The organism is Pandoraea sp. PE-S2T-3, assembly GCF_002179965.1.
Lineage (GTDB): Bacteria > Pseudomonadota > Gammaproteobacteria > Burkholderiales > Burkholderiaceae > Pandoraea.
This window is the reverse complement of sequence record NZ_NGUQ01000018.1, coordinates 571982-682784: the sequence shown is the minus strand read 5'-3', so window position 1 is coordinate 682784 and position 110803 is coordinate 571982. Positions and strand designations below refer to the sequence as shown.

The following is a 110803-nucleotide window of genomic DNA, read 5'->3' as shown; positions in this document are numbered from 1 at the left end:
CGGCTTAGATGTTGATGCGCTGAAGAAACTCTGACATCGCAGCAAGCTTCGCCGGAATGAAAAAACCCTCGCATGGCGAGGGTTTTTCGTCTGGCGGCACCGCGTACGGTGTTTGCGTCAGTGGAGCACGACCGGGTTCGTCATGAAGGTGTCGAACTGCCCGAGGAATTCATCGACTTCGTCCTCGGATGGTTCGCTGGCGATCAATTTCTGCACTTCTTCACGGAATTGCCGGGCAAGCGAGCCGTCGAGAAAGATTTCACGGCCAGCGGTTTTGTCCACGATTTCATACCCACCCGCAGACAGCGAGTGACTGCCGTTATCGGCTGAAAACTCGACGACATAGTAATTCGGGCTGTTGTAAATCATGAGCATGGCAACTCTCCTGGTGTTCCTGCATGGTCCTTGGTAACCCACATAGGGGCGACGCGGCGCGATTTCAAGAGGTATGACCCCATGATTCGCTTATCGGCACACCGGCTGACGAATTCAATGGTTTTGGTCCTCCTTATCGACAAGTTCCACAATTTCAGGAAGTCCCCTGCTTTGTGCAGGTTCAAACGTTAGATGCGGCTCCCTGCAAAAACGTTGCAACCGCATTAGTTACTAACTGTTTCTGCTCCACGATCGATAGGTGGGCGGCGTCGGGCACGATCTCCAACTGTGCTCCCGCAATGCCTTCGACGATGCGGCGGGCCACGGCGGGCGGCGTACTCGGGTCGTTTTCACCGACGATGACCAGTGTCGGCAGCGCGATTTCCGACAGGCGTGCCCGCACGTCGAACGCGGCGAGGGCCTCGCACGAGGCGGCAAAGCCTTCCGGGTTGGTATGGGCGACCAGATGGCGAATGCGTTCGGTCACTTCCGGTTCGTGCTTGCGAAAGCGTTTGCCGAGCCAGCGCTCCATCGTGCCGTCGGCCAGCGCCTTCATGCCGCCGTCGCGCGCCTTGACCGCGCGCTCGCGAAAGAGCGCCGCATCTGCCTTGTCGTAGCCCGACGTCGTGTCGATCAGCGTGAGGCTGTCGATGCGCTCGGGGGCGTCCAGCGCAAGCTGCTGCGCGACGGCACCGCCCATCGAGATGCCTACGAAATGCGTACTCGGGATTTCCAGCGAATTGAGCAGGGCGGCCGCGTCGGCGGCCAACTGCGCTATGGTGTAAGGGCCATGCGGCGCGTCGCTCTTGCCGTGGCCGCGGCTGTCGTAGCGCAGGACCCGGAAGTGCGCGGCGAGGGTCGGCACGAGGTCGTCCCAGACCGTGAGGTCCGCCCCCAACGGATGCGCCAGTGTCAGCCAAGGTCCGTGGCCGTCCACCGCGTAATGAAGCGATACGCCGTTAGCACTTACTTTCATCGTGTTCGGCCCTTTATCGTCAATCCCGTGGGATGTTTCTGATTATGTCAGGAACGTTGAACTTATGCTCATCGAATCGTAGCAGTGCGGCAACAGATCGCCCGACAAGCCGCATCAATCCTAGATCACTCGACGATCTAAACACTATTGAGTCGCCAGTTTGGGACGAAGTGTCGCGAATGTCAGGCGAGGTAGGGCGTGTCAGGGCTGCGTCTTCTGCGTGAAGATCAGTTCGAACTCGTTGCCCGACGGCTCGACCTGCCTCACCCGTACGGGCAGCCAGTCGAGCGCCGGGGCGAGCCAGATGTCGACGCGCCGCTCGTCGCCGTTGCGGCGTGGCAGACGCGTGAAGTGGCGGGTTTCGAGATACCCCTGCGGCGTTTGCAGCGTCTCGCTGCCGACGTACTGCACCGGCCACACCTCGCTGCTGTCGGTATCGACGACCGTGAACTCGTGCGTGACGCCGACTTGCGTATAGCGCTCCGGGTTGCCGCGTGCGTAGGCGGCCAACTGCATCATCACGCTGAAGCGATCTTGCGCGCCGGGGGCCAGCGGCACCGACTGGCCCGAGCGCGAGAACGACAGCGTGGGCGTGCCGTCGCGGTGGAAATCGGTGGTGTATTCGGCGCGGCGTCCGCGTTTTTCCACATAACGCGATGGGGCGATGCCGTTGACGTCGTAACCCCCTTCGCTGATGAATTCAAACGTGCCGAAGAAGATGATCGGCACCGCGACGCGCAACTGATAGTGGCCGTTGTTGTTGACCCAATGCAGCTCGCCGGTCTGGTTGCGCACGCCGTTCATGAGGGCGTCGTACGTGAGCGTGACCGACGGCGGCGGGTCGAACTTGTCGCCATTGGCGGCGGCGGCCGTCAGAGCCGGGCCGGGTGGCTGCGGGGCGCTGGCGCCACTGGCCGGCGCGCCGGGCGTGTTGCCTTCGCCGGCTTCGGTCGTGGACGCGGCCTGCGGCCCCGGGGCGTCGGTCGTCTCCGGGGCGGCAAGCGTGTCGGGGCGTGCGGGCGGTGCGCTCGGCTTCGGGCGCGGTTTGGGGGCGGGCTTCGGCTCGGGCGGCGCAGGCGGTGCGGGCGGCGCCACGGGCTTGAGCGGAATCAGCGTGATCGGAATGCTCGGAATCGGCGTGTCGTCGAGTGTCGTGCGATGCACGGCCACCCAGAGGGCGATGAGCACATGCACGGCAAACACTGCCAGCACCACCGAGACCCACAACAGCCAGCGCTTGCGGGGCCGTGCGGGCGGCGTCGGACCGGCCGGTGCCCGGGTGGCGGCGTCGGCAGGGGCATCGGGCGCAGCTTGGCGAGGCGGGCGGTTGGCAGGCAAGGACACGAATCAGTAGGCCAGAACGACGGAATGACGGAATGACGGAACGACGGAACGACGGATAGTCAGGCCGTCAGCATCTCATATTGCGTTGCATCTGGTTCGACCGGCACGCCCGCCTGCGGTTCTGGATGATTACCGTGCGTTCGCCGCCCGCGGTCGCGCCGGTCAGGTTCCAGTCAAGTTCCGGTCAAGTTCCGGTCAAGTCGCAGCCGGGTGCCGGGGCGCGTGCGCCTGTCCGAGATCGGCGGAGAGTTGTTGTGCCAGCGTGCGCAGGGCCGTGTCGATCGGACCGCCCCAACTCGCGTCGAACCGGCTTTCCGGGCCCAGCGCCATGAGGCCCATCACCAACTGTCCGGTCGCGTCGAACACCGGCATGCAGAAGGCATTCACCGACGGCAGCACCGTGCCCTCCACGCGGGCGGCGCGGTGGTCGCGCACATCATCGAGCACCGCATCGTACTGGGCACGTGTGGCAGGCAGATGATGGCGCGACGCGTGTTGCAGCGTGGCCAGCGCGGTATCGATGAGCGGTGCCGTCTGCCGGGTGGGCAGATAGGCGGCAAACAAGCGCCCCGCAGCCGATTCGAGCATCGGCATCACATCGCCCAAGCGCAACGGGACGCGCATCGGGAACGTCGAATCGAGCCAATGGACGACGGTCGGACCGGAATTGCCCCAGACGGCGATGCCCACGGTCTGGTCGATGGCGTCGCGCAATTCCCCCAACGCAAAGCGCGCCGCCTTGAACGCGTCGATGCGGGCCAGATGGGCGAGCCCCATGCGCAGCGAGAACGGGCCGAGGTCGTAGCGTCCGCTCACGGGGTCTTGCACGATGAGGCCGAGCCGCTGGAAGCTCACGAGATAGCGATGTGCCTTGGCCGGATTCATGTCGGCCGCGTGAGCGAGATCGCGCAGCATCATCGCGTTCGAGGCGTCGGTCAGTACCTCGATGAGGCGGAAGCCCACTTCGATCGATTGAATGCCCGAGCGCGCCTTCTCCTCCTCGGGGGCGGCGCTCGCGTCGTCGCCGTGGTCGGCCTGATCGGCGTGATCCGCGTGATCGACGTCGTCGGCAGGGTCGGCAGGGTCGGTGCGTTTGGCGCTACGGGTGTCCGCAGTCTTGGTTTTCATGTCTCTGTTTTCCTCGTCGCGGTGGCTGTGCGAGGCGGCCACCGGTGCTGCCCGCGCGATTTCCCCGGATTTTCGAGGGGCAGCGCGGGCGATGCCCTCAGGTAGAATCGTCGGCTTCACGCGCCATTCTATCGGGCCTGAGACCGCCCGCAGACACCATCACATGAAACTCGCTACCCGTAAGGACGGCACGCGCGACGGTCAACTGATCGTCGTGTCGCGCGATCTGTCGAGCGCCTGCATTGCCGACGCCGTGGCCCCCACGCTGCAACGCGTGCTCGACGACTGGACTTTCTACGCGCCGCAACTGCAAGCGCTGTACGACGCGCTCAATCACCACCGTGCCCGCAACACCTTCGCGTTCGACCCGGCCGACTGCATGGCGCCGCTGCCCCGCGCGTATCAGTGGGCGGACGGTTCGGCCTATGTGAACCACGTCGAACTGGTGCGCAAGGCACGCGGTGCCGAAATGCCACCCGAGTTCTGGACCGACCCGCTCATGTACCAAGGCGGCAGCGACGACTTCATCGGGCCGACGCAAGACATCGTGTGTGCTTCGGAAGACTTCGGCATCGACTTCGAGGCCGAAGTTGCCGTGGTGACCTCCGACGTGCCGATGGGCGCCAGCCCCGCCCGCGCGCTCGAAGGCGTGCGCCTGCTGATGCTGGTCAACGACGTGAGCCTGCGCAACCTGATTCCGGCCGAACTGGCCAAGGGTTTCGGCTTCTTCCAGAGCAAGCCCGCGACGGCGTTCTCGCCGGTCGCCATCACGCCTGACGAACTGGGCGACGCGTGGCGCGGCGGGCGCGTTCATCGTCCGTTGACGGTGAAGTGGAACGACAAGAAGTACGGTGCGCCCGAATGCGGCGAAGACATGGTGTTCGACTTCGGCCAGTTGGTGGCGCACGTGTGCAAGACGCGCAATGCGCGCGCGGGCACCATCGTCGGTTCGGGCACGATCTCGAACAAGGATCGCAGCCGGGGCAGCGCGTGCATTGCCGAGAAGCGCATGCTGGAGACCATCGAGAAGGGTGCGCCCGAGACGCAGTTCATGCGCTATGGCGATCGTGTCCGCATTGAAATGTTCGACGCGCAGGGCAAGTCGATCTTCGGGGCCATCGATCAGGCGGTGGCGCCGCTCGACGAGTAATCGCGGGTTGCCGGTGGCATGCGGGTCGGTGTCGGCGGGTGCTTCAGCGCGCTCGCCGGCCTATCCCGACGCGTCGAAAGTCACCGGCATAGGGTGAACCCGGATATGGCTGGCAATTCTGGCTCCGCTATTCTTTGTCTCCTTGAGTCGGTTCGTACCCCTACCGGGATCACGGGCTGGCTCTGACTTTCGCCGGCGCGGCGCGAGGTGTCCGTCCCGGGCGCTTTACGCAAGAAAACAACACAGCGCGGGCTCGACCAGAATTGGATTGGAGACTTTTCATGCGAAACCCCGTGCGCACTGCACTGCTGGGCGCGATGTTGCTGGCGTTGGCCGGTGGTGCCGCCGCTCAGGTGAAGATCGGCGTGAGCATTTCGCTCACCGGCCCGGCCGCCTCACTCGGCATTCCCGCGCGCAACACCATCACCATGCTGCCGACCGAAATCGGTGGCCAAAAGGTCGACTACATCATTCTGGACGACGCCTCGGACACCACGACCGCCGTCCAGAACACCAAGAAGCTCATCTCCGAGAACCACGTCGACGCCATCATCGGCTCGTCGATCACCCCGAACACGCTGGCCATGCTCGACGTGATCGCCAGCGGCACCACGCCCACGATCTCGCTCGCTTCGTCCGCACGCATCATCGAGCCGGTCGACGCCAAGCGCTACTGGATGTTCAAGACGCCGCAGACCGACGCGCAGATGGCTTCCGCTATTGCTGAGCATGCGAGCCGTCACGGCGTGAAGACGATGGCCTTCATCGGTCAGGGCGACGCGCTGGGTGAAGCGTTCTATGACGAAGTCGCCAAGTTCGCCGCGCTGCAAAAGATCAAGATGGTCGCCAACGAGCGTTTCGCGCGTACCGACCCGAGCGTGACCGGTCAGATCCTGAAGATCATGGCGGCCAACCCTGATGCTGTCGTCGTCGGTGCTGCCGGTACCCCGGCCGCATTGCCGCCCAAGGCACTGGCCGAGCGCGGCTACAAGGGCCTCGTGTACCACAACCACGGCGTGGGCAATAACGACTTCCTGCGCGTTTGCGGCAAGGACTGCAACAACACCTACCTGCCGGCCAGCCCGGTGCTGGTGGCGTCGCAACTGCCGGCCGATCACCCGGCCAAGACCGTCGCCCTCGACTACATCAAGAAGTACGAAGCCAAGTACGGTGCCGGTACCGTGGCGGCGTTCGGTTCGTATGCATGGGATGCGGGCATTCTGCTGCAACGTGCGATTCCGATCGCTGTGCAAAAGGCCAAGCCGGGCACGCCGGAATTCCGCAAGGCACTGCGCGACGCGCTCGAACAGAGCAAGGAAGTGCATGTCACCAATGGCGTGATCAACATGAGCACGACCGATCACCTGGGGCTCGACCAGCGCGCCCGTGTGATGGTCAAGATCGAAAACGGCAAGTGGCTGCTGGCCCAGTGACCGGCGCGCTGACCTGAAAAGCATTGATGACCGTCGGCGGTGCCGGGTTCGCCCGATGCCGTCGTTTTTCCAATCCCCGCCTGTGCGGGGATGTTTTTTTGGAGCGGTAGACCATGTCGCAAGACCCGTATCAACACTACTCGTCGCTGCAATTCAAGCGGCATCCGAACGGCGTGCTCGAAGTCATCATGGGCGCGGGCGCGAACAAGAGCGGCCTGTCGACCGCTGACCATCACATGCATCGCGAACTGGCCGACGTGTGGCGCGATATCGATCGCGATCCCGACACGCGCGCCGTGGTGATTCGCGGGGAAGGCAAGGGTTTTTCCGGCGGCGGCGACCTGTCGCTCGTCGAAGACATGGCCGACAACTTCGACGTGCGTGCCCGGGTGTGGCGCGAGGCGCGCGATCTCGTCTACAACGTGATCAATTGCAGCAAGCCCATCGTCTCGGCGATGCATGGCCCGGCCGTGGGGGCGGGGCTGGTGGCCGGACTGCTGGCGGACATCTCGATTGCGGCAAAGACCGCGCGCATCATCGACGGTCACACGCGTCTGGGCGTGGCGGCGGGGGACCATGCGGCGATCGTCTGGCCGCTGCTGTGCGGCATGGCGAAAGCGAAGTACTACCTGCTGCTGTGCGAGCCCGTGTCCGGCGAAGAGGCCGAGCGCATCGGGCTGGTGTCGTTGACGGTGGACGAAGCCGACCTGTTGCCCAAGGCGTTCGAAGTGGCCGACAAGCTCGCGCGCGGCTCGACCACGGCGATTCGTTGGACCAAGTACGCGCTCAACAACTGGTTGCGCAGCGCGGGGCCATCGTTCGATGCGTCGCTCGCGCTGGAATTCATGGGCTTTGCCGGGCCCGACGTGCGCGAAGGCATCGCGTCCCTGCGCGAGCGCCGTGCGCCCGATTACAGCGGCGATGCACCGTTCTGAATCGGATCGAGCCTGACATACGATTCACGCAGGCTCGGCGTATGATCCATAACAACACGCGGTAAATGCGCGGGCGGCCCGCCTGCCTGCTGGATTTACCTGCTTCATGACCCTGACAGCGCGGTGCAAGTGGTTCTGCCGCCGACCGTGACCGGAGATCAAGATGAGCGATTCGACGAGTGCCATGCCCAACGGCTTCGACATTCTCAAGAAGATGTGGGAGGCGTTCAGTCCGCCTGCGACCTTTACGTCGCCGCTCACGCAGTTGATGCAGAGTGCCGCGCCGCTGCTCGATCCGAACGAGATCGAAAACCGGATTGCCGAAATGCGCGCCGTCGAACAATGGCTCACGCTCAACCTGAACGTGCTGCGCTCGACGATTCAGGCCTTCGAAGTGCAGCGCGCCACCTATGCCACGCTGCGGGCCTTTGGCAATGGTGGGTTCGGCGCCGCACCGTCGGGCGAATCCGCTGGCTTCTCGCAGGCGGCTGCCGGGGCGGCAGGCGCGGAGCAGGCCGCGTCGGCTTTCTCGCAATTCGCACAGGCCGGTGGCAACTTCTGGCGTTCCCCGTTTGCTGGATCGGAACCGGCGCAAGACGTCGAGTCGCAGGCGCACGCACCTGAGCCGGAACCCGAACCGGAACCTGAAGCCGAACCGGAGCCGGCTGAGGCAGCCAACGAACCGCCGCAGGGTGGGCAGGGTGCCGCTGGCGCCGAATCGCCTTTTGCACAGGCGAGCAACGCCTACGGTGCCCTCGACCCGTCGATGTGGTTCAACGCCATGCGTGCGCAGTTCGATCAGATCGCTGCGGCGGCGCAGGCTGCGGGCGTATCGGCCACGCATATGACGGAAGCGGCCGCAGCGCAGATGTCCGAGGCTGCGGCTAGCGCGACGAAGGCAACGCAAGCGGCGACCAAGGCCGCGACTGATGCCGCGACTGATGCCGCTAAGGCAGCCTCGGGGCGCACTGCCTCGGCAGCCGGAAAGACGGCTGGAAAGACGGCCGGAAAGGCTGCGGGCAAGACGGCGGCAAGCAAGTCGTCGAAGCAGACTGCCTCTGCGGGCGGCGCGAAGACTGCGGCCAAGGCACCGGCCAAGTCGGCGAAAGCTGCCAAGTCGACGCCGTCCGCCAAGACCAGCCAAGCGCCGGGCAAAGCACCTCCGGCAGTGAAATCGGCCGAGGCCCGGACGTCGGCCAAGAGCGCCGTCAAGGCACCGGCGAAACGTGCTGGCAAAACCACGCCGTGGGCGTGGTGAGATCGCTTAGACCGCTTAGGCCGCTTAGACCGTGTAGGCGGCATCGGGCAGACACCCACGGCCGGGCGGGATAACAACAACAGGGAGGCACCCCATGATTTCAGGCGAACGCACCGGACTCGTCTTGATGGGGGGCGGCGCGCGCGCCGCGTATCAGGTGGGTGTGCTCGCGGCCATTGCCGCCATCCAGCGCGAAGTACTGCCGTCGCGACGCGCGATCCCTTTTCCGATTGTCTGTGGCACCTCCGCTGGCGCGATCAACGCGGCGGCGCTGGCCTCCCATGCCGACGACTTCCAGCATGGCGTGATGAAGCTCGACGCCGTGTGGCGTCAGTTCCACGCGGGTCAGGTGTTTCGTGCCGACTCGCTTGGCATGGCGGGCACGGGCGCCCGCTGGCTCGCTGCGCTGTCGCTTGGGTGGGCGTTGCGCCGGTCGCCGCGCTCACTGTTCGATTGGTCGCCACTTGCCGAGATGTTGCGCAACGCGATCCGTCTTGAGCGGTTGCCCGAAGTATTCGCTTCCGGGGCGTTATCGGCGTTGTCGGTGACTGCGTTGTCGTATTCGTCGGGCAAGCACGTCACGTTCTATCAGAGCGGTGAGCCGATCCAGCCTTGGAAGCGATCGCTGCGGCTCGCCCGTGCGGTGCCGCTGACTGTCGAACACTTGCTCGCATCGAGTGCGATTCCGTTTCTCTTTCCTGCGATCGAACTCGATCTCGATGGCCAGCCCGAGTATTTCGGTGATGGCTCCATGCGTCAGATCGCCCCGCTCAGTCCGCCGATTCATCTGGGCGCGACGCGCATCCTGATCATCGGTGCGGCGCATGGGCAGTATGGTCTCGACAGTAGCGGCGAGCGCATCGCGGGTTATCCGAGTCTCGCGCAGATCGGCGGTCAGGCGCTCGCGAGCGTGTTCATCGACGGGTTGTCAGCCGATCTCGAACGTCTGCAACACATCAACAACGTGCTGCGGCACGTGCCGGCGGCGCAGCGCGAATCGAGTGGTTGGCGGCCGATAGAGACGCTGGTGATTTCGCCGAGTCAGCGGCTCGAACCGATTGCGTCGCGGCATCTGCAACAATTGCCGCGGGCCGTGCGCACCATGCTGGGCGCGATTGGCGCGGATGAGGCGCGTGGCGCGGCGTTCGCGAGTTATCTGCTGTTCGAATCGTCTTACACGCAGGAGTTGATCGCCTTGGGCGAGGCCGATGCTTACGCACAGCGCGACGCCATCGCGGCGTGGCTGGTGGCCGAAGCCGACGGCACGAGCCCGCTCGACAGCGTGGAAGCGGGGGCTGTGGGCAGCGTCGATATGTCGGCTAACTCATCGATGGCATCGATGTCGCCCACGTCCGCCGATGCTGATCAACCTGCCGTGGGCGGCGACGCCGCATGAAGGTTTTACCGAACTGACGACACCTATGTCTCGAGCTACCGTTCCTTGCCCGTATCCGTCGACGTTCTGGCGCGATCCGGCGTTGCCATTCATTGAAGCGCGCGAAGTGCTCGACGGGCGGCGTGTCTGCTATGCGTTGCATAGCCACGAAACGTTCTCGATCGGCGTAGTGACGGGCGGGCGCAGTACCTACCTCAATGGCCGCGCGCGCGAGACCGTGGGTGAAGGCAGTGTCGTGGTGATGAACCCCGATGCCGTGCATGCCTGCAATCCCGTGGGGGATGAGGCGTGGGCGTATCGCATGTTGTTTGTCGACACCGCGTGGCTGGGCGCATTGCAGCGCGAGCTGGGCTTTGGCGACGGACAGGATCTGCATCTGTTCGATCCGTTGTCGTCGACCGACGCCACGTTGTACGCCGGCCTGAACCGGCTTTACGACGTTTGCAGCGATCCGGCGAGCGAGCAACTGGCGCGCGAGAGCGTCGTGCAACAGTTTTTCGTCGATGCACATGAGCGGTTGAACCCGGCGCCACGGGCGATGCGGGACGATCCGCGCAAATTACGCGAAGCGGCCGAATTCATCCGGGCGCATTGCCGTGAGGCGTTGACGCTCGCGCAAATCTGCGAGGCGGCGGGGTTGTCGGCGTCGTATCTGACGCGCGCATTTCGGGCCCAGTACGGGCTCACGCCGCATGCGTTCGTGATGAATCAGCGCATTCAATATGCGCGGGCCCGGTTGCGTCGCGGGCATGCGATAGCGGAGGTTGCGCTCGATGCGGGCTTTGCCGATCAGGCGCATTTTCAGCGTACGTTCAAGCAACTGCTGGCAGCGACCCCGGGGCACTACCGGGCGTCAGAGGCACGTCGGGTGGCATAGCGTTGCATAGCGAGGCTTGTCGCTCGCTCATCTCCCGCCCATCCCTCTCTTATCCCCCACTTATCGCCGAATAACGCGATCCCCCTTCCTCCCTTCCCCTTTCATGCGGCTAGCTTGCCACGAGATACACCGCGCTTGCGGCGAGCAATGCGGCCATGACGCGATTGAGTCGTCGTACGCGGCGCGCGTCGCGCATATGTTGTCGGAGCATGGCACCGGCGACGGCCCAGCATGCGACGGAAAGCCAGCACACGACGAAGTAGATGGCGGCGAACTGCCAGATGCGGGTGGGTTCACCGGCGGTGTACGCCCCCATGCCTGCCAATGAGGCGAGCCATGCTTTGGGGTTGAGCCATTGCATGATTGCGCCGTGGAGCATCGTGGGGCAGCGTTGTGGGTTGGCGTCGCCCAACTCGCCGTCGTCGCGTGCGAGCTTGTAGGCCATGTAGAGCAAAAATGCGACCCCGAACCATTGGATGGCTTGCATCAGGGCGGGCATGCGTTGCAGCAGTTCGTAGACGCCAAACCCCACGCTGACGAGCAGGATGATGAAGCCGACTGTGGCACCGGTCACATGGCGAAGGCTGGGCAAAAGGCCGAAGCGGGCGCCTGAGCCGAGTGCGACCACGTTGACGGGCCCGGGGGTGATGGAGGCGGCGAGCGCGAAGGCGGCCATGGAATAGAAGAGTGTCATTGGGGACCTTGAGCGAAAGCGTAGAGGTTCCGAATGTAGGCGGGGGAGGGGGGCGTGTATTGCAGAAAACTGCCCATGTTGCAGAAGAGGAAAGCGCCCCGATGTAGTTTGGGCAAACGCGGGAACGGACCCAAGGTCCTCCCCGAGGCGAGTTGAACACTGTCTGAGCAGCGGGGAGGGCCTTGGGTCTGTTCTGGGGGGAGGTGTTCTGCGGCGTGGGCTGTGGCGTGGGAGGACGACCGAAGTGGCGTGAGGTGAGGTGAGGCGGTGGGATGTCAGGGCAGCAGCCGTTGCCGCAGCCAAGCGAGCAAACGTCCCATGACGGGCAGTTTCGCGTAGATGTCTTCGGTGGCGTCCCAGTAGTCGCGTTGGTAGGCGATACGCCCATCCACGGCGAGTCGCAGGTGGGACGCCCCGTGAATCACCTGTTCGTCATCGATCCAGCGTTTGGCGTGAAAGTGAAGATTCCAGACGAGGAGTGCCTGATTGTGCTGAAGCAGCGTTGCGGTGATTTCGAAACGGGGAACATCGACGCGTTCGAACAGGCGATCGAAAAGCGCGGCAAGTTCTGCTGCACTGCGCACTTCATGCAGCGGACTCTTGAAATAGACCGTCGGCGTGTAGAACTCGCCGAGGTTGGCGACGCTTTGCCGCGTGAGAGTTTCGATGTAACGCGTCAGGCGGGTGAGCGCAGCAGCATGATCGATGTCCATGGCACGGTCTCGCGTGGGGTGCGCCAGCGGCGCGCATAGCGCAGGGGGCCTTGCCATAAGTTACCAGCCGGGGTTGTGGTGTGCACCGCGCCGGTGCGTCGGCGTGGCGCGGATGCGACAGTGTCCGGTGGTCCCGCACTGGCATCGGAACGTGTCAATGCGCGCCATCGCGCTTCGATGCCGGTCAGTGCGCGTCGCTGATCAGGTCTGCACGCAGGTCCGGTGCACTCGTGCGCGGGTCGAGCCAGATCGCGAAAAAGGCACGTCCGAAGGCGTCGCCGGTGATCTGACCGATGGGTTTTCCGTCCGAGAAGAACCGCGTACCGTCGCCCGGCCGGTAGACGCCCGTCAGGTGTTGTCCTTCCGACACATCGGGGAGGATGCGCGCGAGCTCATCTGCCCAACGCTGTCGCTCGGATTCCGTCGCCATTTGCAGCTTCGTCATTTCGATGAGCGTGCGCTGCACCAGCGTATGCGACTTGAAGCTGCGGGCGTAGCGCAGGTCGAGCACCAGGGGATGCGTGCCCCAGTTCGCGCTGACGCGATCGGCGACCGAGAAGAGTTCGGCGTCGTAAAGATGAAATCCCATGCGGGTGAACGAGCCGTGACCGACCAAGTGCGCTGCCGGCACTTCTTGCGAGGCCAGTTGCACGGCATCGAACGCGTGGGCGCTCGGGGCCGCCGCAGCAGCGGACGCTACGGCGAAGAGGCATGCGGCGCGCAGCCACACTGCCAAAGCAGGACGAGTTGCCATGCTCGGCTCCTTTCCGGTCCAAGGATCCAGTCGAGTTGGTGGGCCCGTCGGCAGCGTGCGAGTCGTTCGCTCGATACGCCGGCCGGTACAACTTGTTGCGTGAATGCGACCAAGAGTCCTCTTCGCCATCGGGGGCCGCGTCGTCAGACGCCGCAGTTACCGCTCCCCGGTCGGGTTCACAAGCACGGAACGACTGCTTTCAGCCTAGACCATGCTGCGTGCGGTGCTGAGCCCCATTGCACAAGGACAAACCCTGACGCATCGCGGTGGGCAATGACTTCTTTTCGCCCACCATTTGCAGTGGACCGACGGCCTTGCCGGTAGGTTGGCAATGTGTCGTGCCGGACGCCCTCTGCCCCTTGATCTTAGGGGGTGTGCGTGACATTTTGACCGTCGTCAAAATTACGCCGCATTACCGTCATGTGAGGCGCCGCGCGTACGGTTTTGAAAGGCTTTTATGTTATGATTCAAGAGTTTGCCCATATTTTAGTAGGGTCGCTCTAGCCATATCGCCAGGACGCGGCCAAGTTACAGGCGCTTCATCGCCGTCCTTCAGCGACGGCAGGGGTTCAAGACGTGAAGCCGGACGGCGGGGGCCGTTCGTGTCGCGGTCACCGTTTTGTCTGTCGAAATTCGGCGTAAACTTTCACAATACTATCTTGAGTCCTGGTGTAAGGTCTCGCGACCTTGGGGGTAATTGAAATGAACGAAATGCTGTATCCCGAACTGTACAAGTCGCTGGAAGCAGTGCGTTGGAACATGGAGAAGGACATTCCGTGGGACAAGTTCGACGCGAGCCAACTCACCGACGATCAGGCGCGCACCATCAAGATGAATGCCATCACGGAATGGGCGGCACTGCCGGCCACCGAGATGTTCCTGCGCGACAATCGCGACGATAGCGATTTCTCCGCCTTCATGAGCGTGTGGTTCTTCGAAGAGCAGAAGCACTCGCTGGTGCTCATGGAATACCTGCGTCGTTTCCGCCCGGACCTCGTGCCGAGCGAAGCCGAGTTGCACGCCGTGCGTTTCCCGTTCGACCCGGCGCCGCCGCTCGAAACGCTGATGCTGCACTTCTGCGGCGAAATTCGCCTGAACCACTGGTACCGCCGTGCTGCCGAATGGCACACCGAGCCGGTGATCAAGGCCATCTACGAAATCATCTCGCGTGACGAAGCCCGTCATGGCGGCGCGTACCTGCGCTACATGAAGAAGGCACTGACGAGCTTTGGCGATAACGCACGTGCCGCGTTCGCCAAGATCGGCGTGCTGATGGCGTCGGCGCGCCGCACCGAAAAGCCGCTGCACCCGACCAACCTCCACGTGAACAAGGACCTGTTCCCGAACGACACGGTGCAATCGCGCCTGCCGGAACCGGAATGGCTTGAGCACTGGCTCGACGAACAGATCAAGTTCGACGACAGCTGGGAAAAGAAGGTGGTCGAGCGCATTCTGCACAACATGTCGCTGCTGTTCGAGCGCACGTTTGCGACCGCGACGGATCTGAACCGCTATCGCAAGGAAATCACCTCGCGTCTGGCGGCAGTGACGACGCCGGCAGCACCGGCTGTTGCGACTCCGTCGTAATCTTCGGCATTGCGCAAAAAAAGGGGCTTCGGCCCCTTTTTTGTTGCCTGCGGACGACCGTGGGACAATACCGCGTTCACTTTTGACAGACAGTCATGCAACTCGCACAAGCTCCCGATTTCGAGGCGAAAGTCCTCACGCGTGATGCCCTCGTGGCACTCGCCCCCCGACTGCCGCGTCCGCTGGTATTCACCAACGGCGTGTTCGACATCCTGCATCGTGGTCACGTCACCTACCTCGCACAAGCGCGGGCTCTGGGTGCCTGCCTGATCGTTGCCGTGAATACCGACGTGTCCGTGCGCACGCTCGGCAAGGGCGACGACCGTCCCATCAACAACGAGAACGACCGGGCGGCACTCCTTGCTGCCTTGCAGAGTGTCGACTATGTGGTGACGTTTGGTGAATCGACGCCTGAAGCGCTGATCGCTGCCGTGCGCCCCGACATTCTCGTCAAGGGCGGCGACTACGACATGGACAAGCTGCCCGAATCGGCGCTGGTGCGCGGCTGGGGCGGCAAGGCGGTGGCCATTCCGTTCGAACATCAACGCTCGACGACGGCACTGCTCAAGAAGGTTCGACAATCATGAGTCTGGCACCGCTGGTAGAAGTCACACGCGGCGCGAACGGCATCGATACCGTCGAGTGCATTCATTACGGTGCCGTCGCCGTGGTCGACGCGACAGGCCAGTTGCGCTATGCCGCAGGCGATCCGTCGTTTCTCACCTTCTCCCGTTCGACGCTCAAGCCGTTTCAGGCGCTGCCGTTCGTGGAGGGCGATGGCGTGGCGCATTTCGGGTTGACGCAGCCCGAACTGGCGTTGCTGTGCGCGAGTCACTCAGGCGAGGCGTTCCACGTCGAGGGTGTCAAAAGCCTGCTCGCCAAGGCCGGTTGCGATGAACACCATCTGCAATGCGGCTGCCATACCCCGACCTTCTATTCCGCCACTGGCAAGCGTGCGCCGGCCGATCTGAAGCCGACGGCGCTGCATCACAACTGTTCGGGCAAGCACGCCGGGTTTCTGGCGTATTGCGCGCAACATGGTTTGCCGTTGGAGACGTATCTCGATCCCGCGCACCCGTTGCAGAAGGCGATCCGGGCGCGTGTCGGCGATGTGGTCGGTGTGTCGGGAGATGCGTTGCCGCTGGGTATCGACGGCTGCTCTGCACCGAACTATGCGTTGCCGCTTGAGAAGCTGGCGGCAGCCTACGCCAAGTTGTCGGCAAGCGACGATGCGGCGCTGTCGACGTTGTTCGCGGCGATGACGCAGCAACCGCAGATGGTGTCCGGCACGGCGCGCAACGATCTGGCGTTCATGCAGATGGCACCGGGTGACTGGGTGGCGAAGATCGGCGCGGATGGCGTGCAGACCATTGGTGTGCGCTCAGCCGGTCTGGGCATCGCCATCAAGGTGGTCGATGGCAACATGCGCGCGCTTTACACCGCAGCGGTCGCGGTGCTCAAGGCGCTTGGGCTTGTCGACGCGCCGGAAAACACCGGCCTCGCGCCGTGGGTCGAACCGACCATCAAGAACGCGCGCGGTGTCCAGACGGGCGTTGTGCGTCCGGTGGTGCAGCTCAAGCGCGTGGGTTGAAGTTTCCGGCGAATTACGCTCAGTGTGTTCCCGCAGGCGGGCTGCCTGCGGGGGCCGGACACGCCTTGACCAATTGTGCGGTCCACTGCTGCGTCACCACACCGCGAATCTGCGCGGCCGCATTCGCGTTGATGCCGCCAATCCGGTAGACGATCCGGCTCTTCGCGTTCGGCCGCTCGCTCAGTTGCGGCGTGATTCCCTTCTTCTGCGCCATCGCCATCAGGCGCACCGCGCGCTCGCGATCGTTGAACAGGCCAAGCGAGACGACCAGATTTGAGCCGTCACCGTTGAGCAGCGAGTATTCGGTCACGCCCACCGAGCGCAGCAGCGCGACTTGCTTGTCTACCGCGGCCTTGTTCGGCACAGGATCCAGATGCACCCAGTAGCGTTTGTCGACGGCGACGGACTGTATGTCGCCCTGACCTGACGGGAGTGCCGCGAGCAACAGGCCGCGCGCCTGCTGTGCATCGTCGGCTGCGAACGGACCCACGTCCAGACACGTCGAGGCGGCCGCTGCCGCCGCAGCCTGTGATGCCGCTGCCGCGTCTCCCGAGACCGCTGCGGGTGCAGTGGCTGCGATCGCCTGACTCGCCGCGACATCGACGGCAGAGGGGGTGGACGGTGCCGACGGTGCCGATGGTGCCGAGGCGGCGCTGGCTGGCGCTCCGGCGCTCACACCCGCACTCGCGTCGCTTGCGCTGCCCTTATTGGTATTGCCCGCCGCAGACGTCGCTGACGAATCAGCACCGCCAGCGGCATTGCCCGGTTTGACCGCGACGACCGTCTCACCGCTGATCTGTGCGCCCGCGAGGCGAATGCGCTCCGGCTCCAGTTGTTGCGTGATACGCGTTGGCTCGCGTCCCGTGGTGGGCAGAATGTCTCGCCACTTGAGCCATCCGAATTGCACGGCAGCCAGTGCCGCGTTGGCGGCCAGAAACATGATCAGCAGCAGCGCACGCAACATCTCAGGCACCTCCCGGCGCGCGTCGGTTTTCGCGCGAGTCTTGTGGGGTCACATTGGCTGGCGAGTGCGCCGAACCGGCGAGCAATGCCGCGTCGGCCGCCGCACGAATCGCGACCTCGTAGAGCCCCGCAGGCACCAGTTGATCGTGTTCGGTGAAGGGCAGGGTGAGTGTCTGCGCCAGCGCCTGACGCGCGCCGCCGGACAGCACACACCGCACCGGTGCGCCGAGTCGGGCTTGCAGTTGCGCGTGATTTCGTTCGACGAGGCCTGCTTGCGCGGCAAGGCATCCGCGCAGAATCGCGTCGGTCGTGTTGCGTGCGAAGTCTTGGCCACCGCTCGGCATAGTCGCGTCCAGAGTCGGCAACTGGGCAGTGCCCTGCCCGAGCGAGCGCAGCATCAGCGCCGGCCCCGGAGCGATCAGGCCGCCGAGATAGTCGCCGTCGGCACGCAAGGCCTCGACGGTCGTTGCCGTGCCCAGCGTGACGATCAGCAGATGTTCCCCCGGCCACGCGGCGTGCGCGCCAATCAGACTGGCCCAGCGGTCACTGCCCAACTGCGCCGGCGTGTCGTAACCGTTGCGCACCCCGGCGCGCGCTTCGCTCGCATGCAAGACCTGTAGCCAGTCTGACGACGCCATCCCCCACAGCGTTTGCAGCGTCATGCGCACGGCCTGTTCGGCCGCGTCGCCGGCGACATTGGTCAGCCACACGCCAGCCGGTTCCGGACAGATGAAGCCCTCGTCCTGCCCGCCCTGACCGATGGCGAGCGGGGCAGTGTTGGGAGCGAAATGAGGGGCGTCCGATGTGCTGGCGGTTTTGCTGCCCGACGTGCTGCCGGATGTGCTGCCCGATGTGCCGCGCGCCAATGCCGACCACCCGGCGCGAATTTGCGTGGCGAGCGTGCGCCACTCGGCGTGGTCGACGGCACCGCTGGCGAGAAACGCCGGTGAGGCGGCTCGCCAGTCGTTCGGACGCTCCGCGGGTGCGAGCGCCCACTTGATTCGGCTATTACCGGCGTCGACCAGCAGCCACGGGGCTTTCGCCAAGATGCTTGCGGGCGTAGACGACGGCGTCTGCATCGCCGCCGCTGTCGCTTTCGCCGCTGTCGTCGCCATCGGCGTCGCGGAGGCCTCGGCCGGCTTCGATGCGTTCATCGGCGGCTTCCTCGCAAGGCTGACGGTGCATCGGCATCGGCACCGGTAGCGGCATCGGTAGATGAATTCACGAGTCGCACGGAGACCTCGCCGCTGGCGATGACGCGTTCGCCGCCATCGGTCGCCACGCGCAGGCAGCCCTGCGTATCGACACCCAGTGCAACGCCGTGCAGCAGATCGCGTCCGTGTTCGATGACCCGAATCGAAGCGCCGCTGTATGCGTGCATGGCTTCCCAAGCTTCACGGAAAGCACTGAAACCCTGTTCGCCGAAACGCTCGAGCATGACGGCAAGCCGCTGAATCAGCGCGGCGAGCACCGAGGTCATGTCGGGTGCCGGAAGAATCGATTCGAGGGCGGCGGGCGGTGTGGCAGGAATGGCAGGGATGGCCGTGGAGGCTGGCACATGGCTCGATGCGGCACCGGTCTTGTCGTCCGAAGTTGCCAAGGCACCATCGATGCGCGCGGCGACGTCGCCGGCCTGGCGCAGATTGACGCCGATGCCGATGACGACGCCGATGCGTCCCGGGCCTGCGGGGACGGTTTCGATCAGAATGCCGGCGAGTTTGCCGCCGCGAAGCAGCACGTCGTTGGGCCACTTCAGGCCGAGCGCTTGCGGCGCCGACAACGGCAGGTCCGATAAGCCCTCGACAACCGCGACGCCTGTCGCCAGCGACAATCCGGCCAATTCGGCGGGGCCGCCGGGCAAGACATAGGCGAGTGAGAACGTCAGGCTATCGCCGGGCAAGCTCTGCCATGCGCGTCCGCGCTGGCCGCGCCCGGCGGTCTGGACCATGGCGGCACGCACGACCGGGGCGCACGAGGCGTCTTCGCGCAGCCGGGAGAGCAGGTCCAGATTGGTGGAGCCGGTGCTCTCGACCACTTCGATTTGCCAATCGCGGCAGGCCGCGCCAAGGCGCGCTCGGACGCCGTCCCGATCAAGACGGCGGCTGGCAATGTCGGTGGCATGGATGGCGGCTTTATTCATGGCTGCTATTGTAACGGCGGGGCTTGCGCCGCGCCGCAGTGCCCTGCAACCACGGGCATTTTTCGGCATCATCCGAGTCCAAACTCGGCCGATTCCGGCACGTTTTCGGCCGCCGTCGGGTTGCCTTCGCCCGGTAGCGCCTGTACCGTACAATGACCGCGTTTTGCCGGATTCCGCCCGGTCCTGTTTGGTCCTGTTTGGTCCTGTTGTCAGGAGACCCCCAGTTTTGAATCTCGATGCCGTGCCCACCCTGGAGCTGTCCCCCTCGCCGCAAGGCCCGGTGGTGATGCTGCGCGGGCTGTGGACAGCGCTTGCGCTCTCACAGCGCAAGAAGATGTTGCTCCAACTCGTCCATGCGCTGCCCAGTGGCGAACTCGCGTGGGATCTCACCTGCGTCGAGCGTCTCGATCACGTGGGGGCACAGGCGTTGTGGCGGTACTGGAATCGCCGCTTCCCCAAGCAGATCGCGCTCACGCCAACGCAGCGCGCGCTCTTCGACCACCTCGCCGAATTCGATCGGACGCGGCAGAGCCCGGTGCCGACACGCTATGTCGATCCGGTCAGCCGGTTGGGCTATTCGCTGTTTTCACTTGGCGATCACCTGCGCGGCGGTATTTCGATGTTTGGCCGGTTCGTCATCGACCTTGGGCGCGTGGTGCGGCACCCGATGCGCGCGCCGTGGCTCGAGATGTCCGCCAATATCTACAGTGCCGGGGCCAAGGCGCTCGGCATTACGGCACTGGTGGCGTTCCTGATCGGCATCGTGCTGTCGTACCTCTCGGCGCAACAACTCAAGCTATATGGTGCGAGCACGTTCATCGTGAACATCCTCGGCCTGTCGGTGATTCGCGAGCTGGGGCCGGTGCTCTCGGCCATTCTGGTGGCGGGGCGCTCGGGCTCGGCGATTACGGCGCAACTCGGTGTCATGCGCGTGACCGAAGAGCTCGATGCCATGCGCGTGATGGACATCTCGCATAGCCTTCGCCTCATCTTGCCCAAGGTCATTGCGCTGGCGATTGCGATGCCGTTGCTGGTCATGTGGACGAACGTCGTCGCGCTGCTCGGCGGTGCACTGGCCGCCAAGTACGAACTCGGGATCGGCCTGCACTACTTCTTCACGACGCTGCCTAACGCCGTACGTATCGCCAACCTCTGGATCGGTCTTGGCAAGGGCGTGGTGTTCGGGATGTTGATCGCGCTGGTCGCGTGCCACTTCGGCATGCGCGTCAAACCGAATACGCAGAGTCTGGGCGAGGGCACAACGCAGTCGGTGGTGACATCGATCACGGTGGTGATTCTTGCCGACGCGGTGTTCGCGATTCTGTTTCGCAACGTGGGGATCGGCTGATGAGCGAATCCACGATCCACGATCTCTCGAAGGCGCCGGGCGCCGGCGCGACGGAACTGTCCGATGTGGCACGCCCCGGCACGGCGGGCTGCCCGCCGGTCGCTGCGACATTGGCGGGCGACGCCGAGCCTGTCATCGAAGTGCGCGATCTGACGAAGCGCTATGGCACGCATACGATTCACGAGCATCTCGATCTGACCGTGCGCCAAAGCGAAATCATCGCGCTGGTGGGTGGTTCAGGGTCGGGGAAAACGACGCTGATCCGTCAGATCATCGGGCTCGAAGCGCCGACCAGTGGTCATATCAGCGTCTTCGGTCACGACATCACGATGATCGACCGGCGTACGGCGCATTTGCTGCGCCGTCGTTCGGGCATGTTGTTCCAGCGTGGTGCCCTGTTCTCGGCGATGACGGTGTTCGACAACATCGCGCAGCCGCTGCGTGAACTGCATACGTTGTCGGAAGATCTGATTCGCGATGTGGTGATGTACAAGCTCGAGATGGCCGGCTTGTCGGGGCGCATGGCGAACCGCATGCCGTCGGAGTTATCGGGCGGGATGATCAAGCGGGTCGGCATCGCGCGCGCGATTGCGCTGGAGCCTGAGCTGCTGTTTCTCGACGAGCCGACGGCCGGGCTCGATCCGCAGGCATCGGACGAATTCGTCGACATGATTCGCGGCCTGCACCGCTCGCTGGGCCTGACCGTGGTGATGGTCACGCACGATCTCGATACGGTGATGATGCTCGCGACGCGGGTGGCCGTGCTGGCCGATCGCAAGGTGCTCATTAATGCGCCTGTCGAAGATGTGGTGCGCGTCGATCACCCCTTCATTCACAGCTTCTTCCTCGGTGAGCGCGGCAGACGCGCGTTGCTGGCCTTGCCCGCTGCGCGGCGTCACAAGATTTCGGAGTTACTCGACGATGGAAAATAAATCGCACGCCTTTATGGCGGGCCTGTTCACGCTGGTATTGCTCACAGCGGTCGCGGCGGCCGTGTACTGGTTCAATCGCGACAATCGTGTGCGCGTGCCTTACGACCTGGTCTCCCGAACCAACGTGAACGGCCTGAATCCCGAGTCTGCTGTTCGCTATCGCGGTCTGGCCGTGGGCAAGGTGGATTCGATCAAGTTCGATCCGCGTACGCCGGGTCAAATCCTGATTCGCATTCTCGTGAACGAAGGCACGCCGATGACCAAGTCGACGTACGCCACGCTGAGCTATCAGGGCGTGACGGGGCTGGCTTTCGTGCAACTCGACGACGATGGCCGCGACCGCACGTTGCTGCCGTCCTCGGAGACGCAGGTCGCCCAGTTGCGGTTGCGTCCAAGTTTTATCGATGAATTGCAGAATCGCGGCAACACCCTCGTGCGTCAGCTTGAGCAGGCGAGTTCGTCGGTCAATCAATTGCTGTCTGCCGACAATCGTCAGGCCGTGATCGACTCGGTCAACAGTGTGAAGATGGCCGCGCAGAGCGTGAATCGCGTTGCGCAACAGCTGGAACCGGTGACCAAGCAACTGCCCGAGACCGTGCGTGAGCTGAACGGCACGCTGGCCGGCGCGAACAAGCTTGCGGGTCAACTGACCGACCCGCAGGGCCCGCTGGTGCGCAATCTCGATAGTGTGGGACGCGCGGCCGATCAGGCGGCGTCGAGCCTCGCCGCATTCCAGGCGACGACGCAGACCTTCGAGGGCTCGCTGCAACAAGAGGCGTTGCCACGGTTGAATACGCTGTCCGATGATCTGCGCACGACGACGCAGGCCGTGGGACAGGCTGCCGAGACGATCAATCGCAATCCGCGCGCGCTGCTCTTCGGCACGTCGCCGCCACCGCCCGGACCGGGTGAGTCGGGCTTCGCGTGGCCCGGTGGAGCGGGCCGATGAGAGGCGCGACCGAATTGCAAAAGGATACCGACATGATTGAATCCATTCGTGGCGCCCTGCGCGCGCTACTGCTCGCCGCAGGTACGGCGGCGCTCGTGGCCGGGTGTGCAACGAGTACACCGTCCGGCGCATTGGCTCGCTACGATCTCGGTCCGCCGACGATGCCAGCGGCATCATCGACATCAGCGGCATCCGGGGCTTCAACGGGGACGCCCGACATCTCCAACACGGCAAATGCCGCTGCATCGGCTGCATCGGGTGCCGCGCGCCTGTCGCCGCTCAAGGTCGTCGTCAACGCGCCGAACTGGCTGGACTCCGATTTGATCTATTACCGCTTGCCGGCCAGCGATGGCGATCAGGCACGTGTCTACGCCAACAGCCGTTGGCTCGCGTCACCGGCCCGGTTGTTCGGTGACCGGCTGCGTGTCGCGCTCGCGGTCGACAGACCGGTGCTGGCCGCAGGCGATCCGACGGCGGCACCTGCATTGCGCGTTGAACTCGACGAATTCGCGCAGTACTTCGACAGTGCGTCGACCAGCCACGGTGTGGTGCAGATTCGAGCGACGTTGTTCGACGGGCCGAAGCTGCTGGCGCAAACGACGCTGCGCGCACAGGCTCCTGCGGCCACGGCCGATGCAGCAGGTGGCGCCCGCGCACTGGCGGCAGCAAGCGATGCGGTGCAGACGCAACTGATTCAGTGGCTGGCTGGCCGAGTGCCGACGCCGGCGCCGTCGACCACGACGCGATCGGCACCTGCATCGCGTGCAGTCCCTGCCACGGCACCGCGATCGGACGCCGCGCCGGATGCCTCGCCGCTGTCGGCGGCCACGCGCTAGCGCCCCAGCGTCAATGCCCGAGCCGGACATCAAACCCTGGCAACGACGTGCCTCGCCGCTCACGCGTCAGGCGCTGCTTTGCCTGATCTTGCTCATCGCGTACGCGAGCTTGTATCCGTTCGAATTTCAGCGTGCGGTGGTCGGCCCGTTCGACTATCTGTTCGCGCCGTTGCCACGCTGGATGACGATGTTCGATGTCGTCACCAATGTGCTGGGTTATATCCCGCTCGGCATGCTCACGGTGCTGGCGTTGCATCCTGCGTGGCGCGGCACGCGCGCGGTCTTCGCGGCGTTTTTGCTTGGCACACTGCTGTCGGGCGGTATGGAAGCGTTGCAAACGTATTTGCCCACACGCGTGGCGTCGAACGTCGATCTTGCGACGAATGCGCTGGGGGCACTGATCGGCGGTGCGCTCGCGGTTCCGCTCACGAGCCCGTTGCTCGATCGCGGCTGGCTGCGGCATCTGCGCTTCGCATGGTTTGAGCGGCACGCGAGCGTGTTGCTCGTGCTGCTGGCCTTGTGGCCGTGGGCGCAGGCATATCCGCAGCAGTTTCTCTTCGGCGACGGCGATCTGGTGCGTCAGATCTGGCTCTGGCAAGACCCGGATATCACCGATCTCGTTCTGGATTGGGTGCCGCATCTCGGTCAGTTGCAGGACTACCTCTCGGCACTCGACGCCGTGGCGAGTCATGCGCTGTGGGAGACCGTGGTCACTGCCAGCGGCACCATTCTGGCCGGGCTGCTCGCGACGCTGGCCATGCGGCGCGGGGCACCGCGTGTGCCGCTGCTTTGCGCGATGTTCATCAGCGCGTTCGCCATCAAGGCCGCTGCTTCGGCGTGGCAGTTTTCGCCCGCACAGGCGTTCGATTGGGTGACGACCGGCGCGATCTATGGGCTCGTTGTCGGCACCCTCGTGTTGATGGTGGCGGCACGCGGGCCGCGCGTGTTGCGCGGGGCCGTGGCGCTGGCGGCGCTGATCGTTCTGCTGGTTTTCGTGAACCTGTTGCCCGCCAACCCGTACTACGAGGCGGCGTTGCAGTCGTGGCGGCAGGGCCGCTATGTGCACTTCAACGTGTTGGCGCGCTGGCTCGCGTGGACGTGGCCGTATCTGGTGCTGATCTACCTGCTGGCGATGTTCGATCCGAGCCATCGCGGGCCGGCGCGCACCACCGGGAAGGTCGGTTAGAATGGCCCGCAACAACGTTGCCAACCCCCACAGAGCGACCGACATGGCCACCCAGGCGCAGTATTACCAGCATCACGTCTTTTTTTGTCTGAATCAGCGCGAACCGGGCGCAGACCGGCCTTCTTGTGCGAATTGCAACGCTCAGGCGATGCAGGAATACGCGAAGAAGAAGGTCAAGCAGCTCGGGCTGGCCGGTCCCGGCAAAGTGCGGGTGAACAAGGCCGGTTGCCTTGATCGCTGCGAACTCGGCCCAGTCGTCGTGATCTATCCCGAAGGGACTTGGTACACATACATCGATGAGACCGACATCGACGAGATTGTCGAAAAGCATCTGGCGCAAGGCGAAATCGTCGAACGCCTGCTGATCGACTGACGCGGCCCGTCGCGTGCGTTCAGGCGCGCGTCCAGGTCTTATCAGGCGATACCAGAATCACGAGGCAATCCCGGCGCGACCGGACATTGCCGGACTCATCCGCTTTCATCAGGCTTCACGTCACGCATCACTCATGAACGCTCAAACCGAACGCTTTACCATCGACGGCCCGGTCGGGGCCATTGAAATCGCCATCGACCGTCCGGCGGGCGAATTGCGCGGCATCACGCTGGTGGCGCATCCGCACCCGCTCTTCGGCGGCACGCTCGACAACAAGGTTGCGCAGACGCTGGCGCGTGCCTTCGTGCAACTCGGTTACGCCGTGGTGCGCCCGAATTTCCGCGGTGTCGGCAAGTCGGAAGGCGAGCACGACAAGGGCATTGGCGAGCGCGACGACTTGCTGGCCGTCATTGACTGGATGCGTCAGCAACCGGGCTGGGATACGCCCCCGATGGCGCTCGCGGGCTTCTCGTTCGGCACGTTCGTGCTCTCGCATGTGGCCAAAACGCTGGCAGACGCCGGTACCCCCGCGCAACGTCTCGTGTTCGTCGGCACGGCCGCGAGCAACTGGGATGTGGCGCTCGTGCCGGCCGACACGCTCGTCATTCACGGCGAAGTGGACGACACGGTGCCTCTACAGTCGGTACTCGACTGGGCGCGTCCGCAAACGCTGCCGGTGGTGGTCATCCCCGGTGGTGAGCACTTCTTCCACGGCCTGCTGCCGCTGCTCAAGCAGATCGTGGTCGATGCGTGGCGCTATTGACACACATCGGGCGGATTTCGGGTGGTAACCCTCCCGACGCTGGGGTACGCAAATCACGGCGGGTATAATTCGTTCCTGAACCTGTCAGGCGATGCCGGGTCTATTGATTCCGACATGCCTGGCACCGGCACTTCGGTGCCGCTGTCCTCTTCACCGTGCCGCTTTCGTGTTTTTCCAATCGCGACAGTGCGCGCGGTGCTCAATCAAGCGCAGATGCCCCTGAGCCTCACTTCGTTTCTCTCTTCGCCAATGAAATTCAACGCTTCGCTGTCCCGTGCCGCCGCTGCCGCGGCGCTCGTCGCTTGTGGCTCGCTTGCTGCACTCCCGGCCCGTGCTCAACAGATTCCGCCGCCGCCGATGTCGGCCAAGGCGTGGACGATCGTCGACGTCACCAGCGGTCAGGTGCTCGCCGCCGGCGATCCGGAAGCGCGCGTGGAGCCGGCTTCGCTCACGAAGATCATGACCTCGTATCTGGTCTTCGAAGCGCTGCGCGACAAGCGCATTTCGATGGACCAGACGGTCATTCCGGGCGAGTCGGTACGCAAGGTGGGCCGCGACGAGTCGCGCACGTTCATCGAAGCGGGCAAGCCGGTCTCCGTGCACGATCTGGTGTACGGCATGATCATTCAATCGGGTAACGACGCGTCCATCGCGCTGGCCGAACTCATCGGCGGCTCGCAACCGGGCTTCGTCGAACTGATGAACCGTGCCGCGCAGCGTCTTGGCCTGAAGAACACGCACTACACCAACGTCGACGGCCTGACCGACCCGCAGCACTACACGACGGTGGCCGATATCGCCGCGCTGTCGACGCACATGATTCAAGACTTCCCCGAGTACTACAAGATCTACTCGGAGAAGAGCTTCACGTACAACAACATCCGCCAGCCGAACCGTAACCGTCTGCTGTCGCTCGACCCGACCGTCGATGGCCTGAAGACCGGCCACACGAAGGAAGCGGGTTATTGCCTCGTGTCGACGGCCTCGCGTCCGCTGCCGGGCACGCCCGGCGTGAACCGCCGCGTGCTGTCGGTCGTGGTGGGTGAGCCGACCGAGCGCGCGCGCGTGCAGGACAGCCTCTCGGCGCTGAACTACGGCTATCAGAACTTCGACACGCTGCGTGTTTACGGCGCGAATCAGGTCGTCGCTACGCCCAAGGTGTGGAAGGGCAAGGAAAGCGAGCTGAAGATCGGCGTGAAGAAGGACACCTTCATCACCGTGCCGAAGGGCGTGGCCGACAAGATCAAGCCGCAGCTCGAACTGCGTGAGCCGCTGATCGCCCCGATCGCGAACGGCGCGCAGGTCGGCACCGTCAAGGTCATGGCCGACGGCAAGCAACTGGCCGAATTCCCGGTCGTGGCGCTGGCCGACGTGGCGCAAGCCAGCTTCATCGGCCGCGCATGGGATGCGCTGCGCCTGATGTTCATGAAGAAATAAGGACGATCCCGTGGCCTGACGCCTGCGCGTCGCGGCACGGGGGTATGGCCGAACCGCATGACGGATCGGCGCCTCGCCGGTCAGGTCAGGCCGGCAAACGCGAGGCGCGCCCCAGAGGCGCGTTTTGCAATTTAGTCGTGCGCGACATGCGCCCCCTGCAAACATGGACAACCCCACCGTCTGGCTCAATGGCGACCTGATTCCGCTCAGTGACGCGAAGATTTCCGTTCTCGATCGCGGTTTCCTGTTCGGCGACGGCATTTACGAGGTCGTGCCCGTCTATCACGGCAAGCCGTTCCGTCTGGCGCAGCATCTCGACCGCCTTGAGCGCAGCCTCGCCGAGATTCGCATCGTCAATCCGTACACCCGTGCCGAATGGGAAGCGCTCTTCGCGCGCCTGTCGGCCACGTGTGCTGCCGATCCGCACAGCGTGTACGTTCAGGTCACGCGTGGCGTGGCACCGCGTCAGCACACGTTCCCGAAGGACATCACGCCGACCGTGTTCGGCATTGCCACGCCGCTCACGCTGCCGTCGCGCGAGAAGGTCGAGCACGGCGTAGGCGCCGTGACCCATGAAGACCGTCGCTGGCTCAATTGCCACATCAAGTCGACCTCGCTGCTGGGCAACGTGCTGATGGCGCAATACGCGGCCGATCACGACGTGCAGGAGACGGTGCAATTTCGCGATGGCTGCCTGACCGAGGCGTCGTCGAGCAACGTGTGGGTGATCAAGGGCGGTGAAATGTTTGCGCCGCCGCGTGATAATCGCATTCTGGAAGGCATTCGCTACGGCGCGCTCGAAGCCTTTGCCAAGGAATGTGGCGTGGCGTTCCACGAGCGCCCGGTGAGTGAAGAAGAAGTGCGAAACGCCGACGAGCTGCTGATCACGTCGGCGACCAAGGAAGTGCTGGCAGTCGTGCGTCTGGACGACAAGCCGGTGGGCGACGGCAAGCCGGGCCCTGTCTTCCGCGCACTGTATGCGGCTTATCAGCGAGCCAAGGAGGCGCTATGACGCCAGAGAACAAAGAAAGTCTGCTGGAGTTTCCGTGCGACTTTCCCATCAAGGTGATGGGCAAGATGCAGCCGGATTTTGCGGACGCCATCGTGGCGTTGCTGCGCGAGTTCGATGCCGAATTCGATGCAGCCACCGTCGAGATGCGTCCGTCCAGCTCGGGTAACTACCTCGGCCTGACGGTCACGGTGCGGGCCCACTCGAAGGCCCACCTCGACGATATCTATCGCGCACTCACCGGCCACCCGCTGGTCAAGGTCGTGCTGTAACGCGGTTGAGATGCCGGGCGACACGGCACGCGCGATGCGGGTGGCGTGTTACTCCTGCCGCATTCAGGCAGCATTCACGCCGCATTCACGCATGCGTCGGTGCGCCGTCGTCCGGCGGTAGCGCCGGTGCCAGCCCCAGTTGAGCGTCCGTCGTCAGCGTGCCTGCGGTAGACGCCATGCCGGCCGCGAGCGCTTCGGGGCTCGCCTGTGCCGGACGGCGCTGCATATGCATCACGGCCTCAAAAGCGGCCATTTCCTCCAGAAACCACGTGCGAAACGCTTGCACGCGCTGCGTTTCCAGCACCCCCGGCGGACACACGAAGTAGTAATCCCATTCGCATGGCGTATCGACATCCGACAGGCGCACCAGCCGTCCGGCCATGATGTCGCCCACCGCCAGCGAGCGCCGCACCAACGCCACGCCCTGACCGACGATGGCCGCTTGCGAGAGCATCCCCGAATCCTGATACATCATGCCCTGCGTCGGTTCGGGAATATCGAAGCCGGCCGCCGCAAACCACGGCGACCACGGCTCCCCTTCCGAGCGTAGCAACGTGCTGTGCCGCAATTCCGCCGCCGACTGGGGCAGACGCCCGCTGTTGTACGTCGGCGCGCAGGCCGGGAAGAACACGTCCTCGAGCACTTTTTCGATATGCAGGCCGGGCCAGTTGCCCTTGCCCATGCGAAGGGCGATGTCGACGTCGTCGCGCTCGAAGTCGATCAGCTCGGCGCTGCAACGCAACTCCACTTCCAGTTCGGGGTGACGGTCGATGAAGCGCCCGATACGGGGCGTGAGCCAACGGCTGGCGAACGACGGCATGGTGGTGAGTACCAATCGCCGCTCGCTGCGCGTGCCGGCCTGCAACTTGCGGGTGGCCTGCGCGATATCGCCGAGCGCGGCGCGGATCGACACCGCGTATTGCCGGCCAGCGGCCGTCAGGCTGATGCGCTTGCCGTTGCGGGCAAACAACTGCGTGCCCAGTTCCTGCTCCAGCGCGCGAATCTGGTGGCTGATGGCGCCGTGCGTGACGAACAGCTCCTCGGCCGCGCGGGAGAAGCTCTCCAGACGCGCGGCCGCTTCGAACGCGCGCAGAGCACTCAGATTGGGAAGTCTCCGAAGATCCATGTGAGCTTTATTCGCAAGGCCGTGAAAATATGTCGTTTGGTTAAGCGCTTGGCAGTCCCTATGATTCAGTCATTGTCTCGCACTGAGTGGGGGTCGTAAAATGCAAAACAATTTGACAAAGGTCCAGTATTTTTACGGCATCCGGCCGGGCGAAGTCGTCAGTCTCGACTTGCACCATGAGCATACGCTCGTCGCACGCGGCGCGGCAGTCTGGGTGACACGAGCCGGAGATCCGCGCGATTACTGGCTGATGCCGGGGCAGCGCCTCGCCGTGGAGCCGGGACGCCGTTACTGGGTGTCGTCGGACGACGGCGCCGAGGCCGAGCTCGAGCGCGAAGTGGCGCATCGTTTCCCGCTGGTGCGCGAGTTGCGCCGCTGGCTGGCCGGACGCCGTGCGGCACGTGAAGCGAATTCCTGCGCATCTGCCGCTTGATTTGCCTGCGGGCCACCGGCCCTCGTGGCTTTCCACAATCGTCAAACTTCACGCGTTCTCGCGGCAGATGATGCTGCGGAACGCGTGAGTCGTTTTAAACATTCACTTGATGTCAATTGAATTCACATCAAGGCGCGCAATAATCAAACGAAAATACGCTGCGATAGCGGGAGATTTGACTGAATGACGCAAGGTTCTACGCCGGCTCGCACGACACCGGCCATTTCCACGCCAGCCGCTGCCACGCCGATTAAGTCCGGCAACACGGGGCATGGCGCACCGGACGCCCACGCTGACGAGCGTCTGGGCCGTTGGTTGATGGTCGCTGCGATGGTGATTTCCGGCACGATCGGCTACTTCGTGCTGATGTCGGGGCAGCCGGCGCTCAATGTGGTGTTTTTCCGTTGCCTGATCGGCGCGGCCAGTCTGTGCCTGTGGTGCGCCTATCGCGGCTACTGGCGCGGCTTGCGTCTCGCGCGCTGGCAAATCGTGAACGTGACACTCGGGGCGATTACCCTCGTCTCAAACTGGTTTTTCCTGTTCAGCGCTTACAAGCTCACGTCGGTCGGCATTACGACGGTGGTCTACAACGTGCAGCCGTTCCTGCTGGTCATGGCGAGCGCGATTATCACGCGCGAGCGGCCATCGATGGCGACGCTCGGGTTTCTCGGTCTGGCGTTCGCGGGGCTGGTCATTCTGGCTGAACCGGGCGGCGTGCACGGCGCGGGCTACCTGCTCGGCGTGGCGAGTGCGCTGGCGGCGGCGTCGCTTTACGCGGCAACCACGTTGTTCACCAAGAAGCTGGCCGGCACCCTTCGGCCGGAGATCATTGCCGCACTGCACATGGTGATCGGCGCGGTGGTGTTCGTGTGGATGGCCGATTTCGGGCACCTCCCGAGCGGGCCGCGTCAGGTGGGCGCGATCGTCACGCTGGGCCTGTTCCATACGACATTCATGTACTTGCTGCTGTATGGCGCGTTCCAGAAGGCGTCGACATCGAGCCTCGCCGTGTTCGGCTTCGTATATCCGGTGGTGGCGGTGGCGGTCGACTTTCTGGCGTTCGGCATCGTGTTGCACCCGACCCAATGGCTGGGCGGGGTCATGATTCTGGTTGCTGCCGGGTGTTACGCGCGAGGGTTGGGCGCGGCGCCTGTGAAGAAGACAGCCAAGAAGGCAAGTGCAGCCTGAGCGTGAACTTCGCCGCGTCGGTCCGAGCAAGACGCGACGGGTTTCGTTAAAATCGCGTTCATGACCTCCCCGATCGAAGTGTGCTGGCGCGGCACCGAAGACTACGCCACATCGTTCGACGCCATGCGCGCCTACACCGATGCGCGTGGCGCGCACGGCCCGGATCAACTCTGGATCGTCCAGCATCCCCCCGTTTATACGCTGGGACTCGCCGGCGACCCGGCTCACCTGCTCATCGCCGATAGCGGCATTCCCCTCGTCAAAGTCGACCGAGGCGGCCAAATCACGTATCACGGGCCCGGCCAAGTGGTGATTTATCTGCTCGTAGACCTGCGCCGCCGCAAGCTTGGCGTGCGCGAACTGGTACGGCTGATCGAGCAGGCGGTGATTGATACCCTTGGAGCGTATAATCTCGCTGTTGAGCGCCGGGCTGGCGCGCCGGGCATCTATGTGAGCCCGGGCGACGGCACCGAAGCGCATGCTGGCGCGAAAATCGCCGCTCTCGGGTTGAAAATCCGCAACGGATGCAGTTATCACGGCGTGTCGCTGAACGTCGCGATGGATTTGCGCCCGTTCGACTGGATCAATCCGTGCGGTTACGCCGGTTTGCAAACCGTAGACATGGCCACGCTCGGCGTGGCCCCCCGCTGGGACGAAGTGGCCGCGCGACTGGCGCAGCAACTCGGCCATCACCTCGAACAGCACCCCGCGTCGGCCGATGCCGCGCCACCTGCCGACGCTGCGCCCCACGCAGACCCGGCAGCCAGCGCGAACGCCGCCGCCTGAATGGACGCCTGGAAAGCCCCATCATGACCACCACCGTGAACGACACCGCGAGCAAGGAAGTTCGCACGATCGATGGCGAATACGACGCCACCGCCAAGCAAAAGTCGCAAGCCAAGACCGCGCGCATTCCGATCAAGATCGTGCCGATCGAGCGCTTGAAGAAGCCGGACTGGATTCGCGTGAAGGCAGCGACGCACACGTCGCGGTTCTACGAGATCAAGCAGATTCTGCGCGAGCACAACCTTCACACCGTGTGTGAAGAGGCGAGCTGCCCGAATATCGGCGAGTGCTTCGGTAAAGGCACGGCCACCTTCATGATCATGGGTGACAAGTGCACGCGCCGCTGCCCGTTCTGCGACGTGGGCCATGGCCGTCCGGACCCGCTCGACGTGGACGAGCCGCTGAACCTCGCGAAGACCATCGCGGCAATGCGCCTGAAGTACGTGGTGATCACCAGCGTCGACCGTGACGACCTGCGCGACGGCGGTGCCCAGCACTTTGTCGATTGCATTCGCCATGTGCGCGAGCTCTCGCCGCAGACCCGTATCGAAATCCTGACGCCGGACTTCCGTGCGCGTCTGGACCGTGCGCTGGGCATCCTCAACGCGGCTCCGCCCGACGTCATGAACCACAACCTCGAAACGGTGCCGCGCCTGTACAAGGAAGCGCGCCCGGGCTCGGACTATCAGCACTCGCTGACGCTGCTCAAGGAATTCAAGGCCGCACATCCGGACGTTTCGACGAAGTCCGGCCTGATGGTCGGTCTGGGCGAGACGGATGAGGAAATTCTGGAAGTGATGCGCGATCTGCGTGCCCACAACGTCGACATGCTGACGATCGGCCAGTATCTCCAGCCGTCGGAACACCACCTCGCGGTGCGTCGTTACGTGACTCCGGACACCTTCAAGATGTTCGAAGAAGAGGCCTACAAGATGGGCTTCACGCACGCTGCGGTGGGCGCGATGGTTCGTTCGAGCTATCACGCTGACGTGCAGGCGCACGAAGCCGGTGTGGCCGACGCTATCTGACGCGAAGCCCATGCCCTCGGGCCAAAGCCCGAAGCAAGTCGTAGCAAAAAAGCAGCGGACTGTCCCCGGACGGTCCGCTTTTTTATTGGGCGGAGCGCTTAGCATGCGCAGAGTGATCGGACGTGGCTGGGCGTGGGTAGTCGTTTTTCGAGCGCCGACGTATTTCACGCGCCGGAAAAGTCATTACGAGCCATCACAGACGTCGCCCGGTTCATCACGTAATACGCTCACGAAACGCCCGCGACCGTAGGCAAAACCTACGGAACGCTGGCCGTTCTACTGGCAACTTCGGTCAATCGACATACCTGCATCCGCAACTCGCCGGCAGCCACGCCGAAATATGTTGTAACAACCATCACCTTGTCGGCCCCTCGGCGTTGTTTCAGAATATTGAAACCTTGTTTTGCTGGTCAAAACGAAGGGCTCCCTATGAATAGGCGAGCGTTCCGAACGTACGCGAGGAGACGGCATGTCCCGTCAGGTCACCGAGGGCCGATATTTTGTGGAAGCGCCGCAAGCCGGGCGAGGGGGGCAACTGTGCCGCCTGCCGCTGGTCTTCGACGCCCCGCACAGCGGCCAGGTGTTCCCGCCCGACTTCGACACCATCGCGCCGACGGCGGCAATTCACGCGTGTGGCGACGCCTACGTCGACGAACTGTGGTCCATCGTCACGCAACACGGTGCGACGCTCGTTGCCGCGCTCTTCCCGCGGGCCTATATCGACCCGAATCGCGCCGTCCACGACCTCGACCCCGAGTTGATCGCGAGTCTGTGGCCGCACGATGCGCGTCCCGAGGCGTATAGCGAGCGCGGTGTCGGCCTGCTGCATCGCTTTGCCGCACCGAACGTGCCGCTCTACGACCGCCGCCTGAGCGTGGCCGAGGTGGAGCGCCGCATCAACGATTACTACCTGCCCTACCGTCAGGCGTTGCGCGACGCGCTCGACGCCGCCCGCAACGAATACGGCGTGGTCTGGCATCTCGATTGCCACTCCATGAGCTCGCGCGGCGGCGCACTCGACCCCGATGCCGGGATGTCGCGCGCCGATGTGATCGTGAGCGACTACGACGGCACCACCGCCGACCCCGCGTTCTCGCAATGGCTGGTCGACGAGTTCACGCGACTGGGGTTTCGCGTCGCCTACAACACGCCTTATCGCGGCGGCGACATCGTGCGCCACTTCGGCCGGCCCGCAGAGCGTCGGCACAGTGTGCAGATCGAGCTGAACCGGGCGCTCTACATGAATGAATCACGCGACGAGAAACATGAAGGTTTCTCGTCGCTGCAATCGCAACTTGGGCAATTTGCGGCGGCGCTCGCCGCGTATGCCGAACAACATAGCGAGGAAGCTTGATGGACTACACAGTCGCTTCGGTCGACACGGCGCTTTCGCTGCTGTCGCTGGTCGGGGAATGCCCCGGTCTGGGTGTGACGGAACTGGCGCAACGCGCCGGCCTGAACAAGTCGCGTGCCTTTCGCCTGCTGGCGACGCTCGAACAGCATCGCTGGGTCGTGCGCGAGGGCAGTCCCGTCACCTACGTGCTCGGTGCGCAAGCGCTGGTACTGGGCGTGGCCGGCCACGAGCAGGTGAATCTGGTGAAGGTGGCGCATCGCCATATCCAGTCGCTCAACCGCGCGCTCAACGAAAACATTCAGCTGCGTGTGCGCGATGGCCTTGAGTCGCTGTGCGTCGCCCGCGTGGAATCGACCCACGAACTGCGCGTGCACGGCGTGGTCGGCAATCGCCGCCCGCTGTACGTCGGCGCGTCGGGGCGCGTGCTGCTGGCATTCGCGTCGGACGACGTGCGCGCTCAGGTGCTGGGCCGCCCGCGCAAGCGCTTCACCGCCGGCACGCTGATCGAGCGTGACGAACTGGCGGCGGAACTGCTCAACGTGCGCACGCAAGACTGCGCCGTGAGCTTCGGTGAGCTGGCCCCGGAGGCCGTCTCGGTCGCCGTGCCGGTGCGCGATGCGTCGGGCGAAGTGATTGCATCGCTGTCGGCGTCGGGCCCGTCCTCGCGCATGACGCGTGCGTTGCTGCCGGACATCTCGTCGCGTCTGTCGACCTGCGCTGCGGAAATCTCCGCCGAGCTGGGTTATCAGGTGCAAGTGCCGGAAGTGCTCTCGGCCTGAGGCCGTCAGCCATCCGACCGTTGTCTTGATGGGCTGACGCTTCGGCAGCGTCGGCCCATTGTCACGCCATCTCCCCCGCGACGGATTTTTCATCGTTGCGTTGTGCGGCCGCGTTCTCGGGGTTTGCCCCCATCCGCTTTACGTCATTTCCCGATTTCACTCAATTTTCTGGAAATCCGGAAACAATATCCCGCGTTTTTCCGGATTTCCGTATACCCGACCATCGGGTTTTCCACACTTTCTCTCAAATAAATCAAAGACATAACTTGCTGGCATGACTATTGCTTTCTAACGCGCGTGCTGCTGCGTTGTCTGGATTCCCGATAACGCGCAAGCCGATCTAATAAGAGAGGAGACCTTATGTTCAAGCAATGTCTTGCCGCCGCGGCCTTGTGCGCGGTTTCGCTGCACGCTTTCGCCGACGATCTGGTGCGTCTGGGCAACCTGAAGTTCGCCCACTACGGCGCCGTGTCGTACATGAAAGTGATTGGCCCGAAGTACGGCCTGAAGATCGAAGAGCGCATGTTCGCGAAGGGCGTGGACATCATGCCGGCGATCGTGGCCGGTCAGATCGACGTGTCGGCAAGCGCGCTTGACGCCGCTATTGCTGGCCGTGCGCAGGGGGCGCCGATCTATGCAGTGGCAGGTTTCGCCAAGGGTGGCGTGCGCCTGGTGTCGAAGAAGGGCATCGCTGTCACGAAGGTGGCCGATCTCAAGGGCAAGAAGGTAGGCGTGGCCCGTGGCGGCGCGCAGGAACTCATCCTCTACGCAGAACTGGCCAAGGCCGGTCTCACGTGGTCGGATCAGCCGGGTGCCAAAGACGTGCAGATTCTGTTCATGGCCTATGCCGATCTGAATCAGGCCCTCGCCGCCGGCAGCATCGACGCCATGTGCCAGTCGGAGCCGCAAGCCTCGCAAGCCATCAACAAGGGCTTCGGCGTCGAAATGCTCAAGCCGTACGACACGCCCATCGGCGAACCGGTGCGTGCGCTCGTGATCACCGAAAAGCTCTACAAAGAAAAGCCGGACGTCGCGCAGCGCCTGATGTATGCCTTCGTCGAAGCGACCGACTACTTCATCAAGAACCCGCAAGCGGCCGAGAAGTACGTGCGTGAAGACATGTTCAAGAACCAGATCACGCAGCAAGACTTCTCCGACGCCATCGGCAACTCGCCGTATAGCTACGATCTGAGCACCTCGCACGTGCAACTGACCACCGACCTGATGAAGCAGTACGGCGTGGGCAAGCTGCAAGATCCGGTGCCGAAGGCTAACGACTGGGTCAAGCTCGACCTGCTCGCCAATGCCAAGACCAAGCTGAACATCAAGTAAGGCGAGGTCACTAGTGGCAGCTGTTATGGCGTCTTCCGGCACGCGCGCTTCGCGCGCGCTACGCGGCGTGTTGATTCCGCTCTCGGTCGTGGTGATCTGGCAGATCGTCACCGGCCTGGAGTGGATCAACCCGATCATTCTTCCTTCACCGCTCGCCGTCGTGGCCAAGTGGTGGCAGTACCTCAAGCCGACGGTGACGATGGCCGAAGGCTTCGGCGCGTGGCTGCATTCGAGCGAGCTGCTCACCGATGCGGCCAACAGTCTCTATCGCGTGATCATGGGCTTTCTGGTCGGCACGGTGATTGCCCTGCCGCTCGGTCTGCTCATGGGCACGAGCCCCCGTATTTACGGCCTGTTCAACCCGCTGGTGCAGGTGGTGCGCCCGATTCCCCCGATCGCGTACATCCCGCTGGCCATTCTGTGGTTCGGTCTCGGCAACCCGCCGGCGTTCTTCCTCATCGCGCTCGGGGCGTTTTTCCCGGTGCTGATGAACACGATCGCCGGGGTGCGCCATGTCGACGGCATCTATCTGCGCGCCGCACGCAATCTGGGCGCCGGCCAGTTCACGATCTTCCGTCGCGTGATCATGCCGGCCGCTACGCCGTACATCCTGTCGGGCATTCGCATCGGTATCGGTACCGCTTTCATCGTGGTGATCGTGGCCGAGATGATTGCCGTGAACAACGGCCTCGGCTACCGCATTCTGGAAGCGCGCGAGTACATGTGGTCCGACAAGATCATCGCCGGCATGCTGACCATCGGCCTGCTCGGTCTGGTGATCGATCTGGGCATGGATCGTCTCAATAACCACCTGCTCAAGTGGCATCGTGGTCTGGAAACCAAGTGAGGCGAACGACATGCTGATCGAAATCGAACACGTCAACAAACAGTTCGCCGTTCCCGGCGGCACCGTCGATGCGCTCAAGAACATCGACCTGAAGATCGGTACGGGCGAGTTCGTCTGCCTGCTGGGGCCTTCGGGCTGCGGCAAGTCGACGCTGCTCAACGCGCTGGCCGGCTTCGTGCAGCCCACCTCGGGTGCGATTCGTATCGATGGCCGCGCCGATGCGGCCGCCGAGCCGGGTCCGGACCGCGGCATGGTGTTCCAGGAGTACGCGCTGTTTCCGTGGATGACAGTGGCGCAGAACATTGCGTTCGGACTGGAAATCAAGGGCATGAAGCGCGCCGAGATCAACGAGCGCGTGGACTTGCTGCTGGGCAAACTCAATTTGCGCGAGTTCCGCGAGCGGTTTCCGCGCGACCTGTCGGGCGGCATGCGTCAGCGTGTGGCGATTGCCCGCGTACTGGCGCTCGACAGCCCGATCATGCTCATGGACGAGCCGTTCGGCGCGCTCGACGCGCTCACGCGTCGTACGTTGCAGGACGAGCTGCTGCGCATCTGGGAGGAATTCAAGAAGACGATCATTTTCGTCACACACAGCATCGAGGAGTCGATCTATCTGGCCGACCGGGTCGTCGTCATGACGTACCGGCCGGGCACGGTCAAGCGGGACATGGCAATCGAATTGCCGCGTCCGCGCGATACGGCAGGCAGTGAATTCAATGAATTGAAGAAGGAGCTGGCCCAGATGGTGATGGAGGAGCAAATGCGCTTCGCGCAAAGCGAGATCCGCGGGGTCACCGCAGATTAATAACAAGGGCGGTGGCTTGCCCCGCCGCCTGAAGAGGAAACAACATGCAAACGAAGACCAAGAAACCCTTTTATCGCATCCTGTACGTACAGGTGCTGATCGCCATCGTCATCGGCGTCCTGCTCGGTCACTTCAAGCCCGATCTGGCCGTGCAGATGAAGCCGCTCGGCGATGCGTTCATCAAGCTGATCAAGATGATCATCGGCCCGGTGATCTTCTGTACCGTCGTGACCGGTATTGCCGGCATGGAAGACATGAAGAAGGTCGGCCGCGTTGGTGGTAAGGCCCTGATCTACTTCGAAGTCGTCTCGACGCTCGCACTGGTCATCGGTCTGATGGCCACGCACATCCTGAAGCCGGGTGCCGGCTTCAACGTCGACATCAACTCGCTCGATCCGAAGGCGATCGCCGGCTACGCCGAAAAGGCAGCGCATGGCGACACGTTCGTCGACTTCCTGCTGCACCTGATTCCGAACACGATTACCGATGCGTTCGCCAAGGGTGAGATTCTCCAGATCCTCGTGATCGCTGTGCTGTTCGGTGCCGCGTTGGGCATGATCGGTGAGCGCGGCCGCGTGGTGACGGGCTGGATCGACAGCGTCTCGGGCGTGCTGTTCCGCGTGGTGCACATCATCACCAAGGTCGCCCCGCTGGGTGCCTTCGGTGCGATGGCCTTCACGATCGGCAAGTACGGTATCGCGTCGCTGGTGCCGCTGGCCAAGCTCATGGGCACGTTCTACCTGACGTCGTTCCTGTTCGTGATCGTCGTGCTGGGTCTGATCGCCAAGTTCACCGGGTTCTCGATCTTCCGCTTCCTCGCTTACATCAAGGAAGAGCTGCTGATCGTGCTGGGTACGAGCTCGTCGGAAGCTGCGCTGCCGCACCTGATGGAAAAGATGGAAAAGGCCGGTTGCTCGAAGTCGGTGGTGGGTCTGGTGATCCCGACCGGTTACTCGTTCAACCTGGACGGCACGAACATCTACATGACGATGGCCGTGCTCTTCATCGCGCAAGCAACGAACATCGATCTGACCTGGGGCCAACAGCTCACGCTGCTCGCCGTGGCGATGCTGACCTCGAAGGGCGCCTCGGGCGTGACCGGCGCGGGCTTCATCACGCTGGCCGCAACGCTGGCCGTGATTCCGACGATTCCGGTCGCCGGGATGGTGCTGATTCTCGGTATCGATCGCTTCATGAGCGAGTGCCGTGCCCTGACGAACATCTGCGGCAACGGCGTTGCCACGATCGTTGTGTCGGCCTGGGAAAAGGAACTGGACCGCAAGAAGCTCGCCGAAGCGATGTCGGGCAAGAAGGGTCCTGAGCTGGCCTGACGGCCAGCCGGTGGCGGGGGCAGGCGATAACCCTGGACTCCGCCACCGGGAACATTCGCCACCGGGCGGTGCGGCACAGGCACAATAGCGCCTGAGCTTCGCCGCCCGGTGGTCCTTTGGTTCCGCGATGACGACAGGCAGTGCGCCCGCACGCTGCCTGCCGTCATCGCCTGAACCGGCAATGCAAGAGGCGTAACACCGCCAACCATGGCCACCCCGCAAGACAACTCGATCCGCGCACGTCAGAGCGATCTCCCGCCGGGAGCGATCGCATCGCACGTGAGCCCTGCGGACCGCCGGCGCGACGAAGTCCCGATCGAACTCGAGAGGACTGTGCCGATGCGCCGTTGGATGTGGATCGCCGCCATGCTGGTGGTGAGCACGCTGTTTTGCTGGTTGACGTATGCGCTGAGCTGGCAGCGCGGCGTGGCCGACCTGCGTGTGAACGCCGGTGCGCGCGTGGAGCGCTACGCCGGCAGCTTGCGCAGCACCGTCGACCGCTATGAATTTCTGCCGTATCTGCTCTCGCTGCATCCGTACGTGCACGATTTGCTGCTGCACCCCGAGGACCGCGCGGTGGTGCAGCGCGCCAACGACTATCTGTTCGATGTGAACCAGCGCGCGAAGGCGTCGGCGGCGTATGTCATCGATGCCAAAGGACTTGCCCTCGCGGCCAGCAACTGGCGTGAAAAGGCCACATTTGTCGGGCAGGAGTATCGCTTCCGGCCGTATTTCATCGATGCGATCGGCGGCGGGCTGGGGCGGTTCTACGGGGTGGGCACGACGTCGGGTGAGCCGGGCTACTTCGTGTCGCAGGCGATTCTGGTCGACGGCAAGATTCAGGGCGTGGTCGTCGTCAAACTGAATCTGGAGTGGTTTCAGCGCGCCGGGGCCGATGCTTCGGAGCCGGTGGTGGTGGCGGACGATCATGGCGTCGTGTTTCTGTCGTCGGAGCCGCGCTGGCAGTATCGTGCGCTCGCGCCGTTGACGCCGGAGGTGACGGCGGCGCTGGAGAGCACGCGGCAGTATTACAACCAGCACATCACACCGCTGAACTGGAGTGCCGACGAGCGGTTGGATGCCGATGGTGAAGTCGTGACCGTGCGCGACGGGCGTGGGGCTGGCAAGACGCGGCGTTTTCTCGCTGTGCAGCGCAAGCTTGGCGAGCCTGACTGGACGCTGATGTATTTCGCGCCGCTTGATCAGGTGATTGCCAACGCGCGTATTGCGGCGGTCGCGGCGGCGTGTCTGGCGGCGTTCACGTGTTTGCTTGGCGTGGCGTGGAATCAGCGCCGTCAGCGCGTTCGCGATATGTTGAAGAGTCGCGAATTGCTGCAATCGGCGTATGCAGAGTTGGGCGAGCGCGTGGCTGAACGCACGGCCGATCTGCAATCGGCCAATGAGCGCTTGCAGACCGAAGTGCAGGAGCGCTCGCGCACCGAGCACGAATTGCGCGATGCGCAGAGCGAACTGGTGCAGGCGTCGAAACTGGTGGCGCTCGGGCAGATGGCGGCCGGTATCACGCATGAATTGAATCAGCCGCTGTCCGCGCTGCGCAGCTTCTCGGATAACACGCGCGTGCTGCTCGACCGCGAGGAATACGGCGCGGCGCGCGAGAACCTTGAGGCCATTGCGTCGCTCACCGATCGCATGGGCCGCATCACGGGCCAGTTGCGACTGTTTGCCGGACGCGCACGCCGGGGTGACAGCGAGGCATCGGTACGCCGCGCGCTCGATAACACGATGATGTTGTTGCGCGGGCGTATGGCAGGGATTCAGGTGACACAGACGTTCACCGACGGGCTCGCCGACGTGCAGGTGGCCTGCGAGAGTCTGCGGCTTGAGCAGGTGTTGATCAATGTGGTGGGTAACGCCATCGACGCCGTGGTGAGTGTGCCGCAACCGCAGGCGCAGCCCTCGATCTGGATCGATGTGGATGCGGATGATCAGTGGGTGCGCATTTATGTGCGCGACAACGGACCCGGCATCGCAGAGGCGCATATTCCGCGTCTGTTCGAACCGTTTTTCAGTACCAAGGAGGGTGGTCAGGGTATGGGACTCGGACTCGCCATCTCATCGTCCATCGCTCAGGAAAACGGCGGCCAACTGGTCGCGCGTAATGTACCGGGCGGTGGTGCGGAATTTCTCGTGACGCTGCGCCGCGTACCTCGCGCCAGCGGGGCAATCGAATGATGTACAAGAACCTGCAAATTCTCTTCGTCGAAGACGACGAACTCGTGCGGCGCGCGACGCTGCAAAGCTTGCAACTCGCAGGGCTGGACGCTTTCGGACTCGCGTCTGCCGAAGCGGCGCGCGAACGCATTACGCCGGACTTCGCCGGCATCGTCGTGTCCGACATTCGACTCATCGGCATGAGCGGGCTGGAATTGCTCGCGCATCTGCGCCAGCACGCCCCGGAAGTGCCGGTGATTCTGGTCACGGGGCATGGCGACATTTCGATGGCCGTGCAGGCGATTCGCGACGGCGCTTACGATTTCATCGAGAAGCCGTTTGCGCCGGACCGTCTCATCGAATCGGCCAAACGCGCGCTCGAAACACGCAAGCTCATGCTGGAAAATCAGGCACTTCGCCGGGAACTGGCGGAGCAGGGCGGGCGCGCATCGCGCATCATCGGACGCAGCCCGTCGATGGAGACCATGCGCACGCTGATTGCCAACGTCGCCATGACGGATGCGCCGGTGCTGATCAACGGCGATACCGGCACGGGCAAGGAGTTGGTCGCGCGCAGTCTGCATGAACTGTCGCGGCGTCGCGATGCGCCGTTCGTTGCGCTCAATTGCGGGGCGTTGCCGGAAGCGATCTTCGAGAGCGAGATGTTCGGCCACGAGGTCGGCGCGTTCACAGGGGCTGCCAAGCGTCGCATCGGCAAGCTGGAACACGCGTCGGGCGGCACGCTTTTCCTCGACGAGATCGAGAGCATGCCGGCGACGTTGCAGGTCAAGCTGCTGCGCGTATTGCAGGACGGCGTGCTTGAGCGGCTCGGCTCGAACCAGATGATTCGCGTGGATTGCCGTGTGGTGGCGGCGGCCAAGGGCGACATGGAGCAACTGGTGCGTGAGGGCACGTTCCGGCGCGACTTGTATTACCGGTTGAATGTGGTGACGCTGGCGTTGCCGCCGCTGCGCGAGCGACGCGAAGACATCGTGCCGCTGTTCGAGCACTTTCTGCTGGACGCGGCGGTGCGTTATGGACGGCCTGCGCCGCTGGTGACGGAGCGTATGCGCCAGGAGCTGATGCAGTCAGATTGGCCGGGCAACGTGCGTGAGCTGCGAAATGCGGCGGACCGTCTGGTGCTCGGAGTGGCGAGCGCGCCGCAAGACGATTCGCATGCGCCGTTGCCGCTCAAGGAGCAGGTGGAGCGCTTCGAGCGTGCGGTGTTGCAAGAGGCGCTGGACCACAGCAAAGGCAATGTCGCGGCGACGGCCGAGGCGCTGCATGTGCCGAAAGCCACGTTGTATGAAAAGCTCAAGCGGTATGGTTTGCAGACGAAGGGGCAGGGTGAGGGGGAGCGGTAAACCATTCACACGATGCTGCTAGCAACAAAAAAGCGCCCTAGGGCGCTTTTTGTTTGATGCGTTCGTGTGAAGCGTCAGGCTTGTTTGCCGAGTGCTTTCTCGATCAGCTTGTCGAGTTCGGCGTATTCCGGTTCGCCGACATATTGCTTGAGCACGTGGCCATCGCGATCGACCACGAAGGTCGTCGGCGTGAGTTGCACGTTGCCGTATTGCTTGGCCACGCTGCCGTCGGAATCCATCGCCACCTTGAACGGCAGTTGACGCGACTGTGCGTAATTCATGACATACATCGGCGGGTCATAGCTCATCGCGACGGCGACGAATTCCAGCCCTTGGCCTTTGTACTTCTCGTACGTCTGCACCATCGTCGGCATTTCCTTCATGCACGTCACGCAGCTCGTCGCCCAGAAGTTCACGAGATAGACCTTGCCCTTGAGTTGCTCGGGGCTCAGCTTCTGACCCGACAGCAACGTGAAGGTCGCTTGCGGCGCTCGCTTCTGACCAGCGAACGTGAAGTACGCAGCAACGGCCACAACCACGATGACCGCGACGGCGAGAATCTTGCCCAGAGGGGACTTGCGAGAGGTCGATGCGCTCATGAAACAGCCAAAGTTGGTTTCGCGGGCGGGGTCGCTTGGCCCCGTTCAGTGACGACGATTCTACTCTGAATCTCAGCGCATCGTGGTGCCGCTGGCGGCGTGCAAACGCGCGCGGGCATTGGCGATGGCGTCGTCCAGATAGGCGCCGTAGAAGTCCGGCAGACCTGCACCGATCAACGGATCGGCAATCGCGCGTCCGTTCGTATCGAGGAACAAAACCGTCGGCGAAACCTTGACACCGTGGGCACGTGCCCACGCGATACCGGTCGTTGTGGTGCCGTCGAAATCACGCACCGGGGCGGCGCTGTCCATGCCGATTTCGCGTACCTCGTACTTGCCGCTGCGCATCAGCGGGGCGAGTTCGCGCTGGCGAATCGGTCCGCAATAAACACAGTCGCGAAGCGAGACGAGCACGATCAACGGGACGTCGAGCGCCACCGCGCGCCGCGCATGTGCAGCGAAGTCGGTGGCGGCGGGGAGGGTGGCAGCGGTTGTCGCGGCTTTCGAGGGCGTGGTGCCGGTTGCACTGGCGAGCACGGGGCTGACGCCGAGCGTTGTTGCCACGATCAGCGCGGCACTTCCCACCCCGCGGCGGAAGATCCGTGCAGGCGAAGAAGATGCTGTCGCGAGGGGGGCAGAACCGTGTTTCATGGCGCCGATGATACCGGGTTCCGGCATCGCGCGTTTCTCGTGTCGCAACCGTGGCGCGGGATGACGGATAATGGCCGACTTCCTTCACCGATTTCCGCCTTTCGCTATGAACCGCGTTGTCCGTGTTTTCGTCGCTCTCGGTACTTTGGCAATGCTTGTCGCCTGCACGCCTCGCTACGATTGGCGCGAAGTGCATGACAAGGACGGCGCCTACGCCGTGACGTATCCCGCCAAGCCGACGCAGGATGCCCGCGAAGTGAAGTTCGCCTCCGGCGCGCTGCCGATGCATATGCAGGCGGCACGCGTGGACGCCGCCTTGTTTGCCGTCGGTGTCGTGACCCTGCCAAGCGAGGATGCGACGCTGCGCCAGACCGTACTCACCGAACTGCAACACGGGTTGCTCGCCAATGTGAGCGATACCGCTGCCACACCCACGCAGGTGATGGTGCGTCAGGCCGGCGATGCGCCGTCGGTGCCGGGGCTGGCCGTCGCTGCGCAAGGCTTGGCCAGCGACAAGACCGAGCGCTATGTCGCTGCGCGTTTCGTCGGACGCGGCAACCACGTTTATCAGGTGGTCGTGCTGGCGACAAAAGCCCCTGCCAAAGATCAGGTCGATCAGTTCCTCGATTCGTTTACGTTGGAGTGATGCGGCGTCGGCAGACTCATGCCGCTGTCGCCTCTCGATACTGCACGGCCTCGGCGATGTGCCTGACGTCGATCGCATCGCACCCGGCAAGATCCGCGACGGTGCGTGCGACGCGCAACACCCGGTGATAGGTTCGCGCCGACCAGTGATGTTGCTCGACGGCGCGATGCAGCACCGCGCGCGCATCGGCGCATAACGTGCAATGTGTCTCCAGCGCCCGGCCAGACAGTTGGCAGTTCAATTGACCCTGCCGCTCGTGTTGACGCTCACGCGCTTCGCGCACGCGCAACGCCACGACGGCACTGCGCTCGCCATGCGACGGCCCGGCGAGCGTTTCTGCACTCAACGCCGGGACACCGACATGCAAATCGATGCGGTCCAGCAACGGGCCGGATAAACGGTTGCGATAACGCGCAATCGCATCACTCGAACAACGGCACGCACGCGATGGATGCCCGAGATCGCCGCACGGACACGGATTCATCGCGGCGATCAACTGGAACGACGCCGGGAATGCCGCGCGCGCAGTGGCTCGTGAGATCGTCACGTGCCCGAGTTCGAGTGGCTCACGTAACACCTCAAGCACACGTCGCTGAAACTCCGGTAGTTCGTCAAGGAACAGGACGCCTCGGTGAGCGAGACTGATTTCGCCCGGACGTGGATTGCTTCCTCCTCCCACAAGGGCTGCTGCGGATGCCGTGTGGTGGGGGGCTCGAAATGGACGCACGCCCCAACTACGTTTGATATCGAATCCAGTCGCGCCAAGGCTTGCGAGCGTCGCGACTTCCACGGCCTCGGCAGTACTCAGTGGCGGCAATAAGGTACTGAGTCGCATCGCCAGCATCGATTTTCCCGTACCCGGTGGCCCGTGCAGCAGCACGTGATGCCCACCCGCCGCCGCCACTTCGAGCGCGCGCCTCGCGTGGTCCTGCCCTTTGATGTCGCTCATGTCGGGCGGATCTTCGTCGCTTTCCGCACGTTCCATCGCCTGCACCCGCGCCTGCGTAAGCCGCACCGCCATTTCCCCCTCGGCCAAATGCGCGCACACATCGAGCAACGTGCGCGCGCCGTACACGGTCGCGGTTTCCACGAGTGCTGCCTCTTGCGCATTGGCCAATGGCAGAACAAGAGCCCGGTCCCCGGGCGATGCGGCGACGGCGCTGGCCATCGCCAGTCCGCCGCGAATGGGCCGCAGTTCACCCGTAAGCGACAACTCCCCCGCGAACTCGTGTGTGCGCAGCCCCGCTTCAGGCAACTGTCCGCTCGCCGCGAGAATGCCGAGGGCAATCGGCAAGTCGAAACAGCCCGACGCCTTCGGTAAATCCGCCGGGGCGAGATTGATGGTGATGCGGCGAGCGGGAAATTCGAAGCGGCTGTTCTGAAGTGCGCAGCGCACGCGCTCACGGCTTTCCTTCACCTCGGTATCGGGCAACCCGACCAGCGACAGGCCCGGCAACCCGTTCGCCAGATGCACCTCGACCGTGACGGGGTGCGCCGCCATGCCGGTAAGCGCGCGACTGCTGACAACTGCCAATGACATGACATCCCCCTTGCGCAATGGATCGTTGTCGATAGTCACCGACCGCAACGGTGCATCGCAATGACTTATCGCGTCAAAAGCGCGTCGATGGGGATATTTCGGAATGCAAGCTGGGGATTTACGGCGAGTGCCGCCTGCCGCTCGGAGACGTCTGAGGGCAGAAGCAGAATAGAAGCGCAATAGACGCGGAACCGGAGACTATTCCGCGATGAAGATGGCTTGGGCGGCCTGCCCATCGCCAGAAATCACAAGGGGCGCCTTAGCGCCCCCATCTGAATTCGTTAGTCCTGCGCTTCGTTGCGCAGACTCTCAAGCGCCGCGACGCGCTTTTCCAGTGCTTCGAGCTTCTCGCGCGTACGGGCCAGCACCTGCGCCTGCACGTCGAACTCCTCGCGCGTCACCAGATCGAGGCGCGTGAACCCCTGGTTCAGCAGGCTTTTGACGTTGCGCTCGATATCCTTGGCGGGCGATTGCTTGAGCATTTCGCTCACCTTGGCTTGCATGTCTTGCAGGATCTCGTTCGGTTTCATAAGCCTTCCTCTCATCATTTCCCCGCACCAACGTGGTGCTTGCACCGACAGTGTGCTTCGCGCCAGTCGTCCGGCCGTCTCGCCGTTGCAACGTGGTGCACGGGCACAGGGCCGTCAACGTTGGCGCAACTCTATCACCGTTTTCTGCGTCCAGCCAGCGCCCAGGCCCGCCCAGCCGACCCCTGCCCGGGATGGGGCGGGGCTGCCGCCCGTCTCAGGCCACCTAACGTTCCCCGCAATTTTGCCAATTTTTTATCCCGGAATCCGTATCTTGCGCGACGCAGCGTACCTAAACGCAGGAGCTGGCACGGGAGTTGCTCTACCTGTTCCCGGAACCTGCCGCACGCTGTACCAAGACGAATGATTTCAACTTAGGGGAAAGTGATGAATAAAGTGTCGACTGCGATGGCTGGCTGTGTGTTCTTTGGTGCAATGGCATTGACGGCTGGCGCTTACGCGCAGGCCGCCGCCGATGGCAGCGCACCCGCGGCAGCGCCGGCTGCCGCACCGGCCGCGGCGGATGCGGCTGCTGAACCGCTGACGGTGACCGCGAACATCGGTCTGTTCTCGGACTACCGGTTCCGCGGCATTTCGCAAACGGGCAAGCGTCCGGCAGTTCAGGGCGGCTTTGACCTCGCACACGAATCCGGGCTGTACGCCGGTGTGTGGGCGTCAAACATCAGCTGGATCTCGGATGGCAACTCGGCGGTCAGCGCACCGATCGAGATGGACTTCTACGGCGGCTGGAAGAAAGAAATCATTCCTGACTGGACCATCGATGTCGGTGGCCTCCAGTACTACTACCCGGGCACGTACCCGTCCGGCACCTTCTACCCGCGTCCGCACACGTTCGAGCTGTACGCGGCAGTGGGCTGGAAAACCATCACGCTGAAGTATTCACATGCCCTCACGCGCCTGTTCGGCCTTGTGGGCCCCAACGGCGAGGACACCTCGGGGAGCGGCTACCTCGACCTGACGGGTACCTATGACACCGGCTTCTGGGGCATCTCGGCCGTCGGTCACGTGGGCCATCAGTGGGTGCACAACTTCAGCGCGGCAAGCTATACCGACTGGAAGATCGGCCTGTCGAAAGACCTCGGCAAGAACTTCTCCGTGTCGGTCGCCTACGTCGACACCAACGCCAAAGAGCAGTACTACACCGCCGCAAACTCGGGCAAAGTGCTTTCCAAGGCTACTGTCGTCGTAAGCGTGTCGAAGACATTCTAAGGAGCGACTCATCATGAAGCTGATTACCGCAATTGTGAAACCCTTCAAGCTCGACGAAGTGCGTGAAGCACTCTCGAACATTGGCGTGGCGGGTATCACGGTCACCGAAGTCAAAGGCTTCGGCCGCCAAAAAGGCCACACCGAGCTGTACCGTGGTGCAGAGTACGTCGTCGATTTTCTTCCGAAGGTGAAGATCGAGGCGGTAATCGGCGATGCCCTGCTCGATCAGGCCATCGATGCTATCGAACAGGCTGCCCGAACCGGCAAGATCGGTGACGGCAAGATCTTCGTGTCCAACGTCGAACACGTGGTCCGCATCCGTACGGGAGAGACCGGCGAAGACGCGCTGTAAGGTCCTACAAAAGAGACAACAATCATGAAAAACTGCTTGCCAAACTCTTGCTCGCCGGCGCCTTTATGGGTGTCGTCGGTGCCGCCGGCCTCGGTTCGTCCGTCGCCCTCGCCCAAGACGCTTCGGCACCTGCCGCCGCGTCGCAAACCGCCACACCCGCTGCTGCACCTGCTGCGGCGGCAACCCCCGCTACCCCTGCCGCCGCACCTGCGCCGGCAGCGGCGGCGGCTCCCGCGCCTGCCGCTGAGCCGACACCCGTGCCCCCGAACAAGGGCGACACGGCGTGGCTGCTGACCTGCACGGCGTTCGTGATTCTCATGACGCTGCCCGGTCTGGGCCTGTTTTACGGCGGTCTGGTCCGCTCGAAGAACATGCTGTCGGTGCTGATGCAGTGTTTCATCATCTTTTCGCTGGTCGTCGTGCTCTGGTCGATTTACGGCTACAGCATTGCGTTCACCGAGGGCGGGCCATTCTTCGGCGGCTTTGACCGGCTGTTCCTGAAGGGCATGACGCCGGATTCGGTGGCCGCGACCTTCACCAAGGGCGTGAACGTGCCTGAGTACGCCTACATGGCGTTCCAGGCAGCGTTTGCGGCCATTACCTGTGCGCTGATCGTCGGTGCCTTCGCCGAACGCGCCAAGTTCTCGGCCGTGCTGCTCTTCACGGTGATCTGGTTCACGTTCTCGTACCTGCCGATGGCCCACATGGTGTGGTTCTGGCCGGGCCCGGACGCCTTCACCGATCAGGCTGCCGCTGACGCTGCAACGGCGCACGCAGGCTGGCTGTTCCAGAAGGGGGCGCTCGACTACGCAGGCGGCACGGTGGTGCACATCAACGCCGCTATCGCGGGACTGGTCGGCTCGTACATGGTCGGCAAGCGCGTGGGCTTCGGCAAGGAAGCGTTCAAGCCGCACTCGCTCACCATGACGATGATCGGTGCGTCGCTGCTGTGGTTCGGCTGGTTCGGCTTCAACGCCGGTTCGGGTCTGGAAGCCAACGGTGGCGCGGCGCTGGCCTTCGTGAACACGCTGCTGGCAACCGCCGCCGCCACGCTGTCGTGGACGGCCGGTGAGTGGATTGGCAAGGGCAAGCCGTCGATGCTCGGTGGTGCTTCGGGGGCGGTGGCCGGTCTGGTGGCGGTGACGCCGGCAGCAGGTTTCGTCGGCCCGATGGGCTCGATCGTGCTCGGCCTGATCGCCGGTTTCGTCTGCCTCTGGGGTGTGAACGGTCTGAAGCGTTTGCTCAAGGCCGACGACGCGCTCGACGTGTTCGGCGTGCACGGCGTGGGCGGTATGCTCGGCGCGATTTTGACGGGCGTGTTTGCGGCGCCGTCGCTGGGCGGTACGGGCATCTATGACTACGTGGCCAACAAGGTGGCCCCGGATTACTCGATCGCCGGTCAGGTCTGGATTCAGTTCCAGGGCGTGCTGACCACGCTGGTGTGGTCGGGCGTGGTGGCGTTCATCGCCTTCAAGATTGCCGACATCGTGCTGGGCCTGCGGGTGCCGGAAGACGAAGAACGCGAGGGTCTGGACATCACCTCGCATGGCGAATCCGCCTATCACAACTGATAGACGAGCAAGAGAGGAGTTACTGGCGCCGGTCGGACAGCCGGCCCGGTATTGTGCGGGCACCCCTCGGGTGCCCGTTTTTTTATGCGCCGCCGATTGCCCGGTCGATTGCCGCGCTGCCGGCGCTTGCGTTTCTCGAATCTGCCCCCATCTTTTCTCATCGCGGCATCGCACCGCTATCCCCTCAAAGCGCGGTGCCCCTTCACGGGGCATGGCGAACGGCGGGAATGCCAGGCGTTTGCTCTACAATCGATATTCCATCTGGATATGAGAGAAGCATGGTTCCGCATCTCGTCACGGCCCTGAAAGGCCCCCTGCTCGACCTGGAAAAGAAGATTCTCGATGCGACGCCCGCCATCGAGCGCTGGTTCCGGCTGGAGTGGCAGGAGCACACGCCGCCGTTCTACTGTTCGGTCGACTTGCGCAATGCCGGTTTCAAGCTCGCGCCCGTCGACACGAATCTCTTCCCCGGCGGCTTCAACAATCTGGCCCCTGAAGTGCTGCCGCTCGCGGTGCAGGCTGCCATGGCCGCCATCGAGAAGATTTGTCCCGATGCCAAGAACCTGCTGCTGATCCCCGAGCGTCACACGCGCAACTCGTTCTACCTTCAGAACATCGCCCGGTTGTCGACGATCATGCGTCACGCGGGGCTGCACGTGCGTCTCGGCAGCCTCTCGGACGACATTACCGAGCCGACCACGATCGAACTGCCCGACGGCCAGCATGTCGTGATCGAGCCGCTGGAGCGCTCGCAGCGCCGGCTGGGCCTCAAGAATTTCGATCCCTGTTCGATTCTGCTCAACAACGACCTGTCGGCCGGCATTCCGCCGATTCTCGAAGGGTTGCACGAGCAATATCTGCTGCCGCCGCTGCACGCAGGCTGGGCCGTGCGCCGCAAGAGCCAGCATTTCTCGGCGTACGACGATGTCGTCAAGAAGTTCGCCAAGATGATCGACGTCGATCAGTGGATGCTCAATCCGTACTTCGCCAAGTGCGAAGGCATCGACTTCGATGAGCGCGTGGGCGAGGAGAAGCTTGCCGACACGGTCGACGCGGTGCTCAAGAAGATCAACAAGAAGTATCGCGAGTACGGCATCACCGAGAAGCCGTTTGTCGTGATCAAGGCCGATGCCGGGACGTATGGCATGGGCGTGATGATGGTGCACGACGCCGCCGAGATCAAAAACCTGAACCGGCGCGAACGCACCAAGATGAGTGTGGTCAAGGACGGCCTCGAAGTGCATGACGTGATCGTGCAAGAGGGCGTCTACACGTTCGAGCGCATCAATGAGGCGGTGGCCGAGCCGGTGGTCTACATGATCGACCGCTATGTGGTCGGTGGCTTCTACCGGGTGCACACGGGCCGTGGCACCGACGAGAACCTGAACGCACCGGGTATGCACTTCGTGCCGCTGGCGTTCGAACACACGGCGTTGCCGGACGTTCACGCCAAGCCGGGCGCTGCGCCGCCGAACCGCTTCTATATGTATGGCGTGGTGGCGCGTCTCGCGTTGCTGGCGTCGTCGATCGAACTCGAACGGACGGACCCGGACCCGGAAACGTACTGATCGGTGTGGCGATGTCGCCATGCGTGCCGCCCGTCTGACCTCTGTGGGTATCAGACGCGCGGACGGTTCGAATGAGAAGTTTCTGAATTTGAGGCGCTCTGCCGGTGCAATGTCTGCATACGGCGGAGGCGTCTTGCGCTTCCTGCAACGGGAAGCGGAAATAAAAAGACGCCCGGCTGGCCCCCCGACTAGCCGGGCGTCACATTTACCGGCTGCCTCATGCAGCGGCCGGAAATCGGGGCTTCCCTGGGCGGGCCCCCCCGCAAACCTGTCTCTCCTCGCGTATTCCCCTGTCTCTTGCTTTTTCCCCTTCGTCCCGCTTGTGGTCGATCCGGTGTACCGTGCCGCCGATCGGCTGTTCGAAGGGGCTTTCGCGTCGAGCAATGGCGTGATGATGCGGGCGATCGACGCAGCAAACATCCCCCGAATGGGGGATGTATCTCTGAATTCAGACAGATTAAGAATTTTCCTTGGAATGCTTCAGCGTGGGAGTTGCATGGGAATACAGGGGGATTTGCGCGCGTGTCTTCGGCAACTCCATCAGTTGCCGGTGTCCACGCTGGATTACCTGCCGATATGGCTGGAGACGCTACGCACGCTGCTCTCGGCGGATGCCGTGGCGGCCCTGTGGCATGACGGCGATACCCGGCGATCAATGGCCGGGAATTGGTTCGCGCCGCAATCGTCGGTGTCCGCTTGCGAACGGTTTGCCGCCAGCGGTGGGGTGGCGGCGTCGGGTGACGACGGGTGGTTTCCGATGTCGCCCGGCGGGCTGATTCGCGGCCATGCGCGTCGGGTCCGCTCGTCGCGTCGCACGCTGGACGCCGCCGGAGAATGCTCGCCGACGCTCACCCGCTCTCCGGAATTCGACGCGTGTCTGGGCGATGGCGACGTATTGGATATTTGTCTGATGCCCGTGCTCAGGTATCGGGCCGGCCAGATGGACGGTGTGGACGCGGTGGATGCGGTGGATGTGGCTCACCCGGCTGACTTTGCGCAACGCATGGGCCCGCTGCGCATTCTGGTTTCCCGCGACAAGACGCATCGGCGCTTTAGTGCGTATGAAGTGCAGATGTTCGAGCATGCCGCTGCGGAATTTGCGATAGCGCCGACGCGTCCCGTTTTGCCGTGGCCCGAGGCCGGGAAGGCCGTTTTCCCGGTGTCTGCATTCGGCCGGGACGCCGGTGATGATCCCGTCGACCCGCTCTGCCGCGATATCTGCGGCACGCTTGTCTGGCATCACGGACAGCCGGAATGGGCCGATTCCGCCGCGCTAGGCCTGATGCAGCGCGTGTGGCGAGGCGCTTCCGGCGACGTCTGGCCCGACGCCTGTCTTGTCGTACGGGAGTGCCACGCGCTGGCCGCCGAGTTGACCTCGCTGCCGGAAGCGGCTGCACCTGCCATGTCTCCCGAGTTAATCGTGCCTCCCGTGCCTACCGTGTTTCCCGCGTCCCCTGCGCGCCACGCGAGCCGGCGGGTTGCCTTGCCGGGTGGCACGTTGCATCTTCAGGCGACCCGTCTGCGCGGCATGAACGGACGCCCCACGGAGCGGGTACGCATCGCGTTGCACCTTGCCGTGCCTCCGGCGATACGGCTGCTGCATCGCCTTTGGGCCACGCCGCTGACGCCCGTGCAGCGTGAAATCGCCATGCGGCTGCTTTCCGGTCAGTCGCGGGCGCAGGCGCGCGAGGCTTGCGGCATCGGCGTACAGACGCTTAAAACGCACCTGTCGGCGATGCGCGCCCGGCTGGACCCGGTGCGCGACGCCACCTTGTTACGGGGGCTGGGCGGCCCGGGGTGTGGCGTTTCAAACGCATCGGTGCGCAGCGGCAAAACGGCGGCTCGGCTAGAATAGACGCCTGTCGCCGCAGCATGCGGTGTGTGCATCCGAACCTCCAAGACCCCCGCCGATCGATGCAGATTCTCTTTATCGCCGACCCGCTCGACCACTTCAAAATCTACAAGGACACCACGTTCTCGATGATGCGCGAAGCCGCGCGTCGCGGGCATCGCATTTTCGCGTGCGAGCCGCACGAAATGGCGTGGCAAGACGACAGCGTGGACGCACGCGTGCAGGAGATTCGCCTGACCGGTGATGCTGAACGCTGGTACGAAACCATCGATACGCGCGTGGCCGCGCTCACGGCGTTCGACGCCGTGATCATGCGCAAGGACCCGCCGTTCGACATGGAGTACATCAACTCCACGTGGCTGCTCGAAATTGCAGAGCGCGCCGGTGCCCGCGTGTTCAACAAACCCAGCGCGATTCGCGACCACTCGGAGAAGCTCGCGATTGCCGAGTTTGGCGAGTTCGTCACGCCGACGCTGGTCACACGCGATGCCGCACGGCTGCGTGCCTTTCACGCGGAACATGGCGACGCGATCTACAAGCCGCTCGACGGCATGGGTGGCACGGGCGTGTTCCGTATTGGCCCGGATGGCCGCAATCTTGGCGCTGTCATCGAGATGCTGGGTGAGAACGGTGCCCGCTCGGTGATGGCGCAGCGTTTCATCCCTGACATCAAGCTCGGTGACAAACGCATTCTGGTGATTGGCGGCAAAGTGGTGCCGCACTCGCTGGCGCGCATTCCGCAAGGCAATGAAGTCCGCGGCAACCTGGCCGCAGGCGGTCTGGGCGAAGCGCGCGATCTTTCCGCACGTGACCGTCAGATTGCAGAAACGCTGGCGCCGACACTCTGGCAACGTGGCCTGCTGCTCGTGGGTCTCGACGTGATCGGGGATTACCTCACGGAAGTGAACGTCACCAGTCCGACGTGCTTCCAGGAAATCACGGACCAGACGGGATTCGACGTGCCGAAGATGTTCATCGACGCGCTGGAACTCGCGATCTAAGGCCAGCAAGGGTCTGCGGCCGGTGCGCACGGCTTTGTGACACGTCGGTACAGACCCTAACGTGATGAAAACACGGGGATTTTGCGCGCCTGCTAAAATGAGAGTCCCAAAATCGACAGGCCTGCGTTCGTCGTTGTGTTCGTACCCCGGACATCCACGGCGCTCGGCGCGCCTAGCATCATGGCTGGAATTCTGATCATTGCCCACGCACCGCTCGCGACAGCCCTTCGCGAGTGTGTTTCACATATTTACGGCGGCTGTCCGGCGCGCATCGGTGCGATTGACGTTGCGCCCGACCAGGACACGGCGGCGCTGCTCGGCGTCGCCCGCGAACGGCTCGCACAACTGCACGAAGAAAACGGCGTGCTGGTGCTCACCGACCTGTTTGGCGCCACGCCGTCGAACATCGCGGCGCAGTTGGTCGGGCCGAAGGTGCGGGTGCTCGCGGGGGTCAACCTGTCGATGCTCATCAAGTCGGTCTGCTACCGCTCGGTGCCGCTCGACACGCTGGCTGAAAAGGTGCTTGCAGGCGGATCTAAAGGTATTCTGGAAGTCGGCGCAGGTGCGCCGGCCATACACTCTACGTCACACTGAAACATGCTTCGACAAGAAACGACGATCGTAAATAAATTGGGCTTGCATGCCCGGGCATCCGCAAAGCTGACGCAACTGGCGGCGAAATTTCAGAGTGAGGTCTGGCTGACCCGGAACGGTCGGCGAATCAACGCGAAGAGCATCATGGGCGTCATGATGCTGGCGGCCGGCATTGGCTCGAAAGTGGAAGTCGAGACCGAAGGTACGGACGAACAACAAGCCATGGACGAGATCCTGGCCCTCATCGCGGGCAAGTTCGGCGAAGGGGAGTAAGCGCGTTGTTATGGCCAGTGGCGAGTCCGGCGGCGCTTTGCAGGCGCGTCGCCAACGGGGCAGCCCAAGCGCCATCCAAACGCCGGAATCGGGCCCGCACCGGCCCGGAGGATCGAATCATCCGCCTTTGAACTGGGGAGACTTCCTTGTCTTTCACCCTGCACGGCATTCCCGTCTCGCGTGGCATCGCGATCGGCCGCGCCTATCTTCTGGCGCCCGCAACGCTCGATGTCCCGCACTATCTGCTCGATCCGTCCCAGATCGACGACGAAATCGCGCGCTTTCGCAAAGCGCAGGCGAGCGTCCAGCAAGAACTCGATACCCTCAAGGCTGAACTCCCCGACGACGCGCCGGGCGAGATGGGGGCGTTTCTCGATGTCCACTCCCTGATTCTTAACGACACGCTGCTCGTCGACGCCGTCGTCAAGCTCGTACGCGAGCGCCGTTACAACGCCGAGTGGGCACTGACCACGCAACTGGAAGTGCTCGTTGCCCGCTTCGAAGACATCGAAGACGAGTATCTGCGTGAGCGTCGCGCCGATATTGAGCAAGTGACGGAGCGTGTGCTCAAGGCACTCGCCGGGGCGCCCGGCATCCGGCACGTGGTGGCCGAGACGCCGCGCGACGACATGATCGTCGTGGCCCGCGATATCGCCCCCGCCGACATGCTTCAGTTCAAGTCGCAGACGTTCAAGGGCTTTGTCACCGACCTGGGCGGCAAGACCTCGCACACGGCGATTGTCGCGCGCAGTCTGGGCATTCCGGCATCGGTCGGCGTGGCGCAGGCCAGTCTGCTGATCAAGCAGGACGACATCATCATCATCGACGGCGACCACGGCATCGTGATCGTCGACCCGGCACCGATCGTGCTCGAAGAGTACAGCTACCGGCAGAGCGAGCGCGCGCTCGAAGACCGCCGGTTGCAACGGCTCAAGCACTCGCCGGCACAGACCATCGACGGCACCCCCATCGAGCTGCTCGCCAACATCGAGTTGCCGGAAGACGCCAAGACTGCTGTGGCTGCGGGCGCCGTCGGTGTGGGGCTCTTCCGCACGGAATTCCTCTTCATGAATATGGAAGAGGCGCCGGAGGAGGAGGAGCAGTTCGAGGCGTACAAACGTGCGGTCGAGTCGATGAAGGGGTTGCCGCTCACGATTCGCACGATCGACGTCGGGGCCGACAAGCCGCTCGACAGCCACGAGTCGTACGAGACCGCGTCGAACCCGGCGCTGGGCTTGCGTGCCATTCGATGGAGCTTGTCCGAACCGCGCATGTTCCTCACACAGTTGCGGGCGATTCTGCGCGCGTCGTCGTTCGGTCAGGTGCGAATCCTGTTCCCGATGCTCGCGCACGCGCAAGAGATCGATCAGACGCTTGAGCTCGTGGGCGAAGCCAAGGCACAGCTCGACGCGGCCGGTCTGCTCTACGACCCGGGCGTGAAACTCGGCGCGATGATCGAAGTGCCCGCCGCCGCGCTCACCGTGCCGATGTTCCTCAAGCGGCTCGACTTCCTGTCGATCGGCACGAACGATCTGATTCAATACACGCTGGCGATCGACCGGGCCGATAACGCGGTGGCGCATCTCTACGATCCGCTGCATCCGGCCGTGTTGCGCCTGATTGCCATGACGATCCGCGAGGCACACGCGTATGGCGTGCCGGTGGCGGTATGCGGTGAAATGGCCGGCGACCCGACGGCAACGCGTCTGCTGCTGGGCATGGGCTTGCGCGAGTTCTCGATGCATCCGAGCCAGTTACTTCAGGTGAAGCAGGAGATCTTGCGCGCACATCTGCCCGATCTCGAGCGGCCGGTGCAGGAACTGCTGGCGGCGACGGAGCCCGAGGAAATGCAGGCGGCGCTGGCGCGTCTCGCGGTCGCCTAGTTTTTCGTTGCCGCAAAAAAATGCGGGCCCCCGGTAACGGGGTGCCCGCATTTTTTATATCTGCTCAGCTTCGCGCGTGAACTCTCGGAATCGGCACAAAAAAATCGACGTCACTCAGTGACGCTGTCCGCAGACCTTGCATTCCGGATTGCGCGCGCAGTGCATCGTGTGCCAACTCATCTTGCGGCTGTCGAGCATCAGCAGACGGCCTACCAGCGGCACACCGACCCCCGTGATGACCTTGATCGCCTCGGCGGCTTGCATGCTGCCGATGATGCCCACGAGCGGCGCCAGCACGCCCATGGTGGCGCACGCTTGCTCGGGGAACGGCTCATCTGCGGGGAAGATGCATTCGTAGCAGGGTGACGTGTCGTTGCGCACGTCGAACACACTGATCTGCCCATCGAAGCGCAGCGCAGCGCCCGAGACCAGCGGCACCTTGGCCGCCACGCACGCGCGATTGACCGCATGGCGCGTGACGAAGTTGTCGGAACCGTCGAGCACCACGCTCGCCGTCTTTGCCAGCGCAGTGAGGCGAACTTCGTCCACTCGCTCGTTGACGACGTCTACCACCACGCCCGGATTGACCTGAGCAATGCGATTGCGGCCCGAGATCACCTTCGGATGACCCACGCTGTGGGTGTCGTGCAGGATCTGGCGTTGCAGGTTGGTGAGATCGACATCGTCGTCATCGATCAAGGTAATGCGCCCGATGCCAGAGGCCGCCAGATAAAGCGCGGCAGGTGAGCCGAGACCGCCCGCACCCACGATTACCGCGTGGGCGGCCAGCAGACGCTCCTGGCCCTCGATACCGATTTCATCGAGCAGGATATGACGGGAGTAACGCAACAGCTGATCGTCGTTCATCGCAAAACGGAGAAGCCTTTTGGCCACATGGGGGGCGGCGTGCGGCCGTCGGTGGACGGAGCGGCGGGATGACGCCCGCGCGGCAATAAAAAAACCGTGCCGGCTTTCGCGGGCACGGTTCGTAGTGTAAGGCGGATGCTTACTTCTTGTCCGTCGGCTTGGCGGGCACGACCGTATCCGTCTTCGGATCGGTCTTGGCGCCGGCAGCCGGGGCGGCGGCCGGTGCAGCCTTGGCATCCTTCGGCAGCGGACCGGCATTGGCTTCCAGACGCGACTTCGTGCGCTGGACCGGTTCGCCCTTCAGTTGATGCACAGCCTGCTGGAGCATGAAGTCATCGGCGCTACCCAGATCCGGCAGACGCTCCTGGCTTTCCTTCTTGCGTTCTTCCGGCGTCTTCTTGGCGTTTTCTTCCTCGAGACGGCGCAGCTCTTCCAGGCGGCGGGTTTCGCGAGCATCGATTTCCTTCTGCTCGTCCGGCGTCTGCGTGTTGTGCAGGTGGTTCTGGTAATCGATTTCGCGCGTCACCAGCACGTCGTCCGGGTCACCCTTCGGATTCTGATCGACCGGCACGTCCGGCTTGATACCGATCGACTGGATCGAGCGGCCGCTCGGCGTGTAGTAGTACGCCGTGGTCAGACGCAGTGCCGTATCCGGCGAGAGCTGACGCACCGTTTGCACCGAACCCTTGCCGAACGTGGTCTTGCCCATGATCAGTGCACGCTTCGAGTCTTGCAGCGCACCCGCCACGATTTCCGAGGCCGAGGCCGAGTAGGCGTTCACCAGCACCACCATCGGCACCGTCTTCCAGATCGGCGCTTCGCCCTTGAGCGGATCGTCCGGGCTGGCCGACAGACGGTAGTTGTCGAACGTTGCGGTGTACTTCTGCTTCGCGTCTTCGATCTGACCGTTGGTCGTCACGACGGTCGCGCCGTTTTGCAGGAACGCTGCCGACACGCCAACTGCGGACTGGAGAATACCGCCGCCGTTGTTACGCAGATCGAGAATCAGACCCTTGACCGGTTGATCCTTCGACAGTTCTTGCAGCTTCTTGGCCAGATCCGGCACCGTGCGTTCCTGGAAGCTGGTGATGCGCACGTAGGCGATACCCGGCTCCAGCAGCTTGCCCTTGACGCTCTGCACGCGAATTTCGGCGCGCACGATCGACACCGGGAAGGTGCGCTCGTCGGACTTGCGGTAGATGGTCAGCGTGACCTTGCTGCCCGGGGCGCCGCGCATACGCTTGACCGCCTGGTCGAGCGTCATGCCGCGTACCGGCTTGTCGTCGATGCGGGTGATCAGGTCGCCGGGCTTGAGGCCGGCCTTGAACGCCGGGCTGTCTTCGATCGGCGTGATCACCTTCACGAGGCCGTCTTCCTGCGAGATCTCGATGCCGAGACCTGCGAAGCGGCCACGCGTCTGCTCTTGCAGCTCTTTGTATTCTTCCTTGTCGAGATACGACGAGTGCGGGTCGAGGCTCGACACCATACCCTTGATGGCTGCGGTCAGCAGCTTCTTGTCGTCGACCGGCTGGACGTATTCACGCTTGATCTGACCGAACACTTCGGCCAGCAGACGGAGCTGCTCTAGCGGTAGCGGCGTGGTAGCGCTCTGTGCGGACGCCTGCGAAAACGCGAGGGTGGCAGCCGCACCGGTCGCGAGGCCCAGCACGATCAGGCCGATGTGTTTGAGGGTTTGGCGCATATAGGCGTGGAAATTCCGGATTTTTTCGGGGCGCCCGCCAATGGGCGCGCGCACTTTGGCGAAGTATAACCGTTTGCCCGCAGGGCGGACATTGCCCATTCGACAGGGAGTTTTCCGGAGAGGTTCTCAGAAAAGTTCCAGTCAATGCGTCCTTTGCGTGAATTTTCCGTGAAGTGTGGCCCGATAATGCGTTGCGATGGCAGGCAGGATGTGCCAAACGGCCCGGAGGGGATTGGCCTCACCATGCCGGCAAATGCAGGGCAAACGGTCATATGGACGTGTTACACCGTATTACCGCTAGGGGTTTGTGCGCAGTGCGAATGACGGATGAATGACGGACGAATGGCGCGGGAATGTCGTGATGATGGCGGGGCAATGACGGATCCCTGGCGAGCCCAGGGGCCCCGAGTTGCGGTGCGCATGGCAAACGGGCCATCGGAACACCGAGGTGTCGCGATGGCCCGTCAGGGACGGCACGCACGGCGATTGCCGTGCGTTTTCCAGTGATTTCCGGCGATTTACTTCGACTTGCCCTGCGCGGCGACAGCCGCCAGTGCGCCGGCGATCTTGTCCTGATCGCCCAGGTAGTAGTGGCGAATCGGCTTGAGATCGGCGTCCAGTTCATACACGAGCGGCGTGCCGTTCGGGATGTTCAGGCCGGCGATGTCGTCGTCCGAAATGTTGTCCAGGTGCTTGATGAGCGCGCGCAGCGAATTGCCGTGTGCGGCGACGAGCACTTGCTTGCCGGCACGCACCGCCGGGGCGATCGATTCGTTCCACAGCGGGAGAACGCGAGCGACGGTGTCCTTCAGGCACTCGGTGAGCGGAATCTCTTCGCGCTTGAGCTTGGCGTAACGCGGGTCGTTGTACGAGCTGCGTTCGTCGTCGTCGGCGAGCGGGGGCGGCGGCGTGTCGTAGCTGCGACGCCACACGTGGACCTGATCGTCACCGTACTTTGCGGCGGTTTCGGCCTTGTTCAGGCCGGCCAGCGCACCGTAGTGACGCTCGTTCAGGCGCCAGGTGTGGACCACGGGAATCCACATCTGGTCCATGGCATCCTGCACGTGCCAGAGCGTGCGAATGGCGCGCTTGAGCACCGAGGTGTAGGCCAGATCGAAGGCGAAACCGGCGTCGGCGAGCAATTTGCCTGCCTGGCTGGCTTCGGTGACGCCCTTTTCGGTCAGGTCGACGTCGACCCAGCCGGTGAAGCGATTTTCCTTGTTCCACGTCGATTCGCCGTGGCGGATGAGAACGAGCTTGTACATGAGCAGCTTCAGTCAGAGTTGGAAAGCGGGGGCAGCCGGGAGGCGCGAAAGCGGTTCGTGGCACCCCGCGCAGCCCCGCCCAGTATGGGCGTAGCAGCAGCGGACCGAGGACGATCGAGGGGGCGGAAAAACCGCCGCCGAGGTCCGGCGCAACGATTGGCAACGCGACCCGTCGGCGCAATCTCGGAATATTTTATAATGATCGGATTCTTTTGATCTTTTTCAGGTGGCTTGTGAAGTTCTTTGCCGATTACACCAACCTCGCGCTGATCGCCATTGCCCTCGTTTCGGGCGGCATGCTGGCATGGCCGGTTTTCAAGCGCGGCGGTCGCGGTCTGTCCACGATCGAAGCGACGCAGCTCATCAACCGCAAGGGCGCCGTGGTTCTCGACGTGCGCTCGATAGAGGAATTCGCCGGCGGCCACCTGCCGTCCGCGCGCAACGTGCCGCTCGACGACGTGGAACAAAAAGTCGGGCAAGTCATCAAGAATAAGGCAGCACCGGTACTTATCGTGTGCAAGAGCGGTCAACGCTCGGCGCGCGCCCAGACGTTGCTGCGCAATCTCGGCTATGCCGAGTCGTTCAGCCTCCAGGGCGGTCTTGCCGCTTGGCAGGAAGCCGGCTTGCCGGTCGTGAAGTAATCGAGGAGTTGCCAGTCATGCCGAAGATCGTGATGTACAGCACGCAAGTGTGCCCGTATTGCCAGATGGCCGAGCGCCTGCTGCGCCAGCGTGGTGTTCAGGAAATCGAGAAGATTCTGATCGACAAGGACCCTGCCCGTCGTGAAGAAATGATGACGCGCACGGGCCGTCGCACGGTGCCGCAGATCTACATCGACGATCGCCACGTCGGGGGTTATGACGATCTGTCTGCGCTTGATCGTGCCGGTGGCCTCGCGCCGCTCTTGCAAGCCGCCTGATACCGCCTGCAAAATAGTAGTCCGCCCAGCCGCGCCGTTGCGCGGCTGTTTTATCCCAAGGAAAAGAAATGTCCGACCAGAATCAGCCGTTTTTCAGCATCCAGCGCGCCTACCTGAAAGATCTGTCGCTTGAGCAGCCGAACTCGCCCGCGATCTTCCTTGAACAGGAAATGCCGACGGTCGAAGTGCAAGTGGACGTCGCCGCCGAGCGTCTGGCCGATGAAATCTTCGAAGTGGCCGTGATCGCCACCGTGACGGCAAAGATCAAGGACAAGGTTGCGTTCCTGGTTGAAGGCAAGCAAGCCGGCATTTTCGAAATCCGCAACGTGCCGGTCGAGCAGCTCGATCCGCTCATCGGCATCGCCTGCCCGACGATCGTGTACCCGTATCTGCGTGCAAACGTGGCCGATGCCATCAGCCGTGCCGGGTTCCAGCCGATCCATCTGGCCGAAATCAACTTCCAGGCGCTGTACGAACAACGTCTGGCACAACTGGCCGAGCAGCAAGCGGCCAACGGCGAGACGCCGGCGCCGGGCATCGTGATGCCCGACGGCTCGTCCGCCAAGACTCACTAAGCGCTCTCGCGCTTGATCGACGCGATGGCCAGCAGGGCGCTTAGCTGCGTGAGCCAAGCCATTGCGTCGAGGTCCCCCTCATGAAAATTGCCGTATTCGGTGCAGGTGCCTGGGGCACCGCAATGGCGAGTCACATGGCAGCACGCCAAGACGTTGTTCTCTGGGCGCGCGATGCTGCGCTCGTGAAGCAACTGAGCGCCACTCACGAAAATTCCACTTATCTTCCGGGTGCCGCGCTGTCGCCGCGTTTGCGCTTCGATGCCGATTTTGCGAGCACGCTCGCGCACGGTACGGGCGAGCGGGCACTGTGCGTTGCCGCCGTTCCTGTTGCAGGATTGCGCGCGTTGGCCGGCCATCTGGCCGCGGCTGCGCATCCGCCGGAACATCTGATCTGGTTGTGCAAGGGCTTCGAGTCCGATACGGGGCTGCTGCCGCATCAGATCGTTTCAGACGTATTCCCCGGGGTTGCGGGTGGCTCGTTGTCCGGCCCGAGTTTTGCGCGCGAAGTGGCGCAGGGGTTGCCGGCTGCGCTGACCATCGCGAGCACTGTGCCGTCGCTGTGCGAGTTGACCATCGATGCGTGCCATTTCGGCGCGCTGCGTATTTATTCGAGCGACGACGTCATCGGTGTTGAAGTCGGCGGCGCCGTAAAGAACGTACTCGCAATTGCGACGGGTGTCGGTGACGGGCTGGGCCTCGGACTGAACGCACGCGCCGCGCTGGTGACGCGCGGGCTCGCCGAGATGACCCGCTTGGGCGTGGCGCTGGGCGGCAAGCCCGAGACGTTCATGGGCCTTGCGGGCATGGGCGATCTGATTCTGACGGCCACCGGCGATCTGTCGCGTAACCGTACGGTCGGTCTGCAACTCGCGTCGGGCAAGTCGCTCGATGACGTGCTCGCGTCGCTGGGGCATGTCGCTGAAGGGGTACGCTGCGCACGTGCCGTGCGTGATCTCGCGCGAGCCCACGGTGTGAGCATGCCGATTACCGATGCGGTTTGCGCGATGCTGTTCGATGGATTGCCCGCCCGGGCCGCCGTCGAAGCGCTGCTGCGTCGCGATGCACGCGCCGAGCGGGAAGACGACGCGTAATGTTGTATTGCGTTGTATCACGTTGCCTCGCTGCATCGTTGTAACGCTGACCGCTGCCAACGTAGCTACAAGGGAGTTCTGCCCATGTCGCAAGTTGCTCGTCTCCACGCCTCTCAAGGCGACATCACACAGTATCCGGTCGACGCCATCGTCAACGCAGCGAACGAGTCGCTGCTGGGCGGTGGCGGCGTCGACGGTGCGATTCATCGCGCGGCTGGCCCGGAACTCCTCGAAGCCTGCCGCAGGTTGCGTGGATGCGCGACCGGTCAGGCGAAGCTCACCCCCGGCTTCCGCTTGCCGGCAAAGTTCGTCATTCACACGGTAGGACCGGTGTGGCATGGCGGCGCGCACGACGAGCCCGCATTGCTCGCGAGTTGCTATCGCGAGAGCTTGCGCCTCGCAGCGGAGAACGGCTGCACGAGCGTGGCGTTTCCGGCGATCAGTTGTGGTGTCTACGGTTACCCGATGGAACTGGCCGTACCGCTGGCGATCTTCGCGGTACGTGACGCCTTACCGCATTTCCCCACGATCCAGCGGGTGGAGTTTGTCTGCTTCGACACTGCGATGCTGCAACGGTATCGCGACGAACTGGATGCGCTGGACAAATCCGGCAACCGGGTCAATCAGGACCCGCCTGCGTAACCCTGTTGACGCCACGCTTCGAAGACCACGACCGCCACGGTATTCGACAAGTTCAGGCTTCGGTTGTCAGGCCGCATCGGCAAGCGCACACGTTGCGTGGTCGCAAAAGTGTCGAGCAATTCCGGCGCGAGGCCGCGTGTCTCGGAGCCGAAGATGAACCAGTCGCCCGGCGCGAACGACAGTTCGCCAAAGGGGCGCGAGCCACGGGTGGTCAGTGCAAACATCCGCGTCGGGTCCGGCGTCTCGGTACTCAGAAAACTCTCCCAATCGCTGTGAACCTTCATGTCGGCGTACTCGTGATAGTCGAGGCCGGCGCGGCGCATGCGTGCATCGTCCAGCGGAAAGCCGAGGGGTTCGATCAGGTGCAGACGCGCGCCGGTGTTGGCACAGAGGCGAATGACATTGCCGGTATTCGGTGGAATTTCCGGCGAAACGAGAACGACGTTGAACATGGTCGATGAGCAGTCAGGGGGCTAGGTTATTCGGAAGTCGGTGTGCGCAGCACCACAGCAGCGAGTACGTAGGTTGCGCCAGCGCGTTTCAGGGCTTGCGCGGCAGCATGGCAAGTCGCGCCGGTGGTCATCACATCATCGATCAGGACGACGCGATGTCCGTGGACCCGCTCGCTCGCCACAAAGGCATCGCGCAAGTTACGTTGCCGGGCGTCGCGCGTGAGTCCGCGTTGCGCCGTGGTCGTGCGCTCCCGCCTGAGCCATCGTGCGCTGGCGGGACGTTGCACCCGCCGGGCCGCAACGCGCGCGAGTTCCCAAGCTTGGTTGAAGCCGCGAGCGGCCAGTCGCGCGGGCGCCAACGGCACGGGGACCAGCAATGTCTGCGCATCACAGCGCGACAACACGGCGTCACCAAGGCGTTCGCCGAATTCGCGCGTCAGTGGCAGCGCGCCGTGGTATTTCAGACGAATCATGAGCGCATCGAGCGGAGCTACGTAATCTGCAAGAGCGATTGCGGCGTCAAAAGCGAGTGGCCGCCGCAGACAGGTGCCGCAAATCACTCGGTCGGTGCGGCAAATTGTCGCACCTTCCGGGAGCAAGTTGCCACCGTCTTGCGGCCGTGTCGGCGGCATCGCCACTGCGCACCGCTCGCAGCGAGCCGGCGTCTGTGTCCCGTCCGCGTCGAACGCCATGGCGCATCGTGCGCAGAGCTGCCGCGATGCCCGCACCTGACAAACCGCGCAGTGGTCGGGCAGGGCGACCCGCAGCAGCCTTTGTGTGAGGCGGCCAAGCGTGGGAAGGGTGTCGCGGAAGATGGGCAAGGGGGTTCGGATGATGACGTGGCGGAAGCCGGTGCTGAACAACAACCGGCAGATTCGCTGCCGGGCGTGCAAAAACAAAGGCAATAGGACGGCAGTGAAATTCGGGTGAAAGGGCGCCGCGCGGCGCTGCCCGATGCAGTCGGACAGCTGCGAGTATACTGCCGACTCGCCTTTTTGCCCGTCCCATGAAGCCTGCTGCCGCCCCCCCGTCCCCGTTTTCCGCCCGCTTTTTGCGGACCGCGTTCGATCGTCGCGCAACGAAATGGGCCGACGCCGATTTCCTGATGCGAGAAGTCGCCTCGCGCCTCGCGAGCCGGCTTGACTACATCAAGCTGAAACCGAAGCGCGTGCTGGACATCGGTTGCGGCACGGGTGGCGACCTTCTGGCCTTTGGCGAGCGCTATCCGGAGGCCTACCGCGTCGGCCTCGACGCGTCGTACGGCATGGTCAGCGCAGCGGCAGCGGCGGGTGCGACCACCGGCTGGCGCCGACTGTTGCGCAGCAGCCCGCCTTATGGCGTGGTGCAGGCCGATTTCTCCGCGCTGCCGTTCGCGCCGCGTGCCTTCGATCTCGTCTGGTCCAACCTTGCGCTGCACTGGTATCGCGAGCCGCATCGTGTGATTCCCGAATGGCACCGTGTGTTGAGTACCGACGGCCTGTTGATGTTCTCCGCGTACGGCCCCGACACGCTGCGTGAACTGCGGGCGGCGTGGGCGGAGGTCGACGACGTGCCGCACGGACTTGAGCCGACCGATATGCACGATCTGGGTGACATGATGGTCGCGAGCGGCTTCGATACGCCTGTGACCGACATGGAGCGGCTCACGCTGACTTTCGAGACGCCGGATACGTTGTTGCGTGATGTCCGCTTGCTGGGCGTCAATCCGTTGCCGGAGCGTCGTGGCGGCCTGACCGGACGTGCCCGGATCGCCGCACTGCGCGCTGCGCTGGAGCGCCAGCGCGGGAGTGACGGCACGATTTCACTGACGTTCGAACTCGTCTATGGGCACGCGTGGAAGGTGCCTGAGAAGACCGACGCTGCCGGCAATGCCGTGATCCGCCTGCAAGACATCGGACGCGGCGGCCGTCCGCGCTGACCCTCTTCTTCCCCCCTCCGCACCCTTCTTCTTGATACGCCGCACCCTGCGTCCTACATGAGCATGCAGGTGTTCGGCGTCGATGCCATTCGCTTAAATGACGCTTCACGGCGTGCATGAGCGAACGGTTTCGAGCATTTCGATCAGCCACGCCATTCCGTTGCCTTCGGGCAAGACTTCAGGAGAGGCATGGTGGGGCATCCGCACGAAACCCTGTCGGGCCAGACGGCAAACGAGACGGCGGCGCTGCGCGTGGCCGATGCTTTCCTGCGGCCCTCCGCACCGGTATTTACCGACATTCACGGCCTGTGCGCCGCGACAGTTCGCCTCAAGCTGGAGGGACTCAACGCGGCGGGGTCGATCAAGCTCAAGCCAGCGCTGCAACTGATCGAAGATCTTGAGGCGAAGGGCCGCATTCGCGAAGACACGCAGCTGATTGAATCGTCGTCGGGCAATCTGGGCGTCGCGCTGGCGATGGTCTGCGCGAATCGCGGCTATCGCTTCACGTGCGTGACGGACCCCAACACGTCGCACCACGCTGTCCGCACCATGCAAGCGCTGGGGGCACGCGTCGTATGCGTTGACCGGCGTGATGCTCAAGGCGGATTTCTCGCAACGCGCATCGCCTGGATTCACGAGCAACTGGCCGGCGATGATCGCTGGCTCTGGATCAACCAGTACGCGAACCCGAGCAACTGGCGTGCGCACTATCGCTGGACGGCACCGGAGATATTCGCCGCCTACAGGACGGTCGATCACTTGTTCATTGGGGCCGGCACCACCGGGACGTTGATGGGATGTCTCCGATACGTGCGTGCGAATCATCCGACGACGCGGGTGATCGCCGTCGACGCCGTCGGGTCCGTCACGTTCGGCGAAGCGCCTGGGCGGCGTCACATTCCCGGTCTGGGCACCAGTCGCCGCCCTGAGCTCTGCGACCCGTCGCTGCCCGACGCCGTCGTGCATGTCCCGGAGATCGACACGGTCCGCATGTGTCACGCGCTGGCGCATCGCGGCTACTTCGCAGGCGGCTCGACAGGCAGCGTGCTGTGCGCAGTGCAACGAGAAGCTGCCCGCATCGATGCCAATGACACGGTCGTCGCCATTGCGCCCGATATGGGCGACAAGTATCTGGACGGTGTCTATGACGCGGACTGGATACAGCGTTGTTTCCCGCAAATGACAGGCACAGGATTCTCGGTGTCCCATGCCATCCAGACGGTCTGCCCGGTGTTGCCATGAACGCGATACCCCTTCCCCAATTCCGCGTGTTCACCGGAGAGCAGGTTCACGCCGTGGTCCGTGAGCATCGGAGTGCGGTGCTGGATACGGTTGAGGCAGCTTACCGCGCGCATCATGCCGGCCGTACCGTCAACCCGGAGAGTCAATTCCTGCGCTTTCCCGACGGTCGTTCAAATCGCATCATCGCGCTGCCGGCGCACATCGATGCCGACGCTGACGATGTTGGCAACAGCATCACCGGCATCAAATGGATTTCGAGTTTTCCCGAGAACATCGCGCACGGCATGCCGCGAGCGTCGGCCGTGCTGATTCTGAACGATCCCGTCACGGGCTATCCGATGGCCTGCATGGAGGCGAGCATCATCAGTGCCGCGCGTACAGCGGCCAGCGCGATCAGCGCCCTGCGGTGTCTTGTAGGGCGTGAGCCAAAGACTTCGCGCGCCGTGCGCGTCGCGTTTGTCGGTGCCGGGCTCATCGCACGACACGTTGCCGATGGTTTGCCGCTGGCGAGAGTGCCGATTGAACGGGTGATCCTGCATGACTTGAACGAGACGTACGCGGCGATGCTGGCGGGACGCATCCAGTCGCAACTTGGATACGCAGTTGAGACGGCCGCCTCGCTCGAGCAGGCCATTCGACAGGCGGACGTCGTGGTCTTTACGACGACGGCCTCCGTCCCCTACGTCGACAACCCGGATTGGTTTTCACATTGCCCGGTGGTGTTGCACCTATCGCTGCGTGATCTCGCACCGTCAGTGATCCTCGAAGCCCACAACGTTGTGGATGATATCGAGCACTGCCTGCGGGCGATGACGTCGTTGCACCGCGCCGAGATGGCAACCGGACACCGCCGCTTCGTCACGACATCGCTTCCCCATCTGCTGAGCGGTGGCGACGCTCCGGCGCGCGATCGCCCCATCGTGTTTTCGCCGTTCGGCATGGGCATTCTCGACATCGCTGTTGGCCGCTGGGTCTACGACCGTCTGGCCGCGCAACAAGCCCCGATTCCCCGCTTTTTTTACGATATGCAACGCGCATGACTTCTGCTTCCTGTTCCCCGCCTTCCTCCACGACGTCCACCGACACCACCGACACCACTAATGCCATCGATGCTATCGGGTATGCCGACGTACTCGTCGGTCTGCAATACGGTGACGAAGGCAAGGCGAAGATCATCGACGTGCTCGCTCCCGGGTACGACGTGATCGCTCGCTTTAATGGCGGCGCCAACGCGGGACACACCATCGACACACCGCTCGGTCGCATCGCCTTAAAGCAACTGCCATCGGGTGTGTTTCACCCGCACGCGGTGTTGTACATCGGCTCCGGGTGCGCACTCAATCCATGGAAACTGGCCGACGAGATCGAGCAACTGCGCGAGATGGGCATCGACCTTGATGGCCGCTTGCATATCAGTGCACGCGCGGCCGTCGTGCAACCGCACCACATTGCGCTCGATCGACGCGGCAGCGCGACCATCGGCACCACCGGCAACGGCATCGGACCTTGCTATGCCGACCGTGCACTTCGCGTTCGCAATGACACACGGGTCAATTTCATGCTCTGCGATCTGCTCGACAACGAGACAGAGACGGTGGCGGCGATGCGCCGGGTGCTGACGGGCATGATCAATGCCGATGGCGGTACATCGCCGTGGGTCGCCGAGATGTCGGATCTGCTGCTGCGCCTGCCTGCCGTCATGACGAAATTACGTCCACACGTGGAAGTCGACCGTAGCTGGCTGACGAGACGTGTGAAGCAGGGCGCGCGTGTCCTGTTCGAGGGGGCGCAATCCGTGTTGCTCGATGTCGTGGATGGGAGCCAGCCATACGTGACATCGAGTCATACGGTGCCCGCCTACGCGTATGTGGGCGGTGATCTCTCCCCGAAGTACCACCGCAGGACGATTGGCGTGGCGAAGGCGATCATGTCCCGTGTCGGGCGTGGCCCGTTTCCCTCGGAGCTGGGCGGTGAGCGTTCTGCGCAGTACTGCCGGGAAGCTGCGGAAAAGCACATCGGCGTGGCGCATGAGCATGAGCACTTTTCACCCGATACGCTTTTACGCTCGAATGATCCGTTCGATATCGGTGCCGCGCTGCGCATGCTGACGGGTGAATACGGTACTGGCACCGGACGCCCGCGCCGAATCGGCATGCTTGACCTTGCGCAGTTGCGCGAAGTCGTCAAGGCGCATGGTGTCGACCGTGTCTATCTGAACAAGGTGGACTGTCTGGCCCACTATCTTCAGTCGTCATACCAGGGCGTGCCGATGCGCGTGCACCGCGATGTCCTGCCGAGTGAGCGAATTCCCGACGTGCTGATCTATCCGGGATTGACCGAACGATCGTTGTCGCACGGGCGCGAAGGGCATCTGGATGCTGCGCTGGGTGGCTTCATCGATTTTGTCGAACGGCACATCGGCGCGGCGCTCGCCGGCGTCGGACTCGGGCCGGAGCGGGCGAGCATGTTGTTGCTGGACGGGGACAAGCCTAGGGTGCCGTCCTGCGCCGTCGTGCCTCGGGCGGTAACGCATGGCTGAGACCCCGAGGTCCGTCGACGATGCTCACCGGGCATGCGACGCGCGCGACGTTACGTCGCGGCCGTGGCACGACGTGGCAACCGTGCGCCGCGCGTCCGGCGAAGTGCCGTTCCCGCCACTTCAGCCGGATCACCTCTTTTTCAATGTGTCGCTCATGCCCTACGCGACGCATCCGTGTGTTTGTGAATTGGGACAGTCCGCGCGGCAGCAGTTGAGCGCGCTGCGTCTGGCGGATTATCTGAACAAGACGGAGCGCGTCGAATTGCACATCGTCAACCGCGCCGTCGAATTCATGCTCGATGTGCCCGGTATTGCATCGCTGCATCGGGAGGATTTGCTGGCGATCTACACCGACGAAGGATTCCACACCTGGATGATGGCGCGGTTCCGGCGCGATGTGCAGAGGCAGTCAGGGCACGTGCTCTCGCAAGGGCCGTCTCTCGCTGTCATTCGCGTGCTGTCACTGTGCGAGACCGCGCCCCAGGCCTACCGAGGTCTGGCCATCATGGCGGCGGCATCGGTCACCGAAACGCTGATTACCGGCACGTTGCGACGAGCGGGCGCGTCGGACGATGTCTATCCACCGGTCCGTGTCCTGTTGGCCGACCACGCGTCCGACGAAATGCGGCATCAGGCGGCCTTCGTACGTTTCGTCAGCGAGTGGGTGCCGACACTGTCTTGCACAGAACGCGAGTTTCTCGACGCGCTGATTCCCGAATTGATGATGGCGTTTCTCGCGCCGGAGTTACCGACGTGGCGAGACCATCTCTGTGCCGTCGGTCTTGAGGAAGTCATTGCCGACAGGGTGATTCGAGAGAGTGCGGATCCGTTGGATATCGGCGTGCAGATGATGGAGGCGGCGCTCGTACCCCGCCGTCTCTTCGAACGACTGGGCATGTCGTGTTCCGAAACGTTCGCCCGGCGCGCAAGCCGATGGCACCTGCCCTGAATCACGCACGTCCACACCGATAGCCACCCATCCGCGACGCGTGCGAATCCGCACCAAAGGCGGCATATGAACAGCAGCTTCGCGCCGCAATGACGGCGAGCATCGACAAGGAGATATCCGTGACTTCTGGCTGGCTTGCCCCCGACTTGACGATGAGTCCGGCGGACTACCGCGCGTTGCTTAATGCGGCACTCGACTTCAAGCGCCGCTACCCTCGGCAAACTGAGTTCGCGTTGCGCGGACGAACCATCTACTTCCTTTTCTACAACGCATCGCTGCGCACGCGCAGCAGCTTTCAGACCGGCCTGTCCCGCATGGGCGGGCATGCCGTCATGCTGGATCCGCACAACGGCATCTACACACCTGCGTTACCCGAAGGAGAGATTCCGTACTCGACGGAGCGTATCGCGGACGTGGCCCGCGTGCTGTCGTCGTACGGTGATGCGATTGCCATCCGGATGTATGGCGAGCCCGCCGGCTGGGTGTATGGCGGCGCCCATCGGCATCTGGAAGCCTTCGCACGATGGGCCAGCGTGCCGGTGATCAACCTGGAGTGCGATCGCTTTCATCCGTGCCAGGCACTGGCTGACGTCATGACGTTACGCGAACAACTCGGTGGCCTGACGGGGCGCAGACTCTGCATCAGTTGGGCGTATTCGGGAAGCTGGCACAAGCCCGTCGCCGTGCCGCAAAGTTTGCTGCTTGCGGCCGTGAAATCGGGCATGGACGTGACGCTTGCGCATCCCCCTGAGTTCGCACTGGATCCCGTGATCATGCAGGCAGCGACACAGTTCGCGAACCAGACGGGCGCTAACGTGCGGGTGACGCACGACTTGCTTGATGGTGTGACCGATGCGCACGCCGTCTATGCGAAATCGTGGTGCAGCCTTGCGCATCTGCCAACGCGCCACGGCGATGCGGTGGATGAACGCGCCATGCTTGCGGCGTTCGAGCGGCATCGCGACTGGTGCGTTGATGAACAAGTTCTGCGACATGCCGCCCCCGATGCGGGGTACCTCCATTGCCTCCCTGCGGATCGTGGGCAGGAAGTGACGGATGAGGTCATCGACGGGCCGCAATCCTGGGTATTCCAACAAGCGACGAATCGCCTTCATGCGCAAAATGCCGTGATGGCACATCTGCTCAATCCGGGGTGTCTGGCATGACGTTCTCGTACCGGTACGTTTGTGTGCGGTGCGCCGAACCGCAAGACTGGGGCACGATTTGTTATCTATGCCCCCTGTGCGGACACAACCTGCGCATCGAGAGGAATCGTTGCGGGGTGGACGAGCAACCTTCGGCGGCCGACATCGTCGCTTCCTTTTGCGGAACGGGCATGTGGCGTTACGAACCGCTCTTGCCGATATCGTCGCGTTGGTCGAGCCGTCTCGCCGTGGGTGACACGCCGTTGCTCTCGTTAGGTGCCGACGACGGCGTGCATCTTTGGGTGAAGGACGACAGCCGTAATCCGAGCGGCTCACTCAAGGACCGCGCAACGGAGTTGGTGCTTGCGGCCGCCAGATGGCTTGGGTGCACGCAGGTGGTGGCGGCATCGACGGGCAATGCCGGTGCGTCGCTCGCATGTATCGCGGCTTCGCAGCAAATGCCTGCGACCGTGGTGGTACCCAGGCACACGCCGTACGCCAAGCTCGCGCAGATACGCGCCTATGGCGCACAGGTGCAGGTCATCGATGGCACCTACGACCACGCTTTCGATGTCGCTATCAGCATGGCCGACGCGCCGGAGGTGTGTTGCCGCAATACGGGGTTCAATCCGTTCACCCGGGAAGGCAAGAAGACGTGTGCGTTCGAGATTGCGGAAGCGCTTGGTTGGGACGTGCCCGACTGGGTGGTGGTGCCGACCGGAGACGGCAATATTCTTTCGGGTATCGCTACGGGGTTTCTCGACCTTTTCGCCTTGGGCATTACGACACGCGTGCCTCGCTTGCTCGCCGCGCAGGCCAGCAGTTCGCACAGCATCGCGCATGATTGGCTCGTTAGCGGGGCGTCCGGGGCGTCCGGCGCACTGCCGTCGTCGCCGACGCCTGTCACGCCGAATACGGTGGCGGACAGTCGTTCGGTGTCTCGTCCGCGTGACCATCTGGCGGCGTTGCAAGCGTTACGAATGACGCAAGGTGAGTGCGTCGTCGTAACTGACGCGCAGATCATGGCCTCGTCGCAAATTCTGTCGCAGCGCTATGGCTTGTGGTTCGAGCCATCGGCCGCTGCCGGGCACGCGGCACTCAGCGACGCCATTGCCTGCGGGAGAATTGAGCCGGGTGCGCGCGTGGTCTTGCTGGGGACGGGGAGTGGTCTGAAGGATCCGCACGCTTGTGCGCGTGTGGCGTGTGATGTGGGGGCCACCGCGACAGACCTTGGTGCTTTCGCGCCATCCATCAGCCCCGGTGACACGATCGACGTGCCGATGCGGAGCCGTCCGTGACGCGCCGGCGCGTCATCGTCGTCGGTGCGGGCGTCAGCGGCCTCACCACTGCCGTGACGCTATCGATGGCCGGTTGCGACGTGGCAATTCATGCGGCGGAAGCGCCGGCGCAGACGACCTCTGCATTGGCCGCCGCGATCTGGCATCCGTTTTATCAGGCTCCCGATCTCGTCTATCTCGAAAACGCCCGTCAGACCTATGCGGAGATGGCGCGCCTGTCTGACGATGTCGCGTCGGGTGTCGTCATGCGGCCACTCACGGAATACTTCGAGCGCGATGCGGGCACGCCATGGTGGTCAGCGTGCGTGCCGAGCGTCATGCGACTGCGTGCGGACGTGCCGTCCCGCTATGCCTGCGCCTATCGCATGGAGGTACCCGTCGCCGATACCGGCACCTATCTCGGTTACCTGATGGACATGTTTCTTGATCTCGGTGGAAGGTTTGTCCTCGCGCGAGTCAGTGACCCGGCCACTTTGCTTGATGACGCCGACTACGTGGTGAATTGCTGCGGTTACGGCGGCGTGGCCTTCGGCGACCGTGAGTTGTCGCTGTCACGCGCTGTGGTGCTACGGGCGATGCGTCACGACGCGGTGCACGGGTGCTTCGTCGACGACGCCGATCCGCTGCGACCGACCTACGTGGTTGAGCGACGTCACGACATCATCCTCGGCGGGACCGCAGACCCCGATATGACGTCAACGGTCATCGGCGAGCGACAGGTCGGCGATATCGTTCGGCGATGCGCGCGTCTTTGCGCCGGGGTTGCCTCACTGGATCTCATCGACGTCCGTGTTGGCTTCCGCCCGATGCGGCGAGCTGCGCGCGTAGAGCGCGATGGCACGCATGGCGGATTGCTTCACAACTACGGTCACGGCGGCGGTGGTTTCACCCTGTCGTGGGGATGTGCCAATCAGGTACTTCGCCTGATGGGAGAACCAGTGACGACTTGACCACGCACGCATCAAGCACGCATCAAGCACCTTCCAAGCACGTATTGCGCATGCCGCGCGTATCGAGAGGCCTCATGCAGATAGATCCCGCGACACTCGACGAAGCCCGCATCTACAACTTCATGATGAGCACGATACTGCCGCGCCCCATTGCCTGGGTGAGTACGATCGATGGGCAGGGACGGCCGAATCTTGCGCCGTATGCGTACTTCATGGGCGTGTGTTGTGTGCCGATGACGGTGCTGTTCTGTCCAGTCGTGCCACCGCCGCCGATGCGCAAGAAGGACACGCTACGTAACATCGAAACGGTGCCGGAGTTCGTCGTGAACGTGGCGAGTGCCTCGTGTATCGAGGCCGTGAATCTTTCGGCGGCACCGCTGCCGCCCGGTGAGTCGGAGTTCGAGCTGGCGGGCGTGACACCGGTTGCGTCGTCTCGGGTGCGGCCGCCGCGCGTGCTGGAGGCCAGCGTGGCGTTTGAGTGCGCTGTGCGCGACATCATCGAGATCAGCGCAGCCCCCGGGGGCGGGTGGGTTGTCCTCGGCACAGTGCTGGCCGCGCATGTTGACGATGCCTTGCTCGATCCGGCGACGCATCAGGTGAACCTGCGTGAACTGAAGCCGATTGGCCGACTGGGCGGTGGCGAATTCGTGAATGCCGCAAGCGATACCTTCACGTTGACCCGCTACAAGACACTGGCAGATCTGGTGACACGACAGGAGAGCACCCGCCCGCGCGGTGAGGCTGTCAAAGGGGGCGACGCATGACCGCCGCACCCGCGTGTAGTGAAGCGCGTGTCGTGGTGTTGGGGGCGCGCCGCTATCACGTCGACGTTGCACCGTTTTCCGGGGAGGATCTGAGCCGCGCGTTTGTCTCCGATGTTGCGATTCACCCGACGCTAGGCGTTGCACTGATCATGCGTGGCGATCCTGTCGTGAGATGGTTTGGCGACGATGGTCAGGCGCGTGGCCACTGGCAGTACGACGCCACGACACACGGTCATAGCGCTTGCTTCGATTCGCAAGGACGACTGCATCTTGTGGATTCGGATCGGCACTGCGTGCATCGCTTCGATGCCGATGGTGGACTCGATATCACCCTGGGCATCGCGGACGAGCCGAGATGGCGCGAGCCGTTCAACCATCCGACCGGCGTCGCGGTGACGTCTAGCGGCGAGATCTGGGTCTCGGACGGCTATGGCAATTCGCACGTTCACCGATTCTCGTCACAAGGGCGACATCTTCGCAGTTGGGGCGGCATCGGGGGCGAGCGCGGGCGCTTCAGCAATCCGCATGCGATCGCCATCGACGCGGAGGATCGGGCATGGGTCGTGGATCGCGAGAATCATCGCGTGCAATGCTTCTCTTTCGACGGCGAATGGTGCGGTGAAATTAGCGGACTGCATTTGCCGACCGCCATCGCCATCGGTCACGACGGCGTTCTCTATGTGACCGATCAGACACCGCGCCTCTGCGCCTACACGCCGAGCGGACAACTGATCGGGCGCTGCCGAACATTCGGCGCGATCGGTCATGGTCTTGCCGTCGATGCGCGGGGCGATATCTATGTCGCCAACATGATGCCGAACTGTGTCACGAGATTGCGCCGCTTCGCGTGATGTCAGTTCGTCGGAGATGGCGCGCACAAACCAGGCGGCAGCATCGTCGAGGCGTCTCGAGCGTCGAAATGCAGCTACGCCGTGACGTCTCCGGCCTCAATGCACTTCGTCGAGCAAACCGTACTCGCTGGCCAGTTTTGCCGCGCGGTGCCGGCTCGATACCTCGAACTTGCGCATCACACTGCGCAGATGAAAGACCACGCCGTGTTCCGAGATCGTCAGGATGCGGCCAATTTCCCATGACGTCTTGCCGCGTGCCACCCATTGCAGGCATTCGCGCTCTCGTGGTGTCAGCGCCGGTGGTGAAGCGCGCGAGGCCTCGCGTTGCACGATACGCCACGCGGCATCGTGCACATGCGTCGCCAGCGCTGCACCGAGGTGTTGCGTCCAGGCCCGCAAACGCGGGCGCGGGCGGGCATCCGAGGCGGCAAGACTCAACATGCCCGCCGCGCCGGATGGCGCAAACACCGGATACGTCACGCCCGTGCAAAGGCCCGCCGCCGTTTGCTCGCAGCGAAAACGCGAAGCTTCCGGTGTCGCGAACAAGTCAGGCGCCCACTCAACGGGTGTCATCTGCGTGCGCGCTCGTGCGAGCACGGGGTCGAGGGCGGCATAGCCGCATTCGTTATAACGGCGCTGCCACGATTCGGGGTAGTTGGAGACGTCAGGCGCCGCCGCATCGCCGCGTGGCAACGTGAACTGCCCCTGATAGCGGAAGTAGCGTTGTCTGAGCAGACCGCACAGCGATTGCAGCGTCGCGTGCAGTGCGTCGAAATCGGAGGCCGTCTGAAGCGTTTGCAGACCGTCGGCAAACGCGTGAAGGATCGCGCAACGCATGGCATCGTTTCGCCGGCATCGGCGTTCATGTAGGGAACATGCATCGCTTGTAGCACGCGAGAACACAGGCGGCCCGCCACCGCCGTCGCGGCATCGCAGCAGTGTTGTCACGGCGCGACCCGGCGAAGGGCGCGACATAACGTCGCACGCGAAATCCGGTGCAACGTCTACTGTTGATGGATATCGGACGAATCCCGCATTTCATCACATCGTAACGCGCGCGATGGATCGGCAGGCGACGGCGAATGTGTCACGACCGAGTCAATCGGTGATGCGGTGAGCGGTGTTTGACAAGATCGGCGACAGGCTATTCAGGACACCGCAATGACTTGTGTCGTGTTGCAATGTGTCAAACGCGCAAAGCATAGGGAGTATCCCGTAGACGCTTCCGCGCGCGCTTCGCCAGCTAAGGGAATAACCGGATTTCCCTTTTGCATCAATGAGTTCAGGAGGATGCTATGGCGCGCCAAATACTCGGTATCAATGTTGTCGCTTCGAGAAGGCGCGTTCTATAATGCGGCAGTTTGTCGCGGCCCGGACGTAACTAGTTCCCGGCCGTCGGACATGAAAGACCCAAAATGCCCCACGGGTGACGGCGATGCTCGCAGCCTCTTCTTCCGAAGCCGGATCGGTGACGAAGGAATGGAAGCACAAGCGCAACTGCGCGATATCGCCGCGCCAGTTTGTCCTGTTCTACCTGTCGTTGGCCGCCGTGTCGCTGGGTGTTGCCTTGATTGCGGCGTGGCGCGGTGGGTGGTTGGTCTTGCCGTTCACAGGCCTGGACTTGCTCGTGGTGGGCGTTGCGTTCGTCATTCATGCCCGGCATGCCACAGATTACGAGGTCATTCGGTTGTCGCCCGTGAGCCTTGTGGTCGAGCAACGTTCAGCACAGAGGTTGACGCAATACGAGTTCAATCCCCGCTGGGTGCGCATCGACATCGAGAAGCCGCCGCGTTTGCGCATCACCTTGCGCTCGGGCAGCCGCTCGGTCACTGTCGGTTCCTACCTTGCGCCGCATCGCCGCGAAACGTTTGCGCGCGAGCTGCGCCGTTGTCTTGCCCAAGAGGCCTGAGAGAGATGGAGACGATCTCGGGCGACCGCCAGGGAGGATTTGGATGGTAATTTTGGGTAAGGAAGCTATGAAAAAAACGAAACATGCCCTGGCGGCTTTCCTTGCGGGCGCCTCACTGCTCGCCGGCGCTCCGGCACTGGCAGTGGCGGCGGTCTCCGATATGCCGGGGGGACCGGCCGTCAACGAGCTCAACTTCCAGCCGCCGGTCACCAAGCTTGCGGAAGAGCTTCACAGCCTGCACACCATGATGCTGATCATCTGTCTGGTGATCTTCATCGGCGTGTTCGGCGTGATGTTCTATTCGATCATCAAGCACCGCAAATCCAAGGGCCATCAGCCCGCGAATTTCCATGAAAGCACCACGGTCGAGGTGATCTGGACGGTCGTGCCGTTCATCATCGTGATTCTGATGGCGCTGCCTGCCACGAAAACCGTGGTGGCGATGAAGGACACCACCAACGCCGACCTGACCATCAAAGTCACCGGCTACCAGTGGAAGTGGGGCTACGACTACCTCAAGGGCGACGGCGAGGGCATCAAGTTCCTCTCCACGCTCAGCACGCCGCGCAGCCAGATCGACGGTCAGGAACCCAAGAGCAATACGTACCTGCAAGAAGTCGATAACCCGATGGTCGTGCCGGTCAACAAGAAGGTGCGCCTGATCACGACGGCCAACGACGTGATTCACTCGTTCTACGTGCCGGCCTTCGGTATCAAGCAGGATGCGATTCCTGGCTTCGTGCGCGACACGTGGTTCAAGGCCGAGAAGGTGGGCGAGTATCGCGGCTTCTGTACCGAGTTGTGTGGCAAGGAACACGCATACATGCCGGTCGTGGTGAAGGTCGTCTCGGAAGAGGACTACACCAAGTGGGTCGACGCGCAGAAGAAGTTGATGGCGGCCTCCGCCGACGATCCCAACAAGACCTACACCGTGGCAGAACTCATGGAGCGTGGCCAGAAGGTCTACGCCTCGAACTGCGCGGTTTGCCACCAGCCGAACGGCAAGGGCGGCGGTGCCTTCCCGGCACTCGATGGCGGGAAGATCGTGACGGGCCCGGTGGCCGATCACATCAGCATCGTGCTGCATGGCAAGAATGCGATGCCGAACTGGTCGCATCTGAACGATGTGGAGTTGGCCGCCGTGATTACGTTCGAGCGCAACTCGTGGAGCAACAAGACCGGCGACGTCGTTCAGCCGGCACAGGTGCGCGAAGCGCGTGGCAACAAGTCGGCCAATGCCGGTGATGCCGCCAACGCTGTGCGCGCAGCGAAGAATAGTTAAGTGCCGTTCGACCAAGTCGAGGAAGGAGATTGGGTATGAGTTCCATCGCTCACGATCACGTGGCGGGTCACGACGATCACGCGCACGACCATCCGCACGGATGGCGTCGCTGGCTGTTCGCGACGAATCACAAGGACATCGGCACGATGTACATGATCTTCTCGTTCGTCATGCTGCTCTCGGGCGGCGTGATGGCGTTGATGATCCGTGCGGAATTGTTTGAACCGGGCCTGCAATTCATTCGTCCGGAGTTTTTCAATCAGCTCACCACGATGCACGGGCTGGTGATGATTTTCGGCGCGATCATGCCGGCGTTCGTGGGGTTTGCGAACTGGATGATCCCGTTGCAGATCGGTGCGTCGGACATGGCCTTCGCGCGGATGAACAACTTCAGCTTCTGGCTGCTGCCGGTCGGCGGTCTGCTGCTGATTTCGTCGTTCCTCGTGCCGGGCGGTGCCACGGCAGCCGGCTGGACGATGTACGCGCCGCTGTCGGTGCAGATGGGGCCGGGCCAGGATCTGGCGATCTTCGGCGCGCACATTCTCGGCGCTTCGTCGATCATGGGCGCGATCAACATCATCGTGACCATTCTGAACATGCGCGCGCCGGGCATGACGCTCATGAAGATGCCGATGTTCGTGTGGACGTGGCTGATCACCGCCTACCTGCTCATCGCCGTGATGCCGGTGCTCGCAGGCGCGATCACGATGCTGCTCACGGACCGTCACTTCGGCACGTCGTTCTTCAATGCAGCAGGCGGCGGCGATCCGGTGATGTACCAGCATATTTTCTGGTTCTTCGGTCACCCCGAGGTGTACATCATGATCTTGCCGGCGTTCGGGATCGTCTCGCAGGTGATTCCGGCGTTCTCGCGCAAGCCGCTGTTCGGCTATAGCTCGATGGTGTACGCCACGGCGTCGATCGCGATTCTCTCGTTCATGGTGTGGGCGCACCACATGTTCGTGACCGGCATGCCGGTCACGGGCCAGCTGTTCTTCATGTACGCGACGATGCTCATCTCGGTGCCCACCGGCGTGAAGGTGTTCAACTGGGTCGCCACGATGTGGAAGGGCGCGCTCACGTTCGAGACGCCGATGCTCTTCGCCGTGGGCTTCCTGTTCGTGTTCACGATGGGCGGCTTCACCGGCCTGATCCTCTCGCTGGCCCCGCTCGACATTCAGATGCACGGCACTTACTACGTGGTGGCGCACTTCCACTATGTGCTAGTGGCTGGTTCACTCTTCGCGCTCTTCTCAGGGTTCTATTACTGGGTGCCGAAGTGGACAGGCCACATGTACAACGAGTGGCGCGGCAAGTTCCACTTCTGGGGCTCGCTCATCACGTTCAACGTGACGTTCTTCCCGATGCACTTCCTGGGGCTGGCCGGCATGCCGCGTCGCTATGCCGACTACCCGGCGCAGTTCACGGACTTCAACCAGATCGCGACGATCGGCGCGTTCGGTTTCGGCCTGATGCAGGTGTACTTCCTGTTCTGCATCGCGCTGCCGACGTGGCGCAGTGGTCCGGCGGCAGAAGCCAAGCCGTGGGATGGCGCCGAAGGTCTCGAGTGGACCGTGCCGAGCCCGGCCCCGTTCCACACGTTTGAGACGCCGCCGAAGGTGCATTGAACATGGCACTCGCACGTGAACAACGCGCAAAGAACCTGCGCACCGGATTGATTCTGGCGTCGGTGGTCGCGATTTTCTTCTTCGGCGTGATGATCAAGGCCAAGTTGCTGGGCGGGATCTGACGCTACGCGCAAAAGCTGGGCACCGGACGCTGGGCAACCGGCGTTCGGCGAGATGGAAAAGGATGAATATGGCTGGTATGCGGCGGCTCAATGTGCGCACCTTCAGCAAGTTGTTGTTGCTGGTCGCGGTGATGTTCGGTTTCGGCTACGCCATGGTGCCGTTCTACCGCGCGTTCTGCGATCTCGTGGGCATCAACCAACTGGGCGATCGCACGAACGAGCTGACCGCGCGCAATTCGCAAGTCGACGAGAGCCGCACGATCATTGTCGAGTTCGATGCGAATGCGCAGGGGCCGTTGCGGTTCAAACCGGCCAAGAGCAGTCTGACCGTTCACCCGGGGCAGATTGCGACGATCGAGTACGAAGTGGCGAACCAGCAGCCGCATGAGGTTCGGGCGCAGGCGATTCCGAGCTACGCCCCAGCGCAGGCGGCGAGCTACTTCAAGAAGATCGAGTGTTTCTGCTTCACGCAGCAGACGCTCAGGGCCGGTGAGGCCAAGGAATTTCCGGTGGTGTTCGTGGTGGACACGAAGCTGCCAAAAGATGTGACGACGATTACGCTGTCCTACACTTTTTTCGATCTCGGCAAAGCCGACGCTAACCAGCGTGCGGATGTGTCGAACGCCCCGGCGACGGTGCCGGGTGCGCTAACGGGTGGAAGCGGAGGCAAGGGCAGCAATGGATGACCTCAAGGAGGCGACCCGTCGCAAGCTGTCGTTTGTCCAGACCGTGAAAGCGGTGTTCTGGTCGTTCTTCGGCGTGCGCAAGGGGCGTGATCACGACCGCGACATGGCGCAGCTCAACCCTGTGCATCTGATTATCGCGGGACTGATCGGGGGCATCCTGTTCGTGGTGGCGCTGGTGCTGCTGGCGAAGCTCGCCATCCGCCTCGCGACGTGATTCAGACAAAGAGAACCAAGCCTGGAGAGATAAGAATGAGTGGTCAACACCAAACGGCGCCTTATTACTTCGTACCGGCGCCATCGCGCCACCCGGTCAATTGCAGCATCGGCCTGCTGGTGGTGCTCGGCTCGGCTGCCGCGTGGGTCAACGGGCTGCCGTGGGCCCCGTGGACGGCACTGGCCGGCCTGCTGTGGGTGCTGTGGGTCCTGCGTTCGTGGTTCGGCGATTCGATTGCCGAGTCGGAGGGCGGGCTTTACAGCAAGCGCATCGACGTCTCGTATCGCTGGGGGATGAGCTGGTTCATCTTCTCCGAGGTGATGTTCTTCGCCGCGTTCTTTGGCGCATTGTTCTATGCGCGCACGCTGGCGATGCCGTGGCTCGGCGATCTCGACAACAAGCTGCTCTGGCCCGACTTCACCGCTGTGTGGCCGAACGCCGGCCCGGCCGGTGTGGTCGATGCGTTCGAGACGATGGGCCCGTGGCCGATCCCGACGCTCAACACAGCACTGCTGCTGACCTCGGGCGTCACGCTCACGATTTCGCACCATGCCTTGCGTGCGAATCATCGTGGCAGCGCGATCTTCTGGCTGTTCGCCACGGTCGTGCTGGGCTTCGTGTTCCTGGGCTTCCAAGCGTATGAGTATCACCACGCCTACACCGAGCTGAACCTGAAGCTGACTTCGGGCGTGTATGGCTCGACGTTCTTCCTGCTCACGGGTTTCCACGGCTTCCACGTGATGCTGGGCGCGATCATGCTCTCTGTCATGCTGATTCGCCTGATCAAGGGCCACTTCACGCCGGAGCATCACTTCGGCTTCGAAGGCGCCGCTTGGTACTGGCACTTTGTGGACGTCGTGTGGCTGGGTCTGTACGTCGTGGTGTACTGGCTCTGATGGCCTAACGCCGTATCGAATCGCGTATCGATCGGTGTGACACGCCGCCGGATTCCGGCGGCGTTTCTGTTTGCAGCGTTCGCGAAGCGGGAATGTGGGGAATGCGGGGAATGCGTCAGGGTGCCGCCGAGAATGCGGCCATATGTCGCAGCAATGCGCGCGGGGTGGGCCGGGGCGTCGACGCGAGCCGTGACGAACGTTTACTGAACGTCACTGCGCCCGGGTTTCGATCCGCACGAGAGGTGAGCGATGGGTGCGGCGATTTGCCGCAGGGCTCGCGCGCGGGACTCAGTATCGTATGCCCGTGCTGTGAATCCAGCCCATCCAGTTGGCAAACAGGATGAGCAGAAACAGCGTCACCGACAGGCCGACCCGCACCATGAGTGAATGGACGGTGCGATTGGATCGGCCCTTGTCCCGCATCATGAAAAACAATGCGGACGCCAGACTGCCGAGAATCAAGATGAAGGCGATGGCAACGAGAATGCGCATGATCGGCTGGATGACGGGAATGCGTCATTATCGGGCAACGAGCCCCGGCTGGCACGCTGCAATGCAGTGTGCGCGAGGGCTCTCACGCGCTGCCAGACAAGGAACGTAAGTGTTGAAAACCCTTTTTCGCGGCATGCGGCCCGTGCCGGCGCTGCTGATTGTGCTGGGCGTGGCGCTGACCGCTGCGCTGGGCGTGTGGCAATACGGCCGCGCTCATCTGCGGCTGGACCGTCAGGCGCAGATCGAACAGGCTGAGCACGCGCCGGTGATCGAGCTTGAGCGTGGCCCGAACGCGCGCGCTTATACGTTGTCCGACGTCGCCAACCGGCGTGTTCGCGTGACCGGGCATTTTCTCCAGAATCGTGTCGTGTATCTGGATAACCGCCCGCGCAACGAACTCCCGGGGTTCTACGTGGTGATGGCGTTGCAGGTCACGCCGGATCGCGTCGTACTCGTGAATCGTGGCTGGCTGCCGCGCGACTTGCGCGATCGCGCCGCGATCATGCCGTACCCGACACCTGCGGGCGACGTGACGATCGAGGGCCTGGCCCAACCCGATCCGTCACGCGCCTTCGAACTGGGGCATGGCGGCTCGGCGGCAGGGTTGATGATCCGGCAGAATCTCGACGCGGGCGATTACGCGCGCGAGACCGGCTTGCCGTTACAGCCGTTCGTGATCATGCAGACGAACGACACGGGCGATCATCTGCTGCGCGACTGGCCGGCACCGGCAAGTGGCGCAGATCGCAACTATGGTTATATGGCGCAGTGGTTCGGCATGTCGCTGATCCTCGCGCTGTTGGGGCTGCGGCTGGCATACAAGCGCGGCCGTCGGCTGGCAAACCCAGCGCAGAACATGAGGCGGATATGAGTGCAGATGTGACCAGCGGGCAGGCCAAATCCGCACCCACGACACCGGCGATCGACCCGGTGCAACGCCGCAAGGCGCGGCGCATGCTGGTGCTGCTGTTCGCCGTGTGCGCGGCACCGGCCGTGGCGGCTTACCTGATGTATTTCGTGTTCAAGCCGCAGGGCGGCACGTCGTCGTACGGCAAGCTGATCGAGCCGCAGCGTCCGCTGCCTGCACTGGTCGTACGCGACGACGAGACCAACGAGACCCTGCCGCTGACGTCCCTCAAGGGCAAGTGGCTGCTGATCAGCGCGGACACGGCGGCGTGCGATGAGAATTGTGTGAGCAAGCTCTTCTACATGCGGCAGATCCGCGTGTTGCAGGGCAACGAGCGTACGCGCGTGGAAACGATCTGGCTGGTGACGGACGACAACGCCGTCTCGGACAAGCTCGACACGGCCTACGAAGACACGCGCCGTTTGCGTGCCGACCCGGTGGCATTGGCCAACTGGCTGCCGACGCAAGAGGGCACCGGCCTGCGCGATCACATCTATCTGGTCGACCCGCTGGGCAATCTGATGATGGCGTTTCCGAAGAACCCCGACCCGGGCCGCATCAAGAGCGACCTGACGCGACTGCTGAAGTGGTCGGGTACGGGTTGATCGGGGCCACGGCTGGGGCAAGGGCGGTCGCTGACCGTATGACGGAAATTCGGCTGCGAGCACGCGCCGGACATGACGAAGGATTGACGTAAAACCGATGCTTTACCTTCTGGAACTGGGCTTCATCGGCCTGTGTATCGCGGTGCTGCCGCTGGGCTGGGTGCTGCTGCGCCGCGACGCCGACAAGTACCGCAAACTGGCTTGGGTGACGACCTTTCTCACGCTGGACCTGATCATGTTCGGCGGTTTCACGCGCCTGACGGATTCGGGGCTCGGCTGTCCCGACTGGCCGGGCTGCTACGGCACGTCGTCGCCGTTTGCGGCACATGCCGACATTCACGCGGCACAGTTGATGCTGCCGACCGGGCCGGTGACGTTCGTCAAGGCGTGGATCGAGATGATCCACCGGTATTTCGCCATGGCAGTGGGCGTGCTGATCATCGTACTGATGGTGATGGCCTGGACGAAATGGCTGAAAGTCCGCGGGCGCCGCGACGCCGCGTTGCAAGGGCGCACACCAGGACACGTGCCGGTGCAGTCGCCGTGGCTCGCCACGTGGCTGTTCGTGCTCGTGTGCGTGCAAGGCGCGTTCGGTGCGTGGACGGTCACCATGAAGCTCCAGCCGGTGATCGTTACGACGCACCTGATGCTGGCGCTCACTTTGCTGGGCTCGCTGGCGTGGCTCGCGTCGAGTCAGGTGCCTGCGTCACGTATTGCGGCGGATCCCAGTGCGTTGCGCTGGCGCTGGGCGGCGCTGATCGGGCTGGCATTGCTGGTGTTCCAGATTGCGCTGGGTGGCTGGGTGAGTACCAACTACGCCGTGCTCGCCTGTACTGACTTCCCAACGTGTCAAGGTCAGTGGGTGCCGTCGATGGACTTCCACAACGGCTTCAAGCTCTGGCGTGAGCTGGGCAAGACGGCCGGCGGGGAGGTCATTCCGATGGACGCCCTCGTCGCGATTCACTGGGCGCACCGGACGTTCGCGGTGATCGTGGTGCTTTATCTGGGCTGGCTGGCGACGCGCCTGCGACGACATGCCGCGCTACGGCGGCCCGCAACTCTGGTATTTATGCTTGTCCTCGTGCAGTTTGCGACGGGGCTGTCGAACATCGTTTTCCAGTGGCCGTTGCTGAACGCCATTGCGCACAACGGTGGGGCGGCGGTCCTGCTGCTATTGCTTGTTATGTTAAACTACCGCATTCGCGCCGCCCGGGCGGCGTCTGTTTCGGCTGATCTGAGTCCCCTGGATTCGTCTGCCGATCCCGCCCGCCAGAAGCCCCTCCCCGCAGCGGAGCCGGCTGCCGCACCACTCGCTGGCGCCCCGACTGGCTCGGCGTAGCGCATTGCCTCTGAGTGTATGAAAAGCACGACCCTTCCCCATCCGCCGTCTAGCCGTATCGCACAATACTGGGCGTTGACCAAGCCCCGTGTGACGCAGCTCGCCGTGTTCTGCGCCGTCATCGGCATGTTCCTGTCCACGCGCGGTATGGTGCCGTGGCAGGTGCTGATTGGCGGCACCATCGGTATCTGGCTGCTCGCCGGTTCCGCTTTCGCCGTGAATTGCCTGATCGAGCAACGCGTCGACGCGCTCATGCGCCGCACCGCGTGGCGTCCGTCCGCCCGGGGTGAAATCGCACCGTGGCAGATCATCGTCTTCTCGACGATTCTGGGTGCTGCCGGCATGGTGGTGCTCTACACGTACACCAACGCGCTCACGATGTGGCTCACGCTCGGCACCTTCGTCGGCTACGCCCTCATCTACACCATCATCCTGAAGCCCTCGACGCCGCAGAACATCGTGATCGGCGGTGCTGCGGGTGCGATGCCGCCGGCCCTCGGCTGGGCCGCCGTGACCGGCGCCGTTCCGGCCGATGCGTGGATTCTGGTGCTCATCATCTTCGTCTGGACGCCGCCGCACTTCTGGGCGCTCGCGCTCTATCGCCGTCAGGACTATGTGAATTCCGGCTTGCCGATGCTGCCGAATACGCACGGCGAAAAGTACACGCGTCTTCAGATTCTGCTTTATAGCGTGGTGCTGTTTGCCGTGTCGCTGCTGCCGTTTGCGCATCGCATGAGCGGTTATTTGTACCTCGCCTCGGCGGTCGTGCTCTCGGGCATCTTCCTGGGCTACGCGATCAAGTTGTGGCGCAACTATTCCGATGCGCTCTCGCGCTCGATGTTCCGCTATTCGATCGTCTACCTCTCGCTGCTGTTCGCCGCGTTGCTGATCGATCACTACGTGCAGATCTATTTGCTCGGTTAAGTGTCTGAACGGTATCCGGCCACGGCCGGGTGCGGACGATGACAGGCGCGTACGGTTTTCTCTGCCGACGCGCCTGTTGTCTTTTCAGGCCATCAATTCCATACGTTTCGGGGTCATTTCTTCATGAAGCTTGCTGTCATCTGGTTGCGCCGCGCGATGTTTCTGATGGGGCTTACCGTTTTGCTCGCCGCCTGCGGCAAGGACGGTCCGACGTTCCAGAGTCTCGATATCACCGGTAACAAGGAGTTCGCGCAGGACTTCTCGTTGCTCGACCCGCAGGGCAAAACGCGCACGCTCGCCGATTACAAGGGCAAAGCCGTGGTGATGTTCTTCGGCTACACGCATTGCCCGGATGTGTGCCCGACCACGATGGCCGAACTCAATCAGGTGATGCAGAAGCTCGGCCCGGACGCGCAGAACGTGCAGGTGCTTTTCGTGACCGTCGATCCGCAGCGAGACACGGCGGAATTGATGGGGCAGTACGTGCCGGCGTTCAACCCGGCGTTCGTGGGGCTGCGCCCGGCGGACGATGCGGCGCTCAAGCAAGTGACCAAGTCGTTCCGCGTGGTGGTCAACAAGGTGGAAGGCTCGACGCCGACCAACTACACCATCGACCATACCGCCGGCATTTATGTCTTCGACCCGAAGGGGCAACTGCGTCTGTTCATGCGTCCGGACGAGCCGGTCGACGCGATGGCGCAGGATCTGAAGACGCTGTTGAGCTAAGCGCGGCGGAGATTCTGGCACGCACCGGATTTCCGATGGGTAGTGTTTCGCAGTGATTGGCAGTAAGAAAGGGCGGCCTGGAGCCGCCCTTTTTACGTCTGTCGTCGATGCTTATCCGTGGTGAGGTTACTCGGATGCTGGGTGCAGCATCTCATTGCGTCGCCGGGCATTGGCGGCAATCAATTCCCGGTGGGTATGAAAGAAGCTGTGTGAAACCGCGGTATCGCGTCGCGCTTCCAGCCAAGTTTCGAATTCCGGGGTGAGCTGGGTCGAGACGGAGCGCACCACGTCGCCTCCGTGCCACCAATAGTCGGAATCGCATTGCCAGAAGGGGGAGCGTTGGCGGCGACCGTCGATGTCGTTGGTACGTACGAGCAGGTCCAGTGCCGTACGACTGGCCCGAGACGCGGGGGCGTCGGGATCGAGACATTCGGCAGCATCGAGCAGCATTCGCGGTATGGCACCGTCGGCAGGAATGGCGCCTTCCTGCGGCGCACGGCCGGGTGCGTAAAACAGCGAGACCGTCCGGCGATTGGGGTCGAATACAACCGGCACGCTGGTCGGGTGCGCGAACAACTGAAGCACCCGTAGCGACAGGATCAGCGAGTCCTCGTCCACCCCGGCAGGGGGTGGCAGGGCGATGTGATCAAACCAGTCGCGCAGTGTCGGCGTGGCTTGAATGCGTCGCTGCAATTCGCCAGCAGGGCATTGACTCAGGCGTGCGACAAGATCGGCGGCCCCCTCGGGCGGCATGCCGGTATTGATCAGATGTTCGGCCCGTAGCGCCGCATATGGCATGTCGAGAATCAGTTTCAGGCAGGAGAGTTGCGACGGCGTGCGGTTGAGAACCGGCGTGCCGCGCTGGCTGCGCGCCACGTGGTCGAGATATTCGAAGGTGGGCGCGGCCTTGAGTCGCTGGCACACGTCGCAGCGCTCGGAAGCGGAAACAGACGCGGCAGCGGCGGAGGCGGAGGGTGTCGGGAGCATGGCAAACCTCATCGTTTCAGTCAGAGAGGCGCCACGGTACTGCGTGCGTGTCGCGCGGGCTTGGTCGCCGCACGCGCGGTTTCGGTCTTTGTGCCACACCAAGAAAAAACGCGCCCCGAGGGGCGCGTTCGACGTTCAGCTGCCTTCCTGACTGCGTCGTTCGAGATCGTCATGCGCTTCGAACCACATCACGTTGATGATGCCGAACGCGAGCGCGAGGCCAAGGCCGAGAACCCAAGAGAAATACCACATGTCGCAGCTCCTTGATCAGTACATCGTGTGCGGGTTTTCGTTGACCTCGTCGATCGTCACGCGACCGCGAACCACGCGGTACACCCAGCCGGTGTAGGCGAGCACGATCGGCAGGAAGACAACGACGGCGATCAACATGATTTGCAGCGTGAGCTGGCTCGAACTGGCATCCCAGAGCGTCAGGCTGCTGCCCGGCGCGGTGGACGACGGCATCACGAACGGGAACATCGAGAAGCCCGCCGTGAGGATGATGCCGGCCATCATCAGCCCGGTGATCACGAACGTCCACGCGTAAGCACGGCTCGTGGCGAGCAACGCTGCCAGCAACGCGCACAAGCAAGCGACGACGGGCGCCGCGATCATCCACGGATACGTGTGGTAGTTGGTGAGCCACAGGCCGGGGCCGGTGGTGACCTGCTTCATGAGCGGGTTGGCCGGCGCGCCGGTCGAGGCCATCTGCGTGATGGCGAAGCCGTCGACGTGCGTGGCGACGAGCACGCCTGCGACGAGGAACAGCAGCAACGTACCCAGTGCCGTCATCCGCATGATGCGGCCCGCGCGCTCGGCCACCAGCGGATCGGCCTTCATGCGCAGGTGCGCCGCGCCGTGCGTGACCAGCATGAGTACGCTGACCAGACCGCACAGCAGCGCGAACGGGTTGAGCAATGCCCAGAACGAGCCGGTGTACGTGGAGCGCAGCGTGTTGTCGTACGAGAACGGCAGGCCAAGCAGCAGATTGCCGAACGCTACGCCAAACACCAGCGACGGCACCACGCTGCCGACGAACAGCGCCCAGTCCCACGACGTGCGCCAGCGTGCGCTCGGCAACTTATTTCGATAGTCGAAGCCGACCGGTCGCAGGAACAACGCAAAGAGCACGAGCAGCAGCGCCCAGTAGAGCCCCGAGAACGCGGCGGCATACACCAGCGGCCACGCGGCAAACATCGCGCCGCCTGCCGTCACGAACCAGACTTGATTGCCTTCCCAAGTGGGGGCAACGGTGTTGATGATGACGCGGCGCTCGGCGTCGGTTTTGCCAAGGAAGGGCAGCAGCGTGCCGGTGCCCATGTCGAAGCCGTCGAAGAAGGCGAAGCCGATCAGCAGCACGCCGATGAGCACCCACCAGATCAGCTTGAGTACGGTGTAATCGATCATCATGATGTGGTTTCTCCCTGACGATCAGACCGAGGCCGGACGGTCGCGGCCAATGGCCCCGCTCGCACCGTCTTCCGTCTCGAAGTGGTAGCGGCCGGTATGCAGCGACGACGGGCCGAGCTTGACGTACTTCACCATCAGGAACATCTCGATGATGAGCAACGCGGTGTAGAAAATGATGAAGCCCGCGAGGCTCAGATACAGATCGCCCGCCGAGAGCGACGACGTCGAGAGATGGGTCGGCAGAATGCCGGCGATGGTCCACGGCTGACGGCCCATTTCAGCAACGATCCAGCCGAATTCAGCGGCCAGCCAAGGCAGCGGAATGGCCCACACCGTCCAGCGCAGGAACCAGGCCGAACGCGGCTTGAGCAAGCGGCGGCGCGCACACAGCCAGAACGCCCACAGGAACGTGAACAGGAACAGGAAGCCCAGGCCGACCATGATGCGGAACGACCAGAACACCGGCGCGACCGGCGGAATGGTGTCGTTCGCGGCCATGTGAATCTGCTCGGGCGTGGCATCGACCACATTTGGCGTGTACTTCTTGAGCAGCAGACCGTAGCCCAGATCGTCCTTGTACTTGTCGAACTCGGCACGCACGGCAGGCGACGTGTCGCCATTGCGCAGCTTCTCGAGCGCGGCGAAGGCGATCATGCCGCGCTTGATGTTGTCCTTGTGCTCGTCACGCAGTTGCGTGAGACCGATGACCGGCGTATCGACCGAGCGCGTGGCAATCAGACCCATCGCCCAAGGAATCTTCACGGCGAAGTCGGTGCGTTCCTCTTTCTGGTTCGGGAACCCGAACAGCGTGAACGATGCGGGCGGCTTGGCCGTTTCCCACTCGGCTTCGATGGCGGCGAGCTTGACCTTCTGCACTTCACCCGTGGTGTAGCCCGACTCGTCGCCGAGCACGATCACCGACAGCGTCGAGGCGAGGCCGAAGCCGGCGGCGACCGCAAACGATCGCAACGCAAACGGCACGTCGCGACGCTTGAGCAGATACCACGCCGAGATACCAAGAACGAACATGGCAGCAGTGACGTAGCCCGCAGAGAGCGTATGCACGAACTTCACCTGCGCGACCGGGTTGAAGATCACGTCCCAGATGCTGTTCAGCTCCATGCGCATGGTTTCGTAGTTGAAGTGCGCGCCGACCGGATTGTTCATCCAGCCGTTGGCCACGAGAATCCACAACGCCGAGAGGTTCGAGCCGAGGGCCACCGCGAAGGTGGTGGCCAGGTGGCCGATACGAGAGAGCTTGTTCCAGCCGAAGAAGAACAGGCCGACGAAGGTGGCTTCGAGGAAGAACGCCATCAGGCCTTCGATAGCGAGTGGCACCCCGAAGATGTCACCGACGTAGTGCGAGTAGTACGCCCAATTGGTGCCGAACTGGAATTCGAGCGTGAGACCGGTGGTCACGCCCATGGCGAAGTTGATCAGGAAGAGCTTGCCCCAGAACTGGGTCATGTCCTTGTAGATCTGCTTGCCGGTCATCACGTAGACCGACTCCATGATGACAAGCAGCCACGACAGACCCAGCGTGAGCGGGACGAACAGAAAGTGATACAGCGCCGTTATGGCGAACTGCAAGCGCGAGAGGTCAACGACTTCGCTACTGATCATGGCGGACACCTTGACTTGGGGTGGGGGATGGCGTTTCTGCGGCGGGCGGCCCGATCAGGGCGCGGGCCACGACGTCCGGCGGCAAGTACATGTGCTTGGCCATCGGGGCGTCGAAGAACGCGTTTTTCAGAATGAAAAGGAGTACTACCTTGATCGCGAGAACGATCAGGATTTCGAGCATGAAACGGGAAGGGCGGGTACGCCAGCGCCTAATCAGCCAGGTGGTAAGGGCGGAATGCGACACCGCCGAAGACGTGGCCGTGGCGGGAGGCTTCGGACTGCTAGGAGAGTGGGTGTCCATCCGTGACGGCTCCTGGCGTCGAAAGTCGTGTGTTGGAAACAGCGTCGACTTCCGAGGCATTGTGCCTTATCGCTTAAAAATGTCAAACCGCGGCGGATGAGGGCGGATGACACGCAGATGACGCTGGTTCGATGCGGATCTTCTGCCATGGCTGGCAGTCGATGAGAAGCGGATTCGAGACAAGGGTCCGGCGCGTCGGGCAGCCCCCCGGGCCGTCCTTCGCACGTAGCATGGCCACGTACGAAGCGATTCTATCGGCCGGTCTGCCGGTAGACCTTGCGATGCATCAAGTCCTAAGCAATTGGTCTGCGAACTTTGCCCGGCGCCAGAAAGCAAAAAGCCCCGCGAATCATCGCGGGGCTTTGCTGTGTTCAGGCGACGCCGTGGGGCGTCGCTGTGACATCGTGTCGCACGTCCTAAAGCAGACGCGCGCCGATGTCAGCCGGGATTACGCAAACGCTTGCAGCGCACCCTTCATTTTCTTCATCGCCGCAGCTTCGATCTGGCGGATGCGTTCGGCGGAGACGCCGAATTCGTCAGCCAGTTCGTGCAGCGTGGCGCCGCCGCTGCCGTCGTCTTCCACCGACAGCCAGCGGGCTTCGATGATACGGCGGCTGCGCGGGTCCAGACGGCCCAAAGCCGTTTGCAGACCGTCGCTTTGCAGATGGTCGCGTTCGCGGGCAGCGATCACGGCCGTCGGCTCCTGATGCGAGTCGGCAAGGTAGGCGATCGGGGCGAAGCTGGCGCTGTCGCTGTCGTCGCTATGGCCTTCGAGGGCGATATCGCCACCGGACATGCGCGTTTCCATCTCGATGACGTCTTCGCGCTTCACATTCAGGTCGCGCGCGACCTGATCGATTTCGTCCGGCGTGAACGCTTGCAGGCCCTGCTTCTGGCTACGCAGATTGAAGAACAGCTTGCGCTGGGCCTTGGTCGTCGCGACCTTCACGGTGCGCCAGTTTTTCAGGACGTACTCGTGAATCTCGGCCTTGATCCAGTGCATGGCATACGACACGAGCCGCACGCCCTGCGTGGGGTCGAAGCGCTTCACGGCCTTCATCAGGCCGATATTGCCTTCCTGAATCAGGTCGGCATGCGGCAGCCCGTAGCCGAGGTAGTTACGCGCGATCGACACCACCAGTCGCAGGTGCGAAAGCACGAGCTGGCGGGCGGCCTCGAGATCGTCGTTGTCGCGCAGACGCTTGGCGAGCGACTGCTCTTCCTCGGCGGTCAGCAGCGGAATACGGTGAACAGCCTGAATATAGCTGTCGATGTTGCCCAGACTGCCCGGCAGCATCAATGCCGACGGGGCGATAGCAAGGGCACGAGAATTCGGCGCCGTGCCGGTGGCCGGCGTCGTCGGATGCAAAGTGGCGGCAGTACTCAAGTGGTGGACTCCTGGTTAGCCTCTGGGAAAGCATTTTAGCACTCTCTCCAGACGAGTGCTAAAGACGTTAGAACCCTTACTGGGCGGGAAGTTTCCGAGGTCTCGGGGTTTTCCAGCAGCCCCGGGGTTCCGGGAAAAGTCACTGGCGCAAACGTGACGTGGATGGTGTAAATTGCAACCCAAGTCGCGTGTGTTCAGGTGTCGGCGAGAGGGGAGGTCAGCATGGCTGGAAAGCATATCGACGCAATCCGAGAGCTCGAAGCAGCGCGGTTTTCCGCGATGGTCGAGGTCGACGTCGAAAAACTGGACTCACTTCTGGCCGAGGGCGTTCGCTACGTTCACTCGAACGGCAAATGCGAAACAAAACAGCAATTTCTGGGCGCCCTGACGTCCGGCCGCCGCCGCTATCTCGACATTCAATCGTCGGACCAGCAACTTCACCAGTTCGGCGACACCGTCGTGGTGATCGGCAAGCTCCTGGTGGAGCTGGAAACCGCCACCGGCTCGCTGGAATCGCAAATGATCTATACGGCGGTCCATGTGCGCGAGGCCGAAGCCTGGCGGCTCATCTCGTGGCAGGCAACGCGGATGGCGTCGGCGGAATAACGGCGCGCCGCCAATACGCTAGCGGCACGCGCCTTGTCGCTCGCCCGGGCCGTCGCGGCAACCCTCTCCATGACACGCTTTGAGCGTGTACTTCAAAGCACAAGATTGGATGTGTTTCGGGATGAAATGTTCCGGAAATATCGGATTTTTTGCAGAAAAACCCAATATCCCCGGATTTCGAACGACGGCGATACGTTGCGCTCGAATGTCGGCCAACCGTCGCCTGTGCAGGCCGATTGACCGCCGCTCATTCAGCCGTTGACGCCCAGTGCCAGCCGGATCACCTCGACCTGCCGTGCGATGGGGGCCGGAATGGTGACGTCGCCGGCCAGCACGGCCTCGATCCAGCGGGCGGTTGCCTCGGCATCAGCGGCGGGCAGGGCGGGCGGTGTGCCCGAGGCACCTTCTTCGGCGGCTTGCCACGCACGGGGTACGCCATCGGAGAAGCCGTCGATCGCGCCCTGACGGCGGGCATCGGCGACCGGTTCGCCTTCGGTGCCGCGGGCGAGCAGCACACCGGGCGCCGGGCTGTTGGCCGCGTCGGCGAACATCTCGCCGAGTGTTTCCTTGTATTCCGGGTGGGTGTAATTCACCAGCCGCAACGCCGGTCCGGCGAACGGCTGGAGCAACTTCACGACCGTGTGCCCGGAATTCCGAACGCCCAGTGCGGCGCGCATTTCCAGCAAGCGTTCGAGGCCGGGTGACAATGCGGCAATCGGCAGATAGGCGACGCGGCGGGCGCGCAGCGCCGCTTCGGCCTCGGCACCCGATTGGCAAGCTGCGTGGCCCAGCGCGGCAAAAATGGCCTGCGTCCCCACGCGATTCGCCCCGCTATGATGCTGTCCGTGGACGAGCACCGGAATGCCCTCGCGGGCGAGCAGCAGCGCCAGCAGCGGCGTGAGATTGGGTTGTTTGCGTGCGCCGTTGTAACTCGGCAGCAGCACCGGCGGCGGCGCATCGCCGGGGGCCTTGAGCGGCGTGAACGTGGCGTGGGCGGCGTCGAGCATCGCACGCAATTCCACCGGCGTTTCGCCCTTGATGCGGTAGGCAATCAACACGCCGCCAAGCTCCGCGGGTGCCACGCGATCCGCGAGAATCGCATCGAACAGCGTACGTGTCTCGTCGGCGCTCAGCGGCCGCGCGCCCTTTGCTCCTCGGGCGATGGTTTTGAGCAGCGGTGCGCAGGCAAACGGAGCAGCAGTGGTCATGACGCGTCAGAGATTCGAGGTGATGGGGAATCGGGGGCTTCGGACTGCGCTACAGCGCACATATCGGGTGCAAGCCGGGCACATTCACGGCACATTCAGGGCACAGATAGCGGCGAAGACAGGCTTCCATCATACGCAATCAGGTGTTGCAGCGGGCGGCGCTTCAAGTACCATCTCGTGTCTGTGCGGGGCGTGGCGAGTGCCACGCAACATACGGCTACGACCTCCGCCGAACGTCCCGCCGCCTGCTTACCCGGAATATCCCGTCTTTGAGGAACGCCATGTCCACGCTGTACAGCTATTTCCGCAGTTCCGCCGCCTATCGCGTGCGGATCGCACTCAATCTGAAGGGCCTCGATTACGACACCGTGCCGGTGCATCTCGTGCGCGACGGTGGCGAACAACTCAAGCCCGCGTATCGCGCGCTCAACGTCAATGCACTGGTGCCGACATTTGTCGATGGCGACGTGAACATCCACCAGTCGCTCGCGATCATCGAGTATCTGGAAGACATTCACCCGACGCCCGCATTGCTGCCGGCTGACCCGGTGGCCCGGGCGCAGGTGCGTGCGCTGGCGCTCGATATCGCGGCAGATATCCATCCGATCGACAATCTGCGCGTGCTGCGTTACCTGAAGCACGACCTCGGCGTGACCGAAGCGCAGAAGAACGCGTGGTACGTGCACTGGGTGATCGAAGGGCTGACGGCGCTCGAAGCGCGTCTGCAAGCGCAGCCGACGCCCGGCAAGTTCACGTTCGGTGACACGCCGACGCTGGCCGATTGCTGCCTCGTACCGCAGATCTACAACGCGAATCGTTTCAAGATCGACATGACGCCGTTCCCGCGCATTTCGGCGGTGAACGCGCATTGCCTCACGCTCGACGCCTTTCAGCGCGCCACGCCTGAAGCGCAACCCGACGCAGAGTAAGTGCTTCGATGATCGATCCGGCTTTCTGGCGGGGCATGGCGCTCGGCGCCAGCCTCATCATTGCGATTGGCGCGCAAAACGCATTTGTCCTGCGTCAGGGCATTCTGAAGCGTCACGTAGGCCTCGCTGTCGCGGTCTGCGCCGTTTGCGACATGGCACTCATCGCGGCCGGGGTGGCAGGCATGGGCGGGCTGATTGCGGCCTATCCGCGCTTTCTGACGGCGGTCACGTGGGGCGGTGCGGCGTTTCTGTTCTGGTATGGGCTGCGTGCGTGGCGGGCGGCGTTTCGCGGCACTGGCGCGCTACAGGCCGACGGCAGCCGTGTGGCGACGCAAGACATGACGTGGCAGCGCGCACTCGTGCTGGTGCTGATGCTCTCGCTGCTCAATCCGCACGTGTATCTCGATACGGTGATTCTGCTCGGCGGCATCGGTGCGCGCGAGCCCGCACCGGGGAATGCGTGGTTTGCGGCGGGGGCGATGACGGCGTCCGTGCTGTGGTTCACCACGCTGGGCTACGGCGCGCGATTGCTCGCCCCGCTGTTCTCCCGCGCGCGGGCGTGGCAGATTCTCGACGGCATCGTCGGCGTGATGATGTGGGGGCTCTGCGCAGGGCTGATCGCGCAGCAGTTGTGATGGGGTGAGGCGGCGTGCTGGTGCGCGGCCTGATGTGCGTTGAAGCTGCGCGTAGAAAACAAAAACGGCCCGCTACTCGATGAGTGCGGGCCGTTTTTTCTGGCGCGGCGGCGAATCGACTTACCCGAGCAGTGCGTCGGAGAACTCGCGTGCCGAGAACGGTTGCAGGTCTTCGACCTTTTCACCCACGCCGATGAAGTAGACCGGCACCGGGCGCTGGCGGGCAATGGCGGCGAGGATACCGCCCTTGGCCGTGCCGTCGAGTTTGGTGACGATGAGGCCGGTGAGTTGCAGTGCGTCGTCGAACGCCTTGACCTGCGCGAGCGCATTCTGGCCGGTGTTGGCGTCGATGACGAGCAGCACTTCGTGCGGTGCGCCGTCGGCGGCCTTGCCGAGCACGCGCTTGATCTTCTTGAGCTCTTCCATCAGATGCAACTGCGTGGGCAGACGCCCGGCAGTGTCTGCCATCACGATGTCGATCTTGCGGGCGCGGGCGGCGCTCACGGCGTCGAACACCACGGCGGCCGGGTCGCCGCTTTCCTGCGAGACGACCGCGACGTTGTTGCGCTCGCCCCAGATCGTCAGTTGCTCGCGCGCGGCGGCGCGGAAAGTATCGCCCGCAGCGAGCAGCACCGACTGGTCATAGCTCTGGAAGTGCTTGGCGAGCTTGCCGATGCTGGTGGTCTTGCCGGCACCGTTCACGCCCGCGATCATCACCACCAGCGGTGCTTCGCGCCCGAGCACGAGGCTCTGTTCCAGCGGCGAAAGCAACTCGACCAGCAGGTCGTGCAGCGCGCGCTTGACCTGTTCGCCTTCGGTCAGACGTTCCGCCTTGACCTTCTTGCGCAGCGCGTCGATCAGGAACGTGGTGGCTTCGACACCTGCGTCGCTCATCAGCAGCGCGCCTTCCAGTTCCTCGAATAGATTCTCATCGACCTTCACGCCGACGAAGATGCCGGTGAGCCCTGCGCTGGTCTTCGACAGCCCGGCCTTCAGGCGCGTGAGCCATGAACGCTTGGCAGCGGGCGCTGCGGCGGGAGCGGCCACGATTTCGCCGATAGCCTCGCCGCTGTCGTCCTTGACGACGACGGGGGCCGGGGCCGGGGCCGGTGCGGTTTCAACTTCCGGTTCGAATGCCGGTTCAGGTGCCAGCTCGGCTTCTGGTTCGACTTCCGGCGCAATCGTCACCGGATTAGGGACATTCGCCACAGGCGTTTCAGACAACGCCGGCGTTTCTGACGCTTCGGCGTCACGGACCGGGGCGCTTTGCGGAACATTCGGCGCAGCGGCGGGCGCTGCCGGGGCGGCAGGGGCCGTGACAGGGGCTGGCGGCACCACGGGCGCCGCCGGTGCGGCGGAGGCGACCTCGGCGGCGGCCTTTGCCGCGGCCTCATCGGACGCGTTTTCGACGGGCGATGCGGGGCTCGGCTCGGCGGATTTGTTACCGCCCGACGTGAAACGCTTGAAGAAACTGAACATGGAGTGAGGAACTTGGCGTGGGGAGCGCGCTCGGAGACGTCTCTGATTTGTCGTGCCATTCGCGCCGGGCAAAACGCCCTACAATGGGCGGTCGCGTTTCCGGCGCGGGAAATGCGACGTATTTTATCAGACGCGTCTCGACGTCCATCAAGGGCAAAAGGGAATTCATGAGGGGATCCATGAGAGGAACCATGCGCTGGCTTCACGCCTTGGCCGGTCTGACCTTGGCCGGGGTGATAAGCCTGGGCCATGCCGCCGACACTACCGGCAGCAAAACGACGGACAACACTTCCGAATTCACGCTCTCCAACGGGCTACGGCTGATCGTGCGCGAAGACCATCGGGCACCGACGGTCGCGCATGTGGTCTGGTACCGCGCGGGCTCGCTCGACGAGTTCAACGGCACGACGGGCGTGGCTCACGCGCTCGAGCACATGATGTTCAAGGGCACGAAGACGGTCGGCCCGGGCCAGTTCTCGCGCCAGGTCGCCGCGCTCGGCGGCCGTGAGAACGCGTTCACCAGCAAGGACTACACGGGCTTCTTCGAGCAGACCGAGAAGTCGCGCCTGCCCGACATGATGCGTCTCGAAGCCGATCGTATGGCTAACCTGACGCTCACGGCCGACGAGTTCGCCAAAGAGATTCAGGTGGTGATGGAAGAGCGGCGGCTGCGCACCGACGACCAGCCGCGCGCGTTGCTTTACGAGCAACTGATGGCATCGGCATTGGTGGCCAACCCGTACCGCCGGCCGATCGTGGGCTGGATGGACGATCTCCAGCACATGACCGTCGACGATACGCGCGCGTGGTACGAGCGCTGGTATGCGCCGAACAATGCGGTCGTAGTCGTGAGTGGCGACGTCGATCCGCAGCAGGTGCGCCGCTGGGCCGAGCAGTACTACGGCCCGATCAAGTCGCACACGCTGCCCGAGCGCCGGCCGCAGAACGAGCCTGCCCAACTGGGCGTGCGCCGTGTGTTCGTGAAGGCCCCCGCCGAGAACCCGAACGTGATGCTGGCGTGGCGCGCGCCGCGTCTGACGGACGTCGAGAAGGATGACGACGTCTATGCGTTGCAAGTGCTGGCGGCGGTGCTCGACGGCTACGGCAACGCACGGCTGACGAGCCGTCTCGTGCGCGAGCAACGCATCGCCAACGACGTGGGTGCCGGTTACGACGGCGTGGGTCGCGGCCCGCAGTTCTTCATCCTCGACGGCACGCCCGCACAGGGCAAGACGCCCGAGCAGATCGAGAAGGCGTTGCGTGCTCAGGTCGCCGACATTGCGGCGCATGGTGTGACCGACGAGGAACTCAAGCGCGTGAAGGCGCAGGTCATTGCGGGGCAGATCTACAAGCGTGACTCGGTGTTCGGTCAGGCGATGGAGATCGGTCTCAACGAAATGTCGGGCATCTCGTGGCGGCAGATCGATCGCATGCTCGAGAAGGTGAAGGCGGTCACGCCGGCACAGGTGCAGGCGGTGGCGGGCAAGTACTTCGGCGACGACACGCTGACGGTGGCCACGCTGGTGCCGCAGCCCGTGGACGAGGCGACACGCAAGCGCCGCGCCCAAGGGGCGGAAGACCTGAAGAACATGCGCTAAGAGGCCACCCGATGATGAAAATTACCGCACTACTGCGTGCGTTTGTCCTGCCTGCCTGCGTGGGCGCTGTTGCCGCTGCGGCAGCCATGCCGACGACGGCACTCGCGGCACTGCCGATCCAGACCTGGACGGCGCCTTCCGGCGCCAAAGTGCTGCTCGTGGAGAGCCATTCGATTCCGATGCTCGATCTGAACATCGATTTCGATGCGGGCAGCCGTTACGATCCGCCCGGCAAATCCGGGCTGGCGCTGCTCACTGCCGGATTGCTTGATTCGGGCGCGATGGCAGTCAATGGCCGCCCGGCACTGACCGAGGCGCAGATTGCCGACCGCTTTGCCGATGTAGGCGCGATGGAAGCGACGAGCGCGGGGCGTGATGCCGCGACCGTCACGATGCGCACGCTATCGTCGGCGGCCGAGCGCGACGCTGCCGTCAGTACGATGGCGCAATTCCTGCAACATCCGACGTTCCCCGAGGCCGTGCTCAAGCGTGAGGCCGCGCGCCTGTCCGCCGCGATTGCCGAGGCCAACACCAAGCCCGAAGCCATCGCCGAGAAGGCCTTCCGCAGCGCGATCTATGGCAGCCATCCGTATGGCGTGAGCGCTACGGTGGCGAGCGTGAATGCGGTCAAGCGTGACGATCTCGTGCGCTTCTATCGCGACATGTTCAGTCCGAAGCGTGCGGTGGTCACCATCGTCGGCGACATCGATCGTGCGCAGGCCGAGAAGCTGGTGGCGACGCTGACCGACGCCATGCCTGCGGGCATTCAGCCGCCGGCCATGCCACCGGTGGCGGCGCTGCGCAATGCCATGCAGATCGATCTGCCGCACCCGGCAGAGCAGGCGCATATCGTGAGCGGTCAGGCGTCGGTGGCGCGCAGCGACCCCGACTACTTCGCGCTGCTCGTCGGTAACTATGTGCTGGGTGGCGGCGGATTCGTGTCGCGACTCACAGCGGAAGTGCGCGAGAAGCGCGGGCTGACGTACGGTGTCACGAGCATGTTTGTTCCGCAGTTGCAGGAAGGTCCGTTCGAGATCAGCTTGCAGACGCGTCGCGAGCAGGCCCCTGAAGCGTTGAAGGTGGTCCGCGAGACGTTGGGCAAGTTCGTACAGGAAGGCCCGACTGACGCCGAGATGCAGGCCGCGAAGGACAACCTGATCAACGGTTTCCCGCTGCGTCTGGACAGCAATCGCAAGCTCTTGGCGAGCGTGGCCGCGATCGGTTTCTACAACCTGCCGCTCGACTATCTCGACACGTGGACCGACAAGGTCAAGGCGGTGACGGCTGCGCAGGTGAAGGACGCGTTTGCGCGTCACGTGCAACCTGAGCGGCTGGTGACTGTTGTCGTTGGCCCGGGCAATGTGTTCGGTGCTGCGAGTGCGGGTGCAGCGGCAAGTGGCGCTGCGGCAGCGGGCCCGAAAGCGAAGTAACACTGCGGGTCGGTTCACGCGGTACGAAAAACGGCACCGGGATATTTCCGGTGCCGTTTTTTCTTGCGCAGGAAGTTCGAAGGCGCTTTTTGCGTTATTGAGGTATCAGCGTGATTGGTGCTATCGCAAGATTCGCCGGCGCAGCAACGTCAGGGCAATTGCAAACGCGATCACCGCATAGGCGACTAGGGCGGCCACGTGCAGCCATGGCTGGTCGATGGCGCGTCCGAGCATGGCGGGCCGAATCAACGCGATCGCATGGGCGAGGGGCAACCATTCGGTGACATGACGCGCGGCCGCCGGGAGTTGCGACAACGGGAAGAACACCCCGGAGAGCAGCAACATCGGCGTCATGACGAGCGTCTGATAGAACATGAAGAAGTCGTAACTCGGCGCGAGTGCGGTCATGACCATCGCCAGACTCGCGAACGCGAAACCGGCGAGCACCACCGCGGGCAGCACAACCGGCAGGGCGTCGAGCCGCGCGTAGCCGAGGACGCTGGCCACCAGCAGGATCGCGAGGCCCGAGAGCACCGCTTTGCTGGCCGCCCAGGCCACTTCGCCGAGTACAACGTCGCCCAGCGTCAGCGGCGTGTGCATGAGCGCTTCCCAGGTGCGCTGCACATGCATGCGCGAGAAGCCCGAGTACATCGATTCGAAGCTCGCGGAAAACATCACGCTGGAGCCGACCGTGCCCGCGGCGAGAAACGCGATATAGGACGTGCCGTCCACATTCCCGACCATCATGCCCAGCCCGAACCCGAGCCCGAACAGATAGATCATCGGGTCGGCCAGATTGCCGAACATCGACGCAATGGCCAGCTTGCGCCAGACGAGAAAGTTGCGCCGCCATACGCCGGTCCACGGGGTGAGGCCGGGGAGGTAGCGCGGCGTCTCTGGCCGGTGGGTGGGCGTTGTCACGCGTTCGGTCTGGTGCTGGCGATCGGCCTCAGTCATCGCGCATCTCCCGTCCGGTGAGTTTGAGGAAGACGTCTTCCAGATTGGCGCGCCGATGCAGATAACGCACACCGGGCTGGTCGCGCAGCGCGTTCACGATCGGGGTAGCGTCGAGTACGTAACAGAAGTGCGTCTCGCCGCTCGTCTCGATGCGCTCGGCCAAGGGCGCAAGGTGTGCCAGCAGTGCGTGCGGCACATCGCCGAAGACTTCGACCACGTCGCAACCGATTTCGCGCGCGACCAGCTCGGGTGGCGTGCCTTCGGCGATCTTGCGACCAGCATCGATCACGCACAGGCGATGGCACAGACGCTCGGCCTCTTCCATGAAGTGCGTGGTGAGCAGGATCGTCTTGCCCTCATTCATCAGCGACTTGAGCCGCTCCCAGATCAGATGGCGCGCTTGCGGGTCGAGCCCCGTCGTCGGCTCGTCGAGCAGCAGCAGATCGGGGTTGTTGATGAGCGCGCGGGCGAGTGTGAGGCGTCGCTTCATCCCGCCCGAGAGTTGCCCGACGCGTGCATCGGCCTTCGATTCGAGCCGCGCAAAGGCGAGCAGGGCGGGCACCCGTTCGCGCACTTCGGCGGAGGAGAGTCCGAAATAGCGCCCGAAAATTGCCAGATTCTCGCGCACGGTGAAGTCGGGGTCGAGATTGTCGAACTGCGGCACCACGCCGATACGGCGGCGGGCTTCCGGGGCGAGTCTGGGGACCGACAGGCCGCCGAGGCGGATCTCCCCGGCGTCGGGGGTGACGAGGCCCAGCAGCATGCGCAGCGTCGTGGTCTTGCCCGCGCCGTTGGGCCCTAGCAGCCCGAAACACTCGCCGGGCGCGACGTGCAGCGACAAGTGATCGACGACGGGGCGTCCGTCATAGGCCTTGCAGAGTTCGGTTACCTCGATGGCGGCATCGGTCATGGCGAATTCGGGGGTCTCCTGTCGTCTGGCATGCCCCTTCGAGACCACAGGGGGCAAGTCTTACGGGCGATGTGGTATGTTTCGCCTCAACAATGTAGCGTGAATTACCATGAATTTGGACGACCAGCGCGCGCAACCCTGCGCGCGATCTCACTATTTGGACACTTTGGCCGCGCATAACGCTGGTGCCGGTGCCGCATCGCACGCCGATGCCGCCGTCGCAGCTGTCGCTCGCGTCACCAACACCGCAGTCAACGCAGCACGCCGGAGCGCGGCATGAAGTCAGGTTCCGGAAACGTCGCACGCGGCGCGCCGCAGCAGGTACGCATCATTGGCGGTCAGTGGAAGCGTACGCCGCTGCCCGTGCCGCCCGGTGACGGCCTGCGCCCCACGCCGGATCGTGTGCGCGAAACGCTGTTCAATTGGCTTGGACAAGATCTCGACGGCCTGCGTTGCCTCGATGCCTTTGCGGGCAGTGGCGCGCTGGGCTTTGAGGCGGCCTCGCGAGGTGCGGCCCGTGTGCTGATGGTCGAGTACGCCGCACCGGCCGTGCGTCAGCTACGCGCCAATCAGGCCAAGCTCGCCGCCGATCAGGTCGAGATCGTGCAGGCCGACGCGCGGCGTCTGATAACCACACTCGCACCCGGGGCTTTCGACGTGGTGTTTCTCGATCCGCCGTTCGCGAGTGGCTGGCTGGCCGACCTGCTGGCCCCTGCGGCCCGCCTGCTGGCGCCCAACGGCGTGATCTATGCTGAATCCGACGCGCCGCTCGACGACGAAGCGCTGGCGGCACTGGGGCTAGTGTGTGTGCGCCGGGCGAAAGCCGGAGCGGTGCATTATCATTTGCTTGAATCGATTCCGAAAACCTAGAGACCACAATGAACAAGTACGTAGTAACGGTCCCCAGCCGCGAGGAGACGTTGGCATGGTAGTGGCGATCTATCCGGGGACGTTCGACCCGCTGACCCGAGGGCACGAAGATCTGGTTCGCCGTGCGGCGGGCATTTTCGACAAGCTCATCGTCGGTGTTGCCGACAGTCGCAACAAGAAGCCGTTCTTCACGCTGGAAGAGCGCATCGACATCGCGCGCGAGGTGCTTGGGCACTATCCGAACGTGACGGTCGAAGGGTTTTCCGGGCTGCTCAAGGACTTCGTGCGCAAGCACCAGGCGCGCGTGATCGTGCGCGGGCTGCGTGCCGTGTCCGACTTCGAGTACGAGTTCCAGATGGCCGGCATGAACCGGTATCTGCTGCCCGACGTGGAAACGATGTTCATGACGCCGTCTGACCAGTACCAGTTCATCTCGGGCACGATCGTGCGCGAGATCGCACAACTGGGCGGCGATGTCAGCAAGTTTGTGTTCCCTTCCGTCGAGAAGTGGCTGGTGACGAAAGTCGGCGATCTGTCGGCGAAGGGATGAGTATCGTGCGCGCCGGTCTGGCCCCGGGTCTGGCCCGAGGTTTGACTCGGATGGCGGGCCGGCGTCGCGATACAGCTGGAGGTGCCGTATGGCCTTGATGATTACCGATGAATGCATCAATTGCGACGTGTGTGAGCCAGAGTGCCCGAACGACGCAATTTCGATGGGGGTCGAGATTTATGAGATCGACCCGAACAAGTGCACCGAGTGTGTCGGGCACTTCGATGAACCGCAGTGCGTGCAGGTGTGTCCGGTAGAGTGCATTCCGATCAATCCGGAACACGTCGAGACGCCGGCGCAATTGCTCGCGAAGTACACCCACCTGCAAGCGGACAAGCTGGCCTGATACGCCGGGTTGCTTATTTTCCCGGCGTGGCGTGCAGGCGCATCATCGCCTTTTCCATCTCACCTTTCACGACGAGATCGACGATGTCGAGCGAGCGCGACATCGCGTCGTCGATTTGCGCCTGTTCTTCCTTGCGTGGCGGCTTCAGCACAAAGTCCACCACCTGCTGCTGACTGCCCGCCGGTTGCAGCGTACGCGGATGGCCGATGCCCAGGCGCAGGCGCCAGAAATCAGGCGTCGTCAGATGCGCGGCAATGTCCTTCAGTCCGTTATGGCCGCCACTGCCGCCACCGCGTTTGAGTTTGACGCCACCGGGCGGCAGATCGAGTTCATCGTGCACGACGAGGATTTCGTCCGGCAGAATCTTGTAGAAGCGCGCGAGGGCCACCACCGACTGCCCTGAGCGGTTCATGAACGTCTGGGGTTCGAGCAGCCAGACCTCGCTGCCGGCGATGCGTGCGCGGGCCGCATAGCCATGAAAGCTCTTCTGGTTCGACAGCGAGGCGCCGCTTTGCTGCGCCAATGCGTCGACAAACCAGAAGCCGGCGTTGTGCCGGGTGGCGGTGTATTCGGCGCCCGGATTGCCGAGCCCTACGATCAGCTTGATCATTTCGGTATCAGATCTTGTGTGCAACCTACGCAGGATAGGCGCACCGCAATAAAAAAACCCGCCGGGACATGACGTCGCGGCGGGTTTTGCGTCCAGCGTCGCCGCTGAAGGACAACTCGCAGGCTTAGGCAGCCGGCGTTTCGCCTTCGGCAGCCGGGGCAGCAGCTTCATCAGCAGCAGCGCCCGCCGGTTGAACGGCTTGCGCCACGACCGGGTTTTCTTGCTCGACGTGCAGCACGAGCGTCACGCCTTCCGGCAGCTTGACGTCCTTGGCATGCACGGTTTGACCAGCAGCCAGCTTCGACAGATCGACTTCCAGGAATTCCGGCAGCTTGCCCGGCAGGCAGCTGATGTCGAGGTCGTTCACGATGTGGCTGATCACGTTGGCCGACAGCTTCACTGCGGGCGATTCTTCAGCGCCCAGGAAGTGCAGGGGCACCTTCACGTGAATTGCCTTGGTGGCGTCGACACGTTGGAAATCCACGTGCAGAACCAGTTGCTTGAACGGGTGGTACTGCACATCGCGCAGCAGCACTTGTTCCGACTTGCCAGCGATTTCCAGGTCGAGAATCGACGAGTGGAAAGCTTCTTTACGCAGGGCGTGCCACAGTGCGTTGTGATCGAGTTCGATCAGTTGCGGATCAACGTTACCACCGTACACGATGCCTGCGGTCTTGCCGGCATTGCGCAGGCGGCGGCTCGCACCCGTACCTTGCAGATTACGCTCAAAAGCGACGACTTTCATAACAACTCCTTGTACCACCCGCGACCAGGTGGCGATTTCTTCCTGAACTTTTCCGTGCAAAAAACACGGATTTCAGGAACGACAAAGGCGGGGAAAACGCTCCCCGCCGACATGACAACGGCGCCACACAGGCGCCGTCGCAAAAATTCTACTGAACGCTTACTCCGCGAACAGCGACATCACCGAGTCGCCACGACGGATACGCGAGAACGTTTCGGCGAGCAGGCCAGCGCAGCTCAACTGGCGAATCTTGCCGCCCTTCGAGTCGTCGCGCAGCGGAATCGTATCCGTCACGACCACTTCGTCGAGCGCCGACGCGTTGATGCGCTCTGCTGCGCCACCCGAGAGCACCGGGTGCGTACAGTAGGCATAGACCTTCTGTGCGCCGCGTTCCTTGAGCACTTGCGCTGCCTTGCAGAGCGTGCCGGCGGTGTCGACCATGTCGTCCATGATCACGCACGTACGGCCGTCGACTTCACCGATGATGTTCATCACTTCGGCCACATTGGCCTTCGGACGACGCTTGTCGATGATGGCCAGATCGCAATGCAGTTGCTTCGCGAGTGCACGGGCACGCACCACGCCGCCGACGTCCGGCGAAACCACCAGCAGGTTTTCGTGATTTTGCTTGCGCACGTCAGCCAGCAGCAGCGGCGAGGCGTAAATGTTGTCGACCGGGATATCGAAGAAACCCTGAATCTGGTCGGCGTGCAGGTCCATCGTGATGATGCGCTCGACGCCCGCGATTTGCAGCATGTTGGCTACGACCTTCGCCGAGATCGCCACGCGCGCCGAACGGGGGCGACGATCTTGACGGGCATAGCCGAAATACGGGATGGCAGCAGTGATCCGGCCGGCAGAAGCGCGCTTGAGCGCGTCGACCATGATCAGCAGTTCCATCAGATTGTCGTTGGTCGGAGCACACGTCGACTGGAGGACGAAGACGTCCTTGCCGCGCACGTTTTCCTGGATTTCGACTTGAATCTCGCCATCCGAGAATCGGCTGACCATGGCCTTGCCGAGCGGGATGCCGAGAGTGTTGACGACCTCTTGGGCCAGGGCGGGATTGGCGTTCCCGGTGAATACCATTAGGTTATCACTACTCATCTGGCTACCTGCGGGACGTATTGATGCTGAGACTGAACGACAGAGAAATTGGCAGGGGAGGAAGGACTCGAACCCTCGTATGCCGGAATCAAAATCCGGTGCCTTAACCAACTTGGCGACTCCCCTACACTAACCGATGCCTTTGTTGCGTCGTAGGAACGCAGCAAAGTAAAACTTTTTCACGCAAATGCGAACAACGGGTGTTCGGCCAGACCGGCGGTCACTTGACCCAGCCAGCGCTCTGGCAATCGCTTACATGCCGCTTCCGCTTCTGCCTTCGTGTCGAATGCTGCAAACACGCTGGCACCGGATCCCGTCATGCGAGCTGTGGTGAAGGTTCTGAACCAGTCAATCACAGCAGCGACTTCCGCGTATTCTCGAGTGACTACCGCCTGCATGTCGTTACGGAAAATTTCATCCGTTTCGAACACGTTTTTGTTGGCGTGCTCAAGAAAGAACGCCATTGTGACGACGTTCGAATCCCTTGTCAACAGGGGATCACGAAAAATCTTATCGGTTGCGACGTGTACCCGCGGGTTGACGACCAGAAAGTGCCGTTGCGGTAGATCCACGGCCTGCATTTGCTCGCCGAGCCCCTCGGCGAACGCATTGCGCCCGAACACGAAGAACGGCACGTCGGCACCGAGTTTGAGCGCGAGCGTCTGGAGTTCGGCGCGCGGCAGATCGAGCTGCCACATGCGATTGAGGGCGAGCAGGGTGGTTGCGGCGTCCGAGCTGCCGCCGCCGATGCCGCCACCGGCCGGCAGGCGCTTCTCGATGCCGATATCCACGCCGAACCGCACCCCGCAGTGTTCCTGAAGCAGCCGCGCGGCCCGTACCGTCAGATCGGTCTCGGGTGGCACGCCGGGCAGCGGGGTCGTATGCACGATCTTGCCGTCGTCGCGACGCTCGAAATGCAGCGTATCGGCCCAGTCGATCAGCTGGAAAACGGTTTGCAGTTCGTGATAGCCATTGGGCCGGCGTCCCACGATGTGCAGGAACAGGTTCAACTTGGCCGGAGCCGGGCAATCACGCAGGATTTCGTACATGGCAATGCGTTGTGAGGGCTAACGGCAGTAGCCGGTAGCTGGTAGCCGGAAACCGGGGAATCGTGTGCTCGCGGTTAGCGCCTAACCGTCTGAGCAGGAGGCGCCAAGGATAGCACCGCAGGCGGCGACGCGCGGAAGAGGGCGCGAGGTGCCTTCGCGAGTCGCGGGCGCCCCCTTTTTTTGCGGGTTTTGGCTTACTCGTCAATCACGAGCCGTACCGCTAGCGGCGAGCCATCGAGGTCGCGCGCGAGGTCGATGCGTTTCACGCGCAGGGGCGTGGTGTCGAAATACGCCTGATAGTCGATGGTCCAGCCGTCCTGCACGAGGCGCGTCGGGCGTTGCGTCTGCGGATCGCGTTCGATCGTCGCCTGCGAACCCGGTGCGCCCTGCATGTGCAGCCAGTAGCGCATGCCGCCGACCGGCAGGGCGAAGCCGAGGGCGTCGTGCATCACGTCTTCGAGACGCGGGCCGGTCAGCGGTGCCTTGCCCGGCAATTCGAGCGTGGCGCCACGGGGGGTCTGCCGCACGATCGCCTGTGTCTGCCCAAGCGGATCGAGCAATTGCACGGTGGCGTTGTCGCCGCTTTGCTGCCAGTCGAAATTGCCGTACGTATTGCGCGCTTCGCCGTTCTGTTCGAATCGAATCGAGAAACGTCCCCGGTAATGCTCCACGCTGGTGCCTTCGGCCTGCGCGATCGGGGCGGGCGGTGCGAGGCTCGCACACCCGCTGCCGAGTACGGCGGCGGAGATGGCGAGCGCCATGCCGGCGGCCCGCATCGTCAGACGCGGGCGCGGCAACATCGAGAGATCGAAACGGAACAAGGGCAGTTGGGGCAAACGGGACATCGTCAGCAAAAAGAAAGGCGCCGCGAGGAAGGGCTCGCGACGCCGGTATCGCAGCATTACGGTGTGACGTTGTAACGCTTCATCGTCGAGCGCAGCGTGTCGTCGTCGCTATCGACCTTGAGTGCTTCGCGCCAGGTCTTGCGGGCTTCGTCCTGCTGGCCGCTTTCCCACAGCACTTCGCCCAGGTGCGCGCCGATTTCGGCCTGCGCCTGAATGCCGTACGCCCGGCGCAGCAATTCGAGCGCTTGCGTCTTGTCGCCAAGGCGGTACTTCACCCAGGCGAGGCTGTCCATGATGTACGGATCGTCCGGTGCGAGCGACGACGCTTTCTGCAACAGCTTGAGCGCTTCCGGCAGGCGCGTATTGCGCTCGGTGAGCGAGTAGCCCAGCGCGTTGTAGGCCTGCGCATTGTCGGGCTGCGCCGTCATCACGCGGCGCATGGCCTTTTCCATGACCTCGTAATGCTTGTTCAGCTCTGCGACCATGCCGTACTGGTAGAGCAAATCGGAATCGTCCGGATGGTCCTTGACCTCGACGGCGAGCAGCTTCTCGGCGTCGTCATAGCGCTTGGCCTTAACGAGCAGATCGGACTCGGCACGCTTGAGCGCGAGTTGCTCGCGCGGATCGCTCGACTTGATCCCGTGCAGCAACGCGCGGCCTTCCTCGACCTTGCCCTGATCGGCGAGCAACTGCGCGCGCCCGATCTGCGCCGGCAGATAGGCGTTGCTGTCTTCGCGAATCTTCGAGAGCCACTTGTCGGCGGCCGGGTAGTCCTTGCGATCCTGCGCAATCTGCGCGAGATACACATACGCTTGCGCGCCATCGGTGTTCTGCTGTTCGGCTTCCGTCGCGTACTTCTGCAAGTACCGTTCGGCCGCGCCGGGGTGTTTGGCGTGCAGGTTGAGCAGCGCCAGCGCCATCAGCGTCGACAGCTCGTGCGGATAGCGCTTCTCGAGCGTCTCGAATTGCTTTTGCGCGGTATCGAGCTGGTTGTCGGCGAGCAGCAGCTTGGCATAGGCGAAGCGCGCTTCCTTGGCATCCGGATTGCGGTCGAGGAACGTCTTCAGGCCG

The 110803-nt window shown here is 63.3% G+C and carries 112 protein-coding genes, 1 tRNA gene and 2 pseudogenes (1 of these 115 only partly in view); 76 read left to right on the top strand and 39 right to left on the bottom strand.

Translation table 11 applies throughout. The annotated features are described in order from the left end of the window. Positions 1-117: 117 nt before the first annotated feature. The 4 genes from CDV46_RS18545 to CDV46_RS18530 all read right to left on the bottom strand — a co-directional run bounded on the left by CDV46_RS18545 (position 118) and on the right by CDV46_RS18530 (position 3823). The gene (locus CDV46_RS18545; protein ID WP_058377023.1) at positions 118-375 is read right to left on the bottom strand and encodes a BTH_I0359 family protein; all 258 of its coding nucleotides are present in this window, start codon (positions 373-375) and stop codon (positions 118-120) included. A gap of 181 nt (positions 376-556) precedes the next feature. Further along, entirely contained in the window at positions 557-1351 is a 795-nt protein-coding gene (gene pcaD, locus CDV46_RS18540; protein WP_087690021.1) for a 3-oxoadipate enol-lactonase, read from the bottom strand. A gap of 201 nt (positions 1352-1552) precedes the next feature. Continuing rightward, complete coding sequence (locus tag CDV46_RS18535) at positions 1553-2695, bottom strand: DUF3108 domain-containing protein (protein ID WP_140413416.1); 1143 nt, start codon at positions 2693-2695, stop codon at positions 1553-1555. Between the two features lie 195 nt (positions 2696-2890). Continuing rightward, the gene (locus CDV46_RS18530; RefSeq protein ID WP_087724114.1) at positions 2891-3823 is read right to left on the bottom strand and encodes an IclR family transcriptional regulator; all 933 of its coding nucleotides are present in this window, start codon (positions 3821-3823) and stop codon (positions 2891-2893) included. A gap of 163 nt (positions 3824-3986) precedes the next feature. Between CDV46_RS18530 and CDV46_RS18525 the strand changes: the two genes are divergently transcribed. The 6 genes from CDV46_RS18525 (at position 3987) to CDV46_RS18500 (ending at position 10872) form a co-directional block, all read left to right on the top strand. Then, on the top strand, positions 3987-4973 hold the full coding sequence (locus CDV46_RS18525) for a fumarylacetoacetate hydrolase family protein (RefSeq protein WP_087724111.1): 987 nt from the start codon (positions 3987-3989) through the stop codon (positions 4971-4973). A 281-nt stretch (positions 4974-5254) separates the two neighbouring features. Then, positions 5255-6406 (top strand): ABC transporter substrate-binding protein, encoded by a 1152-nt coding sequence (locus CDV46_RS18520; protein WP_058377028.1) that lies wholly within the window; start codon positions 5255-5257, stop codon positions 6404-6406. A gap of 113 nt (positions 6407-6519) precedes the next feature. Then, a complete protein-coding gene (locus CDV46_RS18515) occupies positions 6520-7341 on the top strand; it encodes an enoyl-CoA hydratase/isomerase family protein (RefSeq protein ID WP_058377029.1) in 822 nt (273 codons plus the stop codon). A 163-nt stretch (positions 7342-7504) separates the two neighbouring features. Next, a complete protein-coding gene (locus CDV46_RS18510) occupies positions 7505-8599 on the top strand; it encodes a PhaM family polyhydroxyalkanoate granule multifunctional regulatory protein (RefSeq protein WP_087724108.1) in 1095 nt (364 codons plus the stop codon). Between the two features lie 94 nt (positions 8600-8693). Then, positions 8694-9995 carry a patatin-like phospholipase family protein gene (locus CDV46_RS18505; RefSeq protein ID WP_087724106.1) on the top strand — a complete coding sequence of 434 codons (1302 nt, stop codon included), beginning with the start codon at positions 8694-8696 and terminating at the stop codon, positions 9993-9995. Between the two features lie 25 nt (positions 9996-10020). Beyond that, a complete protein-coding gene (locus CDV46_RS18500; RefSeq protein WP_087724183.1) occupies positions 10021-10872 on the top strand; it encodes an AraC family transcriptional regulator in 852 nt (283 codons plus the stop codon). Positions 10873-10981: 109 nt separating this feature from the next. Here the strand turns inward: CDV46_RS18500 and CDV46_RS18495 are convergent, their stop codons facing one another. The 3 genes from CDV46_RS18495 to CDV46_RS18485 form a co-directional block, all read right to left on the bottom strand. After that, complete coding sequence (locus CDV46_RS18495) at positions 10982-11566, bottom strand: LysE family translocator (protein WP_087724104.1); 585 nt, start codon at positions 11564-11566, stop codon at positions 10982-10984. 275 nt (positions 11567-11841) lie between these two features. Further along, positions 11842-12279 carry a nuclear transport factor 2 family protein gene (locus CDV46_RS18490; protein ID WP_087690005.1) on the bottom strand — a complete coding sequence of 146 codons (438 nt, stop codon included), beginning with the start codon at positions 12277-12279 and terminating at the stop codon, positions 11842-11844. 184 nt (positions 12280-12463) lie between these two features. Continuing rightward, positions 12464-13033, bottom strand: a complete 570-nt coding sequence (locus CDV46_RS18485; RefSeq protein WP_176399111.1) for a chalcone isomerase family protein — start codon at positions 13031-13033, stop codon at positions 12464-12466. 702 nt (positions 13034-13735) lie between these two features. Here CDV46_RS18485 and CDV46_RS18480 point away from each other — a divergent pair. From CDV46_RS18480 to CDV46_RS18470, 3 genes are all read left to right on the top strand, one after another. Further along, positions 13736-14620: a ferritin gene (locus CDV46_RS18480; RefSeq protein ID WP_087690002.1), complete on the top strand. Its 885-nt coding sequence runs from the start codon at positions 13736-13738 to the stop codon at positions 14618-14620. 95 nt (positions 14621-14715) lie between these two features. Beyond that, positions 14716-15207, top strand: a complete 492-nt coding sequence (rfaE2, locus tag CDV46_RS18475) for a D-glycero-beta-D-manno-heptose 1-phosphate adenylyltransferase (RefSeq protein WP_058377036.1) — start codon at positions 14716-14718, stop codon at positions 15205-15207. Next, positions 15204-16211: an asparaginase gene (locus tag CDV46_RS18470; protein ID WP_087724098.1), complete on the top strand. Its 1008-nt coding sequence runs from the start codon at positions 15204-15206 to the stop codon at positions 16209-16211. The genes rfaE2 and CDV46_RS18470 overlap by 4 nt, the downstream gene beginning before the upstream one ends. Positions 16212-16230: 19 nt before the next feature. On the opposite strand, the gene CDV46_RS18465 is transcribed toward CDV46_RS18470, so the two are convergent. The 3 genes and pseudogenes from CDV46_RS18465 to CDV46_RS18455 all read right to left on the bottom strand — a co-directional run bounded on the left by CDV46_RS18465 (position 16231) and on the right by CDV46_RS18455 (position 19314). Further along, on the bottom strand, positions 16231-17175 hold the full coding sequence (locus tag CDV46_RS18465) for a hypothetical protein (RefSeq protein WP_087724096.1): 945 nt from the start codon (positions 17173-17175) through the stop codon (positions 16231-16233). A gap of 82 nt (positions 17176-17257) precedes the next feature. Then, a pseudogene (locus tag CDV46_RS18460) lies at positions 17258-18253 on the bottom strand (type III pantothenate kinase); the annotation flags it as partial. A 71-nt stretch (positions 18254-18324) separates the two neighbouring features. Then, positions 18325-19314 carry a biotin--[acetyl-CoA-carboxylase] ligase gene (locus CDV46_RS18455; protein WP_176399110.1) on the bottom strand — a complete coding sequence of 330 codons (990 nt, stop codon included), beginning with the start codon at positions 19312-19314 and terminating at the stop codon, positions 18325-18327. 226 nt (positions 19315-19540) lie between these two features. Between CDV46_RS18455 and CDV46_RS18450 the strand changes: the two genes are divergently transcribed. The 10 genes from CDV46_RS18450 to CDV46_RS18405 all read left to right on the top strand — a co-directional run bounded on the left by CDV46_RS18450 (position 19541) and on the right by CDV46_RS18405 (position 28419). Then, positions 19541-20662 (top strand): MlaE family ABC transporter permease, encoded by a 1122-nt coding sequence (locus tag CDV46_RS18450; RefSeq protein WP_058377041.1) that lies wholly within the window; start codon positions 19541-19543, stop codon positions 20660-20662. Continuing rightward, positions 20662-21594, top strand: a complete 933-nt coding sequence (locus CDV46_RS18445) for an ABC transporter ATP-binding protein (RefSeq protein ID WP_087689993.1) — start codon at positions 20662-20664, stop codon at positions 21592-21594. Before CDV46_RS18450 ends, CDV46_RS18445 begins: the two co-directional genes overlap by 1 nt. Beyond that, positions 21584-22543, top strand: a complete 960-nt coding sequence (locus CDV46_RS18440) for an MlaD family protein (protein ID WP_087689991.1) — start codon at positions 21584-21586, stop codon at positions 22541-22543. The genes CDV46_RS18445 and CDV46_RS18440 overlap by 11 nt, the downstream gene beginning before the upstream one ends. A 32-nt stretch (positions 22544-22575) precedes the next feature. Then, the gene (locus tag CDV46_RS18435; protein ID WP_087724181.1) at positions 22576-23379 is read left to right on the top strand and encodes an ABC-type transport auxiliary lipoprotein family protein; all 804 of its coding nucleotides are present in this window, start codon (positions 22576-22578) and stop codon (positions 23377-23379) included. A 13-nt stretch (positions 23380-23392) separates the two neighbouring features. Continuing rightward, on the top strand, positions 23393-24565 hold the full coding sequence (locus CDV46_RS18430; RefSeq protein ID WP_087724090.1) for a VanZ family protein: 1173 nt from the start codon (positions 23393-23395) through the stop codon (positions 24563-24565). A gap of 43 nt (positions 24566-24608) precedes the next feature. Continuing rightward, positions 24609-24938 carry a (2Fe-2S) ferredoxin domain-containing protein gene (locus CDV46_RS18425; protein WP_058380043.1) on the top strand — a complete coding sequence of 110 codons (330 nt, stop codon included), beginning with the start codon at positions 24609-24611 and terminating at the stop codon, positions 24936-24938. A 133-nt stretch (positions 24939-25071) separates the two neighbouring features. Next, a complete protein-coding gene (locus CDV46_RS18420; protein WP_087689980.1) occupies positions 25072-25701 on the top strand; it encodes an alpha/beta hydrolase in 630 nt (209 codons plus the stop codon). 213 nt (positions 25702-25914) lie between these two features. Continuing rightward, positions 25915-27138 carry a D-alanyl-D-alanine carboxypeptidase family protein gene (locus CDV46_RS18415; RefSeq protein ID WP_058380044.1) on the top strand — a complete coding sequence of 408 codons (1224 nt, stop codon included), beginning with the start codon at positions 25915-25917 and terminating at the stop codon, positions 27136-27138. A gap of 163 nt (positions 27139-27301) precedes the next feature. Further along, a complete protein-coding gene (locus tag CDV46_RS18410) occupies positions 27302-28150 on the top strand; it encodes a D-amino acid aminotransferase (protein ID WP_087689978.1) in 849 nt (282 codons plus the stop codon). Further along, a complete protein-coding gene (locus CDV46_RS18405; protein ID WP_087689976.1) occupies positions 28147-28419 on the top strand; it encodes a DUF493 family protein in 273 nt (90 codons plus the stop codon). The genes CDV46_RS18410 and CDV46_RS18405 overlap by 4 nt, the downstream gene beginning before the upstream one ends. A gap of 85 nt (positions 28420-28504) precedes the next feature. Here CDV46_RS18405 and CDV46_RS18400 read toward each other — a convergent pair whose 3' ends face one another. Further along, positions 28505-29545 carry a transcriptional regulator GcvA gene (locus tag CDV46_RS18400; protein ID WP_087689974.1) on the bottom strand — a complete coding sequence of 347 codons (1041 nt, stop codon included), beginning with the start codon at positions 29543-29545 and terminating at the stop codon, positions 28505-28507. Between the two features lie 112 nt (positions 29546-29657). On the opposite strand from CDV46_RS18400, the gene CDV46_RS18395 reads away from it, so the two are divergent. From CDV46_RS18395 to CDV46_RS18340, 12 genes are all read left to right on the top strand, one after another. Next, positions 29658-29978 (top strand): DUF2917 domain-containing protein, encoded by a 321-nt coding sequence (locus CDV46_RS18395; RefSeq protein ID WP_176399109.1) that lies wholly within the window; start codon positions 29658-29660, stop codon positions 29976-29978. A 183-nt stretch (positions 29979-30161) separates the two neighbouring features. After that, positions 30162-31166: a DMT family transporter gene (locus CDV46_RS18390; RefSeq protein ID WP_087724088.1), complete on the top strand. Its 1005-nt coding sequence runs from the start codon at positions 30162-30164 to the stop codon at positions 31164-31166. A gap of 60 nt (positions 31167-31226) precedes the next feature. Next, the gene (gene lipB, locus CDV46_RS18385) at positions 31227-31952 is read left to right on the top strand and encodes a lipoyl(octanoyl) transferase LipB (RefSeq protein WP_087689970.1); all 726 of its coding nucleotides are present in this window, start codon (positions 31227-31229) and stop codon (positions 31950-31952) included. A gap of 23 nt (positions 31953-31975) precedes the next feature. After that, the gene (lipA, locus tag CDV46_RS18380) at positions 31976-32980 is read left to right on the top strand and encodes a lipoyl synthase (protein WP_058377052.1); all 1005 of its coding nucleotides are present in this window, start codon (positions 31976-31978) and stop codon (positions 32978-32980) included. Positions 32981-33449: 469 nt separating this feature from the next. Beyond that, positions 33450-34334 (top strand): N-formylglutamate amidohydrolase, encoded by an 885-nt coding sequence (locus CDV46_RS18375; RefSeq protein ID WP_087724086.1) that lies wholly within the window; start codon positions 33450-33452, stop codon positions 34332-34334. After that, positions 34334-35113, top strand: coding sequence for an IclR family transcriptional regulator (locus tag CDV46_RS18370; protein ID WP_058377054.1), 780 nt, complete (start codon positions 34334-34336; stop codon positions 35111-35113). The genes CDV46_RS18375 and CDV46_RS18370 overlap by 1 nt, the downstream gene beginning before the upstream one ends. A gap of 360 nt (positions 35114-35473) precedes the next feature. After that, positions 35474-36445 (top strand): ABC transporter substrate-binding protein, encoded by a 972-nt coding sequence (locus CDV46_RS18365; protein ID WP_087724084.1) that lies wholly within the window; start codon positions 35474-35476, stop codon positions 36443-36445. Between the two features lie 25 nt (positions 36446-36470). Then, positions 36471-37292, top strand: coding sequence for an ABC transporter permease (locus CDV46_RS18360; protein ID WP_087724082.1), 822 nt, complete (start codon positions 36471-36473; stop codon positions 37290-37292). 10 nt (positions 37293-37302) lie between these two features. Further along, positions 37303-38097, top strand: a complete 795-nt coding sequence (locus CDV46_RS18355) for an ABC transporter ATP-binding protein (RefSeq protein WP_058377057.1) — start codon at positions 37303-37305, stop codon at positions 38095-38097. Positions 38098-38141: 44 nt separating this feature from the next. Beyond that, entirely contained in the window at positions 38142-39428 is a 1287-nt protein-coding gene (locus tag CDV46_RS18350; RefSeq protein WP_058377058.1) for a dicarboxylate/amino acid:cation symporter, read from the top strand. Positions 39429-39635: 207 nt separating this feature from the next. Then, positions 39636-41621, top strand: coding sequence for a sensor histidine kinase (locus CDV46_RS18345; RefSeq protein WP_087724080.1), 1986 nt, complete (start codon positions 39636-39638; stop codon positions 41619-41621). Next, positions 41621-42964 (top strand): sigma-54-dependent transcriptional regulator, encoded by a 1344-nt coding sequence (locus CDV46_RS18340; protein ID WP_087689960.1) that lies wholly within the window; start codon positions 41621-41623, stop codon positions 42962-42964. The genes CDV46_RS18345 and CDV46_RS18340 overlap by 1 nt, the downstream gene beginning before the upstream one ends. 74 nt (positions 42965-43038) lie before the next feature. Here CDV46_RS18340 and CDV46_RS18335 read toward each other — a convergent pair whose 3' ends face one another. Continuing rightward, positions 43039-43563, bottom strand: coding sequence for a TlpA disulfide reductase family protein (locus CDV46_RS18335; protein WP_058377060.1), 525 nt, complete (start codon positions 43561-43563; stop codon positions 43039-43041). A 72-nt stretch (positions 43564-43635) separates the two neighbouring features. Further along, positions 43636-44241, bottom strand: a complete 606-nt coding sequence (locus CDV46_RS18330) for a thioredoxin (protein ID WP_254916107.1) — start codon at positions 44239-44241, stop codon at positions 43636-43638. Between the two features lie 124 nt (positions 44242-44365). On the opposite strand from CDV46_RS18330, the gene CDV46_RS18325 reads away from it, so the two are divergent. Further along, positions 44366-44860, top strand: a complete 495-nt coding sequence (locus CDV46_RS18325; RefSeq protein WP_249277632.1) for a hypothetical protein — start codon at positions 44366-44368, stop codon at positions 44858-44860. 16 nt (positions 44861-44876) lie between these two features. Here the strand turns inward: CDV46_RS18325 and CDV46_RS18320 are convergent, their stop codons facing one another. Both CDV46_RS18320 and CDV46_RS18315 read right to left on the bottom strand, forming a co-directional pair. After that, positions 44877-46400 (bottom strand): YifB family Mg chelatase-like AAA ATPase, encoded by a 1524-nt coding sequence (locus CDV46_RS18320; protein ID WP_087724078.1) that lies wholly within the window; start codon positions 46398-46400, stop codon positions 44877-44879. Positions 46401-46681: 281 nt separating this feature from the next. Then, positions 46682-46930 carry an accessory factor UbiK family protein gene (locus tag CDV46_RS18315; RefSeq protein WP_140413415.1) on the bottom strand — a complete coding sequence of 83 codons (249 nt, stop codon included), beginning with the start codon at positions 46928-46930 and terminating at the stop codon, positions 46682-46684. A gap of 384 nt (positions 46931-47314) precedes the next feature. Between CDV46_RS18315 and CDV46_RS18310 the strand changes: the two genes are divergently transcribed. The 9 genes from CDV46_RS18310 (at position 47315) to ptsP (ending at position 57251) form a co-directional block, all read left to right on the top strand. After that, positions 47315-48157 carry a TorF family putative porin gene (locus CDV46_RS18310; RefSeq protein ID WP_058377086.1) on the top strand — a complete coding sequence of 281 codons (843 nt, stop codon included), beginning with the start codon at positions 47315-47317 and terminating at the stop codon, positions 48155-48157. Positions 48158-48170: 13 nt separating this feature from the next. Then, positions 48171-48509 carry a P-II family nitrogen regulator gene (locus CDV46_RS18305; RefSeq protein ID WP_010804740.1) on the top strand — a complete coding sequence of 113 codons (339 nt, stop codon included), beginning with the start codon at positions 48171-48173 and terminating at the stop codon, positions 48507-48509. 65 nt (positions 48510-48574) lie between these two features. After that, positions 48575-50080 carry an ammonium transporter gene (gene amt / locus CDV46_RS18300; protein ID WP_087724076.1) on the top strand — a complete coding sequence of 502 codons (1506 nt, stop codon included), beginning with the start codon at positions 48575-48577 and terminating at the stop codon, positions 50078-50080. Between the two features lie 278 nt (positions 50081-50358). Beyond that, the gene (gene gshA, locus CDV46_RS18295) at positions 50359-51648 is read left to right on the top strand and encodes a glutamate--cysteine ligase (protein ID WP_087689950.1); all 1290 of its coding nucleotides are present in this window, start codon (positions 50359-50361) and stop codon (positions 51646-51648) included. 496 nt (positions 51649-52144) lie between these two features. Continuing rightward, a complete protein-coding gene (locus CDV46_RS27175) occupies positions 52145-53503 on the top strand; it encodes a helix-turn-helix transcriptional regulator (protein ID WP_176399107.1) in 1359 nt (452 codons plus the stop codon). Between the two features lie 59 nt (positions 53504-53562). After that, complete coding sequence (gshB, locus tag CDV46_RS18285; RefSeq protein WP_087724071.1) at positions 53563-54501, top strand: glutathione synthase; 939 nt, start codon at positions 53563-53565, stop codon at positions 54499-54501. A 180-nt stretch (positions 54502-54681) separates the two neighbouring features. Continuing rightward, the gene (locus CDV46_RS18280) at positions 54682-55095 is read left to right on the top strand and encodes a PTS sugar transporter subunit IIA (RefSeq protein WP_058377091.1); all 414 of its coding nucleotides are present in this window, start codon (positions 54682-54684) and stop codon (positions 55093-55095) included. A 3-nt stretch (positions 55096-55098) separates the two neighbouring features. After that, complete coding sequence (locus CDV46_RS18275) at positions 55099-55368, top strand: HPr family phosphocarrier protein (protein WP_058377092.1); 270 nt, start codon at positions 55099-55101, stop codon at positions 55366-55368. Positions 55369-55514: 146 nt separating this feature from the next. Then, positions 55515-57251: a phosphoenolpyruvate--protein phosphotransferase gene (ptsP, locus tag CDV46_RS18270; protein WP_087724069.1), complete on the top strand. Its 1737-nt coding sequence runs from the start codon at positions 55515-55517 to the stop codon at positions 57249-57251. A 114-nt stretch (positions 57252-57365) separates the two neighbouring features. Here ptsP and CDV46_RS18265 read toward each other — a convergent pair whose 3' ends face one another. The 3 genes from CDV46_RS18265 to gpmA form a co-directional block, all read right to left on the bottom strand. Next, the gene (locus tag CDV46_RS18265) at positions 57366-58118 is read right to left on the bottom strand and encodes a HesA/MoeB/ThiF family protein (RefSeq protein WP_087724068.1); all 753 of its coding nucleotides are present in this window, start codon (positions 58116-58118) and stop codon (positions 57366-57368) included. Positions 58119-58257: 139 nt separating this feature from the next. Continuing rightward, a complete protein-coding gene (locus CDV46_RS18260) occupies positions 58258-59820 on the bottom strand; it encodes a S41 family peptidase (protein WP_058380047.1) in 1563 nt (520 codons plus the stop codon). 518 nt (positions 59821-60338) lie between these two features. Then, positions 60339-61085, bottom strand: coding sequence for a 2,3-diphosphoglycerate-dependent phosphoglycerate mutase (gene gpmA, locus CDV46_RS18255; RefSeq protein ID WP_087724066.1), 747 nt, complete (start codon positions 61083-61085; stop codon positions 60339-60341). Between the two features lie 233 nt (positions 61086-61318). Here gpmA and CDV46_RS18250 point away from each other — a divergent pair, with 233 nt between their 5' ends. The 5 genes from CDV46_RS18250 to CDV46_RS18230 all read left to right on the top strand — a co-directional run bounded on the left by CDV46_RS18250 (position 61319) and on the right by CDV46_RS18230 (position 64312). Beyond that, complete coding sequence (locus CDV46_RS18250; protein WP_058377096.1) at positions 61319-61726, top strand: rhodanese-like domain-containing protein; 408 nt, start codon at positions 61319-61321, stop codon at positions 61724-61726. 17 nt (positions 61727-61743) lie between these two features. Continuing rightward, positions 61744-62004: a glutaredoxin 3 gene (gene grxC / locus CDV46_RS18245; RefSeq protein ID WP_087689940.1), complete on the top strand. Its 261-nt coding sequence runs from the start codon at positions 61744-61746 to the stop codon at positions 62002-62004. Between the two features lie 68 nt (positions 62005-62072). Next, positions 62073-62579, top strand: a complete 507-nt coding sequence (gene secB / locus CDV46_RS18240) for a protein-export chaperone SecB (protein WP_058377098.1) — start codon at positions 62073-62075, stop codon at positions 62577-62579. Between the two features lie 80 nt (positions 62580-62659). Then, the gene (locus CDV46_RS18235; RefSeq protein WP_087724064.1) at positions 62660-63670 is read left to right on the top strand and encodes an NAD(P)H-dependent glycerol-3-phosphate dehydrogenase; all 1011 of its coding nucleotides are present in this window, start codon (positions 62660-62662) and stop codon (positions 63668-63670) included. Positions 63671-63754: 84 nt separating this feature from the next. Beyond that, positions 63755-64312: an O-acetyl-ADP-ribose deacetylase gene (locus CDV46_RS18230; RefSeq protein ID WP_087689937.1), complete on the top strand. Its 558-nt coding sequence runs from the start codon at positions 63755-63757 to the stop codon at positions 64310-64312. On the opposite strand, the gene trmL is transcribed toward CDV46_RS18230, so the two are convergent. Continuing rightward, positions 64294-64764 carry a tRNA (uridine(34)/cytosine(34)/5-carboxymethylaminomethyluridine(34)-2'-O)-methyltransferase TrmL gene (gene trmL / locus CDV46_RS18225; protein ID WP_087689935.1) on the bottom strand — a complete coding sequence of 157 codons (471 nt, stop codon included), beginning with the start codon at positions 64762-64764 and terminating at the stop codon, positions 64294-64296. The genes CDV46_RS18230 and trmL overlap by 19 nt on opposite strands. A gap of 26 nt (positions 64765-64790) precedes the next feature. Beyond that, positions 64791-65237, bottom strand: coding sequence for a ComF family protein (locus CDV46_RS18220; RefSeq protein ID WP_170936046.1), 447 nt, complete (start codon positions 65235-65237; stop codon positions 64791-64793). 533 nt (positions 65238-65770) lie between these two features. Here CDV46_RS18220 and CDV46_RS18215 point away from each other — a divergent pair. From CDV46_RS18215 to CDV46_RS18170, 10 genes are all read left to right on the top strand, one after another. After that, entirely contained in the window at positions 65771-66682 is a 912-nt protein-coding gene (locus tag CDV46_RS18215; RefSeq protein ID WP_087724060.1) for a methyltransferase domain-containing protein, read from the top strand. A gap of 189 nt (positions 66683-66871) precedes the next feature. After that, on the top strand, positions 66872-67924 hold the full coding sequence (sbnA, locus tag CDV46_RS18210) for a 2,3-diaminopropionate biosynthesis protein SbnA (RefSeq protein WP_087724057.1): 1053 nt from the start codon (positions 66872-66874) through the stop codon (positions 67922-67924). Then, positions 67921-68964, top strand: a complete 1044-nt coding sequence (sbnB, locus tag CDV46_RS18205; RefSeq protein WP_087724055.1) for a 2,3-diaminopropionate biosynthesis protein SbnB — start codon at positions 67921-67923, stop codon at positions 68962-68964. The genes sbnA and sbnB overlap by 4 nt, the downstream gene beginning before the upstream one ends. Then, the gene (locus CDV46_RS18200) at positions 68961-70463 is read left to right on the top strand and encodes an adenylosuccinate synthetase (RefSeq protein WP_087724053.1); all 1503 of its coding nucleotides are present in this window, start codon (positions 68961-68963) and stop codon (positions 70461-70463) included. Before sbnB ends, CDV46_RS18200 begins: the two co-directional genes overlap by 4 nt. Further along, complete coding sequence (locus tag CDV46_RS18195; protein ID WP_087724051.1) at positions 70456-71412, top strand: diiron oxygenase; 957 nt, start codon at positions 70456-70458, stop codon at positions 71410-71412. Before CDV46_RS18200 ends, CDV46_RS18195 begins: the two co-directional genes overlap by 8 nt. A gap of 119 nt (positions 71413-71531) precedes the next feature. Then, entirely contained in the window at positions 71532-72578 is a 1047-nt protein-coding gene (locus CDV46_RS18190; protein ID WP_176399106.1) for an ornithine carbamoyltransferase, read from the top strand. 170 nt (positions 72579-72748) lie between these two features. After that, the gene (locus CDV46_RS18185; protein WP_176399105.1) at positions 72749-73855 is read left to right on the top strand and encodes a threonine synthase; all 1107 of its coding nucleotides are present in this window, start codon (positions 72749-72751) and stop codon (positions 73853-73855) included. Next, a complete protein-coding gene (locus CDV46_RS18180) occupies positions 73852-74805 on the top strand; it encodes an FAD-dependent oxidoreductase (RefSeq protein ID WP_087724046.1) in 954 nt (317 codons plus the stop codon). The genes CDV46_RS18185 and CDV46_RS18180 overlap by 4 nt, the downstream gene beginning before the upstream one ends. A gap of 74 nt (positions 74806-74879) precedes the next feature. Then, entirely contained in the window at positions 74880-75569 is a 690-nt protein-coding gene (locus CDV46_RS18175; RefSeq protein WP_176399104.1) for a flavin reductase family protein, read from the top strand. Then, positions 75566-76420 (top strand): peptidylglycine monooxygenase, encoded by an 855-nt coding sequence (locus CDV46_RS18170; RefSeq protein ID WP_087724042.1) that lies wholly within the window; start codon positions 75566-75568, stop codon positions 76418-76420. The genes CDV46_RS18175 and CDV46_RS18170 overlap by 4 nt, the downstream gene beginning before the upstream one ends. A 96-nt stretch (positions 76421-76516) precedes the next feature. Here the strand turns inward: CDV46_RS18170 and CDV46_RS18165 are convergent, their stop codons facing one another. After that, entirely contained in the window at positions 76517-77257 is a 741-nt protein-coding gene (locus CDV46_RS18165; protein WP_176399103.1) for an autoinducer binding domain-containing protein, read from the bottom strand. 598 nt (positions 77258-77855) lie between these two features. On the opposite strand from CDV46_RS18165, the gene CDV46_RS18160 reads away from it, so the two are divergent. From CDV46_RS18160 to CDV46_RS18135, 7 genes and pseudogenes are all read left to right on the top strand, one after another. Continuing rightward, positions 77856-78329, top strand: coding sequence for a DUF2244 domain-containing protein (locus CDV46_RS18160; RefSeq protein WP_087689922.1), 474 nt, complete (start codon positions 77856-77858; stop codon positions 78327-78329). 43 nt (positions 78330-78372) lie between these two features. Beyond that, a pseudogene (gene coxB, locus CDV46_RS18155) lies at positions 78373-79602 on the top strand (cytochrome c oxidase subunit II); the annotation flags it as partial. Positions 79603-79646: 44 nt separating this feature from the next. Further along, a complete protein-coding gene (ctaD, locus tag CDV46_RS18150; protein ID WP_058377113.1) occupies positions 79647-81239 on the top strand; it encodes a cytochrome c oxidase subunit I in 1593 nt (530 codons plus the stop codon). Between the two features lie 2 nt (positions 81240-81241). Further along, entirely contained in the window at positions 81242-81361 is a 120-nt protein-coding gene (locus CDV46_RS27290; protein WP_212677134.1) for a cytochrome oxidase small assembly protein, read from the top strand. A gap of 68 nt (positions 81362-81429) precedes the next feature. Beyond that, positions 81430-82047 carry a cytochrome c oxidase assembly protein gene (locus CDV46_RS18145; protein WP_058380051.1) on the top strand — a complete coding sequence of 206 codons (618 nt, stop codon included), beginning with the start codon at positions 81430-81432 and terminating at the stop codon, positions 82045-82047. Beyond that, positions 82040-82261, top strand: a complete 222-nt coding sequence (locus CDV46_RS18140; RefSeq protein ID WP_058377114.1) for a DUF2970 domain-containing protein — start codon at positions 82040-82042, stop codon at positions 82259-82261. Before CDV46_RS18145 ends, CDV46_RS18140 begins: the two co-directional genes overlap by 8 nt. A gap of 35 nt (positions 82262-82296) precedes the next feature. Continuing rightward, positions 82297-83157 carry a cytochrome c oxidase subunit 3 gene (locus CDV46_RS18135; protein WP_058377115.1) on the top strand — a complete coding sequence of 287 codons (861 nt, stop codon included), beginning with the start codon at positions 82297-82299 and terminating at the stop codon, positions 83155-83157. A 288-nt stretch (positions 83158-83445) separates the two neighbouring features. Here the strand turns inward: CDV46_RS18135 and CDV46_RS18130 are convergent, their stop codons facing one another. Continuing rightward, positions 83446-83649: a twin transmembrane helix small protein gene (locus CDV46_RS18130; protein WP_058377116.1), complete on the bottom strand. Its 204-nt coding sequence runs from the start codon at positions 83647-83649 to the stop codon at positions 83446-83448. Positions 83650-83782: 133 nt separating this feature from the next. Here CDV46_RS18130 and CDV46_RS18125 point away from each other — a divergent pair, with 133 nt between their 5' ends. The 5 genes from CDV46_RS18125 (at position 83783) to CDV46_RS18105 (ending at position 88150) form a co-directional block, all read left to right on the top strand. After that, the gene (locus tag CDV46_RS18125; RefSeq protein ID WP_087724038.1) at positions 83783-84520 is read left to right on the top strand and encodes an SURF1 family protein; all 738 of its coding nucleotides are present in this window, start codon (positions 83783-83785) and stop codon (positions 84518-84520) included. After that, the gene (locus tag CDV46_RS18120) at positions 84517-85161 is read left to right on the top strand and encodes an SCO family protein (protein WP_140413412.1); all 645 of its coding nucleotides are present in this window, start codon (positions 84517-84519) and stop codon (positions 85159-85161) included. Before CDV46_RS18125 ends, CDV46_RS18120 begins: the two co-directional genes overlap by 4 nt. Before the next feature lie 97 nt (positions 85162-85258). Beyond that, positions 85259-86500: a COX15/CtaA family protein gene (locus tag CDV46_RS18115; RefSeq protein ID WP_087724036.1), complete on the top strand. Its 1242-nt coding sequence runs from the start codon at positions 85259-85261 to the stop codon at positions 86498-86500. Positions 86501-86518: 18 nt separating this feature from the next. Then, complete coding sequence (gene cyoE, locus CDV46_RS18110; RefSeq protein WP_058377120.1) at positions 86519-87424, top strand: heme o synthase; 906 nt, start codon at positions 86519-86521, stop codon at positions 87422-87424. 123 nt (positions 87425-87547) lie between these two features. Continuing rightward, the gene (locus CDV46_RS18105) at positions 87548-88150 is read left to right on the top strand and encodes an SCO family protein (protein WP_058380052.1); all 603 of its coding nucleotides are present in this window, start codon (positions 87548-87550) and stop codon (positions 88148-88150) included. Between the two features lie 126 nt (positions 88151-88276). Here CDV46_RS18105 and CDV46_RS18100 read toward each other — a convergent pair whose 3' ends face one another. From CDV46_RS18100 to rpoH, 6 genes are all read right to left on the bottom strand, one after another. Then, positions 88277-89137: a hypothetical protein gene (locus CDV46_RS18100; RefSeq protein WP_140413411.1), complete on the bottom strand. Its 861-nt coding sequence runs from the start codon at positions 89135-89137 to the stop codon at positions 88277-88279. A gap of 135 nt (positions 89138-89272) precedes the next feature. Then, positions 89273-89389, bottom strand: coding sequence for a cytochrome bd-I oxidase subunit CydX (cydX, locus tag CDV46_RS18095; RefSeq protein ID WP_064675025.1), 117 nt, complete (start codon positions 89387-89389; stop codon positions 89273-89275). 15 nt (positions 89390-89404) lie between these two features. Continuing rightward, positions 89405-90541: a cytochrome d ubiquinol oxidase subunit II gene (gene cydB / locus CDV46_RS18090; protein ID WP_058380053.1), complete on the bottom strand. Its 1137-nt coding sequence runs from the start codon at positions 90539-90541 to the stop codon at positions 89405-89407. Between the two features lie 27 nt (positions 90542-90568). Beyond that, complete coding sequence (locus CDV46_RS18085; protein WP_087724032.1) at positions 90569-92170, bottom strand: cytochrome ubiquinol oxidase subunit I; 1602 nt, start codon at positions 92168-92170, stop codon at positions 90569-90571. Continuing rightward, entirely contained in the window at positions 92160-92471 is a 312-nt protein-coding gene (cydP, locus tag CDV46_RS26885) for a cytochrome oxidase putative small subunit CydP (protein ID WP_140413410.1), read from the bottom strand. The genes CDV46_RS18085 and cydP overlap by 11 nt, the downstream gene beginning before the upstream one ends. A gap of 448 nt (positions 92472-92919) precedes the next feature. Then, the gene (rpoH, locus tag CDV46_RS18075) at positions 92920-93858 is read right to left on the bottom strand and encodes an RNA polymerase sigma factor RpoH (RefSeq protein WP_058377123.1); all 939 of its coding nucleotides are present in this window, start codon (positions 93856-93858) and stop codon (positions 92920-92922) included. Between the two features lie 222 nt (positions 93859-94080). Between rpoH and CDV46_RS18070 the strand changes: the two genes are divergently transcribed. Then, a complete protein-coding gene (locus CDV46_RS18070; RefSeq protein WP_058377124.1) occupies positions 94081-94464 on the top strand; it encodes a nuclear transport factor 2 family protein in 384 nt (127 codons plus the stop codon). Positions 94465-94715: 251 nt separating this feature from the next. On the opposite strand, the gene ybiB is transcribed toward CDV46_RS18070, so the two are convergent. Next, complete coding sequence (gene ybiB, locus CDV46_RS18065) at positions 94716-95672, bottom strand: DNA-binding protein YbiB (RefSeq protein WP_087689911.1); 957 nt, start codon at positions 95670-95672, stop codon at positions 94716-94718. A gap of 281 nt (positions 95673-95953) precedes the next feature. On the opposite strand from ybiB, the gene maiA reads away from it, so the two are divergent. Continuing rightward, positions 95954-96601 (top strand): maleylacetoacetate isomerase, encoded by a 648-nt coding sequence (gene maiA, locus CDV46_RS18060; protein ID WP_087724030.1) that lies wholly within the window; start codon positions 95954-95956, stop codon positions 96599-96601. A gap of 8 nt (positions 96602-96609) precedes the next feature. Then, positions 96610-97236, top strand: coding sequence for a LysE/ArgO family amino acid transporter (locus tag CDV46_RS18055; protein WP_087724028.1), 627 nt, complete (start codon positions 96610-96612; stop codon positions 97234-97236). Between the two features lie 120 nt (positions 97237-97356). Here the strand turns inward: CDV46_RS18055 and ftsY are convergent, their stop codons facing one another. Further along, entirely contained in the window at positions 97357-98715 is a 1359-nt protein-coding gene (ftsY, locus tag CDV46_RS18050; protein ID WP_087724025.1) for a signal recognition particle-docking protein FtsY, read from the bottom strand. Positions 98716-98906: 191 nt separating this feature from the next. Here ftsY and CDV46_RS18045 point away from each other — a divergent pair, with 191 nt between their 5' ends. Both CDV46_RS18045 and CDV46_RS18040 read left to right on the top strand, forming a co-directional pair. Continuing rightward, a complete protein-coding gene (locus CDV46_RS18045; protein ID WP_237172050.1) occupies positions 98907-100313 on the top strand; it encodes a M16 family metallopeptidase in 1407 nt (468 codons plus the stop codon). An 11-nt stretch (positions 100314-100324) separates the two neighbouring features. Further along, entirely contained in the window at positions 100325-101743 is a 1419-nt protein-coding gene (locus CDV46_RS18040; RefSeq protein WP_087724023.1) for a M16 family metallopeptidase, read from the top strand. A gap of 120 nt (positions 101744-101863) precedes the next feature. Here CDV46_RS18040 and CDV46_RS18035 read toward each other — a convergent pair whose 3' ends face one another. Both CDV46_RS18035 and nodI read right to left on the bottom strand, forming a co-directional pair. Continuing rightward, positions 101864-102700, bottom strand: coding sequence for an ABC transporter permease (locus CDV46_RS18035; protein WP_087689902.1), 837 nt, complete (start codon positions 102698-102700; stop codon positions 101864-101866). Beyond that, positions 102693-103610, bottom strand: coding sequence for a nodulation factor ABC transporter ATP-binding protein NodI (gene nodI, locus CDV46_RS18030; protein ID WP_087724020.1), 918 nt, complete (start codon positions 103608-103610; stop codon positions 102693-102695). Before nodI ends, CDV46_RS18035 begins: the two co-directional genes overlap by 8 nt. A gap of 276 nt (positions 103611-103886) precedes the next feature. On the opposite strand from nodI, the gene rsmD reads away from it, so the two are divergent. The 3 genes from rsmD (at position 103887) to CDV46_RS18015 (ending at position 105376) form a co-directional block, all read left to right on the top strand. Next, positions 103887-104480: a 16S rRNA (guanine(966)-N(2))-methyltransferase RsmD gene (gene rsmD / locus CDV46_RS18025; protein WP_087689898.1), complete on the top strand. Its 594-nt coding sequence runs from the start codon at positions 103887-103889 to the stop codon at positions 104478-104480. Positions 104481-104535: 55 nt separating this feature from the next. Next, a complete protein-coding gene (gene coaD / locus CDV46_RS18020) occupies positions 104536-105030 on the top strand; it encodes a pantetheine-phosphate adenylyltransferase (RefSeq protein WP_058377134.1) in 495 nt (164 codons plus the stop codon). Between the two features lie 88 nt (positions 105031-105118). After that, positions 105119-105376, top strand: a complete 258-nt coding sequence (locus CDV46_RS18015) for a YfhL family 4Fe-4S dicluster ferredoxin (protein WP_087689896.1) — start codon at positions 105119-105121, stop codon at positions 105374-105376. Between the two features lie 13 nt (positions 105377-105389). Here CDV46_RS18015 and pth read toward each other — a convergent pair whose 3' ends face one another. From pth to CDV46_RS17980, 7 genes are all read right to left on the bottom strand, one after another. Continuing rightward, positions 105390-105986 carry an aminoacyl-tRNA hydrolase gene (gene pth / locus CDV46_RS18010; RefSeq protein WP_058377136.1) on the bottom strand — a complete coding sequence of 199 codons (597 nt, stop codon included), beginning with the start codon at positions 105984-105986 and terminating at the stop codon, positions 105390-105392. 124 nt (positions 105987-106110) lie between these two features. Next, on the bottom strand, positions 106111-106731 hold the full coding sequence (locus CDV46_RS18005; RefSeq protein WP_087689894.1) for a 50S ribosomal protein L25/general stress protein Ctc: 621 nt from the start codon (positions 106729-106731) through the stop codon (positions 106111-106113). Between the two features lie 159 nt (positions 106732-106890). Continuing rightward, positions 106891-107838 (bottom strand): ribose-phosphate pyrophosphokinase, encoded by a 948-nt coding sequence (locus CDV46_RS18000; RefSeq protein ID WP_058377138.1) that lies wholly within the window; start codon positions 107836-107838, stop codon positions 106891-106893. A gap of 49 nt (positions 107839-107887) precedes the next feature. After that, positions 107888-107964: transfer RNA gene (locus CDV46_RS17995), tRNA-Gln, on the bottom strand. Between the two features lie 53 nt (positions 107965-108017). Next, positions 108018-108887 (bottom strand): 4-(cytidine 5'-diphospho)-2-C-methyl-D-erythritol kinase, encoded by an 870-nt coding sequence (gene ispE, locus CDV46_RS17990; RefSeq protein WP_087689892.1) that lies wholly within the window; start codon positions 108885-108887, stop codon positions 108018-108020. 194 nt (positions 108888-109081) lie between these two features. After that, on the bottom strand, positions 109082-109723 hold the full coding sequence (locus CDV46_RS17985; RefSeq protein ID WP_254916104.1) for an outer membrane lipoprotein LolB: 642 nt from the start codon (positions 109721-109723) through the stop codon (positions 109082-109084). Positions 109724-109788: 65 nt separating this feature from the next. Beyond that, positions 109789-110803 carry the 3' portion of a tetratricopeptide repeat protein gene (locus CDV46_RS17980; protein WP_087724019.1) on the bottom strand. 944 nt of this gene lie beyond the right edge of the window, so 1015 of the gene's 1959 nt are visible here — the last part of the coding sequence; its start codon lies off the right edge, out of view; it ends in the stop codon at positions 109789-109791.

Bases quoted from the DNA above. Each gene is read 5' to 3' on its own strand.
- CDV46_RS18545 (WP_058377023.1), bottom strand. From the start codon at position 375: ATGCTCATGATTTACAACAGCCCGAATTACTATGTCGTCGAGTTTTCA.
- pcaD (WP_087690021.1), bottom strand. From the start codon at position 1,351: ATGAAAGTAAGTGCTAACGGCGTATCGCTTCATTACGCGGTGGACGGC.
- CDV46_RS18530 (WP_087724114.1), bottom strand. From the start codon at position 3,823: ATGAAAACCAAGACTGCGGACACCCGTAGCGCCAAACGCACCGACCCT.
- CDV46_RS18525 (WP_087724111.1), top strand. From the start codon at position 3,987: ATGAAACTCGCTACCCGTAAGGACGGCACGCGCGACGGTCAACTGATC.
- CDV46_RS18520 (WP_058377028.1), top strand. From the start codon at position 5,255: ATGCGAAACCCCGTGCGCACTGCACTGCTGGGCGCGATGTTGCTGGCG.
- CDV46_RS18515 (WP_058377029.1), top strand. From the start codon at position 6,520: ATGTCGCAAGACCCGTATCAACACTACTCGTCGCTGCAATTCAAGCGG.
- CDV46_RS18510 (WP_087724108.1), top strand. From the start codon at position 7,505: ATGAGCGATTCGACGAGTGCCATGCCCAACGGCTTCGACATTCTCAAG.
- CDV46_RS18505 (WP_087724106.1), top strand. From the start codon at position 8,694: ATGATTTCAGGCGAACGCACCGGACTCGTCTTGATGGGGGGCGGCGCG.
- CDV46_RS18500 (WP_087724183.1), top strand. From the start codon at position 10,021: ATGTCTCGAGCTACCGTTCCTTGCCCGTATCCGTCGACGTTCTGGCGC.
- CDV46_RS18495 (WP_087724104.1), bottom strand. From the start codon at position 11,566: ATGACACTCTTCTATTCCATGGCCGCCTTCGCGCTCGCCGCCTCCATC.
- CDV46_RS18490 (WP_087690005.1), bottom strand. From the start codon at position 12,279: ATGGACATCGATCATGCTGCTGCGCTCACCCGCCTGACGCGTTACATC.
- CDV46_RS18485 (WP_176399111.1), bottom strand. From the start codon at position 13,033: ATGGCAACTCGTCCTGCTTTGGCAGTGTGGCTGCGCGCCGCATGCCTC.
- CDV46_RS18480 (WP_087690002.1), top strand. From the start codon at position 13,736: ATGAACGAAATGCTGTATCCCGAACTGTACAAGTCGCTGGAAGCAGTG.
- rfaE2 (WP_058377036.1), top strand. From the start codon at position 14,716: ATGCAACTCGCACAAGCTCCCGATTTCGAGGCGAAAGTCCTCACGCGT.
- CDV46_RS18470 (WP_087724098.1), top strand. From the start codon at position 15,204: ATGAGTCTGGCACCGCTGGTAGAAGTCACACGCGGCGCGAACGGCATC.
- CDV46_RS18465 (WP_087724096.1), bottom strand. From the start codon at position 17,175: ATGTTGCGTGCGCTGCTGCTGATCATGTTTCTGGCCGCCAACGCGGCA.
- CDV46_RS18455 (WP_176399110.1), bottom strand. From the start codon at position 19,314: ATGAATAAAGCCGCCATCCATGCCACCGACATTGCCAGCCGCCGTCTT.
- CDV46_RS18445 (WP_087689993.1), top strand. From the start codon at position 20,662: ATGAGCGAATCCACGATCCACGATCTCTCGAAGGCGCCGGGCGCCGGC.
- CDV46_RS18440 (WP_087689991.1), top strand. From the start codon at position 21,584: ATGGAAAATAAATCGCACGCCTTTATGGCGGGCCTGTTCACGCTGGTA.
- CDV46_RS18435 (WP_087724181.1), top strand. From the start codon at position 22,576: ATGATTGAATCCATTCGTGGCGCCCTGCGCGCGCTACTGCTCGCCGCA.
- CDV46_RS18430 (WP_087724090.1), top strand. From the start codon at position 23,393: ATGCCCGAGCCGGACATCAAACCCTGGCAACGACGTGCCTCGCCGCTC.
- CDV46_RS18425 (WP_058380043.1), top strand. From the start codon at position 24,609: ATGGCCACCCAGGCGCAGTATTACCAGCATCACGTCTTTTTTTGTCTG.
- CDV46_RS18420 (WP_087689980.1), top strand. From the start codon at position 25,072: ATGAACGCTCAAACCGAACGCTTTACCATCGACGGCCCGGTCGGGGCC.
- CDV46_RS18415 (WP_058380044.1), top strand. From the start codon at position 25,915: ATGCCCCTGAGCCTCACTTCGTTTCTCTCTTCGCCAATGAAATTCAAC.
- CDV46_RS18410 (WP_087689978.1), top strand. From the start codon at position 27,302: ATGGACAACCCCACCGTCTGGCTCAATGGCGACCTGATTCCGCTCAGT.
- CDV46_RS18405 (WP_087689976.1), top strand. From the start codon at position 28,147: ATGACGCCAGAGAACAAAGAAAGTCTGCTGGAGTTTCCGTGCGACTTT.
- CDV46_RS18400 (WP_087689974.1), bottom strand. From the start codon at position 29,545: ATGGATCTTCGGAGACTTCCCAATCTGAGTGCTCTGCGCGCGTTCGAA.
- CDV46_RS18390 (WP_087724088.1), top strand. From the start codon at position 30,162: ATGACGCAAGGTTCTACGCCGGCTCGCACGACACCGGCCATTTCCACG.
- lipB (WP_087689970.1), top strand. From the start codon at position 31,227: ATGACCTCCCCGATCGAAGTGTGCTGGCGCGGCACCGAAGACTACGCC.
- lipA (WP_058377052.1), top strand. From the start codon at position 31,976: ATGACCACCACCGTGAACGACACCGCGAGCAAGGAAGTTCGCACGATC.
- CDV46_RS18375 (WP_087724086.1), top strand. From the start codon at position 33,450: ATGTCCCGTCAGGTCACCGAGGGCCGATATTTTGTGGAAGCGCCGCAA.
- CDV46_RS18370 (WP_058377054.1), top strand. From the start codon at position 34,334: ATGGACTACACAGTCGCTTCGGTCGACACGGCGCTTTCGCTGCTGTCG.
- CDV46_RS18365 (WP_087724084.1), top strand. From the start codon at position 35,474: ATGTTCAAGCAATGTCTTGCCGCCGCGGCCTTGTGCGCGGTTTCGCTG.
- CDV46_RS18360 (WP_087724082.1), top strand. From the start codon at position 36,471: ATGGCGTCTTCCGGCACGCGCGCTTCGCGCGCGCTACGCGGCGTGTTG.
- CDV46_RS18355 (WP_058377057.1), top strand. From the start codon at position 37,303: ATGCTGATCGAAATCGAACACGTCAACAAACAGTTCGCCGTTCCCGGC.
- CDV46_RS18350 (WP_058377058.1), top strand. From the start codon at position 38,142: ATGCAAACGAAGACCAAGAAACCCTTTTATCGCATCCTGTACGTACAG.
- CDV46_RS18345 (WP_087724080.1), top strand. From the start codon at position 39,636: ATGGCCACCCCGCAAGACAACTCGATCCGCGCACGTCAGAGCGATCTC.
- CDV46_RS18340 (WP_087689960.1), top strand. From the start codon at position 41,621: ATGTACAAGAACCTGCAAATTCTCTTCGTCGAAGACGACGAACTCGTG.
- CDV46_RS18335 (WP_058377060.1), bottom strand. From the start codon at position 43,563: ATGAGCGCATCGACCTCTCGCAAGTCCCCTCTGGGCAAGATTCTCGCC.
- CDV46_RS18330 (WP_254916107.1), bottom strand. From the start codon at position 44,241: ATGCCGGAACCCGGTATCATCGGCGCCATGAAACACGGTTCTGCCCCC.
- CDV46_RS18325 (WP_249277632.1), top strand. From the start codon at position 44,366: ATGCTTGTCGCCTGCACGCCTCGCTACGATTGGCGCGAAGTGCATGAC.
- CDV46_RS18320 (WP_087724078.1), bottom strand. From the start codon at position 46,400: ATGTCATTGGCAGTTGTCAGCAGTCGCGCGCTTACCGGCATGGCGGCG.
- CDV46_RS18315 (WP_140413415.1), bottom strand. From the start codon at position 46,930: ATGAAACCGAACGAGATCCTGCAAGACATGCAAGCCAAGGTGAGCGAA.
- CDV46_RS18310 (WP_058377086.1), top strand. From the start codon at position 47,315: ATGAATAAAGTGTCGACTGCGATGGCTGGCTGTGTGTTCTTTGGTGCA.
- CDV46_RS18305 (WP_010804740.1), top strand. From the start codon at position 48,171: ATGAAGCTGATTACCGCAATTGTGAAACCCTTCAAGCTCGACGAAGTG.
- amt (WP_087724076.1), top strand. From the start codon at position 48,575: ATGGGTGTCGTCGGTGCCGCCGGCCTCGGTTCGTCCGTCGCCCTCGCC.
- gshA (WP_087689950.1), top strand. From the start codon at position 50,359: ATGGTTCCGCATCTCGTCACGGCCCTGAAAGGCCCCCTGCTCGACCTG.
- CDV46_RS27175 (WP_176399107.1), top strand. From the start codon at position 52,145: ATGGGAATACAGGGGGATTTGCGCGCGTGTCTTCGGCAACTCCATCAG.
- gshB (WP_087724071.1), top strand. From the start codon at position 53,563: ATGCAGATTCTCTTTATCGCCGACCCGCTCGACCACTTCAAAATCTAC.
- CDV46_RS18280 (WP_058377091.1), top strand. From the start codon at position 54,682: ATGGCTGGAATTCTGATCATTGCCCACGCACCGCTCGCGACAGCCCTT.
- CDV46_RS18275 (WP_058377092.1), top strand. From the start codon at position 55,099: ATGCTTCGACAAGAAACGACGATCGTAAATAAATTGGGCTTGCATGCC.
- CDV46_RS18265 (WP_087724068.1), bottom strand. From the start codon at position 58,118: ATGAACGACGATCAGCTGTTGCGTTACTCCCGTCATATCCTGCTCGAT.
- CDV46_RS18260 (WP_058380047.1), bottom strand. From the start codon at position 59,820: ATGCGCCAAACCCTCAAACACATCGGCCTGATCGTGCTGGGCCTCGCG.
- gpmA (WP_087724066.1), bottom strand. From the start codon at position 61,085: ATGTACAAGCTCGTTCTCATCCGCCACGGCGAATCGACGTGGAACAAG.
- grxC (WP_087689940.1), top strand. From the start codon at position 61,744: ATGCCGAAGATCGTGATGTACAGCACGCAAGTGTGCCCGTATTGCCAG.
- secB (WP_058377098.1), top strand. From the start codon at position 62,073: ATGTCCGACCAGAATCAGCCGTTTTTCAGCATCCAGCGCGCCTACCTG.
- CDV46_RS18235 (WP_087724064.1), top strand. From the start codon at position 62,660: ATGAAAATTGCCGTATTCGGTGCAGGTGCCTGGGGCACCGCAATGGCG.
- CDV46_RS18230 (WP_087689937.1), top strand. From the start codon at position 63,755: ATGTCGCAAGTTGCTCGTCTCCACGCCTCTCAAGGCGACATCACACAG.
- trmL (WP_087689935.1), bottom strand. From the start codon at position 64,764: ATGTTCAACGTCGTTCTCGTTTCGCCGGAAATTCCACCGAATACCGGC.
- CDV46_RS18220 (WP_170936046.1), bottom strand. From the start codon at position 65,237: ATGATTCGTCTGAAATACCACGGCGCGCTGCCACTGACGCGCGAATTC.
- CDV46_RS18215 (WP_087724060.1), top strand. From the start codon at position 65,771: ATGAAGCCTGCTGCCGCCCCCCCGTCCCCGTTTTCCGCCCGCTTTTTG.
- sbnA (WP_087724057.1), top strand. From the start codon at position 66,872: ATGGTGGGGCATCCGCACGAAACCCTGTCGGGCCAGACGGCAAACGAG.
- sbnB (WP_087724055.1), top strand. From the start codon at position 67,921: ATGAACGCGATACCCCTTCCCCAATTCCGCGTGTTCACCGGAGAGCAG.
- CDV46_RS18200 (WP_087724053.1), top strand. From the start codon at position 68,961: ATGACTTCTGCTTCCTGTTCCCCGCCTTCCTCCACGACGTCCACCGAC.
- CDV46_RS18195 (WP_087724051.1), top strand. From the start codon at position 70,456: ATGGCTGAGACCCCGAGGTCCGTCGACGATGCTCACCGGGCATGCGAC.
- CDV46_RS18185 (WP_176399105.1), top strand. From the start codon at position 72,749: ATGTGGCGTTACGAACCGCTCTTGCCGATATCGTCGCGTTGGTCGAGC.
- CDV46_RS18175 (WP_176399104.1), top strand. From the start codon at position 74,880: ATGCAGATAGATCCCGCGACACTCGACGAAGCCCGCATCTACAACTTC.
- CDV46_RS18170 (WP_087724042.1), top strand. From the start codon at position 75,566: ATGACCGCCGCACCCGCGTGTAGTGAAGCGCGTGTCGTGGTGTTGGGG.
- CDV46_RS18165 (WP_176399103.1), bottom strand. From the start codon at position 77,257: ATGCGTTGCGCGATCCTTCACGCGTTTGCCGACGGTCTGCAAACGCTT.
- CDV46_RS18160 (WP_087689922.1), top strand. From the start codon at position 77,856: ATGCTCGCAGCCTCTTCTTCCGAAGCCGGATCGGTGACGAAGGAATGG.
- ctaD (WP_058377113.1), top strand. From the start codon at position 79,647: ATGAGTTCCATCGCTCACGATCACGTGGCGGGTCACGACGATCACGCG.
- CDV46_RS27290 (WP_212677134.1), top strand. From the start codon at position 81,242: ATGGCACTCGCACGTGAACAACGCGCAAAGAACCTGCGCACCGGATTG.
- CDV46_RS18145 (WP_058380051.1), top strand. From the start codon at position 81,430: ATGGCTGGTATGCGGCGGCTCAATGTGCGCACCTTCAGCAAGTTGTTG.
- CDV46_RS18140 (WP_058377114.1), top strand. From the start codon at position 82,040: ATGGATGACCTCAAGGAGGCGACCCGTCGCAAGCTGTCGTTTGTCCAG.
- CDV46_RS18135 (WP_058377115.1), top strand. From the start codon at position 82,297: ATGAGTGGTCAACACCAAACGGCGCCTTATTACTTCGTACCGGCGCCA.
- CDV46_RS18130 (WP_058377116.1), bottom strand. From the start codon at position 83,649: ATGCGCATTCTCGTTGCCATCGCCTTCATCTTGATTCTCGGCAGTCTG.
- CDV46_RS18125 (WP_087724038.1), top strand. From the start codon at position 83,783: ATGCGGCCCGTGCCGGCGCTGCTGATTGTGCTGGGCGTGGCGCTGACC.
- CDV46_RS18120 (WP_140413412.1), top strand. From the start codon at position 84,517: ATGAGTGCAGATGTGACCAGCGGGCAGGCCAAATCCGCACCCACGACA.
- CDV46_RS18115 (WP_087724036.1), top strand. From the start codon at position 85,259: ATGCTTTACCTTCTGGAACTGGGCTTCATCGGCCTGTGTATCGCGGTG.
- cyoE (WP_058377120.1), top strand. From the start codon at position 86,519: ATGAAAAGCACGACCCTTCCCCATCCGCCGTCTAGCCGTATCGCACAA.
- CDV46_RS18105 (WP_058380052.1), top strand. From the start codon at position 87,548: ATGAAGCTTGCTGTCATCTGGTTGCGCCGCGCGATGTTTCTGATGGGG.
- CDV46_RS18100 (WP_140413411.1), bottom strand. From the start codon at position 89,137: ATGCTCCCGACACCCTCCGCCTCCGCCGCTGCCGCGTCTGTTTCCGCT.
- cydX (WP_064675025.1), bottom strand. From the start codon at position 89,389: ATGTGGTATTTCTCTTGGGTTCTCGGCCTTGGCCTCGCGCTCGCGTTC.
- CDV46_RS18085 (WP_087724032.1), bottom strand. From the start codon at position 92,170: ATGATCAGTAGCGAAGTCGTTGACCTCTCGCGCTTGCAGTTCGCCATA.
- cydP (WP_140413410.1), bottom strand. From the start codon at position 92,471: ATGGACACCCACTCTCCTAGCAGTCCGAAGCCTCCCGCCACGGCCACG.
- CDV46_RS18070 (WP_058377124.1), top strand. From the start codon at position 94,081: ATGGCTGGAAAGCATATCGACGCAATCCGAGAGCTCGAAGCAGCGCGG.
- ybiB (WP_087689911.1), bottom strand. From the start codon at position 95,672: ATGACCACTGCTGCTCCGTTTGCCTGCGCACCGCTGCTCAAAACCATC.
- maiA (WP_087724030.1), top strand. From the start codon at position 95,954: ATGTCCACGCTGTACAGCTATTTCCGCAGTTCCGCCGCCTATCGCGTG.
- CDV46_RS18055 (WP_087724028.1), top strand. From the start codon at position 96,610: ATGATCGATCCGGCTTTCTGGCGGGGCATGGCGCTCGGCGCCAGCCTC.
- ftsY (WP_087724025.1), bottom strand. From the start codon at position 98,715: ATGTTCAGTTTCTTCAAGCGTTTCACGTCGGGCGGTAACAAATCCGCC.
- CDV46_RS18045 (WP_237172050.1), top strand. From the start codon at position 98,907: ATGCGCTGGCTTCACGCCTTGGCCGGTCTGACCTTGGCCGGGGTGATA.
- CDV46_RS18040 (WP_087724023.1), top strand. From the start codon at position 100,325: ATGATGAAAATTACCGCACTACTGCGTGCGTTTGTCCTGCCTGCCTGC.
- CDV46_RS18035 (WP_087689902.1), bottom strand. From the start codon at position 102,700: ATGACTGAGGCCGATCGCCAGCACCAGACCGAACGCGTGACAACGCCC.
- nodI (WP_087724020.1), bottom strand. From the start codon at position 103,610: ATGACCGATGCCGCCATCGAGGTAACCGAACTCTGCAAGGCCTATGAC.
- rsmD (WP_087689898.1), top strand. From the start codon at position 103,887: ATGAAGTCAGGTTCCGGAAACGTCGCACGCGGCGCGCCGCAGCAGGTA.
- coaD (WP_058377134.1), top strand. From the start codon at position 104,536: ATGGTAGTGGCGATCTATCCGGGGACGTTCGACCCGCTGACCCGAGGG.
- CDV46_RS18015 (WP_087689896.1), top strand. From the start codon at position 105,119: ATGGCCTTGATGATTACCGATGAATGCATCAATTGCGACGTGTGTGAG.
- pth (WP_058377136.1), bottom strand. From the start codon at position 105,986: ATGATCAAGCTGATCGTAGGGCTCGGCAATCCGGGCGCCGAATACACC.
- CDV46_RS18005 (WP_087689894.1), bottom strand. From the start codon at position 106,731: ATGAAAGTCGTCGCTTTTGAGCGTAATCTGCAAGGTACGGGTGCGAGC.
- CDV46_RS18000 (WP_058377138.1), bottom strand. From the start codon at position 107,838: ATGAGTAGTGATAACCTAATGGTATTCACCGGGAACGCCAATCCCGCC.
- ispE (WP_087689892.1), bottom strand. From the start codon at position 108,887: ATGTACGAAATCCTGCGTGATTGCCCGGCTCCGGCCAAGTTGAACCTG.